Origin of the sequence: Staphylococcus sp. GDY8P67P (assembly GCF_017892545.1) — a bacterium.
GTDB lineage: Bacteria > Bacillota > Bacilli > Staphylococcales > Staphylococcaceae > Staphylococcus > Staphylococcus ureilyticus.
The window spans coordinates 3,401-106,139 of record NZ_JAESLH010000008.1 but is presented as its reverse complement, the minus strand read 5'-3'; the positions used below and the strand labels follow the sequence as shown (position 1 = coordinate 106,139).

101 protein-coding genes and 1 other annotated feature are annotated in these 102,739 nt (G+C 32.8%); of the genes, 80 read left to right on the top strand and 21 right to left on the bottom strand.

Translation table 11 applies throughout. The annotated features are described in order from the left end of the window. Window positions 1-190: 190 nt before the first annotated feature. The 12 genes from rplK to tuf all read left to right on the top strand — a co-directional run bounded on the left by rplK (window position 191) and on the right by tuf (window position 16,349). Window positions 191-613, top strand: coding sequence for a 50S ribosomal protein L11 (rplK, locus tag KA833_RS03985; protein WP_019468573.1), 423 nt, complete (start codon window positions 191-193; stop codon window positions 611-613). Window positions 614-841: 228 nt separating this feature from the next. Further along, window positions 842-1,537, top strand: coding sequence for a 50S ribosomal protein L1 (gene rplA, locus KA833_RS03980; protein ID WP_046207685.1), 696 nt, complete (start codon window positions 842-844; stop codon window positions 1,535-1,537). A gap of 90 nt (window positions 1,538-1,627) precedes the next feature. After that, window positions 1,628-1,775 (top strand) — a sequence feature (ribosomal protein L10 leader region). A gap of 77 nt (window positions 1,776-1,852) precedes the next feature. Next, on the top strand, window positions 1,853-2,362 hold the full coding sequence (gene rplJ / locus KA833_RS03975) for a 50S ribosomal protein L10 (RefSeq protein WP_046207684.1): 510 nt from the start codon (window positions 1,853-1,855) through the stop codon (window positions 2,360-2,362). A 40-nt stretch (window positions 2,363-2,402) separates the two neighbouring features. Further along, window positions 2,403-2,771: a 50S ribosomal protein L7/L12 gene (gene rplL / locus KA833_RS03970; RefSeq protein ID WP_046207683.1), complete on the top strand. Its 369-nt coding sequence runs from the start codon at window positions 2,403-2,405 to the stop codon at window positions 2,769-2,771. Window positions 2,772-3,022: 251 nt separating this feature from the next. Next, window positions 3,023-3,631, top strand: a complete 609-nt coding sequence (locus KA833_RS03965) for a class I SAM-dependent methyltransferase (RefSeq protein WP_070657486.1) — start codon at window positions 3,023-3,025, stop codon at window positions 3,629-3,631. A 199-nt stretch (window positions 3,632-3,830) separates the two neighbouring features. Next, window positions 3,831-7,382 (top strand): DNA-directed RNA polymerase subunit beta, encoded by a 3,552-nt coding sequence (rpoB, locus tag KA833_RS03960; RefSeq protein ID WP_064209891.1) that lies wholly within the window; start codon window positions 3,831-3,833, stop codon window positions 7,380-7,382. Window positions 7,383-7,552: 170 nt separating this feature from the next. Continuing rightward, complete coding sequence (rpoC, locus tag KA833_RS03955) at window positions 7,553-11,146, top strand: DNA-directed RNA polymerase subunit beta' (protein ID WP_169926877.1); 3,594 nt, start codon at window positions 7,553-7,555, stop codon at window positions 11,144-11,146. Window positions 11,147-11,429: 283 nt separating this feature from the next. Further along, window positions 11,430-11,684 (top strand): ribosomal L7Ae/L30e/S12e/Gadd45 family protein, encoded by a 255-nt coding sequence (locus KA833_RS03950; protein ID WP_064209889.1) that lies wholly within the window; start codon window positions 11,430-11,432, stop codon window positions 11,682-11,684. Window positions 11,685-11,778: 94 nt separating this feature from the next. After that, the gene (gene rpsL / locus KA833_RS03945; RefSeq protein WP_019468565.1) at window positions 11,779-12,192 is read left to right on the top strand and encodes a 30S ribosomal protein S12; all 414 of its coding nucleotides are present in this window, start codon (window positions 11,779-11,781) and stop codon (window positions 12,190-12,192) included. 71 nt (window positions 12,193-12,263) lie between these two features. After that, window positions 12,264-12,734: a 30S ribosomal protein S7 gene (rpsG, locus tag KA833_RS03940; protein ID WP_019468564.1), complete on the top strand. Its 471-nt coding sequence runs from the start codon at window positions 12,264-12,266 to the stop codon at window positions 12,732-12,734. 118 nt (window positions 12,735-12,852) lie between these two features. Continuing rightward, entirely contained in the window at window positions 12,853-14,946 is a 2,094-nt protein-coding gene (fusA, locus tag KA833_RS03935) for an elongation factor G (RefSeq protein WP_046207678.1), read from the top strand. Window positions 14,947-15,161: 215 nt separating this feature from the next. Next, window positions 15,162-16,349: an elongation factor Tu gene (gene tuf / locus KA833_RS03930; protein WP_046207677.1), complete on the top strand. Its 1,188-nt coding sequence runs from the start codon at window positions 15,162-15,164 to the stop codon at window positions 16,347-16,349. A gap of 160 nt (window positions 16,350-16,509) precedes the next feature. Here tuf and KA833_RS03925 read toward each other — a convergent pair whose 3' ends face one another. Continuing rightward, window positions 16,510-17,682 (bottom strand): M20 family metallopeptidase, encoded by a 1,173-nt coding sequence (locus tag KA833_RS03925; RefSeq protein WP_210127906.1) that lies wholly within the window; start codon window positions 17,680-17,682, stop codon window positions 16,510-16,512. Window positions 17,683-17,872: 190 nt separating this feature from the next. On the opposite strand from KA833_RS03925, the gene KA833_RS03920 reads away from it, so the two are divergent. The 28 genes from KA833_RS03920 (at window position 17,873) to KA833_RS03785 (ending at window position 46,064) form a co-directional block, all read left to right on the top strand. Continuing rightward, a complete protein-coding gene (locus KA833_RS03920) occupies window positions 17,873-19,060 on the top strand; it encodes a glycine C-acetyltransferase (RefSeq protein WP_046207675.1) in 1,188 nt (395 codons plus the stop codon). Window positions 19,061-19,253: 193 nt separating this feature from the next. Further along, window positions 19,254-19,640: an AAA family ATPase gene (locus KA833_RS03915; RefSeq protein WP_245336264.1), complete on the top strand. Its 387-nt coding sequence runs from the start codon at window positions 19,254-19,256 to the stop codon at window positions 19,638-19,640. A 216-nt stretch (window positions 19,641-19,856) separates the two neighbouring features. Then, entirely contained in the window at window positions 19,857-20,426 is a 570-nt protein-coding gene (locus KA833_RS03910; protein WP_070039463.1) for a GNAT family N-acetyltransferase, read from the top strand. 24 nt (window positions 20,427-20,450) lie between these two features. After that, window positions 20,451-20,957, top strand: coding sequence for a GNAT family N-acetyltransferase (locus tag KA833_RS03905; RefSeq protein ID WP_040029896.1), 507 nt, complete (start codon window positions 20,451-20,453; stop codon window positions 20,955-20,957). Between the two features lie 279 nt (window positions 20,958-21,236). Beyond that, window positions 21,237-21,902 carry a YveK family protein gene (locus KA833_RS03900; protein ID WP_210127908.1) on the top strand — a complete coding sequence of 222 codons (666 nt, stop codon included), beginning with the start codon at window positions 21,237-21,239 and terminating at the stop codon, window positions 21,900-21,902. Window positions 21,903-21,917: 15 nt separating this feature from the next. Beyond that, window positions 21,918-22,604 carry a polysaccharide biosynthesis tyrosine autokinase gene (locus KA833_RS03895; protein WP_210127910.1) on the top strand — a complete coding sequence of 229 codons (687 nt, stop codon included), beginning with the start codon at window positions 21,918-21,920 and terminating at the stop codon, window positions 22,602-22,604. A 2-nt stretch (window positions 22,605-22,606) separates the two neighbouring features. Then, window positions 22,607-23,374 (top strand): tyrosine-protein phosphatase, encoded by a 768-nt coding sequence (locus KA833_RS03890; RefSeq protein ID WP_210127913.1) that lies wholly within the window; start codon window positions 22,607-22,609, stop codon window positions 23,372-23,374. A gap of 24 nt (window positions 23,375-23,398) precedes the next feature. Further along, the gene (locus KA833_RS03885) at window positions 23,399-25,210 is read left to right on the top strand and encodes a polysaccharide biosynthesis protein (RefSeq protein ID WP_210127915.1); all 1,812 of its coding nucleotides are present in this window, start codon (window positions 23,399-23,401) and stop codon (window positions 25,208-25,210) included. A gap of 1 nt (window position 25,211) precedes the next feature. Next, window positions 25,212-26,582: a hypothetical protein gene (locus tag KA833_RS03880; RefSeq protein WP_210127918.1), complete on the top strand. Its 1,371-nt coding sequence runs from the start codon at window positions 25,212-25,214 to the stop codon at window positions 26,580-26,582. A 3-nt stretch (window positions 26,583-26,585) separates the two neighbouring features. Further along, window positions 26,586-27,962 carry an O-unit flippase-like protein gene (wzx, locus tag KA833_RS03875; RefSeq protein WP_210127920.1) on the top strand — a complete coding sequence of 459 codons (1,377 nt, stop codon included), beginning with the start codon at window positions 26,586-26,588 and terminating at the stop codon, window positions 27,960-27,962. Then, on the top strand, window positions 27,937-28,359 hold the full coding sequence (locus KA833_RS03870) for a serine O-acetyltransferase (protein ID WP_210127922.1): 423 nt from the start codon (window positions 27,937-27,939) through the stop codon (window positions 28,357-28,359). The genes wzx and KA833_RS03870 overlap by 26 nt, the downstream gene beginning before the upstream one ends. Further along, window positions 28,359-29,546 carry a glycosyltransferase gene (locus KA833_RS03865; protein WP_210127924.1) on the top strand — a complete coding sequence of 396 codons (1,188 nt, stop codon included), beginning with the start codon at window positions 28,359-28,361 and terminating at the stop codon, window positions 29,544-29,546. The genes KA833_RS03870 and KA833_RS03865 overlap by 1 nt, the downstream gene beginning before the upstream one ends. Further along, on the top strand, window positions 29,546-30,430 hold the full coding sequence (locus tag KA833_RS03860; RefSeq protein WP_210127926.1) for a glycosyltransferase family 2 protein: 885 nt from the start codon (window positions 29,546-29,548) through the stop codon (window positions 30,428-30,430). Before KA833_RS03865 ends, KA833_RS03860 begins: the two co-directional genes overlap by 1 nt. After that, window positions 30,427-30,978: an acyltransferase gene (locus KA833_RS14035; protein WP_348634642.1), complete on the top strand. Its 552-nt coding sequence runs from the start codon at window positions 30,427-30,429 to the stop codon at window positions 30,976-30,978. The genes KA833_RS03860 and KA833_RS14035 overlap by 4 nt, the downstream gene beginning before the upstream one ends. Before the next feature lie 3 nt (window positions 30,979-30,981). Then, window positions 30,982-31,983, top strand: coding sequence for an NAD-dependent epimerase (locus KA833_RS03850; RefSeq protein WP_210127928.1), 1,002 nt, complete (start codon window positions 30,982-30,984; stop codon window positions 31,981-31,983). 21 nt (window positions 31,984-32,004) lie between these two features. Then, the gene (locus tag KA833_RS03845; protein WP_210127930.1) at window positions 32,005-33,279 is read left to right on the top strand and encodes a nucleotide sugar dehydrogenase; all 1,275 of its coding nucleotides are present in this window, start codon (window positions 32,005-32,007) and stop codon (window positions 33,277-33,279) included. A gap of 2 nt (window positions 33,280-33,281) precedes the next feature. Further along, window positions 33,282-34,430, top strand: a complete 1,149-nt coding sequence (locus KA833_RS03840) for a glycosyltransferase family 4 protein (RefSeq protein ID WP_210127932.1) — start codon at window positions 33,282-33,284, stop codon at window positions 34,428-34,430. A gap of 15 nt (window positions 34,431-34,445) precedes the next feature. Further along, entirely contained in the window at window positions 34,446-35,042 is a 597-nt protein-coding gene (locus KA833_RS03835; protein WP_210127934.1) for a sugar transferase, read from the top strand. Next, complete coding sequence (locus tag KA833_RS03830; protein WP_210127936.1) at window positions 35,039-35,653, top strand: acetyltransferase; 615 nt, start codon at window positions 35,039-35,041, stop codon at window positions 35,651-35,653. Before KA833_RS03835 ends, KA833_RS03830 begins: the two co-directional genes overlap by 4 nt. A gap of 42 nt (window positions 35,654-35,695) precedes the next feature. Continuing rightward, window positions 35,696-36,790, top strand: a complete 1,095-nt coding sequence (locus KA833_RS03825; protein ID WP_210127995.1) for an aminotransferase class I/II-fold pyridoxal phosphate-dependent enzyme — start codon at window positions 35,696-35,698, stop codon at window positions 36,788-36,790. 24 nt (window positions 36,791-36,814) lie between these two features. Continuing rightward, on the top strand, window positions 36,815-37,753 hold the full coding sequence (locus KA833_RS03820; protein WP_210127938.1) for an LCP family protein: 939 nt from the start codon (window positions 36,815-36,817) through the stop codon (window positions 37,751-37,753). Window positions 37,754-37,804: 51 nt separating this feature from the next. Further along, the gene (locus KA833_RS03815; protein ID WP_210127940.1) at window positions 37,805-39,067 is read left to right on the top strand and encodes a phenylacetate--CoA ligase family protein; all 1,263 of its coding nucleotides are present in this window, start codon (window positions 37,805-37,807) and stop codon (window positions 39,065-39,067) included. Window positions 39,068-39,223: 156 nt separating this feature from the next. Beyond that, the gene (locus tag KA833_RS03810; RefSeq protein WP_210127942.1) at window positions 39,224-39,928 is read left to right on the top strand and encodes a CoA transferase subunit A; all 705 of its coding nucleotides are present in this window, start codon (window positions 39,224-39,226) and stop codon (window positions 39,926-39,928) included. After that, a complete protein-coding gene (locus KA833_RS03805) occupies window positions 39,921-40,571 on the top strand; it encodes a 3-oxoacid CoA-transferase subunit B (protein WP_046207218.1) in 651 nt (216 codons plus the stop codon). Before KA833_RS03810 ends, KA833_RS03805 begins: the two co-directional genes overlap by 8 nt. A 147-nt stretch (window positions 40,572-40,718) precedes the next feature. Further along, a complete protein-coding gene (locus KA833_RS03800) occupies window positions 40,719-41,129 on the top strand; it encodes a hypothetical protein (RefSeq protein WP_210127944.1) in 411 nt (136 codons plus the stop codon). Between the two features lie 9 nt (window positions 41,130-41,138). After that, window positions 41,139-42,104: an ornithine cyclodeaminase family protein gene (locus tag KA833_RS03795; protein WP_210127946.1), complete on the top strand. Its 966-nt coding sequence runs from the start codon at window positions 41,139-41,141 to the stop codon at window positions 42,102-42,104. Between the two features lie 490 nt (window positions 42,105-42,594). Next, window positions 42,595-43,536 carry an NAD-dependent epimerase/dehydratase family protein gene (locus tag KA833_RS03790; RefSeq protein WP_046207221.1) on the top strand — a complete coding sequence of 314 codons (942 nt, stop codon included), beginning with the start codon at window positions 42,595-42,597 and terminating at the stop codon, window positions 43,534-43,536. Between the two features lie 11 nt (window positions 43,537-43,547). Further along, window positions 43,548-46,064, top strand: coding sequence for a glycosyltransferase (locus KA833_RS03785; protein ID WP_210127949.1), 2,517 nt, complete (start codon window positions 43,548-43,550; stop codon window positions 46,062-46,064). Window positions 46,065-46,220: 156 nt separating this feature from the next. Here the strand turns inward: KA833_RS03785 and KA833_RS03780 are convergent, their stop codons facing one another. Next, entirely contained in the window at window positions 46,221-47,288 is a 1,068-nt protein-coding gene (locus KA833_RS03780) for an acyltransferase family protein (RefSeq protein WP_210127950.1), read from the bottom strand. Window positions 47,289-47,517: 229 nt separating this feature from the next. On the opposite strand from KA833_RS03780, the gene KA833_RS03775 reads away from it, so the two are divergent. After that, complete coding sequence (locus KA833_RS03775) at window positions 47,518-48,360, top strand: sialate O-acetylesterase (protein WP_210127952.1); 843 nt, start codon at window positions 47,518-47,520, stop codon at window positions 48,358-48,360. A gap of 128 nt (window positions 48,361-48,488) precedes the next feature. Here KA833_RS03775 and KA833_RS03770 read toward each other — a convergent pair whose 3' ends face one another. Further along, entirely contained in the window at window positions 48,489-48,794 is a 306-nt protein-coding gene (locus tag KA833_RS03770) for a monooxygenase (RefSeq protein ID WP_040029905.1), read from the bottom strand. A 270-nt stretch (window positions 48,795-49,064) separates the two neighbouring features. Here KA833_RS03770 and isaB (KA833_RS03765) point away from each other — a divergent pair, with 270 nt between their 5' ends. The 3 genes from isaB (KA833_RS03765) (at window position 49,065) to cidR (ending at window position 51,795) form a co-directional block, all read left to right on the top strand. After that, complete coding sequence (gene isaB / locus KA833_RS03765) at window positions 49,065-49,652, top strand: immunodominant staphylococcal antigen IsaB family protein (protein WP_046207225.1); 588 nt, start codon at window positions 49,065-49,067, stop codon at window positions 49,650-49,652. A 376-nt stretch (window positions 49,653-50,028) separates the two neighbouring features. Beyond that, window positions 50,029-50,877 carry a class A beta-lactamase gene (gene bla, locus KA833_RS03760; RefSeq protein ID WP_245336262.1) on the top strand — a complete coding sequence of 283 codons (849 nt, stop codon included), beginning with the start codon at window positions 50,029-50,031 and terminating at the stop codon, window positions 50,875-50,877. A gap of 42 nt (window positions 50,878-50,919) precedes the next feature. Continuing rightward, window positions 50,920-51,795: a cidABC operon transcriptional activator CidR gene (gene cidR, locus KA833_RS03755; protein WP_040029908.1), complete on the top strand. Its 876-nt coding sequence runs from the start codon at window positions 50,920-50,922 to the stop codon at window positions 51,793-51,795. Window positions 51,796-52,238: 443 nt separating this feature from the next. Here cidR and KA833_RS03750 read toward each other — a convergent pair whose 3' ends face one another. Then, window positions 52,239-53,183: a LacI family DNA-binding transcriptional regulator gene (locus tag KA833_RS03750; protein ID WP_064209878.1), complete on the bottom strand. Its 945-nt coding sequence runs from the start codon at window positions 53,181-53,183 to the stop codon at window positions 52,239-52,241. A gap of 145 nt (window positions 53,184-53,328) precedes the next feature. Between KA833_RS03750 and eda the strand changes: the two genes are divergently transcribed. The 10 genes from eda to KA833_RS03700 all read left to right on the top strand — a co-directional run bounded on the left by eda (window position 53,329) and on the right by KA833_RS03700 (window position 63,256). Then, the gene (gene eda / locus KA833_RS03745) at window positions 53,329-53,946 is read left to right on the top strand and encodes a bifunctional 4-hydroxy-2-oxoglutarate aldolase/2-dehydro-3-deoxy-phosphogluconate aldolase (protein WP_046207228.1); all 618 of its coding nucleotides are present in this window, start codon (window positions 53,329-53,331) and stop codon (window positions 53,944-53,946) included. 2 nt (window positions 53,947-53,948) lie between these two features. Then, the gene (locus KA833_RS03740) at window positions 53,949-54,920 is read left to right on the top strand and encodes a sugar kinase (protein WP_070657506.1); all 972 of its coding nucleotides are present in this window, start codon (window positions 53,949-53,951) and stop codon (window positions 54,918-54,920) included. A 28-nt stretch (window positions 54,921-54,948) separates the two neighbouring features. After that, window positions 54,949-55,986, top strand: coding sequence for a TRAP transporter substrate-binding protein (locus KA833_RS03735; RefSeq protein WP_070657509.1), 1,038 nt, complete (start codon window positions 54,949-54,951; stop codon window positions 55,984-55,986). Then, a complete protein-coding gene (locus KA833_RS03730) occupies window positions 55,961-56,470 on the top strand; it encodes a TRAP transporter small permease (RefSeq protein ID WP_107360019.1) in 510 nt (169 codons plus the stop codon). The genes KA833_RS03735 and KA833_RS03730 overlap by 26 nt, the downstream gene beginning before the upstream one ends. Beyond that, window positions 56,467-57,762 (top strand): TRAP transporter large permease, encoded by a 1,296-nt coding sequence (locus KA833_RS03725; protein ID WP_046207232.1) that lies wholly within the window; start codon window positions 56,467-56,469, stop codon window positions 57,760-57,762. Before KA833_RS03730 ends, KA833_RS03725 begins: the two co-directional genes overlap by 4 nt. Window positions 57,763-57,777: 15 nt before the next feature. Next, window positions 57,778-59,184, top strand: a complete 1,407-nt coding sequence (uxaC, locus tag KA833_RS03720) for a glucuronate isomerase (protein WP_040029914.1) — start codon at window positions 57,778-57,780, stop codon at window positions 59,182-59,184. A 2-nt stretch (window positions 59,185-59,186) separates the two neighbouring features. Beyond that, entirely contained in the window at window positions 59,187-60,218 is a 1,032-nt protein-coding gene (gene uxuA / locus KA833_RS03715) for a mannonate dehydratase (protein WP_046207233.1), read from the top strand. Continuing rightward, entirely contained in the window at window positions 60,218-61,039 is an 822-nt protein-coding gene (locus tag KA833_RS03710; RefSeq protein ID WP_046207234.1) for an SDR family oxidoreductase, read from the top strand. The genes uxuA and KA833_RS03710 overlap by 1 nt, the downstream gene beginning before the upstream one ends. A gap of 405 nt (window positions 61,040-61,444) precedes the next feature. Next, window positions 61,445-61,975: a glycosyltransferase gene (locus KA833_RS03705; protein ID WP_245336261.1), complete on the top strand. Its 531-nt coding sequence runs from the start codon at window positions 61,445-61,447 to the stop codon at window positions 61,973-61,975. A 207-nt stretch (window positions 61,976-62,182) separates the two neighbouring features. Then, window positions 62,183-63,256 (top strand): YkvI family membrane protein, encoded by a 1,074-nt coding sequence (locus tag KA833_RS03700; protein WP_070657524.1) that lies wholly within the window; start codon window positions 62,183-62,185, stop codon window positions 63,254-63,256. A 71-nt stretch (window positions 63,257-63,327) separates the two neighbouring features. Here KA833_RS03700 and KA833_RS03695 read toward each other — a convergent pair whose 3' ends face one another. The 3 genes from KA833_RS03695 to KA833_RS03685 all read right to left on the bottom strand — a co-directional run bounded on the left by KA833_RS03695 (window position 63,328) and on the right by KA833_RS03685 (window position 66,976). Continuing rightward, window positions 63,328-64,503: an Nramp family divalent metal transporter gene (locus tag KA833_RS03695; RefSeq protein ID WP_371090922.1), complete on the bottom strand. Its 1,176-nt coding sequence runs from the start codon at window positions 64,501-64,503 to the stop codon at window positions 63,328-63,330. 61 nt (window positions 64,504-64,564) lie between these two features. Further along, complete coding sequence (locus KA833_RS03690; protein ID WP_210127956.1) at window positions 64,565-65,509, bottom strand: agmatinase family protein; 945 nt, start codon at window positions 65,507-65,509, stop codon at window positions 64,565-64,567. 222 nt (window positions 65,510-65,731) lie between these two features. Further along, the gene (locus KA833_RS03685; RefSeq protein WP_073343508.1) at window positions 65,732-66,976 is read right to left on the bottom strand and encodes a Glu/Leu/Phe/Val family dehydrogenase; all 1,245 of its coding nucleotides are present in this window, start codon (window positions 66,974-66,976) and stop codon (window positions 65,732-65,734) included. A gap of 834 nt (window positions 66,977-67,810) precedes the next feature. Between KA833_RS03685 and KA833_RS03680 the strand changes: the two genes are divergently transcribed. Next, complete coding sequence (locus KA833_RS03680) at window positions 67,811-69,193, top strand: amino acid permease (RefSeq protein WP_070039436.1); 1,383 nt, start codon at window positions 67,811-67,813, stop codon at window positions 69,191-69,193. Between the two features lie 75 nt (window positions 69,194-69,268). Beyond that, on the top strand, window positions 69,269-69,745 hold the full coding sequence (locus KA833_RS03675; protein ID WP_046207241.1) for an SRPBCC domain-containing protein: 477 nt from the start codon (window positions 69,269-69,271) through the stop codon (window positions 69,743-69,745). Between the two features lie 151 nt (window positions 69,746-69,896). Here KA833_RS03675 and KA833_RS03670 read toward each other — a convergent pair whose 3' ends face one another. Further along, window positions 69,897-71,078: an MFS transporter gene (locus tag KA833_RS03670; RefSeq protein WP_107525616.1), complete on the bottom strand. Its 1,182-nt coding sequence runs from the start codon at window positions 71,076-71,078 to the stop codon at window positions 69,897-69,899. A 123-nt stretch (window positions 71,079-71,201) separates the two neighbouring features. On the opposite strand from KA833_RS03670, the gene KA833_RS03665 reads away from it, so the two are divergent. Further along, on the top strand, window positions 71,202-72,092 hold the full coding sequence (locus KA833_RS03665) for a LysR family transcriptional regulator (protein ID WP_040029925.1): 891 nt from the start codon (window positions 71,202-71,204) through the stop codon (window positions 72,090-72,092). A 185-nt stretch (window positions 72,093-72,277) separates the two neighbouring features. On the opposite strand, the gene fusF is transcribed toward KA833_RS03665, so the two are convergent. Next, window positions 72,278-72,922, bottom strand: a complete 645-nt coding sequence (gene fusF / locus KA833_RS03660; RefSeq protein ID WP_040029926.1) for a fusidic acid resistance EF-G-binding protein FusF — start codon at window positions 72,920-72,922, stop codon at window positions 72,278-72,280. Window positions 72,923-73,331: 409 nt separating this feature from the next. Here fusF and KA833_RS03655 point away from each other — a divergent pair, with 409 nt between their 5' ends. Both KA833_RS03655 and KA833_RS03650 read left to right on the top strand, forming a co-directional pair. Then, complete coding sequence (locus tag KA833_RS03655; protein WP_046207245.1) at window positions 73,332-74,288, top strand: NAD-dependent epimerase/dehydratase family protein; 957 nt, start codon at window positions 73,332-73,334, stop codon at window positions 74,286-74,288. 529 nt (window positions 74,289-74,817) lie between these two features. Beyond that, window positions 74,818-75,894, top strand: a complete 1,077-nt coding sequence (locus KA833_RS03650; protein WP_210127958.1) for a branched-chain amino acid aminotransferase — start codon at window positions 74,818-74,820, stop codon at window positions 75,892-75,894. A gap of 135 nt (window positions 75,895-76,029) precedes the next feature. On the opposite strand, the gene KA833_RS03645 is transcribed toward KA833_RS03650, so the two are convergent. After that, entirely contained in the window at window positions 76,030-76,545 is a 516-nt protein-coding gene (locus KA833_RS03645) for a cupin domain-containing protein (protein WP_348634316.1), read from the bottom strand. A 165-nt stretch (window positions 76,546-76,710) separates the two neighbouring features. On the opposite strand from KA833_RS03645, the gene KA833_RS03640 reads away from it, so the two are divergent. Beyond that, the gene (locus KA833_RS03640) at window positions 76,711-77,397 is read left to right on the top strand and encodes an HAD family hydrolase (RefSeq protein ID WP_070657538.1); all 687 of its coding nucleotides are present in this window, start codon (window positions 76,711-76,713) and stop codon (window positions 77,395-77,397) included. Window positions 77,398-77,614: 217 nt separating this feature from the next. Further along, window positions 77,615-78,004 carry a hypothetical protein gene (locus KA833_RS03635; protein ID WP_046207248.1) on the top strand — a complete coding sequence of 130 codons (390 nt, stop codon included), beginning with the start codon at window positions 77,615-77,617 and terminating at the stop codon, window positions 78,002-78,004. A gap of 590 nt (window positions 78,005-78,594) precedes the next feature. On the opposite strand, the gene KA833_RS03630 is transcribed toward KA833_RS03635, so the two are convergent. Both KA833_RS03630 and KA833_RS03625 read right to left on the bottom strand, forming a co-directional pair. Beyond that, entirely contained in the window at window positions 78,595-79,257 is a 663-nt protein-coding gene (locus KA833_RS03630; protein WP_040029931.1) for a deoxynucleoside kinase, read from the bottom strand. After that, window positions 79,250-79,867 (bottom strand): deoxynucleoside kinase, encoded by a 618-nt coding sequence (locus KA833_RS03625; RefSeq protein WP_046207250.1) that lies wholly within the window; start codon window positions 79,865-79,867, stop codon window positions 79,250-79,252. The genes KA833_RS03630 and KA833_RS03625 overlap by 8 nt, the downstream gene beginning before the upstream one ends. A 64-nt stretch (window positions 79,868-79,931) precedes the next feature. On the opposite strand from KA833_RS03625, the gene tadA reads away from it, so the two are divergent. The 3 genes from tadA to KA833_RS03610 all read left to right on the top strand — a co-directional run bounded on the left by tadA (window position 79,932) and on the right by KA833_RS03610 (window position 81,978). Then, a complete protein-coding gene (tadA, locus tag KA833_RS03620) occupies window positions 79,932-80,441 on the top strand; it encodes a tRNA adenosine(34) deaminase TadA (RefSeq protein ID WP_046207251.1) in 510 nt (169 codons plus the stop codon). Window positions 80,442-80,520: 79 nt separating this feature from the next. Continuing rightward, complete coding sequence (locus KA833_RS03615) at window positions 80,521-81,393, top strand: Cof-type HAD-IIB family hydrolase (protein WP_046207252.1); 873 nt, start codon at window positions 80,521-80,523, stop codon at window positions 81,391-81,393. A gap of 18 nt (window positions 81,394-81,411) precedes the next feature. Further along, a complete protein-coding gene (locus tag KA833_RS03610; RefSeq protein ID WP_046207253.1) occupies window positions 81,412-81,978 on the top strand; it encodes an NADPH-dependent FMN reductase in 567 nt (188 codons plus the stop codon). A 135-nt stretch (window positions 81,979-82,113) separates the two neighbouring features. Here the strand turns inward: KA833_RS03610 and KA833_RS03605 are convergent, their stop codons facing one another. The 5 genes from KA833_RS03605 to KA833_RS03585 all read right to left on the bottom strand — a co-directional run bounded on the left by KA833_RS03605 (window position 82,114) and on the right by KA833_RS03585 (window position 85,607). Continuing rightward, on the bottom strand, window positions 82,114-82,452 hold the full coding sequence (locus KA833_RS03605) for a transcriptional regulator, SarA/Rot family (RefSeq protein WP_046207254.1): 339 nt from the start codon (window positions 82,450-82,452) through the stop codon (window positions 82,114-82,116). A 36-nt stretch (window positions 82,453-82,488) separates the two neighbouring features. Beyond that, the gene (locus KA833_RS03600; RefSeq protein ID WP_070039429.1) at window positions 82,489-83,295 is read right to left on the bottom strand and encodes a helix-turn-helix transcriptional regulator; all 807 of its coding nucleotides are present in this window, start codon (window positions 83,293-83,295) and stop codon (window positions 82,489-82,491) included. 381 nt (window positions 83,296-83,676) lie between these two features. Next, window positions 83,677-84,555, bottom strand: a complete 879-nt coding sequence (folE2, locus tag KA833_RS03595; RefSeq protein ID WP_046207256.1) for a GTP cyclohydrolase FolE2 — start codon at window positions 84,553-84,555, stop codon at window positions 83,677-83,679. Window positions 84,556-84,569: 14 nt separating this feature from the next. Then, entirely contained in the window at window positions 84,570-85,235 is a 666-nt protein-coding gene (gene bshB2 / locus KA833_RS03590) for a bacillithiol biosynthesis deacetylase BshB2 (protein WP_210127962.1), read from the bottom strand. Window positions 85,236-85,247: 12 nt separating this feature from the next. Then, window positions 85,248-85,607: a YojF family protein gene (locus tag KA833_RS03585; RefSeq protein WP_145381450.1), complete on the bottom strand. Its 360-nt coding sequence runs from the start codon at window positions 85,605-85,607 to the stop codon at window positions 85,248-85,250. 360 nt (window positions 85,608-85,967) lie between these two features. Here KA833_RS03585 and KA833_RS03580 point away from each other — a divergent pair, with 360 nt between their 5' ends. The 9 genes from KA833_RS03580 (at window position 85,968) to KA833_RS03540 (ending at window position 93,962) form a co-directional block, all read left to right on the top strand. Continuing rightward, window positions 85,968-86,696 carry a glucosamine-6-phosphate deaminase gene (locus KA833_RS03580; protein ID WP_046207259.1) on the top strand — a complete coding sequence of 243 codons (729 nt, stop codon included), beginning with the start codon at window positions 85,968-85,970 and terminating at the stop codon, window positions 86,694-86,696. A 115-nt stretch (window positions 86,697-86,811) separates the two neighbouring features. Continuing rightward, window positions 86,812-87,444 (top strand): 3-hexulose-6-phosphate synthase, encoded by a 633-nt coding sequence (hxlA, locus tag KA833_RS03575; protein WP_046207260.1) that lies wholly within the window; start codon window positions 86,812-86,814, stop codon window positions 87,442-87,444. A gap of 1 nt (window position 87,445) precedes the next feature. After that, window positions 87,446-87,994: a 6-phospho-3-hexuloisomerase gene (gene hxlB, locus KA833_RS03570; protein ID WP_204180509.1), complete on the top strand. Its 549-nt coding sequence runs from the start codon at window positions 87,446-87,448 to the stop codon at window positions 87,992-87,994. Window positions 87,995-88,503: 509 nt separating this feature from the next. Then, complete coding sequence (locus KA833_RS03565; protein ID WP_348634317.1) at window positions 88,504-89,871, top strand: AMP-binding protein; 1,368 nt, start codon at window positions 88,504-88,506, stop codon at window positions 89,869-89,871. Continuing rightward, window positions 89,872-91,014 carry a thiolase family protein gene (locus KA833_RS03560; RefSeq protein ID WP_210127967.1) on the top strand — a complete coding sequence of 381 codons (1,143 nt, stop codon included), beginning with the start codon at window positions 89,872-89,874 and terminating at the stop codon, window positions 91,012-91,014. Further along, the gene (locus KA833_RS03555; protein WP_210127969.1) at window positions 90,986-91,369 is read left to right on the top strand and encodes a hypothetical protein; all 384 of its coding nucleotides are present in this window, start codon (window positions 90,986-90,988) and stop codon (window positions 91,367-91,369) included. The genes KA833_RS03560 and KA833_RS03555 overlap by 29 nt, the downstream gene beginning before the upstream one ends. Further along, window positions 91,350-91,616, top strand: a complete 267-nt coding sequence (locus tag KA833_RS03550) for a hypothetical protein (RefSeq protein ID WP_070038917.1) — start codon at window positions 91,350-91,352, stop codon at window positions 91,614-91,616. Before KA833_RS03555 ends, KA833_RS03550 begins: the two co-directional genes overlap by 20 nt. 186 nt (window positions 91,617-91,802) lie before the next feature. Further along, entirely contained in the window at window positions 91,803-93,215 is a 1,413-nt protein-coding gene (locus tag KA833_RS03545) for an MFS transporter (RefSeq protein WP_046207266.1), read from the top strand. A 306-nt stretch (window positions 93,216-93,521) separates the two neighbouring features. After that, window positions 93,522-93,962 (top strand): ASCH domain-containing protein, encoded by a 441-nt coding sequence (locus KA833_RS03540; RefSeq protein ID WP_070657564.1) that lies wholly within the window; start codon window positions 93,522-93,524, stop codon window positions 93,960-93,962. Between the two features lie 247 nt (window positions 93,963-94,209). On the opposite strand, the gene vraX is transcribed toward KA833_RS03540, so the two are convergent. Next, window positions 94,210-94,380 carry a C1q-binding complement inhibitor VraX gene (gene vraX, locus KA833_RS03535; protein WP_019468209.1) on the bottom strand — a complete coding sequence of 57 codons (171 nt, stop codon included), beginning with the start codon at window positions 94,378-94,380 and terminating at the stop codon, window positions 94,210-94,212. Between the two features lie 284 nt (window positions 94,381-94,664). Here vraX and isaB (KA833_RS03530) point away from each other — a divergent pair, with 284 nt between their 5' ends. Further along, the gene (gene isaB / locus KA833_RS03530) at window positions 94,665-95,192 is read left to right on the top strand and encodes an immunodominant staphylococcal antigen IsaB family protein (RefSeq protein WP_019468208.1); all 528 of its coding nucleotides are present in this window, start codon (window positions 94,665-94,667) and stop codon (window positions 95,190-95,192) included. Between the two features lie 81 nt (window positions 95,193-95,273). Here the strand turns inward: isaB (KA833_RS03530) and thiD are convergent, their stop codons facing one another. Continuing rightward, window positions 95,274-96,104 carry a bifunctional hydroxymethylpyrimidine kinase/phosphomethylpyrimidine kinase gene (gene thiD, locus KA833_RS03525; RefSeq protein ID WP_046207268.1) on the bottom strand — a complete coding sequence of 277 codons (831 nt, stop codon included), beginning with the start codon at window positions 96,102-96,104 and terminating at the stop codon, window positions 95,274-95,276. 244 nt (window positions 96,105-96,348) lie between these two features. On the opposite strand from thiD, the gene KA833_RS03520 reads away from it, so the two are divergent. The 6 genes from KA833_RS03520 (at window position 96,349) to chrA (ending at window position 101,016) form a co-directional block, all read left to right on the top strand. Beyond that, window positions 96,349-97,014: a uracil-DNA glycosylase gene (locus KA833_RS03520; RefSeq protein WP_256277550.1), complete on the top strand. Its 666-nt coding sequence runs from the start codon at window positions 96,349-96,351 to the stop codon at window positions 97,012-97,014. A gap of 5 nt (window positions 97,015-97,019) precedes the next feature. Beyond that, entirely contained in the window at window positions 97,020-97,391 is a 372-nt protein-coding gene (locus KA833_RS03515; protein WP_046207270.1) for a DUF5327 family protein, read from the top strand. Between the two features lie 24 nt (window positions 97,392-97,415). Continuing rightward, window positions 97,416-97,778 carry a DUF423 domain-containing protein gene (locus KA833_RS03510; protein WP_046207271.1) on the top strand — a complete coding sequence of 121 codons (363 nt, stop codon included), beginning with the start codon at window positions 97,416-97,418 and terminating at the stop codon, window positions 97,776-97,778. Between the two features lie 63 nt (window positions 97,779-97,841). Continuing rightward, on the top strand, window positions 97,842-99,320 hold the full coding sequence (locus tag KA833_RS03505; RefSeq protein ID WP_210127971.1) for an APC family permease: 1,479 nt from the start codon (window positions 97,842-97,844) through the stop codon (window positions 99,318-99,320). 219 nt (window positions 99,321-99,539) lie between these two features. After that, a complete protein-coding gene (locus KA833_RS03500) occupies window positions 99,540-99,842 on the top strand; it encodes a PadR family transcriptional regulator (protein ID WP_145381457.1) in 303 nt (100 codons plus the stop codon). 10 nt (window positions 99,843-99,852) lie between these two features. After that, entirely contained in the window at window positions 99,853-101,016 is a 1,164-nt protein-coding gene (gene chrA, locus KA833_RS03495; protein ID WP_145381458.1) for a chromate efflux transporter, read from the top strand. A gap of 105 nt (window positions 101,017-101,121) precedes the next feature. On the opposite strand, the gene KA833_RS03490 is transcribed toward chrA, so the two are convergent. After that, window positions 101,122-101,574, bottom strand: a complete 453-nt coding sequence (locus KA833_RS03490) for a threonine/serine exporter family protein (RefSeq protein ID WP_046207273.1) — start codon at window positions 101,572-101,574, stop codon at window positions 101,122-101,124. A gap of 11 nt (window positions 101,575-101,585) precedes the next feature. After that, on the bottom strand, window positions 101,586-102,353 hold the full coding sequence (locus tag KA833_RS03485; protein ID WP_481906376.1) for a threonine/serine exporter family protein: 768 nt from the start codon (window positions 102,351-102,353) through the stop codon (window positions 101,586-101,588). Between the last annotated feature and the right edge of the window lie 386 nt (window positions 102,354-102,739).

The window sequence follows — 102,739 nt, the reverse complement described above, 5'->3', positions numbered from 1 at the left end:
ACCCCTAATCATTAAAATGATAAGGGGTTCTATAAAAAAAGTTCCATTTTACTCTTGCTTTATGATTTGAGTAGATGTTATAATACTGTGGTCGCGCTCATAGAGCGTTCATTTCGTCACGAAATGTAGAAGAGTGGGAGGACAAAACTGAGTCCTGTGACCACATCACGATATCAAGGAGGTGCACATCGTGGCTAAAAAAGTAGAAAAAGTTGTTAAATTACAAATTCCTGCAGGTAAAGCAAACCCAGCACCACCAGTTGGTCCAGCATTAGGTCAAGCAGGTGTGAACATTATGGGATTCTGTAAGGAATTCAACGCACGTACACAAGAAGATGCAGGTTTAATTATTCCGGTAGAAATCAGTGTTTATGAAGATCGTTCATTTACATTCATTACAAAAACACCACCGGCTCCAGTACTACTTAAAAAAGCAGCTGGCGTTGAGAAAGGTTCTGGTGAACCTAACAAAAACAAAGTTGCTACAGTAACTAAAGATCAAGTACGTGAAATTGCAAACCAAAAAATGCAAGATTTAAACGCTGCAGACGAAGAAGCAGCTATGCGTATTATCGAAGGTACTGCACGTAGTATGGGTATCACAGTTCAATAATATTAAAAAATTAACGAAAACATAGATTGACGATGAAGCAGATGACAGAAATGACAAACAGGATCAAAGCGTTCAATATTGTCGTAATAAGAGGGAAATTGTCATTTATTTAGGAAGTGTTTCCTGAGATGAAATATGATTAAAACCTCTCTGTTATCTGCTCTTAACTTGCAAATGCGAGTAAATGTGGGAGGAAATTCCGCTAAAACCACTAAAGGAGGACATGAAATGGCTAAGAAAAGTAAAAGATTTCAAGAAGTAGCTAATAAAATTGACCGCCAAAAACACTATAGTGTGGAAGAAGCAGTTGAATTAGCTAAAGAAACAAGTATCGCTAACTTTGACGCATCAGTTGAAGTAGCATTCCGTTTAGGAATTGATACACGTAAAAATGATCAACAAATCCGTGGTGCAGTTGTACTTCCAAATGGTACAGGTAAATCACAACGTGTATTGGTATTCGCAAAAGGAGACAAAGCAGCTGAAGCAGAAGCAGCAGGTGCAGATTTCGTTGGTGAAGGTGAATATGTTCAACAAATCCAACAAGGTTGGTTTGACTTTGACGTAGTAGTAGCTACACCAGATATGATGGGTGAAGTTGGTAAACTTGGTCGTGTATTAGGACCTAAAGGTTTAATGCCAAACCCTAAAACTGGAACTGTAACAATGGACGTTACAAAAGCAGTTGAAGAAATCAAAGCAGGTAAAGTAGAATATCGTGCTGAAAAAGCTGGTATTGTACATGCTTCTATTGGTAAAGTATCATTTGATACTGACAAACTTGTTGAAAACTTCAAAGCTTTACAAGATGTGTTAACTAAAGCAAAACCATCTTCAGCTAAAGGTACTTACTTCAAATCTGTTGCTGTTACAACAACAATGGGTCCTGGCGTAAAAGTCGATACTTCTAGCTTCAAACTTTAATCTTAAATATAAATGATGATAAGACTGGATGGATATATTCAGTCTTATCTTTAAAAATATATTGACATATTATATTTAACCAGTTATATTGGTTAATGTATTATTTTACCTAAGACAGTAGGAGTTAGTCATAACTTAAAAATAATCCTACCGAGGCTAAAATTGACTTGAACGTGAAGATTTTTAGATCTTTCAAGCACTTTTTGCCGTGGGTAGAAAGTGCTTTTTTTATTGAGATAAAGTTGTTAATTGACGTAATTAGCAGTTGTAATCAAGATTAAAAGCACCAAATAAAAAAACTATGGAGGTGTCTAAATGTCTGCTATCATCGAAGCTAAAAAACAACAAGTTGATGTAATTGCTGAATCATTAAAGAATTCAGTATCTACTGTAATCGTTGACTACCGCGGTCTAACTGTTTCAGAAGTAACTGAATTACGTTCACAATTACGTGAAGCTGGCGTTGAATTCAAAGTATTGAAAAATACAATGGTTCGCCGTGCTGCTGATCAAGTTGGCTTAGAAGATTTAAATGAACACTTAGTAGGTCCTACTGCAGTTGCTACTTCAACAGAAGATGTTGTTGCTCCAGCAAAAGTATTAGCAGGATTTGCTAAAGAACATAAAGCTTTAGAAATTAAAGTAGGTGTTATGGAAGGCAGTGTTATTTCTGCTGAAGAAGTTAACACAGTTGGTACATTACCATCACACGACGGTCTTGTTTCTATGCTTTTATCAGTATTACAAGCTCCAGTACGCAATTTCGCTTATGCAGTTAAAGCTGTTGGAGAAGATAAAGAACAAAACGAAGAAAGCGCTGAATAATTGCGCATAAAACTAATAAAATTAATGGAGGAATATTAAAATGGCTAATCAAGAACAAATCATTGAAGCAATTAAAGAAATGTCAGTTTTAGAATTAAACGACTTAGTAAAAGCAATTGAAGAAGAATTTGGTGTAACTGCAGCAGCTCCAGTAGCAGCAGCAGGTGCAGCAGGTGGCGGAGACGCTGCTGAAGAAAAAACAGAATTTGATGTTGAATTAACATCAGCTGGATCATCTAAAATCAAAGTCGTTAAAGCTGTTAAAGAAGCTACTGGCTTAGGATTAAAAGATGCTAAAGAATTAGTTGACGGAGCTCCTAAAGTAATCAAAGAAGCTTTACCAACTGAAGAAGCTGAAAAACTTAAAGAAGCATTAGAAGAAGTTGGCGCTACAGTAGAATTAAAATAATTCTAGCTGGCTAACAGTTCATAATTATATATTGAAGGTTATTCAAGCAGTTTAACACATTAGCTATTTCGATACGCTAATCTTAAATGCAATGTGGATATCCTGAAATCTTTGAGAAATGAAAACCCCGTTATCGATATAACGGGGTTTTATCTTATTTGATCTATCCTGAATGAATCGTTTGTTGTTACAAAGTTTTGTTGAGGGTATAGTATTAATCTAAGATGAATTAGATTAAAAGAGGTGTAGTCATGAGTCATTACTATGATGAAAATCCTGAAGTAGAAAGCGCTGAACTTCCTTTTACGTATTCCTACAAAAACTATGATTTAAAATTAGTTACTGATTCAGGTGTATTTTCTAAAGGGAAAATAGACTTTGGTTCAGATTTATTAATCAATACTTTTTTGAAAGAAAATCCCCCGGGTCCTACTAAAAAAATTATAGATGTTGGTTGTGGTTATGGACCGATTGGTTTGATGATTGCAAAAGTGTCTCCGCACCATGAAATAACGATGGTTGATGTAAATCAACGCGCACTTTCCTTATCGATTAAAAATAAAACGCAAAATCATTTAGAGAATGTAGAGATCAAAGAAAGTGATGGGTTATCGCAAGTAGAGGATAATGCTTTTGATTTTGTATTAACGAATCCACCGATTAGAGCAGGAAAAAAAGTAGTTCATAGCATCTTAACTGATGCGCATCATAAATTAAAAGCGAATGGTGCCCTTTATGTTGTGATTCAAAAGAAACAAGGTATGCCATCTGCGAAGAAAAAAATGGAAGAAACATTTGGTAATGTAGAAGTATTAGAAAAGCACAAAGGCTATTATATATTAAGAAGTGTAAAAGGTTGATTAAAAACCACTGTTCTGATATAGTAATAGAATGTAAAAAATTATGTTCAATAAGTGTGTACTTTTACGTATAAATTAACAAAGTATATAAGGTGAAATAGAAAATGGTGTCATGAGTTATGCTACCGTTTTCTTTTTGTCTAATTATATTTGCTGATTTAGTAAAAGTAAACACGCAATTTTTGAGGGGTGAATCTGTTTGGCAGGTCAATTTGTCCAATATGGAAGACATCGTAAACGTAGAAACTATGCGAGAATTTCAGAGGTATTAGAATTACCGAATTTAATTGAGATTCAAACTAAGTCTTACGAGTGGTTCTTAGAAGAAGGTTTATATGAAATGTTTAGAGACATTTCACCGATTGAAGATTTCACAGGAAATCTGTCTTTAGAGTTTGTTGATTACAGACTTGGAGAATCAAAATATGATTTAGAAGAATCGAAAAACCGTGATACGACGTATTCTGCACCTCTACGTGTAAAAGTACGTCTAATCATTAAAGAAACAGGCGAAGTGAAAGAGCAAGAAGTATTTATGGGTGATTTCCCATTAATGACAGATACAGGTACATTTGTGATTAATGGTGCTGAGCGTGTAATCGTATCGCAATTAGTTCGTTCACCATCCGTTTACTTTAATGAAAAATTAGATAAAAATGGTCGCACAAACTATGATGCAACAATTATTCCTAACCGTGGCGCATGGTTAGAGTATGAAACTGATGCCAAAGATGTAGTTTATGTACGTATTGATAGAACAAGAAAATTACCACTAACAGTATTATTGAGAGCTTTAGGTTTCTCAACAGATCAAGAAATCATTGATCTTTTAGGAGACAATGAGTACTTACGTAATACATTAGAAAAAGATGGTACTGAAAATACTGATCAAGCACTATTAGAAATTTATGAGCGTTTACGCCCAGGTGAACCTCCGACAGTAGAAAATGCGAAAAGCTTACTATACTCACGTTTCTTCGATCCGAAACGTTATGATTTAGCGAGCGTAGGTCGTTATAAAGCGAATAAAAAACTTCATTTAAAACACCGTTTATTCAATCAAAAATTAGCAGAACCAATTGTTAATGCTGAAACAGGTGAAATTGTAGCTGAAGAAGGTACTGTCCTAGATCGTCGTAATTTAGATGAAATCATGGATGTATTAGAATCTAATGCGAACAGTGAAGTTTTTGAACTTGAAGGTACTGTGATTGATGAACCAGTAGAAATTCAATCTATTAAAGTATATGTTCCTAATGATGAAGAAGGCCGCACAACAACAGTTATTGGTAATGCATTCCCTGATTCAGAAGTGAAATGTATTACACCAGCTGACATCATCGCATCAATGTCATATTTCTTTAATTTATTAAGTGGTATTGGATTCACAGATGATATTGACCATTTAGGTAATCGTCGTCTACGTTCAGTAGGTGAGTTACTACAAAACCAATTCCGTATTGGTTTATCAAGAATGGAACGTGTGGTACGTGAAAGAATGTCTATTCAAGACACAGATTCAATTACGCCACAACAATTAATTAATATCCGTCCAGTTATTGCGTCAATTAAAGAATTCTTTGGTAGTTCTCAATTGTCACAATTCATGGACCAAGCCAATCCATTAGCAGAATTGACACATAAACGTCGTCTATCAGCATTAGGACCTGGTGGTTTAACACGTGAACGTGCTCAAATGGAAGTGCGTGACGTTCACTACTCTCACTATGGCCGTATGTGTCCAATCGAAACACCAGAGGGACCAAACATTGGTTTGATCAACTCATTATCAAGTTATGCACGTGTAAATGAATTTGGTTTCATTGAAACACCATATCGTAAAGTAGATCTTGAGACGAATAGTATCACAGATCAAATCGATTATTTAACAGCTGATGAAGAAGATAGCTATGTAGTAGCACAAGCGAATTCTAAACTAGATGAAAATGGTCGTTTCTTAGACGATGAAGTTGTTTGTCGTTTCCGTGGTAATAACACAGTTATGGCCAAAGAAAAAATGGATTACATGGATGTATCTCCTAAACAAGTTGTTTCTGCAGCAACAGCATGTATTCCATTCTTAGAAAACGATGACTCTAACCGTGCATTAATGGGTGCAAACATGCAACGTCAAGCAGTACCATTGATGAATCCAGAATCACCTTTCGTAGGTACTGGTATGGAACACGTAGCAGCTCGTGACTCTGGTGCTGCAATTGTCGCTAAACATAAAGGCCGTGTTGAACACGTTGAATCTAATGAAATTCTTGTACGTCAACTTATCGAAGAAGATGGACAAGAATACGAAGGCGAAATCGATCGCTATCCGTTAGCTAAATTCAAACGCTCAAACACAGGTACTTGTTATAACCAAAGACCAATCGTTGCTACAGGTGATGTCGTAACGAAAGGTGAAATTTTAGCCGATGGTCCTTCAATGGAACTTGGTGAAATGGCGTTAGGTAGAAACGTAGTTGTCGGTTTCATGACATGGGACGGTTACAACTATGAAGATGCTGTAATTATGAGCGAACGCTTAGTAAAAGATGACGTATATACTTCTATCCATATTGAAGAATATGAATCAGAAGCACGTGATACAAAACTAGGACCTGAAGAAATTACACGTGATATTCCTAACGTTTCAGATAGTGCGCTTAAAAACTTAGATGACCGTGGTATTGTATACGTAGGTGCTGAAGTTAATGACGGAGACATTTTAGTAGGTAAAGTAACGCCTAAAGGTGTAACAGAATTAACAGCAGAAGAACGCTTATTACATGCGATATTCGGTGAAAAAGCACGTGAAGTACGCGATACATCATTACGTGTACCTCATGGTGCAGGCGGTATTGTTCTAGACGTTAAAGTCTTCAACCGTGAAGAAGGAGATGACACATTATCTCCAGGTGTAAACCAATTAGTACGTGTTTATATCGTTCAAAAACGTAAAATACATGTTGGTGACAAAATGTGTGGTCGTCACGGTAACAAAGGTGTTATCTCTAAGTTAGTTCCTGAAGAAGATATGCCTTACTTACCAGACGGTACACCAATCGACATCATGTTGAACCCATTGGGTGTTCCATCACGTATGAATATCGGACAAGTATTAGAGTTACATTTAGGTATGGCTGCTAAAAACTTAGGTATTCATGTTGCTTCACCAGTATTTGATGGTGCGAGTGATGAAGATGTATGGTCAACGATTGAAGAAGCTGGTATGGCACGTGACGGTAAGACAGTATTATACGATGGACGTACGGGTGAACCATTCGATAACAGAATCTCAGTCGGCGTTATGTATATGTTGAAACTTGCACACATGGTTGACGATAAATTACACGCACGTTCAACTGGACCATACTCACTTGTTACGCAACAACCATTAGGTGGTAAAGCACAATTCGGTGGACAACGTTTCGGTGAGATGGAAGTATGGGCACTTGAAGCTTACGGTGCTGCATACACACTTCAAGAAATCTTAACTTATAAATCTGATGATACAGTAGGTCGTGTAAAAACTTATGAATCTATTGTTAAAGGTGAAAACATTACTAAACCTGGTGTTCCTGAATCATTCAGAGTATTGATGAAAGAACTTCAAAGTTTAGGATTAGATGTTAAGATTATGGATGAGCATGACAATGAAATCGACATGCAAGATAACGAAGATGAAGATGCAGTAGAACGTAAAGTGGACCTTCAACAAAAAGAAGCGCCACAATCACAAAAAGAAATTACTGACTAATACAGATCGCATTTAAGTTTATAAAAAGATATACCATTTTGGGGTAAAGTCGTCGTACTTGCCTCATTATGGCCTTATCTATTATTGATAAAGAGCAATCAATCAATTTGCACAGCTAATCTAAATTGAAGGAGGTAGGCTCCTTGATTGATGTAAATAATTTCCATTATATGAAAATAGGACTTGCTTCACCTGAAAAAATCCGTTCATGGTCTTTTGGTGAGGTTAAAAAGCCAGAAACAATTAACTATCGTACTTTAAAACCAGAAAAAGATGGTCTATTCTGTGAGAGAATTTTCGGACCTACAAAAGACTGGGAATGTAGTTGTGGTAAATACAAACGTGTACGCTATAAAGGTATGGTTTGTGATAGATGTGGAGTAGAAGTAACTAAATCTAAAGTGCGCCGTGAAAGAATGGGACACATTGAATTAGCTGCGCCAGTTTCACATATTTGGTACTTCAAAGGTATTCCAAGCCGCATGGGACTATTATTAGATATGTCACCAAGAGCATTAGAAGAAGTCATTTATTTTGCTTCTTATGTTGTTGTAAATCCTGGCCCAACTGGATTAGAGAAAAAGACATTACTATCTGAAGCAGAATTCAGAGAGTACTATGATAAATTCCCTGGTCAATTTACAGCTAAAATGGGTGCTGAAGGTATCAAAGAATTATTAGATGAAATTGATTTGGATACAGAATTAAAAGAATTGCGCGATGAGTTAGAGTCTGCAACAGGACAAAGACTTACACGTGCGATTAAACGATTAGAAGTAGTTGAATCATTCAGACATTCTGGTAATAATCCAGCTTGGATGGTATTGGATGTACTTCCAATAATTCCACCAGAAATCAGACCAATGGTTCAATTAGACGGTGGACGTTTTGCAACAAGTGATTTAAATGATTTATATCGCCGTGTCATCAACCGTAACAACCGTTTAAAACGTTTATTAGATTTAGGTGCTCCTGGCATCATCGTACAAAACGAAAAACGTATGCTACAAGAAGCAGTTGATGCACTTATCGATAATGGTCGCCGTGGTCGTCCAGTAACTGGACCAGGTAACCGTCCATTAAAATCATTGTCACATATGCTTAAAGGTAAACAAGGTCGTTTCCGTCAAAACTTATTAGGTAAACGTGTTGACTATTCAGGCCGTTCCGTTATCGCTGTTGGACCAAGCTTGAAGATGTATCAATGTGGCTTACCTAAAGAAATGGCTTTAGAGTTGTTTAAACCTTTCATCATGAAAGAATTAGTTCAACGTGAAATTGCGACAAACATTAAAAATGCGAAAAGCAAGATTGAACGTATGGATGATGAAGTATGGGATGTACTAGAAGACGTAATTAAAGAACATCCAGTTCTTTTAAACCGTGCACCAACGCTGCATAGATTAGGTATCCAAGCATTTGAACCTACACTTGTAGAAGGTCGTGCGATTCGTCTACATCCACTTGCAACTACAGCTTATAACGCTGACTTTGATGGTGACCAAATGGCTGTTCACGTACCATTATCTAAAGAAGCACAAGCAGAAGCACGCATGCTTATGCTTGCAGCACAAAACATCTTAAACCCTAAAGATGGTAAACCTGTTGTTACACCATCACAAGATATGGTATTAGGTAACTATTACCTTACTTTAGAACGTAAAGATGCAGTAAATACTGGTACAATTTATAATGATACAAACGAAGTGTTGAAAGCTTATGCGAATGGTTATGTACATTTACACACACGTATAGGTGTGCATGCAAGTTCATTTAATAACCCAACATTTACAGAAGCGCAAAATCACAAAATCTTAACAACATCTGTTGGTAAAGTAATCTTTAATGAAATCATTCCTGATTCATTTGCATATATTAACGAACCAACAAAATATAACCTTGAAAACAGTACGCCAGACAAATACTTTGTTTCTGCGACAGAATTAGGTGAGGGTGGATTAAAAGCATATTTTGATGAACAACCACTCATCGAACCATTCAACAAGAATTTCTTAGGAAATATCATTGCAGAAGTCTTTAATCGATTCAGCATCACAGATACATCTATGATGTTAGATAGAATGAAAGACTTAGGATTCAAATTCTCTTCTAAAGCTGGTATCACTGTTGGTGTATCTGACATTGTGGTTTTACCAGATAAGCAACAAATTTTAGATGAACATGAAAAACTAGTTGAAAAAGTACAAAAACAATTCAACCGTGGTTTAATTACAGAATTTGAACGTTATAATGCAGTTGTTGAAATTTGGACTGATGCCAAAGACCAAATTCAAAACGAATTAATGGGATCACTTGAAAAAACAAACCCAATCTTTATGATGAGTGACTCTGGTGCTCGTGGTAACGCATCTAACTTTACACAGTTAGCAGGTATGCGTGGACTTATGGCTGCACCATCCGGTAAGATTATTGAATTACCAATCACTTCATCATTCCGTGAAGGTTTAACAGTGTTAGAATACTTTATCTCTACACATGGTGCACGTAAAGGTCTTGCCGATACAGCACTTAAAACAGCGGACTCTGGTTATCTTACTCGTCGTCTTGTTGATGTGGCACAAGATGTTATCGTTCGTGAAGAAGACTGTGGTACGGATCGTGGTTTACTTGTATCTGATATTAAAGAAGGTACTGAAATGATTGAACCATTCAGCGAACGTATTGAAGGTCGTTATTCTAAAGAAACGATTCGCCATCCAGAAACAGATGAAGTCATCGTTCGTCCAGATGAGTTAGTAACAGCAGAAATTGCTAAGAAAATCACAGACGCTGGTATAGAAGAAATGTATATCCGTTCAGCATTCACATGTAATACACGTCATGGTGTATGTGAAAAATGTTATGGTAAAAACCTTGCTACTGGTGAAAAAGTTGAAGTTGGTGAAGCAGTTGGTACAATTGCTGCCCAATCCATCGGTGAACCAGGTACACAGCTTACAATGCGTACATTCCACACAGGTGGTGTAGCAGGTAGTGATATCACGCAAGGTCTTCCTCGTATCCAAGAGATTTTCGAGGCGCGTAACCCTAAAGGTCAAGCAGTCGTGACTGAAATTGAAGGTGTCGTAGATGACATTAGCGTTGCCAAAGATCGTCAACAAGAAATCGTCATCAAAGGCGCAAATGAAACGAAATCTTACCTAGCTTCAGGTACTTCAAGATTAAAAGTTGAAGTTGGCCAAAGTGTTGAACGTGGTGAAGCACTCACAGAAGGTTCAATTGAACCTAAGAACTTCTTATCTATATCTGGCTTGAATGCAACAGAAAGTTATTTATTAAAAGAAGTTCAAAAAGTTTACCGTATGCAAGGTGTTGAAATTGATGATAAACACGTTGAAGTTATGGTAAGACAAATGTTACGTAAAGTACGTATCATTGAAGCTGGAGATACGAAATTACTTCCAGGTGCACTTGTAGATATTCATAACTTTACAGATGCGAACCGTGAAGCATTCAAAGAACGTAAACGTCCAGCAACATCTAAACCTGTATTATTAGGTATAACAAAAGCTTCTCTTGAAACTGAAAGCTTCTTATCAGCAGCTTCATTCCAAGAAACAACACGTGTACTTACAGATGCTGCTATCAAAGGTAAACGTGATAACTTACTTGGACTTAAAGAGAACGTTATTATCGGTAAGCTCATCCCAGCTGGTACAGGTATGAGACGTTACAGTGATGTACAGTATGATAAAGCGACACCAGAAGAAGTTGTTGAAGAGATTCAACCAACTGAAATCTAGTATTGCTTTTAAAATATGAAATGGTTTAGCATTCATTTGAGCTTGTATAAACATATAGACATGTGTTGAAGTTGTAGGACTGCAACACGTGTCTATGTCTTAAGTGACTGACCATTTTACTTTGGGCGAAATAAAAGATGAGATGGTAACATTTGATCTTTATTTCGCTCTTTTATTTTTTTATATATTTTCTGCAAAAAATGTTAATTAAAGTTGACTACGCAGTAATTTTGATGTTATTATTATTAAGGTTGATGCAAGCAGAACTTTGGAGGATATTTAGATGTCTAATGAAAAAGTTGCACGCTTTAACAAACAACACTATGTTATTGGTCTTAAACAGACGCTAAAAGCTTTGAATAAAGATCAAGTGACATCATTGATTATCGCTGAAGACGTTGAAGTTCATCTAATGACTCGCGTGTTAAGTCAAATCAATCACAAAAACATATCTATCTCATTTTTCGAAAGCAAACAAGCTTTAGGAAAGTATGTAGGTATAAACGTTAATGCGACTGTTGTTGCATTATTGAAATGAGATTAGTAAGATTTTTCTTACTAAATTTTATTTACCTTTAAAATGAACCACCTGGATGTGTGGGATTATAAAAGAAGAGAGGAGGACATATTTCATGCCAACTATTAACCAATTAGTACGTAAACCAAGACAAAGCAAATCAAAAAACTATGATTCACCAGCATTGAACAGAAACTACAACAGTAAAAAGAAAAAGTACACTAGCTTAAACTCACCGCAAAAACGTGGTGTTTGTACACGTGTAGGTACTATGACACCTAAAAAACCTAACTCTGCGTTACGTAAATATGCTCGTGTGCGTTTGTCTAACAACATCGAAATTAACGCGTATATCCCTGGTATCGGACACAACTTACAAGAACACAGTGTTGTACTTGTACGTGGTGGACGTGTAAAAGACTTACCTGGTGTGCGTTACCACATCGTACGTGGTGCACTTGATACTTCAGGTGTTGACGGTCGTAGACAAGGTCGTTCATTATACGGAACTAAAAAACCTAAAAAATAAGTTTAAGATTGCGTAAATTTTCGTTATAAAGCATGAAAATATATTATAATTAGGAAGGGAGGATTTATATTATGCCTCGTAAAGGATCAGTACCAAAAAGAGACGTATTACCAGATCCAATTCATAACTCAAAATTAGTTACTAAATTAATTAACAAAATTATGTTAGATGGTAAACGTGGAACAGCTCAAAAAATTCTTTATTCTGCATTTGAATTAGTTCAAGAACGCAGTGGTCGTGAAGCTATCGAAGTTTTCGAAGAAGCTATCGACAACATTATGCCAGTATTAGAAGTTAAAGCACGTCGTGTAGGTGGCTCTAACTATCAAGTACCTGTAGAAGTTCGTCCAGAACGTCGTACTACTTTAGGCCTTCGTTGGTTAGTTAACTATTCACGTCTTCGTGGTGAAAAAACGATGGAAGAACGTTTAGCTAACGAAATTTTAGACGCTGCAAACAACACTGGTGGTGCAGTTAAGAAACGTGAAGACGTTCATAAAATGGCTGAAGCTAACAAAGCCTTCGCTCACTATCGTTGGTAGGATAGTAGGTTTTTCCCTGAGCATGTTCCACATTGATAGTTTACTATCTAGGTGCATGCTTAGGGCATCGCCATATTTATAGTATTTATTCGCAGTTATACTGGAAGGAGAAAAATACATGGCTAGAGATTTTAGTTTAGAAAGAACTCGTAATATCGGTATCATGGCTCACATCGATGCTGGTAAAACAACTACGACTGAACGTATTCTTTACTATACTGGACGTATCCATAAAATTGGTGAAACTCATGAAGGAGCTTCACAAATGGACTGGATGGAACAGGAGCAAGACCGCGGTATTACAATCACATCAGCTGCAACAACAGCTTCATGGGATGATCACCGTGTAAACATCATCGATACACCTGGACACGTAGACTTCACTGTTGAAGTTGAACGTTCATTACGTGTACTTGATGGTGCGGTTACAGTACTTGATGCGCAATCAGGTGTTGAACCTCAAACTGAAACAGTTTGGCGTCAAGCAACAACTTACGGCGTTCCTCGTATTGTATTCGTAAACAAAATGGATAAACTAGGTGCGAACTTTGAATATGCTGTAAGCACAATTCATGATCGCCTACAAGCGAATGCACAACCAATCCAATTACCAATTGGTGCGGAAGATGAATTTGAAGCAATCATCGACTTAGTTGAAATGAAATGTTTCAAATACAACAATGACTTAGGAACTGAAATTGAAGAAATTGAAATTCCTGAAGATCAAAAAGAAAGAGCTGAAGAAGCTCGTGCAACACTTATTGAAGCAGTAGCTGAAACAAGTGATGAATTAATGGAAAAATATCTTGGTGACGAAGAAATTACTGTAGCTGAATTAAAAGACGCTATTCGTCAAGCAACTAATAATATTGAATTCTACCCAGTTCTTGTTGGTACTGCCTTCAAAAACAAAGGTGTTCAATTAATGCTTAACGCAGTAATTGATTATTTACCTTCACCATTAGATGTTAAACCAATTATCGGTCACCGTGCTGATGATCCAGAAGAAGAAGTTATCGCAAAAGCGGATGACAATGCTGAGTTCGCTGCACTAGCGTTCAAAGTAATGACTGACCCTTATGTTGGTAAGTTAACATTCTTCCGTGTGTACTCAGGTACATTAACTTCTGGTTCTTATGTTAAAAACTCTACGAAGAATAAACGTGAACGTGTAGGTCGTTTACTACAAATGCACGCTAACTCTCGTCAAGAGCTTAACACAGTTTACTCAGGAGATATCGCTGCTGCGGTAGGTCTAAAAGAAACTGGTACTGGTGATACTTTATGTGGTGAGAAAAATGACATTATCTTGGAATCAATGGACTTCCCAGAACCTGTTATTCACTTATCAGTTGAACCAAAATCTAAAGCTGACCAAGACAAAATGACTACAGCTTTAGTTAAATTACAAGAAGAAGACCCAACATTCCATGCACACACTGACGAAGAAACTGGACAAGTTATCATCGGTGGTATGGGTGAGCTTCACTTAGACATCTTAGTTGACCGTATGAAAAAAGAATTTAACGTTGAATGTAATGTTGGTGCGCCAATGGTTTCATACCGTGAAACATTTAAGCAATCAGCACAAGTTCAAGGTAAATTCGCGCGTCAATCTGGTGGTCGTGGACAATACGGTGACGTTAAAATTGAATTTGAACCGAACGAAACAGGCGGCGGTTTCGAATTCGAAAACGCTATCGTTGGTGGTGTAGTTCCTCGTGAATACATTCCATCAGTTGAAGCAGGACTTAAAGATGCTATGGAAAACGGTGTATTAGCTGGTTATCCATTAATTGATGTTAAAGCAAAATTATTTGATGGTTCATACCATGATGTCGATTCATCAGAAATGGCCTTCAAAATCGCTGCATCATTAGCGCTTAAAGAAGCAGCTAAAAAATGTGAACCAGTTATCTTAGAACCAATGATGAAAGTTACAATTGAAATGCCTGAAGAATACATGGGTGACATTATGGGTGATGTAACATCTCGTCGTGGACGTGTTGATGGTATGGAACCTCGTGGTAATGCACAAGTTGTAAATGCCTTTGTACCACTTTCAGAAATGTTCGGTTATGCAACTTCATTACGTTCTAATACACAAGGTCGTGGAACATACACAATGTACTTCGATCACTATGCAGAAGTTCCAAAATCAATTTCTGAAGATATAATTAAGAAAAACAGTGGTAATAAAACAGCTGAATAATTAGACTTGTATTGTGCAGTGACAGTCTGTACAATACATGTAAAGCATAATTATATGGCTTACAGTTTTATTAATTGATTTTTTAGGGAAAATGCATTATAAAGGTACTGTATGGTCCTTTTAAACTAAATTAATCATCTTCTCATGATGGTGAGAAACTGTCATGAGAGATAAATTTAACAATTATTTTTCTAACGAATAGGAGAGATTTTATAATGGCTAAAGAAAAATTCGATCGCTCAAAAGAACATGCCAATATTGGTACAATCGGACACGTTGACCATGGTAAAACTACTTTAACAGCTGCTATCGCAACTGTTTTAGCAAAAAATGGTGACACTGTTGCACAATCATACGACATGATTGACAACGCTCCAGAAGAAAAAGAACGTGGTATTACAATTAATACTGCACACATCGAGTATACTACTGACAAACGTCACTATGCTCACGTTGACTGCCCAGGACACGCTGACTATGTTAAAAACATGATCACTGGTGCTGCACAAATGGACGGAGCTATCTTAGTAGTATCTGCTGCAGATGGTCCAATGCCACAAACTCGTGAACACATCCTTTTATCACGTAACGTTGGTGTTCCAGCATTAGTTGTATTCTTAAACAAAGTTGACATGGTTGACGATGAAGAATTATTAGAATTAGTAGAAATGGAAGTTCGTGACTTATTAAGCGAATATGACTTCCCAGGTGACGATGTACCTGTAATCTCTGGTTCAGCATTAAAAGCACTTGAAGGCGACGCTGACTATGAGCAAAAAATCTTAGACTTAATGCAAGCTGTTGACGAATTCATTCCAACACCAGAACGTGATTCTGACAAACCATTCATGATGCCAGTTGAGGACGTATTCTCAATCACTGGTCGTGGTACTGTTGCTACAGGCCGTGTTGAACGTGGTCAAATCAAAGTCGGTGAAGAAGTTGAAATCATCGGTATGCAAGAAGAATCAAGCAAAACAACTGTTACTGGTGTAGAAATGTTCCGTAAATTATTAGACTATGCTGAAGCTGGTGACAACATTGGTGCGTTATTACGTGGTGTTGCACGTGAAGACATCCAACGTGGTCAAGTTTTAGCTGCTCCTGGTTCAATTACACCACATACAAAGTTTAAAGCGGAAGTTTACGTTTTATCTAAAGATGAAGGTGGACGTCATACTCCATTCTTCAGTAACTACCGCCCACAATTCTATTTCCGTACTACTGACGTAACAGGCGTTGTTACTTTACCAGAAGGTACTGAAATGGTTATGCCTGGCGACAATGTTGAAATGGAAGTTGAACTAATTTCTCCAATCGCTATCGAAGACGGTACACGTTTCTCTATCCGTGAAGGTGGACGTACTGTTGGATCAGGCGTTGTAACTGAAATCTACAAATAAGATATCTTATCTTTAATATAGATTTGAAGAGTCTCCATTTTGGAGGCTCTTTTTTTATTTTTGATGTAATATTTATTTTTCAACTGAATAATATTATGACCAAGGTTGAAATTTAAAGTGTGAGATATTTGGAAATAAAAAGACCCTAGGCTATTCAGGCCTAGGGCTTAATTACATTTTCCAACTCTAATATTTTTAAAAACTGGCTGGCACTATATTTTAATGCCTTTTCATCTAGATTGAAATATGGGCTATGGTGTGGATGTGTGGTATCTTTTTCAGGGTTACCACAACCTGTTAAAAAGAATGCACCTGGACGTACTTTTTGATAATGTGAAAAGTCCTCGCCAATCATCATTAATTCAGATTCGTTAAATCTTAAATTCATCTCATTTGAAGCTTGTTTAACGATGTCAAAGCATTTAGGATTATTGTGGACAGGCAAATAACCTTTAATATAATCAAAATCATAAGTAATATCATTCGCAACAGCCAACCCTTGCAATAGCTTATCCATCTTGTGCATCACATGTGCTTGTACTTCTGTATCAAAAGTACGCACCGTTCCTTTACAAAATGCAGTATCTGGAATGACATTATCTGCCGAACCAGATTGTACCATACCGAAGCTAATAACAGCTTGTTTTACTGGATCAATCGTTCTAGAAACAATTTTTTGCGCACTAATGATAAATTCAGCCATAATGACAACAGGATCTATGGTTTCGTGTGGCTTCGCACCGTGTCCACCTTGACCATGAATCGTTACGTTGAATTCATCTGGAGAGGCCATCATCGCACCAGGACGAGAATAAATTGTGCCGGTAGGATAGCCACTCCACAGATGGTTTCCATATATTCTATCTACGTTTTGTAAGCAGCCATCATCAATCATTTCTTGTGAGCCACCTGGCATAATTTCTTCACCATATTGGAAAATTAGCACGACATCACCATTTAATTTGCTTTTATGTGCGTCGATGATTTCAGCAACGGCTAGTAGTATTGCAGTATGACCATCGTGCCCACATGCATGCATTGCACCAGGATTTTTAGACTTGTAATCTACTTCAGTGAGTTCATTGATAGGTAAAGCATCAAAATCAGCACGTAATGCAATCGTTGGACCGTCTCCTTGTGCACTAAATATTGCGACAATACCATTTCTTCCAACGGGCGACCGTACCTCGCATGATAGTTGGCTGAGTTGATTTAGGATGTAGTCACGTGTATGATACTCCTCAAATGATAATTCAGGATATTGATGCAAATAGCGACGTATTTGTATCATTCTGTTTTCCTTTTCTCTTGCTAGTTGAAACCAATCAAACAACTTCAACCCTTCTTCCTTAAAATGATTATTCTATTATATCATTTTAAATGACTTTACTGTAGAGACAATTATTGTGACTTTAATTAGATTGTAGAAAACGCTTTAATAAATCGTGTGATTCTACTTTCCTGATACAAGAAAATGGGTTATGATAGGATTAAATAGTAGATAACTCAAAGGGGGATTTCCAGTGGTACAGTCACTACATGGCTTTTTAGATGAAAATATTCAATATTTAAAAGATAATGGACTTTATAATGAAATTGATACAATTGAAGGTGCAAATGGACCAGAGATTAAAATAAACGGGAAAAACTATGTTAATTTGTCTTCAAATAACTATTTAGGACTTGCAACAGATGAAGATTTAAAACAAGCTGCCAAAGATGCCATAGACACTCATGGCGTAGGTGCAGGTGCAGTAAGATCTATTAACGGTACATTAGACCTTCATGACGAATTGGAAGAAACACTTGCGAAGTTTAAAGGTACAGAAGCAGCGATTGCATACCAATCAGGTTTTAATTGTAATATGGCAGCCATTTCAGCTGTGATGAATAAAAATGATGCTATCCTATCAGATGAATTAAACCACGCATCAATTATTGATGGATGTCGTTTATCTAAAGCGAAAATTATACGCGTCAACCATTCAGATATGGACGATTTACGCGCTAAAGCGAAAGAAGCTGTTGAATCTGGACAATATAATAAAGTAATGTATATTACTGACGGTGTATTTAGTATGGATGGCGATGTTGCTAAATTACCAGAAATCGTAGAAATTGCAGAAGAATTCGGTTTAATCACATATGTTGATGACGCACATGGCTCTGGTGTCATGGGCAATGGTGCAGGTACAGTGAAACATTTTGGCCTTCAAGATAAAATTGACTTCCAAATCGGTACATTATCTAAAGCGATTGGTGTTGTCGGTGGTTATGTAGCTGGTACACAATCATTGATCGATTGGTTGAAAGCACAATCAAGACCATTCTTATTCTCAACATCACTAGCGCCTGGTGATACAAAAGCCATCACTGAAGCTGTTAAGAAATTAATGGCATCAACAGAATTACACGATAAACTTTGGGAAAATGGTAATTACTTAAAAGACGGATTGAAAAAATTAGGTTTTGACATTGGTAATTCTGAATCACCAATTACACCAGTAATCATAGGTGACGAAAAAGAAACACAAGCATTTAGTAGTCGCTTAAAAGATGAAGGTATCTATGTAAAATCCATCGTCTTTCCAACAGTGCCTAAAGGTACGGGCCGTGTTCGTAATATGCCTACAGCTGCACATACAAAAGAAATGCTTGATCAAGCATTAGCGGCATATGAAAAAGTAGGTAAAGAACTAGGCACAATTTAACGCTAACTCCAATTTATAAAACGAATGAATAAAAAATAAATGAAGCAACAAAATGCTAGACTGCTTATATCCTATTTGTATGGATATAAAGGGTCTAGCTTTTTTGATTTTAATCACTTTGATAGGGTATAAGTTTAACACTTATGAAAGTATATACATAAATCACAATTTATCTAGAGGATAGGGTGATACAATGACAAAACTAATATTATTAAGAGGTAACTCTGGTAGTGGCAAAACGACTATTGCCCGTAACTTACAAAGCATGTTGGGGAATGGTGTCATGCGCGTGGGTCAAGATGAAATAAGACGCCATATGTTAAACATCTCAGATAGACCAGGCAATTTATCAATTGAGCTAATAAAATACATTACACTATTTGGCATAGCACATTGCAAATATGTTATTGTAGAGGGTATTTTCAACAAAGAAAAATATGGTAATATGTTACAGAGCATTATTTCAAGTGCGCATATTAAAAGCTATATTTATTATTTCGACTTACCTTATGCAGAAACCGTGAGAAGACATCACTCAAAAACATATACGGATTTCAGTGCACAAAAACTTGCAAGCTAGTTTGTTGAAAAAGATACACTAAATGTAAAAAATGAGAAATTGATTACTGAAATGATGACACAAAATGATATACTCACGATGATTTTGAATGACCTTCATGACGAGTGAAAATCGTCCTTAGAAGCAGTTCATATTTTTAATAAATTAAAAGGTTGATTTTATGCCAAATGATGTTATAGTTTTGGTTGCTGACGCCTTATGTTAAGGGGTTTTTCAATGAAAAATAATTTAGGGTTGCATTTCACTACACAACGGCTTATTATTAGACCGTTAGAAGAAAATGATTATGAGTCATGGTTGTCAGGATTTGTTAATCGTTATCCTGCGCAATACAAGCATGATAAAGGCCAAGTCGACATGTCAGATGCCACGGAACCATGGTTTGCGGCAATGGTCTTAAAGCATCAACAAGCGATTAAAGATGATGATTTGTATATATTTGGCATCTTTGATAAAACTGGACGTCATCTTGGTATGCTTAACATTAAAAATTTAAGCCGCGATCAATTTCAATGGGCAGAAATCGGTTATTTTATCCATAATCAATACTGGCATCAAGGCTATGCTTATGAAGCTTTATCAGAACTTGTGAAACAAACGAAAGAGACTTTAAAGTTTCATAGAATAGAAGCACACATCAATTTGGATAATCAACCTTCTATTCAGTTAATTGAAAAATTAGGCTTTGCATTTGAATGTATTCGAAAAGGATTTATTTTCGAACATGGACAATGGACTGACAACTACGTGTATTATCTCAATACACATGACGAACCAATGGGATAGCAACTAAAAGGAAGGAGTGTCAACATGGTTGAATTTAGAGAGTTAACAATGGCTGACGAAACATTATATTGTGATTATATGAAAGAATGGATAGATCACGATGAAAAGGTAGTGCCTGAGATTACGAATATTACCAAATACAATAATTTTGAAGAAATTGTACATGAATTAGCAGATAACAAATCTAATGATGAGACAGTAGATAATACGACATTGTTTTTAATTGATGATGATAAGATTATTGGCGCTGCCAATATTCGCCATCATTTGAATGAAAAATTAAAAATCATTGGCGGCCATGTTGGCTACGGTGTTCGTAAGAGCTACCGAGACAAGGGCTTTGGGAATAAAATTTTGAAAAAGTCATTAGACTACTTATCACGTATTGGCGTACAAGAAGCGCTGATTACTTGTGAAAAAGATAATGAAGCCTCTGCAGCTGTCATCTTACACAATGGTGGTGAAGAAATAGAATCTTCAACTTTAGATGATGGCACAGTCGTTCGTCGTTTCCAGATAGAAATCGCATAGTTTTTACTAAATTACACAGACTACCGACAAACTATTCACTTTGTCGGTAGTTTTTTATGTAATAAATAATATTTAAATGTATAGAGTATTACATTATATTTCGTTTTAATGTAGAAGTATTTAAAAACGTAATTAATATTAAAAATTATTAAATTAATTGTAAAAGAAGGTTAATTTTAACAATAAATTCGTATACATTTAAGAATAATTTTGAAAAGGTGTTGAAAAGCATAATAAAAGTTATATATAATGAGTTAAAATGGAAAAATGGAGGCTTATATGGAAAGTACATTGGATTTAACCAAAATTTTAAGAATATTAAAAAATAATTTAAAACTACTAATTATTTTACCACTTGTTTGTTTACTAATAAGTGCAATCGTTACTTTGTTTTTCTTAGATGAAGAATATCAAGCAACTACACAAGTATTAGTGAATCAAAAAGAAAGCGATTCGCAAATGATGGCACAAGAAGTGCAAAGCAATATTCAACTTGTCAATACATATTCAGAAATTGTAAAGAGTCCTCGTATATTGGATAAAGTATCAAAGGAATTAAATCGAAAATATTCTGCTTCAGAATTATCGAGCATGTTAACGGTTACGAATCAAGCTGAATCACAATTATTAAATATTGATGTGGTAAGTAAAAGCGGTAAAGACTCAGAAAAAGTTGCAAATAAATTAGCAGAAGTATTTAGTGATGAAGTACCTGATATCATGAATGTGGATAATGTATCTATTCTCTCTACTGCGGATGATACTACAAAACAAGTGGCGCCAAAAACAATGATAAATTTAGTTATGGGCATAGTTATTGGATTGATAATAGCATTAATAATAATTTTTATTAAAGAAATATTCGATAAGCGTATTAAGTCAGAAACAGATGTTGAAAATGAATTGGAAATACCAGTATTGGGTTCCATACAAAAATTTAACTAAGGAGTTATTGTAATTATGGCAAAGAAAAAAAGAACTATTTCACCTTTGTACGTTCATGACAAACCGAAGTCTACAGTCAGCGAAAAATTTAGAGGGGTACGTTCAAATATTATGTTTTCTAGTGCAGAAAAAGAAATACAAAGTCTGCTAATCACTTCAGAAAAACCAAAGTCAGGTAAAAGCACTGTTTCAGCGAATATTGCAGTGACTTATGCACAAGCAGGTTATAAAACACTGATTATTGATGGGGATATGAGGAAACCAACGCAACATTATATCTTTGACTTACCTAATAACAGTGGACTGTCAAATTTAATTATCAATAAAGCTACGTATGCAGAATCGATAAAAGAAACCAAAGTGGAGAATTTATCAATATTAACAGCAGGGCCTACACCACCGAACCCATCTGAATTAATAGCTTCTGCTCAATTTAATGAAATATACAATGAATTATTAAATGAATATGATTTTATTGTTGTTGATACGCCACCCGTAAATACAGTTACGGATGCACAAATTTATGCTCAAACTATTCAAAATTGTGCGCTTGTAATTGATGCAGAAAAGAATAATAAAAATGAAGTGAAAAAGGCGAAAGATTTAATTAATAAAGCTGGTGGGAAATTGCTTGGAGCTATACTGAACAAAACAGCAATTGATAAGTCTTCAAGTTATTATTACTACTATGGAGATGAGTGAAAATGATTGATATACACAATCATATATTGATAGATATCGACGATGGACCACAAAGTATAACTGCTATGAATGATTTACTTAATCAAGCAAAAAGTGAAGGCATCACTGACATAGTAGTAACACCACACCATCTACATCCTAAATATAACAATGATATACAACATGTAAAAGACAGGATAAAAGATCTAAATGAAAATCATAGCGTTCAAAAATTAAATATTAATTTTTATGCTGGCCAAGAAATTAGAGTCACAGATAAGGTTATTGATGATCTTAATAATGGGAATATTGAAGGTATCAATAATTCAAACTATTTACTATTAGAATTTCCTAGCAGTGAAGTACCACATTATACCCAACGGTTATTTTATGAACTACAAACTATGGGTTACATTCCAATTATCGCACATCCAGAACGAAATAAGGCAATTGTTCAAAATTTAGATTTATTATATGAACTTATTAATGGTGGTGCATTAAGCCAGCTTACGACTTCATCATTATTGGGAAACTTTGGAAGCAATGTAAGGCGTGCATCTTTAAAAATAATTGATAATAATCTAGCACACTTTATTGCTTCAGATGCACATAGTGCGACAACGAGACCATTTGTAATGACACAGTTATTTAAAGAAAGAAAATTAAAAGCTTATTATGAAGAATTTGAAAATTATCTAGAAAACGGGAAGTTAATGATAAATAATGAAAGGATTTCCAAACAGATACCAACGCAAGAATATAAGCAGAAAAAATGGTTTGGCCTTTTTTAGAAAAAATGAATGAGGGGATTAAGAGTGACAAAAATTTCTGCGAAATTGCGATTTTTTATACTAATCATTATAGATTCGCTAATTGTTACATTTTCAATATTTTTAGGATATTCCATATTAGAACCGTATTTTAGAGGCTATTCAGTAGATTTATTGATTTTAGCATCAATTATTTTGTTAGTTTCACATCATATCTTCGCTTATGTGTTTAATTTATATCATCGTGCATGGGAGTACGCGAGCGTAAGTGAATTGATGTCAATTGTAAAAGCGGTTACAAGTTCTATTGTTATGACAATTATATTAGTAGCTATAATCACAGGAGATAGTCCATTTTTACGTTTATATTTTATTACATGGATGATGCATTTATTATTGATTGGAGGATCTAGACTATTTTGGAGAGTCTATAGAAAGTATTACATAGGGAATTCAATTGAAAAAAAATCAACATTGGTTGTAGGTGCAGGGCAAGGTGGATCAATGCTGATACGTCAAATGTTACGTAGCCATGATATGCGCATGCAACCGGTATTAGCAGTAGATGATGATAAAGAAAAACAAAAAATGACGATAACTGAAAGAGTGAGAGTTCAAGGGTATATTAAAGATATTCCTGAATTAGTAAAAAAGTTTAATATAAAAAAAATTATTATTGCGATACCTACATTAAATAAAAAGAGATTAAAAGAGATTAATGAGATTTGCAATATTGAAGGTGTAGAATTGTTTAAAATGCCCAATATTGAAAATGTCTTATCTGGTGAAGTAGAAGTGAATCAACTTAAAAGAGTGGATGTTGAAGATTTACTAGGTAGAGATTCAGTGGAACTAGATATGGCGTCTATTGCTAAAGAATTAACAGATAAAACAGTATTAGTCACAGGCGCGGGAGGCTCTATCGGTTCAGAAATTTGTAGACAAGTATGTAAATTTAAGCCGAAACGTATTGTTTTATTAGGACATGGAGAAAATAGTATTTATTTAATTCATCAGGAATTAAATAAAACATTTGGTGAAAAAATTGATTTTACGCCAGTAATTGCAGATGTGCAAAATAAAGATCGTTTATTAGAAATTATGCAAAAATATAAACCATATGCAGTTTACCATGCAGCAGCGCATAAGCATGTACCATTAATGGAATACAACCCAATTGAAGCTGTTCAAAATAATATATTAGGTACAATAAATATAGCTGAGGCAGCTATAGAAAATGAAGTAAAAAAATTTGTAATGATTTCTACAGATAAGGCAGTAAATCCACCTAATGTTATGGGATCAACAAAACGTATTGCTGAAATGTATATACAAAGCTTGAATAACGTAAACTCTAAAACTGATCTTGTGGCAGTTAGGTTTGGTAATGTATTAGGTTCTCGAGGCTCAGTTATTCCACTATTTAAAAAGCAAATTGAAGATGGCGGTCCAGTTACAGTAACACATCCAGAAATGACTAGATATTTTATGACTATACCTGAAGCGTCTAGACTTGTGTTGCAAGCTGGTGCAATTGCACAAGGTGGAGAGATATTTGTTTTAGATATGGGGGAACCTGTTAAAATTGTGGATTTAGCTAAAAATATTATTCAATTAAGTGGAAAAAAAATTGATGATATAGGAATTGAATTCACTGGTATTAGACCTGGTGAAAAATTATTTGAAGAATTGTTGAATAAAAATGAAATTCATTCAGAACAAGTATATAAGAAAATTTACCGAGGTAAATCAGTTACTGTTTCGAAAAATGAGTTAGATGAATTGATTTCTGAACTATTAAATAATAAAAACGAATTAAAAGAAAAAATAATCCAATTTGCTAATAGGAAGTTATAAAATGATACTTTTTTATAGAATTATAGTTTTAACTTTATCTTTTGTATCTATCATATCAATTATGATAAGTAGTGAAAAATTACCACAAAACTTAGTCGTGTTACCTTTAGTATTTGTATGCCTATATTTTTTGTTGCCTATGTTTAGTAGATATATGTTTAACAATATAGGCATAACAATTGTGAATTTAACTATGTTAATTCGATATACAATATCTCCTTTATTAATGTCTATATATGGGGTTAATGTGAGCATTGGTTCTAGTACCTCGATAGATTCACAAACGAAAGCGATTTATTTAATGCTTTTTGAAATGGTTAGTATAATAGTTTTTTTCTCCTTGTTTTCTAAGAAATTTTATAATAATGAAAATAAAATCGAAAAAAATATTGCCAAGCCGAATCCGATTGGATGGTTATTTATTATTTTAAGTATTTTAATTGTAGTAGCTCAACCGGAAGTGATAAATAGATATACATTTATTTGGTCAGCTTCTGAATTGAAAACAAGTAATATTGAAATAGGGTCTATAGCATTTCTCGTTGTTCAGCTTGCACAAATAATTTTAACTATCAGTTTATTGAATTTTTTATATGGTATATATGAAAAAAAGAAAAATGTTATTTATTTAATACTGTCGTTTTTAGTTGTAGGGATATCTGCTTCATTTATCTCGGGTACAAGTCGGTTTAGCATAGTTTTACCTTTAGTGACAGGTCTTTTTATTATTTATATTTTATATAAAGATTATCGAAAAATCATTCTATTTTGCTCAGCGTTTTTATCATTTTTATTGATTTTAACATCTACATTATTGAAGAAAAACACAATTTCATCTCAAGTTGGATTTAATTCTAGTATAACTGGTAGTTCGTTTGAAAAACTGAATAGTGAATTACAATTGTATTTTTCGGGTGTGGTTAACGTTTCACATGCAATTGATACTAGTTATTACTATTCTCCTTTTCAATTAGGGTCAATAATATCAGAATTATTAAGATCCGTAGTTTTTGTGAATTCATTATTTGATTCACAAAACGGTGCGTTAAATATTTTTAATGAAGTTTTTTACAATAAAGTATTAGTATCAGATCAAATTTTACCAATGGTTGGACAAGGGTTTTTATATTTTGGTCCTATCTTAGCACCAATTTTTTCAATTGCTAGTATTCTATCAGTAATGTATTTAGATAATAAAGTACATAGTAGTAATTCTATATTCAAAAAATACATTATGACATATTTATGTGTAAAATTTGCATTGTTCTTTATGGCAAATGCAACAATACAAATATCATTTTTCACTAACTTTTTCCTAGTATTACTAGTTATAAATTATTTGAACAATAAATTAACACTTAAGAAGGTGTGACTTTTGAATATCGGAAAAAAAGATGTGATGTGGAGTTACATTAGTTTGGCAATGATTCAAGGAGTTAATATTGTACTCTTGCCTATAATATTAAAGTATTTAAATTCTGCTGAACTTGGGCTATGGTATACTTTCACTTCACTTTATGGCTTAGCTATGCTTATAGATTTTGGATTTCAAACAGTTATTGCGAGGAATATAAGTTATATATGGTCTGGCGCAAAAAGTATTAACAGTACTGGTATTAATATAGATAAAGAGGATAAAAAAGAAGAGTTTGATTTAAGGTACTTTATTAAATTACTTTCTACCGTTAAATTTACATATTATATAATGGGTTTAATAATATTAATCTTTTTAATAAGTTTCGGAACATTATACTTAGTTGAAGTTACAAATGGTGAAATAGACGTACAATCAATGTTAATCGCTTGGTTATTTTATATGATGTCTATTGTGCTCAATATTGCTTTCTCATTTTGGAATGCAATATTAAAGGGTATTGGAGCTATAAAAACTTATAATCAAATTCTTGTAGTTACCAAAGTTGTTCAATTAATTTTATCGACTGTTTCATTAATTTTAGGATACGGTATAATTGGCGTTTCTTTCTCTTACTTTATCTCGGTTGTTGTGAATAGACTACTACAATCAATTTCATATTATCGCTATTCTGTGCAAACCCAATTAACTAAAAGAAAAATTAAAATAAAATATGATAAACAAATATTTCAATCTTTAATACCTAATACAATTAAAACGGGTATTAATTCATTAGCTAGTTATTTAATTATTGGTTTCCCGATAATTTTGTGTTCGTATTTTTTATCATTAGAAATTTCCGGGAAATTTGGATTAGTAAATCAAATTATAACATTAATTTTGGCACTTTCTAATGCATACTTTAATACATATTTGTCAAAATTCAATTACCTAAGAGTAAAACAAGAGAATGAACAATTAGTAAAATTATTTTTAAAGTCAATATTTACTAATTACTTATTTAATTTCTTTGCTTTTTCATGCTTAATAATAATGGGTGATTATATCTTGGAATTTATTGGAACTAATTATAAATTATTAGATTTGGTACCTTTATTAATAATCATTACCTATAGATTTTTATATAATAATCAACTGTTATTTACTGCATTTTTAACAACTAAAAATAAAATTCCATATTATATGCATTTTATTTTATCGTCAGTTTTAACTGTAGTAATACAAGCTTTATTGTTAAATATTTTAGGAAGAAATATATTGAATTTAATTCTTCCACTCCTAGTAATTCAGTTATTTTTTAACAATTGGTATTGGGTAGTATATGTAATTAAAGATATGGGGAGAGATTTAAATGAAAAGAAAATCAATAATGAATAAATCAGTAACTTTGATGTTATATTTATATAAAAAGAGAGTACCAATTATACCGAGGTTGATGCAACAACTAAATCGCTTAATATTTGCTTGTGATGTACCTCGTAGCGTTAAACTTGGAACTAATACAATATTTGCGCATAGTGGATTGGGGTGCGTGATACACTCCAATGCAGTTATAGGGGATGATTGTAAAATACAGCAAAACGTTACAATCGGTGGCAGAGGTAAACATGGTGTACCAACAATTGGTAACAACGTATTTATAGGAGCGGGAGCAACCATCATTGGAAATGTTAATGTAGGCGATAATGTAATCATAGGTGCGATGACTCTTGTATTAAATGATGTTGAAGAAGGTAAAGTAGTTGTAGGAATACCAGCTAAAGGAGTGAAATAATGAAAATATTATTTGTTGTTAATAATTTTAACATTGGAGGGCCACAGAAAAGTTTATTGAATTTACTTTATGATCTTGAAGGCAAAAATGTAAATATTGATTTAATGATATTGAATCAACAAGATGAATTAAGTAAATATCTACCTAGTTATGTAAATAAGATTTCAGTTCCTAGCAAATATGCATTGTTAATGTTAGATAAAAATAGTTTACCTATAAACTTGATTAAAAACTTAAAAAGTCCTAAATTAATCTTTAACACTTTGTTATTCATCGTAAAAAGTAAAATGAAAAAATATAACAATACAAAAGAAAAACAAAAATTTTGGATTGATAACAAATGGAATTTTACAGAATTCACTAAAACTTATGACTATGCCATAGGCTTTTCTGGAGGGCATTCCATTTATTTTGTACATGACTATATAAATGCAGATAACAAAATCGGTAGTATTATTTCAGATTATAAAGTTTTTAATCGAGACAATGAAATAGATAAAAAATACTTTGAAGATATGACAGCTATGCTTGCAGTATCTAACAAATGTGCAGAAATCTTTTATGAGTTATTTGATATCCAAGCTGAAGTTTTCTATAACAGTCTTCCTATTAAATTATATGAAAATATAGATGAAAAACAATTTGATTATAATCCTAAAAATATGAATTTATGCACAATTTGTAGATTAGATGAAGGTAAAGGTTTAGATTTATTAATAGATGCTGCAAAATTCATAAAAAAATCGAAATTAAATATAAAGTGGTATGTTGTTGGTAAAGGTAAGCTTGAAAATTGGTTAGAACAGGAAATTGAAAAAAATCAGTTGAATAATATAGTTATCCCACTAGGTTTTATATTTAATACAGGAAGTATATTAAAAAAAATGGATTTACTTATACATCCTTCTAGATTTGAAGGAAAATCGAATACTATTGATGAAGCTCTATTCTATAATAAAATTATAGTTGCAACTAATTTCGATACTGTTTTCGAACAAATTAATGATGGAGACAACGGTTTTATTGTGAATATGGACGGCAAGGAAATTGCAGAAAAAATTATAGAATTATATAAAAATGAAGACTTATATCATGATATAAAAAATAAAATTATAAATAGCTCCAATTCAAATATAGATAAGGGTAAAGAATTTTTAGATTTACTTCATAAAATGGGGGAACATTAATGCCTACTTTAACTATTTTCACACCTACATTTAATAGGAAACACACTTTAATAAGATTATATAACTCATTAGTAAATCAAACATGTTATGATTTTGAATGGCTTATTGTAGATGATGGATCGACAGATGATACTAAATCGTTAATAGAAAGCTTTAATACTAAAAAATTTAAAATTAGATATATTTATCAAAAAAACAGTGGAAAACATATTGCTACAAATTTAGGATTAAAAAAAGCAAATGGAAATTTATTTACTTGTTTAGATAGTGATGATTGGTTTTACTATGATGCAGTAGAAATTATTATTAGTAAATTTAAAAAAGATAATAATATTAAAGGACTAATATTATTAGATAGTTATGAGGATGGAAGTGTCATAGGTGACTTTCTCCCGGAAATTGAAAATTTAAATTGGGTGGATTTGAGATATAAATATAAAATTAATGGTGATAAATGTTACGTATTTAAAACATCAATTGTAAGATATATGACGTTTCCGCAATTTGAAAACTCAAAACACATGCCACCTTCTTATCAATTGTTTGAGTTTAGCCGACTCTATAAATTTCAATTAGTTAATATGAAAGTAAAATATGTTGAATATCAAGTTGACGGAATTAGTAGCAAAGTTAAGTTGAATTATTTTGTCTCAGCAGGTAATTATTGTGAGTATAGAAAGTTTGCTCATGACCAATTACCAAATTTCAAAGAAAAATTAAAAAATATTTTGTTATATGATATTTCTTGGATAAGTTTAAGATTGAAAGCTAAGTACAAATTTAATGATAAAAGGCTTTTTATTTCAACTGTGGCTTGCTTGCCAGTAGCATATAGTATGTATATTTATTATAAAATTAATTTTTGGAAGAAGGGAATAATGTGAATAACAATATTTACTTCATTATTAGATTAATACAGATCCCTTATAATTTTTTACCTAGGTTTGTATGTGATTTTCTTTGGAATGTGTTTTCAATAAGTGAATCGAAAATTGCGTTGTTGTATAGATATTTATTTTTAAATAGATATGCAAATCAAGTTGGGAAAAATGTCTATTTAGGAAAATATATAACAATAAAAAACATTCAGTATTTGAAGTTAGGCAATAATGTTAGCATACATGCTTATAGTTATATAGATGCATTTGGGGGAATTGAGATAGGTAATGATGTTTCAATAGCTAATCATGTAACTATAATATCGTCAGATCATACATGGAGCGATAACAACAAACCTATTAAATATAATCCAGTAGATCCTAAAAAGATAATTATTGAAAATGATGTATGGATTGCAGCTGGTGTAAGAATACTTGGTGGGATTATTGTGAAAAAAAGAAACGTCATTGGTGCTGGTGCAGTTGTCAATAAAAACACAGAAGAAAATAGTGTGTATGTAGGTGTGCCAATTAGAAAGATAAAGGAGATATAAAATATGAAAATTTTAATCACTGGTGCAGCAGGTTTTATTGGATCACATCTTGCGAAAAAGTTAATTCAACAAGGACATCATGTTATAGGCGTAGATAGCATAAATGATTATTATTCAGTTTCTTTGAAAGAAGATAGACTAGAATCGATAGGAAAAGAGAATTTTACTTTTTACAAATTAAAATTAGAAAATTACGAAGATTTAGTAAAAATATTTAAAGATGAAAAACCAGAAGTGGTTGTTAATTTAGCAGCTCAAGCGGGTGTTAGATACAGCATCGATAATCCAAAAGCGTATATAGATGCCAATATTGTTGGTTTCGCGAATATACTTGAATGTTGCAGACATTTTGATATACAAAATTTAATTTATGCATCATCAAGTTCTGTATATGGCGCAAATACTTCTAAACCATTTAGCACTTCGGATAACATAGATCATCCGTTAAGTTTATATGCTGCAACTAAAAAATCTAACGAATTAATGGCACATACGTATAGTCATTTATACAATTTGCCAACTACCGGTTTGAGATTTTTTACAGTATACGGACCTTGGGGAAGACCAGATATGGCACTATTTAAATTCACAAAAGCGATTGTAAATGATGAGGTTATAGATGTTTATAATCACGGTAATATGATGAGAGATTTTACTTATGTGGATGATATTGTAGAAGCAATAAGTAGATTAGTGAAAAAACCTGCATCGCCAAATAAAGAATGGTCAGGTGCAAATCCAGATCCTAGTTCTTCTTATGCACCTTATAAAATATATAACATAGGAAATAACAGTCCAGTCAGATTAATGGAGTTTGTAGAAGCAATTGAAAATAAATTAGGAAAAGAAGCTAAGAAAAACTACATGGATTTACAACCTGGAGATGTACCTGAAACTTATGCAAATGTAGATGACTTGTTTAGAGATATTGATTTTAAACCAGAAACTACAATTCAAGATGGTGTAAATAAATTTGTTGATTGGTATTTGGAATATTACAAGTAAATAATGGGAGATGTTACTTTTATGGAAAGAAGTATTGCAGTTGTTGGATTAGGTTATGTAGGTTTACCAGTAGCTGTCACTTTTGGTAATAAACATAAAGTGATTGGATTTGATATTAATGAGTCAAGGATTCAAGAGCTAAAAAATAATTACGATAGAACAAATGAAGTTACAGAAGATAAATTAAAGCAAACTAATATAGAGTACACTTCAAATGCAGTGGATTTGAAAAAAGCTGATTTTATTATTGTAGCTGTACCAACACCGATTGATAAACATAATAAACCGGATTTATTACCATTATTAAAAGCCAGTGAAACAGTTGGAAAAGTGATTACGCCTGACACAATAGTAGTTTACGAGTCAACGGTATATCCTGGTGCAACAGAAGAAGACTGTGTACCTGTATTAGAAAAACATTCAGGACTAGTTTGTGGTAAAGACTTTTTTGTTGGCTATTCACCAGAAAGAATAAATCCAGGTGATAAAGTGCATACTTTTGAAACAATTACTAAAGTTGTATCAGGTCAAACACCTGAAGTATTAGAAGTAGTTGCAGACGTATACAGCTCAGTAGTTACATCAGGAGTTCATAAAGCATCCTCAATTAAAGTGGCAGAAGCAGCAAAAGTAATTGAAAATACACAACGTGATGTGAACATTGCATTAATGAATGAACTCGCAATCATTTTTGATAAATTAAACATAGACACTAATGAAGTACTTAAAGCTTCAGGAACAAAATGGAACTTCTTGAATTTTAAACCAGGGTTAGTAGGCGGACATTGTATTGGTGTTGACCCATATTATTTAACACATAAAGCTCAAGAAGTTGGTCACCATCCTGAAGTTATCCTAGCAGGTAGAAGGATAAATGATAATATGGCTAAACATATTGCTTCTAATGTAATTAAAGAATTATTAAAGCAAGGATTAGAAGTTCAAGGCGCATCAGTGAATGTATTAGGTCTTACATTTAAAGAAAACTGTCCAGATTTAAGAAATACAAAAGTTATTCATATTATTGAAGAACTTAAAGAATACGGATTAAAAATATACGTAAATGATGTAGAAGCCAATTCCGAAGAGGCTAAAAAATTATATGATTTGAATTTGATTAAAAAACAAGAGTTAGGTAAAGCAGATGCTTTAATATTTGCAGTCCCACATGAAGACTACTTAATTAATAAACATGAATATTTGAAATTATTAAATGAAAATGGAGTAGTGTTTGATGTTAAAGGTATTATAAGAAGTGAAGATTTATTAATAAATCAGAGACTTTGGAGGCTATAGATATGAAAATAGTACAGATTGCTGCGATAGAAAGTACGCATATCAAACTTTTAAAAGCTTTGAATGAAGAGAGTATTAAAAAAGGGGCAGAGGTTCATTGTGTTTGTACCACTGGAAATAAAAAGAAAGAACTTCAAAAGCAAGGCGTTATAGTTCACGATATTAAAATCGACCGTAAAATTAGCCTGTTAGGAAATATAAAATCAATATATAGGATGTTAAAATTATTCAAAAAATTAAAACCAGACATTGTGCACACGCATACACCTGTAGCATCTGTTTTAGGAAGAATTGCAGCTAAATTAGCTAAAGTCCCTAATATTATCTATACAGCCCACGGATTTTATTTTCATGATGGTATGTCGAAAAAAACATATTTTATATACTTCCATATTGAAAAAATTATTGGGAAAATTTGTACTGACTATATTTTTACGCAAAGTAGAGAAGATTATTTGACAGCTAAAAAAAATAATTTTCTAAGAAAGAAGAAACAAAACAACTATTTTCACATTAGTAATGGCATCGACTTAAATAATGAATTTAATATAAATAATATAAGTGAGAAAAAAATAAAAGATATAAAATTAAAACATAATATTAAAAAAGGAGATATTATAGTTACTTTCATAGGTAGATTAGTGAAGGAAAAAGGTATTTTAGACCTATTAGAAGCTTATAGTAAATTAGAATCTAAAAATGTTAAATTTATTATTATAGGTAGCTTGTCGGATAGCGAAAGAGATAAAGATACCATAAAAATAATTGAAAAATACAAAAAAAATAGCGATGTCATTTTTACTGGTCAAATATCAAATATAAATGAATATTTAACTTTAAGTGACATATATTGCTTGCCTTCATATAGAGAGGGGATGCCACGTTCAATAATTGAAGCAATGGCTATGAAAAATGCTATTATTGCTACAAAAATTAGAGGATCGAGGGAAGAAGTTGTTGAAAATGAAACAGGCTACTTGATTCCTTTAAAATCAAGTAAATATATTGCTAGTAAAATAGATAATTTGGTAGGAAATGTTGAAATACTTAATAGCTTTAAAGAAGCAGGGTATTCTCGCGCATTGCAAATTTATAATGAGGAAGAAGTAATAAAAACACAGTGGAAAGTTTTTCGTAAATTAGTTAAATAAAGGTGTGATTTTAAAGTGTTAAAACGTGTGTTTGATTTTACAGTAAGTGGAATAGGGTTAATAATTACGTCACCAATTATGTTATGTACAGCCGTATTTATTTCTAAAAAATTAGGGAAACCAGTATTATTTAAACAAATTAGACCAGGAAAAAATGGGGTTCCATTTTCTATATATAAATTTCGTACAATGACAAATGAAACAGATAAGAATGGACAATTATTATCAAATGAATTAAGAAAAACTAAATTTGGTTCATTATTAAGAAAGACAAGTATCGACGAATTACCCCAACTTATTAATGTAATCAGAGGAGATATTAGTTTAGTAGGTCCGAGACCATTATTAATTGATTACTTACCCCTTTACAATGATTTTCAGAGAAAAAGGATGAATGTGAAACCTGGAATAACTGGATGGGCACAAATAAATGGTAGAAATACTATATCATGGGAAAAAAAATTCGAATTGGATGTTTGGTATGTAGAAAATCAGTCATTTAAGCTAGATATGTATATTCTTTATAAAACGTTTACAAATGTTTTGAGGAAAAAAGATATAAATGCCAATAGTTCTATTTCTATGGAAAGGTTTAAAGGCACGGAATCATGAAAAAAATATTTTTAATTGGTATGGGTGGACATGCAAAAGTAGTTAAAGACATTATAGAATTAAATAATGAATTTGAAGTAATAGGGTATTTAGATGATAAATTCCATGAAAAATCAGTCAGTGATGGAATTATTTATGACAATTTAAATTCATATAGAAACTATGAGGACAATTATTTTATAATTACAATCGGCAATAATAAAATAAGAAAACAAATTTTTGAAAAGTTAGAACTTCCACTCTGTAAATATCCAAAATTCATACATCCTTCAGCAGTTATTGGATCGAATGTTGAAATAGGATATGGAACAGTAGTTATGGCAAATGTAGTAGTAAATGCAGATACTTATGTAGGTAATCACTGCATTTTAAATACAATGGCAAGTATTGGGCATGACGTATTAATTAAAGACTTTGCTCATATATCGCCTAATTCTACATTAACAGGTGGTGTGCAAGTAGGGATGTACACTCAAATAGGTGCAGGATCGACGGTAACGCCAAAAGTAATAATTGGAGATTCAACATTAGTAGGTGCAGGATCAACTGTAATTAGTAATATATCAAATAATATGACAGTATTTGGTACACCAGCAAAACCCAAGGAGTGAGAGTAATTGACAAATGAACGAGTATATTTATCCAGACCACATATGGGTGGGAATGAACAATCTTATATATCGAAAGCATTCGAACAAAATTGGATAGCACCATTAGGAGAGAATGTTACAGAATTTGAAAATAGTATAAAATCTTATATCAATATAGATGAAGCATTGGCTGTTAGTAGTGGTACTGCAGCAATACATTTAGCACTTATAGAGAGTGGTGTAACAGAAAATGATTATGTATTTTGTACATCTTTAACTTTCTGCGCGACTTCTAATCCGATTTTATATCAAAATGCTATCCCTGTATTCATTGATTCTGAATTAGATTCTTGGAATATGTCGCCAGTCGCGTTGGAAAAAGCGTTTAAAGAATTTGAAAAAAAATCAATTAAACCAAAAGCTGTTATAGCAGTTAACTTATATGGGCAATCTGCAAGATTAGATGAAATAAAATCAATTTGTGATACATATAATGTTACATTAATAGAAGATGCTGCTGAATCATTAGGCGCTGAATTCCAAGGTAAAATGAGCGGTAGTTTTGGTGATTTTGGTATTTTTTCATTCAATGGTAATAAAATTATTACAACAAGTGGCGGTGGCATGCTAGTAACAAATAACAAAGAAGCTAAAGAACATGCACTTTTTTTAGCAACACAAGCAAGAGATAAAGCAATACATTATCAACATAGTGAATTAGGTTATAATTACAGATTAAGTAATATCTCAGCCGGTATTGGCCGAGGACAAATGGAAGTATTAGAGCAACGTGTTCAAAAAAGAAGAGCAATTTTTGATAAGTATTATCAAGAATTGTCAGATATTGAAGGTATTGATTTTCAACCGGAATTACCTAACTCCAAGGCAAACAGATGGCTAACTGCATTAACAATTGATGAGAAAAAGGCTGGATTTTCGGCAAACGATGTAATAAATGCACTTAGCAAAGAAAATATAGAAGCACGACCTGTATGGAAACCTATGCATTTACAACCATTATATGACCAATATGAATTTATTTATGATGGTGTAGATAATGCTAAATACTTGTTTGAACATGGGATTTGTTTACCTTCAGGTTCAGATATGGAAACAAAGGTTCAAGAAGAAATTATTCAAATAATAAAAAAATTATAAAATAAATAAAAAGAAGGTGGATACATGGAAAGAAGAAAAAAGAAAAAATCCACGGTAAAAAGGGTTATTCTCACTGTATTAATCATTTTAGCACTGCTAATTATTATAGCTGCAGCATTTATATTCTATAAACTTACTTCATTAAATAGTTCAATTAATGATCCACTTGATAGAAAACATTCTGAACTTAGAGATGGACCATTAAAAAAAGGAGAGCCAATTTCAATAGCGCTTTTTGGTATAGACTCTGATGAAGTTAGGGATTCAGAACACGGTGGGCAAAGATCAGATTCAATCGTACTTCTGTCAATTAATCCAAAAGATAAAAAAACTGAAATGATTAGTGTGCCGCGTGATACACATGCTGAAATTGTTGGTAAAGATACAGAAGAAAAAATCAATCATGCCTATGCCTATGGTGGTCCAGATATGGCAGTGAAATCTGTAGAAAAGCTTATGGATGTCCCAATTGATCACTATGCAGCCATAAACATGGATGGTGTTTCTACACTTATAGATGAAGTCAATGGTGTTGATGTTGTTAGTAATGCAACTTTCAATGTTAGGGACTATACATTTGAAAAAGGTAAGAAATATCACATGGATGGCAAAGAAGCATTGGCGTTTATGCGGAGTAGGAAAGAAGCAGGTGCTGGTGGCGATGAAGGAAGGCAAGCGCGACAACAACTTGTGATCGAAGCAGTAGCTAAGAAATCAATGAATCCGAGTTCAATACCGAAAATCAATTCAATATTTAACGCAGTAGAGGATAACGTCAAAACTGATTTGAGTTTAACTGATTTAAACGGTATTCGATCTGATTATAAGAGTGCACAAAAAAATGTGAATCGTCATACTTTAAATGGTGAAAATACATTGGGTGATGATGGATTATACTATTTTTATCCAAGTAATAATGACCAAATAGTTAAAGATTATAAAGATAATTTGAATTTAAAATGATTTTTAGAAATTATTTATTTTGAATAAATATAGTGTGAATTGAGGATTAAAATGAATCTGAGAAAAACAATTTTTAATATAATAAAGTTTAGAGACTATAAATATATAAAATCAGTTAAGAAAAATTTGAGAAACAATATTGAGAAACCTGTGCAAATTAATGAATTCAATAAAGATAATTTTTTAGAATTTATCACAAATAATTCAGTATATTATAAACAGTATAAGGATAAGAAGATTTATGATTTTCCCATTATAACTAAGCGAGATATTGTAGATAATTACAATGAAATTGCAACAATAAAACCTGAAAAACGAAAAAAATTAATGAAAGTGTCAACTAGTGGCTCTTATGGGACGCCATTATCATTTTATGTCACTAAAGAAAAAAGATTAACTCAACAAGGTGAAGTATTATTTTTTGGTAGCTACTCTAATTTTGATTTAGGGATTAAACATTTATATATACGGGTTATTAAACCAAGCTTTAAGAATATGATTATCAAAAATCAATATATATTAAAACCTGGTAATATAGACCAAAATTGGATGAGAAAAGCACTGAAAAAAATATCAAATGAAAAGCATAAGGTTATCATTACTTATCCAAGTATTATGAATAATTTAGCTACTTATGCTTGTGAGCATCAATATGAAATAAAGCATATTAAAGGTATCATTACTTATGGAGAGAAATTAGATGAGAAATCTAGTCAAAATATTTATAAAGCCTTTAATTGTAAGCCGTTATCAAGGTATTCTACAGAAGAATTAGGGGTTTTAGCTAATACTAAGATTGATAGTAATGAAATGATTTTGAATCAAGTAAATTACTATATAGAAATTTTAGATGAAAATAATGAACCTGTTGCTGAAGGAAATACAGGTAAAGTGGTAGTGACAGACTTTAATTCTCATATTATCCCATTGGTACGTTATGATACAGGAGATTTAGCTACATTAACTAGTTATAAAGATGGTCTTGCACATACGATTAGTAATATAGAGGGTAGAAAAATAGAAACGGTGTATACTACTAAGGGTGATGCATTAATGCCCTTTAATATTAATATAATGATGAGTAAAATTGAAAATATTTATCAATTTCAATTTATACAAAAAGGCAGAAAAGAATATGACCTTAAAATTTTACCAAAGAAAAGTTTTGATGAATCAAAATTAAATGAATTAAAAAAGCAATATAAAAATCTTCTGGGTGAAGATGCGTTAATTAATATTAATTTAGTAGACAAAATAGAAACACTTAAATCTGGGAAAAGACCCTATATCATTAATCAATATACTCAAAAATAATGAAAAATGATTCGAATCGGACTGATATATTTCAGTTCGATTTTTGTATATTTATTTATGAAAACGGCAACATGAAATAAAAGACTTCGCAAAAAATTTCAAGTATAATTGTTTTAATACTAGGTATTAATTTTAAAAAAGAAGTGAGGTTATAACATGTCTAAAGTCATTCAAGACATACATACAGCATTTGAGCATTTAGAAAATGGCATGACAGTACTTGCCGGTGGTTTTGGGCTATGCGGGATACCAGAGCATGCCATTGAAGCGATTCGTACAAAAGGTACAAAAGGATTAACCGTAGTGAGTAATAACTGTGGTGTAGATGATTTTGGATTGGGTCGTTTACTTGAGAAAAAACAAATAGATAAAATGGTTAGCTCGTATGTAGGTGAAAATAAAATATTTGAGCAACAACTGATCAATGGTGAGTTAGATGTAACACTAACACCTCAAGGTACGTTGGCTGAAAAACTACGTGCAGGCGGTGCAGGTATTCCAGCATTTTACACAAAAACAGGTGTGGGGACTTTGATCGCTGAAGGTAAAGAATCACGAGAATTTGACGGTGAAACGTACATTATGGAACGTGCCATTACAGGCGATTTTGGTATTGTGAAGGCTCAAAAGGCGGATACATTTGGTAATTTAGTATTTGAAAAAACAGCGCGTAATTTTAATCCTTTATGTGCTATGGCCGCCAAGACTACTGTCGTTGAAGTAGAAGAAATTGTTGAATTAGGTGAAATTGACCCAGATGATGTACATATGTCAGGTGTATATGTGGATTATATCTATCTTGGAAAACATTTTGAAAAACGCATAGAAAAACGTACAGTGAAGGAGGTACAACATGGATAAACAAACACAACGTAAGAAGATTATTCAGCGTGCAGCACAAGAAATTCATAGTGATATGGTAATAAATTTAGGTATTGGTATGCCAACACTTGTAGCAAATGAGATGAATGACCATGTAGAAAATGTCTTTTTCCAATCTGAAAATGGTTTGCTTGGTATTGGCCCATATCCTACTGAAGATGAAGTGGATCCAGATTTGATTAATGCAGGTAAAGAAACGGTTACTGCTGCTAAAGGGGCTTCCTATTTCGACAATGCAGAATCATTTGCGATGATACGCGGCGGGCATATTGATTTAGCAATTCTTGGTGGTATGGAAGTTTCGGAAACAGGTGATTTAGCAAACTACATGATTCCTGGCAAGCTCGTAAAAGGTATGGGCGGTGCGATGGATTTGGTGGTTGGAGCTCAAAAAGTGGTCGTTATCATGGACCATATGAATAAACATGGTGAATCTAAGATAAAATCAAAATGTGAGTTGCCTTTAACAGGCGCAGGTGTTGTTAATACGTTAATCACAGATTTAGCTGTTTTTAAATTTGAAGATAAAGTTATGAAATTGGTTGAACTTCAAGAAGGTGCCACACTTGAACAGGTACAAACCCATACAGATGCTTATTTTATAAATTGCTTGAATCATTAGCTGTTTTTCCACATATTGCACGATGTATTCATAGGTAGATCATTATCTATTTTTAAAAGATTAGCTCTTAGTCAAACTTAAAATTCCGAGTAAGTATGTTATTGTAACAATAGAGGTTGAATTAATGACAAAGGTTCGGAGATTGATATGAAGAAAAATGCAGAACTGAAAAGTATTGTTATTGCTATTATATTTGCAGCGGCTGCAGATGTGGTTCCTAACTGCATATTTCATAAAATCTTGTTGGTAATCGGTATTTTAGCATTTATTTATATGTTGATTACACATTTAAAGTTTACGTTATATCATATTAAAATAGAAGATAATCAGCAACAAACATGGTTTAGTGTGAAAACGGATTATTGGTTGCTGTTTATTAAAAATATGTTGGCCATAACGCTATTATTAGCGATATATTGTGTGTCTGTGTATGTCGATAATCATATGGCTTGGATTATCATTCCTTTACTTGTCGTTGGATTTATAGGAATAATCTTATTTGAAAATAAATTTGAAAAGAAGAGCAACATTTTAGAGTCAGAAAATGTAAAAGAATAGAGGTGGCTTATGAAATTTATTGATGCACATGAACAAGCTGAATTATTAAACATGGAAGAAGTCGTTGAAGCAGTAGCCGAATCTTTACAGGCCTATTCTGAAGGGAAGACGGATACCCCTTTACGTTATGTACTTCCTTTTAATGAAAACAATCGTTATCTAGTTATGCCGGCTTTATCTGATGAATTGAAAGTTGTGGGGCTTAAAACAGTAACAATGGCCCCTAATAATACAAAGATAGGTAAAAATACCATTGTTGGTTCTGTGATATTATCAGATTATGAAACTGGTGAAACATTAGCTGTATTAGAAGGTTCTTACTTAACTAAAATTCGTACAGGCGCAATTTCTGGCGTAGCTACAAAATACCTTGCTCGTGAAAATGCAGAAACATTATGTGTCATAGGGACAGGCGATCAAGCACAAGGATTAATTGAAGCTGTATTAGCTGTTAGAGATATCAAACATATTCAACTGTATAATAGAACTCACCGTAAAGCAGTGACATTTGCAGAAACGATTCAACAGCAATATCAATCCGTTGATGTGACAGTGATGGAAAATGTTGATGATGCTATAGCTAATGCTGATGTTATTGTCACTGCAACCAACGCCACACAACCTGTTTTTAATAAATCATTAGAAGCTGGGGTCCATGTGAATGCTGTAGGTTCTTTTAAATCAGATATGCAAGAGTTGCCTTCACACGCTATAGCAAATGCAGATAAAGTAGTTGTAGAAGCATCGGAAGCTGCATTAGAAGAAACAGGAGATTTAATTACCCCAATAAAAGAAGGTCTGTTTGGAGAAAAAGATTTATATGGCGAACTAGGTGAAATTGTCAGTTCTCATTTAGCTGGACGCGAAAGTGATGATGAAATTACCGTATTTAAATCTGTAGGTGTAGCCATTGTAGATATTATTGTGGCTAACTATTTTTATCAAAAAGCACAGAAAAATAATGACGTGCAGTAATTTATATATAAGGTCGATAAAGTAAAATTTTGATAGGCTATAGTAAAATTATTAAGCGTTTCGCTGTATTGCTTTATAGTATAATGTAGGTATTATTTTATACTTTAAAGGATACTTATGGCGGAACGCTTTTTAAGTTAGTTTACAAATTTAATATTTATCAAAGCATACTTACACAAAAGATTAGTGTTTCATAGATTCAGTTATTAGCAATATTTAGGTTTAGGTATGCAGATAAATGAATTTTTGCAAAGTGCATAGTGTTATAATTCAATTATTATTAAGTTTTTACTTCAATTTCTTTTGATTTGATCGTCAAAATTGTTAAACTTGTATTAATATAAAGAAGATGTTAATTAACTAAAACTATAATTTTAGTTTAATATTGTTGTATTTTTTATGATAAAAGTAGAGTTATATGGTTTAATAGATTTTATTAATTGAATTGATGGTCAGTATATTATGACTTGAATATATAGGAGGAGAAATAATGAAAATACTAATTACAGGTGGTGCTGGATTTATCGGCTCGCACTTAGCAGAACACTTTAATAAAGCTAATGAGGTGTTTATATTAGACAATTTAAGCACAGGGCATCGTTCGAATGTCGAATTTATAGATGATGCGCATTTCATTGAAAATGATGTGATTAATACATCATTTGTGACATCCTTAGTAGAGAAAGAACAATTTGATATCGTCATTCATTTAGCAGCCGTAGTTAGTGTTGTAGAAACAATAAATGACCCTATAAAGTCTCAGTCTGTCAATATAAATGGCACATTAAATCTCTTAGAAGCCAATCGTCAATATAATCATAATTTGAAGAAATTTATTTTTGCATCATCAGCAGCCGTTTATGGTAATACCGAAGGATTACCAAAACAAGTCGAAACGTTCATTGATCCTGAATCACCTTACGCTGTGGAAAAATATGCTGGGGAACAATATACAAAAATTTACAGTACGCTATATCAACTGCCAACAACTGCTTTAAGATTCTTTAATATATATGGACCGAGACAAGATCCTCATTCACCATACTCTGGTGTATTATCTATTATAGATAATAAATTTAAAAATAACGAAACATTCACATTTTTTGGGGATGGAGAGCAAACGAGAGATTTTGTATATGTAAAGGATTTGGTGCAAGCGGTTTCAACAGTGCTCGATAATGAAGTGACGAATGGCAAAATATACAATTTAGCTACTGGTAAACAAATATCACTATTAGAAATTTTTGATAAGTTCAAAAAGGTTTATAATAAATCTATAGACTATCAGTTTGCTGAATCAAGAAGTGGGGATATTAAACATTCTTGTGCTGATATCAAAGGTTTGGAAGCGCTAGGATATAAACCACAATATGATATTATGTCAGGTTTAACTGAATATATTAATTACTCGAATACAGATAAGAAAAACTAAGAGGTGGAAGAATGATTGGTAAAACGAAAAAGTTTGTATTAAATCAGACAAAAAGAAAATTAAAATTCATTTCGGAACCATTGAAATTACAATTTAGAAGTAAATACACAAGAAATATTATGCATTATGCAAATCTATATAAAACGATTGAAGTAGATGACAAGCATATTTTGTATCAAGTTAGAGATGGACAAAGTATGACAGATAGTCCTTATGCAATATTTAAATATTTAATGAGCCATCCTGATTATCAAAAATATATACATATTTGGGTCGTAGCATCTCAAAAAATGCAAAAAGCATTTTCTAAAAAATATAGTAAATATAAAAATGTAAAATTTATAGTTAAAGAAAGTGAAGACTATTTACATTATTTAACAAAGTGTAAATATCTCATCAATAATGCGACGTTTCCAACGTATTTTACGAAAAAGCCAAATCAAATATATGTTAATACTTGGCATGGTACACCTTTAAAAGCAATGGGGTTAGATATCAAACATAATTTATTAGAATCACAAAATACAATTCGTAACTTTTTAAGTTCTGACTATATTATTTCACCTAACCAACATACGACAGATATTTTTAAAAAAGCATTTAAATTAGACGGTTTAAATGATGAAGCAATTTTAGAAATTGGTTATCCTAGAATAGATGCAACGCTAAATGCACAGTCAAAAGAAGTTATGCAGAAATTAAAGCAACAAGGCATTAAATTAACAGATGCGCCGATTTTACTCTTTTCACCGACATGGCGTGGCCAAACGGTCAGTACACCAGAAGATAATATTGAAGAAATTGAAGCGCTGATTGAGTCATTAAATAAACAAACACATTATCAAGTGTTATTAAAAGTGCATCCGTTTATTTATAAAAAAGCAGTAGGTAATAAAAAATTAAAAAAATACTTAGTGGAAGATACATTTGATACGAATGAATTACTCAGTATTGTTGATTTGCTTGTAACTGATTACTCAAGTATCTTTTTTGATTATTTAGTTACAGATAAACCTATTATTTTTTATACACCCGATTATAAAGCCTATGAAGAAGACAGAGGATTTTATCTTCCTGTGGATAGTCTTCCAGGTCCAAGTGTGCACTCAATTGAAGCATTGGTAGCTACTGTCCAAGAATCACAGCGCATGCTAGCACAATATAAGGGGAACTATCAAAAATATAAACAAAAATTTGTGAATTACGATGATGGACAAGTCACGGAAAGAGTTGTCAATCAAGTGTTTCATCATGATGCACCCAAAAATGGCGTTCAAAACAACAGAAAAGAGCGTATTTTAATATATCCAGGTGGTATGAAACCTAATGGCATAACAACATCGATCCTGAATTTATTAGAAAATGTTGATTATGATAGATATGATATTACGGTTTATCTTGGATTCAATAGAAATAAAGATGTGATAGATAATCTATATAGCTTAAATGACAATGTGAGGGTTATTTTAAGAAAAGGACCATTGTTGGCAAACACTTCAGAATACTATCGTAACCTATTGGTACGCAATAGAGGCATCAAATCGAAAATTGAAGAAAAAATTTATCCGGATGCATTGTATCAACGCGAATTTAGAAAAGTGTTTGGTAACTCAGCGTTTGATGTCGTTATGGATTTCAGTGGCTATGCGATGTTTTGGTCTGAAATCTTGTTAGCGAGCAAGGCTAAAAGAAAATTAATCTACTTGCACAGTGATATGAAAATGGATATGGAGCGTAAAGTGAACGGTGTGAGACCGCATTACGCTAATCTAAAAGGTGTGATGTCCTTATATCCTTATTATGATAAGCTCGTAAGTGTGTCTGAAGTGACTAAGCAGGAAAATGTTAACAAAATAGCGAATAGAAAAACAAAAGATAAATTTAAATCATCGATGAATACCATTAACTTAGATAGAATTTATAATTTGGTGGATGAAGATAATGATATCTTTATGAAAAATGGGGAACGTGTCATTGTAAGAGAACAGGATAAGCAAATTACAAGCGTACCGTTCCATAAATCCGATTATAAAGTGATGACAATGGGAAGATTATCTCCTGAAAAAGGATTTGATAATTTGATTCAAGCGTTTAGCGGCGTGGTGGAAGCAAATCCTAACGCGAAATTATACATTTTAGGTGATGGCCCACTCAAAAATCAACTAAATAAACTAATTACGTCATTAGATTTATCAGAGCATGTATTTTTAATGGGACAAAAAAGAAATCCATTTAATATTATGAGAGATTGTGATCTATTTGTTTTACCGTCTTATTACGAAGGGCAATCAATGGTCTTATTAGAGGCGTTGACTGTTGGTATAGATATTCTGGCATCAGATATACCAGCCAATCAATATGTACTTGATTATGGCAAGTATGGAATGTTGAGTTTTAATGATGCTGAATCATTACAAACAAGCATACAACAGTTTATTAATAAGGAAACACCTGTTTATGCCAAATTTGATCCAGAATTATATAATAAAGAAGCGATTGAACAATTTTATCATTTATTAGATGACTAAAGTATCATATAACTGAGGGATGAGAAATAATGCTCAAGCCCAAAATAAAGGACGCATCCATATGAAATGGATGCGTCCTTTTTATATTTAAAAGCCTTCAATTTATACTGTGCTTGTTTATTTGAAATGCCATGTTTATATAGTAACTTTTACACTTTAACTATGATGTTTATAATTATTGATAACCATAGACTGTAGTGTATTTCTTCCTACAACAATTCTTATATATGGAATAAAAGATAGTATTATCGCTAATCCAATACAAAATCCAAGTGTGAAAATAGAACTTAAGATTAAAAATAGTGGTGGGAATGTAACAAATGATGCTAGCGATCTAGAAATAAAATCTACAATGATTTGGTGTGCTAAGTATATGAAAAATGATATTTCGCTTATTAAAAACACAAATACTAAATTAAACCGAGTTAAAAATTTAGATAAATAGACGATAAATACAAAACTGATTGCAGAAAATAAGACTAAATCAAATCGATTAGACTCATTTAGATGTACGTCTAAATAAGAAAAATTAAATGCCATATAGGATAAAGCCAATAGCCAAATCAATAGAAGCCAAACTAAATGACGCTTTAAAAAATGAATAACAGTATCATAATATTTACCGAAGTAGAAACCAACAACAAAGTAAAATAGCCAATATAAAATAATGGTTCTACTGAATAAAGGATAAAAATCCCAGAATTCAAGATAAGCAGTACTGTAATACATTAAATAAGAATGTCCAAAACTAATGATAAAGGTAACAACAAGTACAAAAATAGGATTGGCTTTACTCAATAATTTATAAAATAAGCGATGTAATATATAAAACTGAAAAATAACAAGTACAAACCATCCGAAAAATTTACCTTCCACTACGATATTTAAAAAGATTTCCCAAAATGATTTATCTGAATTATCACCAAGAAATAGTCTGAAAGTGATAAATAAACCAAATATAGCATAAGGAATTAAAATAAATTTCATGCGTTTAAGTAAAAAATTTTGCGGAATTTTAGTTGAATATCGCATACCTAATAATGTTTCGGACAAAATAATAAAGCAAGGTGTTGCAAATAATAAAATAACTTGTAAAAAACTATAAAATGATCTTTCAAATTGTGAAATGTGATAATCGTTTACTAAACCGGTTAAACAATGGACGATGACTATTGCGATACAAAATATCGCTCTAGCATAGGTGAGTTCCATTTTCCTCTCCAAAATAAAAACTCCTCTCAAAATCCATTCCATAATATGATAATTAGTATTAAAAGTAAAGTTTATATGAATTTATTTTTATAATAATTATATATAAAGCGTAGCACTTTCTAATATGAAATTTGGGTAAGTTTAAGAAAAAAATGATATGCTTACATATATTTAAAATATTCACTGAAAAATAGCTACTAGCAGTTAATTAAAAAACTAAAAAATTGAAAGGAACAACGTTATGAAATCAATCTTACTAATTGGTCAATCAAATATGGCAGGAAGAGGATTTTTAGATAGTGTAAATCCCATCATTGATGAACGTATTTTTATGCTTAGAAATGGTAGATGGCAAATGATGGAAGAACCGATACATAGCGATCGTTCTGTCGCTGGTATTGGACCAGCTGCATCGTTTGCAAAGCAATGGCTCGATGATCATCCAAATGAAACAATAGGGTTCATTCCATGTGCTGATGGAGGTACTTCTATTGAAGAATGGTCAGATGAAAGTATGCTGACGCGGCATGCTGTAAGTGAAGCGAGATTTGCTATGGAAACGTCTGAATTGATTGGTGTTTTATGGCATCAAGGTGAAAGTGATAGTCAAAATAATAAATTTCAAACATATGAAACAAAATTATCACACCTCATTGATTATTTTAGAGAAGCACTTGAATTGCCTAAACTTACTTTTGTCATTGGATTGTTAGGAACGTTTTTAGGAAAAGAAGGGTTTGGCGCTAGTGCTACAGAGTATCAAGAAATTAATAACAGTATCAAGAACGTCGCGCAGAAACAACATGATTGTTACTTTGTTACAGCAGAAGGCTTAACGGCAAATCCAGATGGTATTCATATAGATGGATTCTCACAACGCTTGTTTGGGATTAGGTATTATGATGCATTTTCAAAATCAAAGGACGTCGTCAATCCTTTAGATAATGAGAGCGAAAGAGAACAAGATTTATATAAAACTGAATTTACTAAAAATGAACAAATGTATATGCTTGTGGCTAGGTTATCTAAAAATGAAATCACCTATCAAGCGTTTATCAATGACATGTCACAACTGAATAAATAATGATTTGGAAAATTATTATTTTTAAAAATATTTATTTTTTCGTTCAATCTATGTCTAAAAAGCCTTTCAAAACACACGAGATGTGTGTACATTTGAAAGGCTTGTTGTATTTTATCATCCCAATACGGTTATGTTAATCGTCCATGTGTGATTTTAGTAAGTGCGTCATTTGTAGCAAATATTTTAGCATTTACAGTTGGGACACCCATGGATTGTAGGCGCTCACTATGCATGTTTAAATAATTTTTAGCATTTTTGTAACTATCAAATGCATAAATGCCACCCGCTTCTTTTTCATCAGCATTTTCTGTCCAAATTTTCCATAAAAAACCTGGTTCTCCATTTATAGATTTCGCTAAATCAGCGAATTGTCTGGACATCTCTTGTCCAAAAGGACCATCGATTGGAAAATCAACTTGTAAAATATAGATCATGATAAACCATCCTTTTTAAATTATTTATTATGTTTACTATACCAATTAAAAATACATTGCAGTATGGTTTTAGCTCAAGCACTTTTCTAATATGAACAATCAAATGTTTAACATAACATCAAAGCTATATCGATAAAGTATTTTTATATATAATTTGTACTAATATTTACAAAAGTGTAATATTACTTGAAAATAAAACGGAGAGGTGTATGATGAAAGTAAACAATTACACTTTGCATATGGAAGACTACAAATAAGGAGTGATTTATTATGCGGAAAGTTGGAAAGTTAATTTCAGCAACTGTCGTTGTATCTACACTGGTTGTCGGTTCTTCAGCAGCATATATCTCAACGAGTAGTCCAACAGCGCAAGCAGCAGAGCAAGTCCAAAAGTGGGGACACGGTGAAGGTGGCGCAAGCGGTGCAAATAGTGAAAATGGTGTTCGTTCACAAGCACAAACAACACCTTGGTATAATTACGAAGGTTATACAACATATGATCCAACTTTTACACAAGATTATAACTTCGTACGTGCTTTAAAATATGACAATGTTACGATTGATGGTTATAAAGTTGACACTAATGCCAAGAAAGAATTTGATCATTCTAAGAAAATTTATGATACAAGCGTAGAATTTAATAGTGACAATGAAGTGGTGCAACTTACTTTCTTCACAAAACCTGATTCAGTATCTAAGTCAACATTTAAGAAGGCTCATACTTCAAATGAAATCATAGGAGAAGGTAAATTAGGCAATAAAGATGGCACTTATGTGAAATATGAAACAAATAATGGCTTTTATACTGCTTTCTTTGATCAAAATGATAATTTGGTGGAAATAACAATCGGTCAGTAGTTTAAATAGTATTAATAAAGTTAAGATTCAACTCAGAGATGATTTGAAATCGCACGTTTTTGAGATTATAGCAACAGTTACTTTAATTGAAATTGTATGCTTTGGCTGGGGCAAATTAAATGTCTCAGCCTATTCTGTTGTATAGTCAATAAAATAAAGTATTCATTAAGAGTGAATGTAGCAGATTTTGTTGATGAAATGCTTAATTGCAGTATTTTTAAATTTTATAGTTACTGAAGTATATATTTAGTCCCAATTATTTCTACTCGTTAATGGTTAGGCGTAATAAAGATAATTGTGTTTTGTTATATTTATGATTATAGTTAAACGTAAGTATAGCGTATTGCTTTCAAATGTGAATAGGGGGATTGAAAACTTGAAAAAATTCTATTTAAGTGTTTTGTTTGGGCTTTTTTTACTCACAGTGACAGGAAAGGTCGCTGATGCAAAAAGTTTTGATCAAATAGAACAAGATAATGATACAATTGTAGGGGTTTATGGTGTCAATACAGCTAATGGCAAAGTGGTACAGCACAGATCAGGTGAACGGTTTGCATTTGCATCTACATATAAAGCAATTTCAAGTGGTATATTATTACAAAACACGCCAACGTCAGAACTAAATAAAAAAATAGCGATATCCAAAGATGACATTGTCGCTTATTCACCCGTCACTGAAAAATATATCGGCAAGCAAATGACGTTAAAAGCATTAATAAAAGCTTCTATGTTGCAGAGTGATAATACAGCTAATAATAAAGTCATCGAAGAAATAGGTGGAATTAAAGAATTTCAACAAGCACTCATACATCGTGGAGACCATATATCTAATCCACAAAGACTCGAACCAGATTTAAATTTATATGATCCACAAAGTACAGATGATACAACCACACCTAAAAGAGCTGCAACAACGTTCAATCATCTTCTACAGAGTGAAAATATGAGCAAAGCTAACCTTGAATTACTAAAGCATACAATGATTCATAATGAAACTGGAGGTACGTTAATAAAAGCAGCTGTATCTAAGGATGATGTTGTAGGAGATAAAAGTGGTCAAGGTTTAACCTATGGTAGTCGAAACGATTTAGCTTTTATATATCCAAAAAAGCAAAATAAGCCAATTATTCTTGCTATTTACACGAAAAAATCAGATAAAGATGCGAAACCTGATGATAAAGTTATTCAAACAGCGGCAGAAACAGCTATTAAGTCATTAAAATAAATTCAAGTAAGCGAAACTTAGATTGGTGCAGAGGGGTTAAACATGGAAATAAAGCAAATGAAATATTTTGTAGAAGTTGTGAAAAATGGGGGGATGACACAAGCATCCGAGCATTTATATATTGCGCAATCTACAATAAGTAAAAATATTAAAAGTATTGAAGACGAATTTAATATCACTTTATTTGATAGAAGAAAAAAGCATATTATTTTAACGGATATCGGCCAGATTTTTTATGATAAATGCGTGGAAGCTTTAGCGGTGCTAGATGATTTATCATTAGAAATGGGAGATGTAACAAATTTAGAAAAAGGCCATATAAGAGTTGGTATATCAGCAATTATGAACGTGAGACTTTTTACAGAAAGTTTAAATCATTTTCATAGTAAATATCCAAAAGTGACATACGAAGTTATTGAAGGTGGAGGCAAAGCTGTAGAGTCTTATTTAAATAATGATGAAATTGATGTAGGCATTACTACGTTACCTGTAGATAATGATATCTACCATGCTATCCCACTATATAATGAAAAGTTATTGCTAGTCGTAAACAAAGATGCGATGCTTGCGAAACAAGGACCAGTCTATCTAGGTGATTTGAAAAATGAACGTTTTATTATGTTTCATGATGATTACTATTTAAAAGATCAAATTATTGAAAGTTGTAGAAAAGTTGGTTTTCATCCAAAAACGGTTGCTAAAATGTCTCAAATTACTTTTATTGAAAATATGATTCGAGATGGCATCGGTGTGAGTATATTACCAGAAAGTATCGTAAATATTTTAAATGAAGACCTTGTGGGTATAGAAATTTCAGGTGCAGATGTGTCATGGAATTTGGGAGTTATTTGGAAAAAAGATAGCTATATGAATTATGTAACTCACGAATGGATTAAATTTTTAAAAGATACTAGATAATGATGCTTAACAAAGCGATTATAGTTTATGAAAAATGTATTCCATAACAGAATGTTATATATTCCAACTATGTATTTTAATCATATTTCAGTGCGTAATATAATAGACATATAGAGGTAGTAAGTACTGATGATTAATAGAAGAATAAAAGTTAAAACATTTATGATAATCCCTAGCGCCAAAATATTAACTATATAAGCGTTTCATAATTTAAAGCTCATAACAAATTTATATAGAATTTAACTAATATAATAACTCTCCCCATTCATTCACTAAAATAAGGACACCCTATTCTTATTCATTATTATATTATTGAGCAATGATATTTAAAAACTAAGCTTATCTTCTAAATCAGTACAGTTTAATAAACGACCCTCTTGTCAAACATCAAACAAACATATAAACATGCCCAAACCTTAGCAATAGGTTTGGGCATGTTTATTTTAAATGTTTTTTTGTATTTTAGGGTGAAGATGATAGGCCGACTCAGTTGCTTCATCTTTAATAACTTTATCTAAAGTTGCTACAATCGTTTGAGCAATTTCAGCGGTTGGAACGCCAATCGCGTTGACTGGGTAATCTAATTTTTTAATTTGAGGGATATTGTCATAAGAATACAAGATAGGGTGATCTTGTGGTCCTAGTGCATTTATTGTACCGACTGTTATATCATAGCTGCCACAAATCACGCCTGGTGCAAGTGCGTGTGTTTGTAAAAATTGTTTAACGGCAGATTCCGTTTCAATTGCATTCAAACTTGTAGAATCAATGATACGATAATTTATCTTGTGTTTGTCACAATATTGAGCAATCGCTTCTTTTTTTGCGATTTGACGTGTATCATTTGTATGTATATCACCAATATAATCAATGTGATCAATGTCCTGATCGACCAATGCTTCAATTGCCATGATCATCGCTTCTGAATGGTTTACGTTTATAATCGGATAAGGGATGTCACGATCGACACCATAGGCAACGACTGGGACATTGTTATAAATTTCTGGAGATAAGTTTGTTGCGTCACCTTCATCAAAAATGACGATACCATCACAACCGAATTCAACAAATTTTTTCGAAGCGGCAGCGACATCGTCTATCGACACAAACATGACATAACCTAAATCTTTGATGGCGTGATTGATTTCTGAAATAAGGTGTGTAACCGCTACACGATCTACAGAAGGCCAGATTAATCCAATTGTGCCACTTTTCTTTGAAACAAGTGCTCTAGCAGAATGATTAGGTATATAATTCATTTCTAAAGCTTTTTGTTGAATTAAATTTTTGGTTTTTGGTTTTACGAGATGAGAATTTTTAAGTGCTTTACTAACTGTGGAATAGCTGACACCACAGGCTTCAGCAACATCTTTTAAAGTTACAGCCATAAAATTTCTCCTTGAAATTGATTGATTTAAATGCAAATTAATTATACCATAGAGATAAGCATTACAATATTTTTTTGTACAAAAATAACAACGTTGTTATTTTGAAGGGTATTGTAATTGATATCATTTTTGAGGGGTTGAAGACATGGATTCAATGAATACAATGAAAGAGATTCAACAAGGCAAACACATTGCTGTCATGCGAACTGAAGATGCAAAATCTTTTTTAGATATTGCACATACCATTATTGATAAAGGCCTACACACAATTGAGGTTACTTTAACAACGCCGAACGCTATAGAAATTATAGCTGAATTATCAAAAAGAGACGACGCATTGATTGGTGCAGGAACAGTGTTAGACAGTATTTCTGCACGTACTGCCATTTTAAATGGTGCGAAATTTATCGTTAGTCCATCTTTTGATAAAGAAACAGCGAAAATCGCTAACTTATATGATGTGCCATATATTCCGGGCTGTATGACTGTTAAAGAAATGGTTGAATCATTACGTTATGGTTGCAAAGTCCTTAAATTATTCCCAGCGACGCAATTCACACCTAAGTCAATTAAAGATTTCAAAGGGCCATTACCACAAATTGAAATTGTGCCTACAGGTGGCGTTGGTAAAGAAAACCATAAAGCATGGTTAGATGCTGGAAGTTTTGCAGTTGGCATTGGAAGCGAAATAACAAAAATTTATCAACAAGAAGGAAAAGATGCTTTAGAAAGATATATTTCAGAAATAAAAAGTGAGGTATAACAATGACGGTCTATGGTTTTGGTGAAGTATTATTACGTTACACGCCACCAAATTATGAACAGTTGAAAGATGCCAATACGTTTAAAGTAAATGTTGGTGGTGCAGAATTGAACGCACTTGTGACATTAGCACAATTTGGACATACGACTGAAATGTTAACGGTATTACCCAATCACGCGCTAGGACATTTAGCATTACAAAAAATGTTTCAAACACGTGTAGGTACTGCTTCAGTGAAATATAATAATGGCCGAATTGGTACATATTATATGGAAGAGAGTTTCGGATTTCGTAGCGGCAAAGTGATTTATGATCGCGAACATTCAACATTTGCGAATCATGGTGAAGATGTAATGGAAGAAATTAATGCTCAAAGTGGAGATTTCTTTGTATTTACAGGTATTACGTTAGCTGTAAATAAAATGATTCGTCATCAAATTGTCGATGTATTAAAGCAACTAAAGCAACAAGGCGTTAACATAGTGTTCGATATTAATTTTAGAAGTAACTTATGGTCAAAAGAAACAGCAGTACCAATAATAAAGTCAATTTTACCATTTGTCGATGTTCTATTTTTTGGAAAAAAAGATGCTACACATTTGCTTGAAACTAATGATTTAGATGATGATATACAGATATGTGCAAAAACAATTCAATCCGAATACGACATTGATTTGATGGCTTCAAGTAATAGAAATATAGAACAAAGTACATTACAAGGTATTATGCTGACAAAAGAAAAATATATTGAAGGCCAAGCATATACTTACACTGTTTTAAACAGAATCGGTGCTGGTGATGCATTTATGGCAGGTGTATTACATGGATTGAATAAAGCATGGCAACCAGAAGATACAGTAGATTTTGCAACAAAATGTTCTGTTCTACAACATACGACAAATGAAGATGCACTAAGTGTACAAGAAAGTGATGTATTTAATTTATCAACGCATTTTGGAGAACTGAAACGATAAAAATTGCAATATAAGGGGTATAATCTTTATGAAGAAATTTACACTCCTTCTTGTAAGCGCATTCTTTACGATGGGGATGGTATCGATGTTGCTTACAAATAAGGAGACGATTGCTAAAACAAAGACAAAAGAGATCATGTTAGCGCATAATCAGCCAACGGAACATCCTGTCCATAAATCTTTAAAAATTTTTAAAGATAGATTAGAAAAAGAATCACATGGTCAAATAAAAGTGAATATTTATCCGAATGGTCAGCTCGGTAGTGAGCGTGAAGCAATAGAAATGACACAGACGAATGCAATTCAAATGACTAAAGTTTCGGCTGGGGCATTGGAAAGTTTTTCGCCAACGTATTCATTATTTAATATGCCGTATTTATTTGAGTCAGAAGAAAATTATCGACACGTAATGAAACGTAAAAACGTACAAGACGCTTTCTTTAAATCGACAGGGGACCAAGGATTTTTAGGTATTACTTATTATGATGCAGGTATGCGTAATATCTATACGAAAGACAAAGAAATCAAAGACAACAAAGATTTGAAAGGCTTGAAGATTCGTGTTCAGCCAGGCAAAACAAGTGTAGATTTAATTAAATCGTTAGGTGGCACGCCAACACCGATGGATTATGGTGAAGTGTATACTGCAATGCAATCAGGTGTTATTGATGCAGCAGAAAATAATGAAACATCTTTAACAACGAATAACCATGGTGAAGTTGCAAAAAATTATTACTACACAGAACATGCAACCGTACCTGATATTTTAATCATGAACAAAGAGACCTATGACAGCTTGACGAAACAACAACAAAAATGGTTAGAAGATGCAGCAGATTATTCCACAAAAAAACATGAAGTAATTTGGGATAAAGCAGTGAGCGATGCTAAAAAAACAGCGACAGAAAAAATGGACGTGAAGTTTCACGATGTAGACAAATCTACATTTAAAGCGACTTCAAAACCTCTTCAAGATGAATTTAAAAATAATCCGGATACGAAAGCGGATTATAAACTAATCGAGAAGGAGGAACAGCGCTATGAAAAAAGCAAAGCAAATCATTGATAAATTGTTGTTAACGCTAGCTGGTATAACGCTTTTTGTTATGGTTATTTTATCGGTTTATCAAGTTGCAACACGCTTTATTTTTAACACACCGAGTACGACGAGTGAAGAAATTGTTAGATTCTTGTTGATATGGTTTGGGTTATTGAGTGCAAGCTATGTCTTTGGAATCAAACAGCATATTGCCATTGTATTTATCAGAGAAAAATTGCCTGAGAAAGTACAGTTATACTTGGAAAAGATTTCGGACATTATATTAATTATCGTGGCACTCGTGCTCATGATTTGGGGCGGTTTTGAAGTTGTGAAGTTAACTTGGTCTCAAATCGCGCCGTCAACAGGTTTATCAATGGCTGCAATGTATAGTGCATTGCCAGTTTCAGGAATATTTATTATTTTCTATGCATTTTATAATTTATTTAGTAAAGAGACAATGACTACAATTCAAGCGCGTGATGAGCTTGAAGGCGGTGATGGCTTATGACAATGATTGCGGGATTAGTATTATTCATCACTTTCTTCATCTTTCTTATCATTGGCTTACCGATTGCATTAGCGATTATTTTAAGTTCTATTATTACGCTATTATTGATCTTACCATTCGATGTCACTATCGTAACTGCAGCACAGCGTATGGTTACGGGCATTGATGATTTTACGATGTTAGCGATTCCGTTATTTGTGCTAGCAGGTATCATCATGAATAACGGCGGCATTGCATTTAGATTAGTTAACTTTGCGAAGGTACTCGTTGGCAGATTGCCAGGATCATTAGCGCATACCAACATTGTTGGGAATATGCTTTTTGGTTCCATTTCTGGTTCTAGTGTTGCAGCAGCTGCTGCCATGGGTCGTATCATGGGACCAATGGAAAAAGCGCAAGGTTATAAAAAAGAATATTCAGCAGCAGCAAATATCGCTTCAGCACCTTCAGGTTTACTTATCCCACCGAGTTCACTATTGATTGTTTATTCATTAGTCAGCGGCGGGACATCCATTGCAGCGTTATTTATCGCGGGTTATATTCCAGGAATTCTATGGGGTATTGCTTGTATGATTGTTGCTTATGTCATGGCGAAAAAACAAGGTTATAAAGTATCAGAGAAAATTAGTTGGAAAGATAGATTATTCTTAACATTGGATGCATTACCGAGTTTATTTTTAATAGTAGTAGTGATTGGTGGTATTGTCGGAGGAATCTTTACAGCAACAGAAGGTGCAGCGGTCGCAGTTTTATATTCTGTAGTACTTTCGCTAATTTATAAAAGCTTAAAAATCAAACAATTATCCAACGTTATCAAAGAAACAGCTGAAATTAGCGGTATGATTTTATTTCTAATCACCGCTTCGGCGTTATTTTCACTTGTGATGAGTTATACCGGCTTACCGGAAGCAATATCCAATGGCATTATCTCAATGACTGACAATCCAATTGCACTGTTATTATTAATCAACGTTATCTTATTAGTCATTGGTACTTTTATGGACATTACACCAGCAGTACTTATATTTACACCAATCTTTTTACCGATTTCAGAAGTATTAGGTCTTGATCCCATTCATTTTGGTATCATTATCGCTTTTAACTTATGTATTGGTAATATCACACCACCAGTTGGTAGTGCGTTGTTTGTAGGAGCAAGTGTAGGCGGTGTACGTGTTGAATCAGTATTTAAATATTTAATTCCATATTTTGTAGCTTTAATTATTTTAATGCTAATCATTACTTTTATACCACAATTATCATTATTCCTTCCAAAATTATTAGGATTATAGAAAAGGAGCAATTATATGACTTTAATTAATGACAATTTTTTATTAAATAGTAAAACAGCAGTAAAACTATACCAGAAAGTTAAAGATTTACCGATTTATGATTTTCATTGTCACTTAGATCCAAAAGAAATTTACGAAAATAAAAATTATGACAATATTACACAGTTATGGCTAGGTGGAGATCATTATAAATGGCGTTTAATGAGAGCTTATGGCATTGAGGAAGCTTTTATTACAGGCAGTGTTGATGATTTTGATAAATTCCAAGCATTTATGCATATGTTACCGTATGCGATTGTAAATCCGATGTATCATTGGTGTGCATTAGAATTAAAACGCTATTTTAATGAGGATACAGATTTAGATAAAGTGAATATCAGTAAATTATATAAATCATTAAATAAAAAGTTAGCAAAACCTTCACATACACCACAAAATCTAATTAAGCAAAGTAATGTTAAGGTGGTATGTACGACAGATGATCCATGTGATGACTTAAAGTATCATAAGTTATTAAACGAAGATAGCAACGTTACATTTAAAGTTATACCTACATTTAGACCGGATAGTTACGTTTTCTTAAATCATGAATCTATCAATACAAAAATTGACCAATTGAATCAAGCGACTGATTGCGACATCCAAGATTTAAATACTTATATTGATGCATTAAAAGCACGTGTACATTATTTTGATAGACAAGGTGCGCGCAGTTCAGACCAAAGTTTTGAAAAGACACCTTTAGTAACAGCAACGGTTGACACAGCAACTGAAATTTATAATGCGCTCAAGCGTGGCGAACAAGTAACAGAAACTGAACAATATGAATTAGCAGGTTATATATTAACTGAAATTAGTAAAGTTTATGAAGAATTAGGTTGGGTTGTACAATTCCACCTTGGACCAACAAGAAATAATAACTCAAACATGTTTAAAATTACAGGACCAGACAGTGGTTTTGATAGTGTAGGTGAACAGTTGAGTGCTAAAAAATTAAATGCATTGCTAGATCATCTTGAGCAAAATCATGCGTTATCAGATACCATCATTTACCCCAATAATGGCAATGATCATTTAATGGTACAAGCAACTGCAGGGAACTTTACAAATAGTCATCACAAAGTCCAACTCGGTGCTGCATGGTGGTTTAACGATACAAAAGAAGGTATGGAACAACATTTAGTAGAGTATGCTAATGTCGGTTTATTATCTAAATTTGTAGGCATGCTCACAGATTCACGTAGTATGATTTCGTATACACGTCATGAGTACTTTAGAAGAATATTATGTAATTTCTTAGGAGATAGAATTGAAAAAGGTGAGATTCAATTATCAGAAGAAACTATCACTCAAATAGTGAAAGATATTTGTTATAACAATGCAGTAAAATTATTCAAAATAGAAGGCGTTGAGGAGGTATAACCATGGAATTATCATTTCGTTGGTATGGGGAAGATGACCCAGTAACATTAAATAATATTAGACAAATTCCAGATATGAAACAAATTGTTACAGCAATTTATGACATTCCAGTTGGAGAAGTTTGGACTAAAGAAAGAATTGCAGCATTAAAACAGTCAATTGAAGATGCAGGTTTGAAATTTGAAGTTGTAGAAAGTTTACCTGTCAGTGAGGAAATAAAGCTTGGTACAGAGAAACGCGATCAACTCATTGAAAACTATAAAACTTCATTGATTAATCTCGCAGAAAATGGTGTTAAAACAGTAACTTATAACTTTATGCCGGTATTTGATTGGACACGTTCACAATTAGACTATGACTTGTCAGATGGTTCCAATACACTGATTTATAACCATGATCAAATTAAAGATATTGATCCACTAACGACGAATTTAAATCTACCAGGTTGGGATGAAAGTTACTCGCGTGAAGAGATGAATCAACTGATTACATCCTATCGTGAAACCTCAGATGAACAATTATGGGACAATCTGAAATACTTCTTAGATGCTGTGTTACCAACTGCTATCGAACATGATGTGGATCTGGCGATACATCCGGACGATCCACCTTGGCCGATATTTGGCATACCACGTATCATTAAAAACAAAGAAAGCTACGAACGTTTATTAGCTATTAGTAATGATACACATAATGGTATTTGTTTCTGTACTGGTTCATTAGGTTCATTAGCAGAAAACGATTTACCGAATATGATTCGTACATTTGGTGATCACATTCATTTTGTACACATGCGCAATGTTAAACGTATTGGTGATAATTCATTTATAGAAACAGGCCACTTATCTAAAGATGGCTCAGTAGATATGAAAGCTGTTACTGAAGCACTGAGAGATATAGATTACAAAGGGACTATCAGACCTGACCATGGACGTATGATCTGGGGAGAAACAGGTAAAGCTGGTTATGGCTTGTTTGATAGAGCTTTAGGTGCAACTTATATTAATGGCTTAATAGAAGGAGTGAGTAAATAATGGCAACACAATTCAAAGATGTTAATGTCGTTATTACAGGTGCGACAGGTGTGATTGGTTCTACTTTTGTCAAAGCACTTGTAGAAAAAGGTGCTAATGTAGGTATATTAGGTCGTTCAGAAGACAAAATTATAGAATTACAAGATGAAATTGATAAAAATAGACAACAAACTGTAGCGCTCGTTGCAGATGTGCTAGATAAATCAGCTTTAGAGCAAGCGAAACAAACATTCAATGATAAATTTGGTGCAATTACAATACTTATCAATGGTGCCGGTGGTAATCATCCTGATGCGACAACGAATGATGAAATGTACGATAAAGCAGGCGACAAAACGTTCTTTGATCTCACAGAAGAAGGTGTAGATAATGTATTTAAATTAAACTATACTGGAACATTTTTACCATCACAAGTATTCGGCAAAGATGTTGTGGCATCTGAAACAGGAACAATTATCAATATTTCATCTATGAACGCCTTTACGCCGTTGACAAAAATTCCAGCCTACAGCGGTGCAAAAGCTTCAGTAAGTAACTTTACTCAATGGTTGAGCACTTATTTTGCAGGGCAAATTCGTGTTAATGCAATTGCACCAGGATTTTTCGAAACAAATCAAAATAAGGCATTGCTAAGAAATGAAGACGGTTCTTATTCAGAACGTGCTCAAAAAATTCTTTCACAAACGCCAATGGATCGTTTTGGTGTACCTGAAGATATTTTAGGTACATTGTATTGGTTAATGGACCATGATATGAGCGGTTTTGTAACAGGTATTGTGGTTCCAGTAGATGGTGGCTTCTCATCATATTCTGGCGTATAAATTAAATAAAATAAATCAAATAAAAATCAACACTTTCATTGTTATAAGGATGAAAGTGTTGATTTTTTTGTTTGATTTATTAAGTACTAACCATTCTGCTTTAAGAAATACTTTTACGAAGGGAATATATATTTAATAAAAAATAATTAATATTTAAATATATAGTCGATAAAAAATAAATAAAAAGAAACAAAAAATATAAATGAGCATACAAAATTAATAAGAGACAGTTATCAAATTTTAAAAAGAGAAAAAGATTTTTCATATAAATATAATTCATTATTCGTCGAACATTTCGATGAAATCGAAAATTATTTAAACAATAGTGTTTTGATGTCCATTAATCAAAAGTCTAGAAATCCTATATTTGATTTTTATAGTCATTTTAGAATATCTAAAATTAAAATGTTAAATGCAATTTTTGATAAAAATATCAAAGTATATATAAATATAGGAAGGTACGATTACCAAAAAGGACATGATAAATTAATTGATGCATTTGATGAAATTTATCAAAATAATAAAGATGTATTTTTAATTTTAGTGTGCCCACATGGTCCATTGAAGTCACAAACAATAAATAGAGTTCGAAATTCTATTGCTAAAGATAATATAGTTATTTTAGGTGGAACGAATAATCCATATCCTTTAATAAAAAAATGCAATGCGTTTGTTTTGTCCTCTAATTATGAGGGGCTTGGTCTTGTTGTATATGAAGCTTTAGCACTTGATACTGATGTGATTACAGTTGATATTCCAGAAACAATTCAATACTTAAAAGATGAACAGGCCATTATCATTCCTAATAGTAAAGAAGGCCTAGTTGATGGTTTGAATAAGCATGTGAAAACCAACTATAAATCGAAAACTTTTGATTTTGACCCATTCCGAGAAAAATCAATTATTGATTTTGAAAAGTTATTTTTAAATAATTAATCAAATATAGCAACTTCAAATTAGTTACTAGCTTGATTAGTAATTTATATTTGTTACCATTAAGTTATTGATTAATTATAAAAAATCATTTTAATATTTATGGACTAATTTAACTCGTGTTTTATTAGTCCGTTTATTTTTTGGTGTACTATATTTTATGATTTTTCATAGTACATAGTAACTAACTTCGAAGGGGATGTATGATCAATGAGTAAAGATAATAAGGCAGCAGTTAAGACTGCGCTCGCTTATCTTAGTTTTATAGTTGGCGCAGGATTTACAACTGGCCAAGAACTTTTACAATTCTTTGTTAACCATGGAAATTATGCATATATTGCAGTGATTCTTACAGGTATTATTGTAACGTTTGCGACTAGGCAAATTTCAAAAATGGGTTATCGCTTGGATGCGAATACATATGAAATTTCATTGAACCATATTTTCGGAAAGTATGTAGGTAAGATTATTGATTATTTAACTATTTTCTTTTTATTTGGCTTAACTGTTGTTATGATTGCAGGCGGCGGCTCTGCACTTTATCAAGGATTTGGGCTTCCAATGTGGACAGGTTCATTAGCAATTGTAATTTTGCTTTTTATTGTGCTACAACTTAGATTTAATAAAATCATGACAATACTAAGTGTAGTGACACCATTTTTAGTCATCGCAGTTTTAGTGATTGCGGGCTATAATATTATCAATCCTACAATTCCATTTTCAGAGGTAGAACATTACACAAAACCATCTAAAACATCTAGTTCCATATGGTGGTGGGATGCGATTGTTTATGGAGGATTAATCATTGGCAATAGCTTTAGCTTCCTAACCATCGTTGGTAGTGATGCTATGAGTCATAAAACAGCACGCAGGGGAGCATTTTATGGTGGCCTATCTTTTAGTATATTGTTATTAATTATGACGTGTGGATTAATGGCTAATATCCACAACGCCAATAGTGTAGATATTCCTACATTATTATTGGCAAATGATATACATCCTTATATAGGTGTATTTATGTCAGCGGTGATGATTGGTGTTATTTTCAATAGCTGTATCGGTATGTTGTATCCATTTTTAAGCAGATTTACACGACCAAGTAGTAAAGGATATGTTGCACTTTTAACAATTTCTTTAATTGTGGCGTTTATCTTAAGTTTTATTGGCTTTGTCGATCTAGTGAATTTCGTGTTTAAAACATTCGGTTATATCGGCCTGTTTATCAGTGCTGCGCTATTAGTTAGATGGGTTTATAATAAATTTAGTGAAAAACGTTTAATGTAATCACTAAAAACATAAATAAAAGACGTATAGTAACCAATTTTGTATATAATTGGGCTATACGTCTTTTTTATTTAAGATAGAAAGCTAGTAATTGCGTCAACTAGACTATAAAGACCTAAGAAAGTAACGATTAAAACGACAACAAAACCGATAATATTAAGCCAAATATTATTGACAAAACGGCCCATTAGATTTTTCTTGTTGATGATAATAAAAATTAATATAGCAACGATGGGTAAAATAATACCATTTAAGGCTTGTGCCACTAATAATACTTCTAATGGTTCAAATCCGAGTGAGGATGTTGTAATACCAATAAGGATAATGACTGCAAAGACAATCTTGTATTTTTTGCTTTCCATGCCACCTTTCCACCCTAATAAGCTGCTTATTGTAGCTGCCGCTCCAGTAGGGGAAGCAATAGCAGATGAAAGCCCTGCTGCAAACAAACCGATGCTAATTGCAAAGGGAGCGGCATCGCCTAAAACAGGTTTGAGTGGACCAGAAAGTTGAATAATACTTTTGACTTCATCACCACGAATTAATGTGGCAGCAGCAATAAGAATAGCTGCTGAAATGATACCACCAACAGTAATCGAAATAATAGTATCCCAACGCGCAAACTTGAGTTCTTTTATACCATTAAAACGTTCGTGTACCGCTGTGGAATGGATGAAGAAATTATAAGGAACTACAGTCGTTCCGATTAATGCTATGACAGTTATTATAGAACCGTTCGGAATTGTAGGTACAAATACACCTTTTAAAATACCAAAAATATCAGGCTTAATGACGATCATAGTTGTAATAAAGATAATGCCCATGATGACCATCAGGAAAATCATTATTTTTTCTAAAAATTTATAATTACCAAATAACCCAATGAGTAAAATAATAAAGCCGATGATAGGTGCTACTAGGTTTTCTGGTAAATTTAATAGATATGCTGCACCAAGTGAAGTTCCAATTAAATCGCCACTGATGTAAGCGGCACAACCAATGGTTACAGCTATTAATGTAAACCATACAATGATTAGTTTTCCTACTTTATGAGCGAATAATTCTTGTATCGCTTCGCCTAAACCTTCTCTTGTTACAAGAGATAGTCGAATAATCATTTCTTGGAGCACGATGGTTGCAACAATTGAGAAAACAACAGCCCATAACAGGCTATAACCAAACCCCGCACCACCTTGTGTCATCGTTGTAACGGTTCCGGGACCTATAAATGAAGCGGTGATAATCATACCAGGACCGAGAGATTTAATAATCTTCCTTACATTTTTGACCAATGTCATCACCCCTCATTTATTTTGTGTTATTTAAATAATTCGCATGGCCCGCAAGTACATATAATACAGCTGTTGAAACGAAATGGGCAGAGTTTTGGTTAGCGTCTTGCATTGGGTAAACTTCAACATAATCCATACCGCATAAGCCTAATGCACCAAATTCATATATCATTGTTAATAGCTCATAAGAACTTAGTCCATTGCCATCTACTGGCCCGCCTGGATTAAAGGCAAAGTCTAGTACATCACTACATATTGTTAAATACACGACATCTACATCTTTACTCGCCTGTGCATAAATATCTCTAGCATATTGTTTTAAATCCTTAGCAGCTCTAATATCATTGATCGTAAGTGTTACTGCACCAGCTTCTTGAGCGTAACGGCCTGTTTCTGGTTTGTTTCTAGGACCATGAATACCTGTATGAATGATACTTTCATTACGTATACCATCTGTTTCATATAGTCTCATGAATGGAGTGTTACGTGCGTAGGGTTCTCCTTCATAATCGGGCATGTTATCATAATGCGCATCCAAATGTATAATGCCCACTTTTTTACCCGTTTCCGCCAGTGACTTCAGAATAGGGTAAGTGACACCATGTTCACCACCAAAACCAACTAAAAATTTCTCGCTTTCCCATAGTTTTTTAGTGAATTTTTCAATGTTTTCGTAGCTTTGTTGATTATTGTGCGCAACAAAAGGCACATCACCTACATCGCCCATTGTTAAATGTTCACTAATATCAATATGGTTTAATTCTGGTAAATATTGACTGTAACGTGCTGAGCAAACTCTAATTTGCTTTGGACCTAATTCAACGCCAGTATAGTCACCCCAAGTGCTTTCACCTTCAAAAGGCGCACCATAAATTATGACATCTGTATCTAAATTATCTGTAGATGTGAGATTTTTACTATTTAAAAAGCATGGTACATTACCATAAATATTGTTTTTCATATTGTATAACCTCCCCTTTGTTGTAAATAAGTATATATTGGATAATTTTTTATTTCAAATAAATTCAGAAAATTCTATTTTTAAACCTTTTGAAAATGTAAATATTTTAATAGGAAAGTATTTTTATATAGAAATTTAGTCTGAGAGTAAAAACTAAGGTATAAAAAAAAGCTGATTCAAATTTGAATCAGCTTGTTGCAACATGGAATAGGGAATAAAGTATTATGCCCAACCACGGAAACGCGTTGCTTCAGCCGTACGTTTTAGACCTACAACATAAGCTGCTAAACGCATATCCATTTTTCTATTTTCTGCTAAATCATAAATTTTATTAAATGCTTCAACCATTTTTTCTTCAAGTTTCGTGATAATTTCTTCTTCCGACCAATAATAGCCTTGATTATTTTGCACCCATTCGAAGTAAGACACTGTTACACCACCTGCACTAGCAAGTACATCTGGTATGATTAAAACGTCACGGTGGGTTAATATTTTAGTCGCTTCTTGTGTCGTAGGGCCATTAGCTGCTTCTGCCACAATCTTAGCTTGAATTAAATGGGCATTTGTTTCTGTAATTTGATTAGATAGTGCAGCAGGAATCAAAATGTCGCAGTCGAGTTCAAATAATTTTTCATTAGGAATGACGTCTTCAAATAATGGTGTTACACGACCATGTTGTTCTTTTAATGCTAGAAGATGTTCAATATCGAGCCCCTCAGGATTATATAAAGCGCCTCGACTTTCTGATATCGCGACAATTTTAGCCCCTTTATCATGCAAAATTTTAGCAATAAAACTTCCGGCATTGCCAAAACCTTGAATCGCTACACGAGAACCTTCGATATTAATATTTCGATGTTTCGCAGCTTCTTCAATTGTGATTACAGCACCTAGCGCTGTGGCTCGATTACGTCCTTGTGAACCACCTAATGAAAGCGGTTTGCCTGTAATAAATGCAAATGCATTTGAGCGGTTGATTTTACTGTATTCGTCCATCATCCAAGACATGATTTGTGGGTTTGTATAAACATCTGGTGCTGGAATATCACTGGCAGGTCCTACAAATTGTGAAATAGCTTTAACATAACCACGTGATAAACGTTCTAGTTCTAAATTACTCATTTCTCTTGGATCACATATGACGCCACCTTTACCACCACCAAAAGGTAAGTTTGTGATGCCGCACTTCATTGTCATCCACATGGATAATGCTTTCACTTCCTCAACATTCACATCAGGATGGAAGCGGATACCACCTTTGGTAGGTCCTACGGCTTGATTGTGTTGTGCACGATAGCCTTTAAAAGTTTTAACAGTGCCATCATCCATACGTACAGGAATTCGTATTTCTAAAAATCTTAAAGGCTCTTTGACAAGTTCATACATACCATCGTCAAACCCTAATTTATGTAAGGCTTCTTTCATAATTTCTTGAGTCGAAGTTACTAAGTTATTGTTTTCTGTCATGTTTATCTCCTCTATCATTACTTCAATACTTATAAGTTACTTATATATAAATGTTATCGATAATAAGATATAAAATCAATACATAATGACTGAATTTTTATAAAAGTTTGAAAATTCAATTAATACAAAATATATGATTTTTTGGAGAGAAATTGTCTAGTTTTATGCTTGGATAGGGGGTGATTATAGCCGAGAACTTTAAGTGATTGCTTATAGTGTTGAAAAACAGCGTCGTATAATTGATTAATTATACTGAAAAATTAATAGATATAGAAAGGTATATGATGTTGTAGATAGTAAAATTTAATGTTACTTAAATATGAGTAATCGTTTATAGTTACAATCGATTTATAGGGATGAGTAAAGGGATAGTAATGATTAAATACATGTATATCTATTAGAAAGGCTATATTTTTTGTTACACATTGTACTGTGACTTGTCTATCTGAGTTAAGAACTATGCCATAATGTAACTACTTTATTATAGCTATGAAGCATTAAGAGACATACTTTTTTAATATGAATTATTTACAATTACCATAGACTTTAACACACAACGAAGATATAGCACGCAAATATCATGATGTACAATGAAAGTAAAAATAAATAAAATAGTAATTCACTAATAAACTTTATAGTATAAATGAAACAATAGTGTAATAACACATTTTTATTTAAAATAATTTTGAAGAATAGTTGTAATTTTCAGAAAAAAATAATATTATACAATCAAACATTTTTGATTTATAGTATTTTGCAATTTGAAATTAAGGGGTATGATTTTAAGTTCTATATGTTGATTATGTTTTAAAACAAAGGAATTGGAGCAAATTTATGACAAATAAATTAAACAGAGAGTTAAGCAATAGACACATTCAACTTATTGCTATTGGTGGCGCCATTGGTACTGGCCTATTTTTAGGGGCGGGTCAGTCTATCAGTTTGACTGGACCATCGATATTACTCACTTACATAATTGTAGGTTTTGTTTTATTTTTATTTATGCGCGCAATGGGGGAAATGTTACTTGCTAATACGAAATATAAAACATTTGCTGATATAGCTCATGATCAAATTGGAGCTTTTGCTGGTTTTATAACAGGATGGACGTACTGGTTAACATGGATAACTTCAGGTATGGCAGAAATTACAGCTGTTGCTAAATATGTAGAATATTGGGTTCCAGATTTACCAAATTGGATTACATCATTAGCTTGTATCTTGATACTCATGACTTTCAACTTAACGAGTACAAAAATGTTTGGTGAGTTAGAATTTTGGTTTGCCATTATTAAAGTTGTGACTATACTAGCACTCATAGTTGTAGGTGTAGTGATGATTATATTTGCGATCCAAACGCCATTTGGAAAAACGAGTATATCTAATATTTATAGTAATGGTGGATTATTTACACATGGTGCTTCAGGTTTCTTTATGTCATTTCAAATGGTTGTTTTCTCATTTACAGGTATAGAAATTCTAGGTATTACAGCAGGTGAAACGAGAAATCCACATAAGACGATACCTAAAGCAATCAATAGTGTGCCTATACGTATCTTATTGTTTTATGTAGGGGCCTTAGCAGTTATGATGTCAATTATTCCTTGGCAAGATATAGATCCGAACAACAGTCCATTTGTCAGCTTATTCGCGTTAATAGGCGTACCATTTGCAGCAGGTTTAATCAATTTTGTAGTACTTACTGCAGCATCATCAGCTTGTAATAGTGGTATTTTTGCGAATAGTAGAATACTATTTGGACTATCAGAAAAAGGTCAAACACACCATTTGCTAATGAAGACGAATCATAGAGGTGTCCCTTTTGTTGCAATACTTGTCACTTGTGCATTACTGTCTATAACTGTACTGTTAAATTATTTTATTCCAAATGCGACTCAAGTATTTTTCTATGTAACGGCAATTTCAACTATTTTGTTAGTTGTTGTATGGATGTTCATCATGCATGCGTATGCAAAATATGTGAAATCAAATCCTAACCATCACAAAGAAAGTCAGTTTAAGTTACCAGGTGGTATTCACACTGCAAGATTTGTACAATTATTCTTTGTCTTTGTGTTGTTGATATTATTTATTGTACCTGACACAAGAATGGGTGTTGTATTATCACCAATATGGTTTATCTTACTGGGGCTTATCTATTTTAATTACACGAAAAAAGAAAGAGCGATTCAATCACAAGTTAAAGAAAAAGTATAATAAAAATAATTTTAGGGAATATAACCAAAGTAATGATTACTGATAGGTTATATTCCTATTTTTAGGAGGGAAAAAATGGCAATACAGTATGCTAAAGATAAATCAGGCGTTTATCAAACAATAAATTTGAAAATTAAGAGTGACGTGCATCGTATTTTTGATTATTTAAGTACTACAGAAGGGATACAGCAATGGTTTCCGCAATTGTCATTTCAAGAACGAATAGAAGGCGGGAAAATGTTGTTTCACTTAGACGATAGTGAAGATTTAGAAATGCGTATTACACATTTCGAACCAAATAAAACGATTGGTTTTACATGGGATATTGGAAAAGTGAAATTTGAATTATTTGAACATCAATCATATGTAGAACTCATTTTTTATGAATATTTACCTTTTGAATTTCCACATATTACATTAGATTTTGCTGGTTGGCAATTTCAAACCGAAAGTATCAAAAGGATTGCCGAAACAGGCAAGCCATTATCACAACAGGATTGTGATTTTGATGCGAAAAAAACTGAAATTGAAGCCAGCTTAGCTGTGATTTAAAGTGAAAGGCATTAAAAATGCTTCCAAAACATAAGGCAAGCAAACGACAGTTCATTTTCGTTTGCTTGCCTTATTAATGTGATATAAGTATATGGTAGATGACAAATTTTGTTACATCCACATTTAGATGATTAGATTATAAATGATTATATTAATAATTGTTGTTTTTAGCTGCTTTTTTTCCATGTAATAGGAAATAAAGTACAATTGATAAAATAACGAGCGCAGCCATGGTGATATATAGGTTACGATAACCCATAATTGGAATAATCACACCTAAAATAAATGGTCCTATACCAGCGCCGAAATCTGCAAACATATAGAATGTAGAAGTCGCGAGTCCAATTTTTTTAACTGGAGACTGTTGTATAGCAATGGCTTGTGCGCTTGGAATGATAGTACCATATCCAACGCCAATGAAAATTGCTGAAATAAGCAATAATAAACTTGTGTGTGTTGCGCTTAAAAGTATAAGTCCAAGCATGAAACTAATTAATACTGGATACATCACTTTATTTTCACCGTAATGATCATAAATTTTTCCAGTAAACGGACGTGTAACAAATGTACTCACTGCATATACAATAAAGAAGAAACTAGATGCCGTAGCAAGATTGATTTGTTCTGTATAAACAGTTAAAAATGATAGTACACTAGAATAAGCGATACCAACGAAGATGATTACAACAGATATTGGTAATGCTTCTTTTTGGATATAAGCACTAAGTCCTTTTTCCTTGGAATCATTGTCTGTTGTTGATGGTTCTGCTTTTGGTAACCCTTTGATAAACAATGAGATAACAAAAGCGAAAATAATGACTGCCAAGCTAACGATAAAAATAGATTCAAAACCAAATCTTTGATTTAATATGATACCAGTGAATGGTCCGATTGCTGAAGCGGTCGTTACGCTTAATGCATAATAACCGATACCTTCACCTTTTCGTTTATCTGGAATAATTCTAGATGAAATGGTTCCAGTTGCAGTTGACGATAAACCAAAAGCAATACCATGCAGTAATCTTACGATCATTAATATAAGAAGACTGTTGATTGCAAAATATAAGCCAACTGTAATAATTGAGAAAATAATGCCATATATTAATACTTTTTTAGGCTGCAGATTATCGATGATTCTGCCAGAAACTAAGCGTCCAAATAACATACCGATGATAAATATACCAGCTGCTAAACCACCCATACTTTCTGAAGCGTGGTATTTATCAATTGTAAATATAGTGACAGTGACGATTAATGTATAATGGATTAAATACATTAAAAAGTTTGTCATTGTAATGAAGATAAAATCTTTTGACCAGAGTTTATCGTACATATTTAATACCGTCCTTTAATATAAATTTTTTCAACCATCATTTATTATAATAGATAATCTATACTAATGTATAATTAGAATTTTTTAAGTTTACATAAGCTTTACTGATATAAGGAGGATACAATGAATTTTGAACAATTATCGTATGTTAAAAAGATTTATGAGTTAGAATCTATTGTTCACGCTTCGGAAGCAATGCATATTAGCCAATCAGCGATGAGTCAGTCTATTGCTAATTTAGAGTCAGAGTTAGGGTATAAAATTTTTAATCGTTCACGTAAAGGGACATTGCCAACGGAAGTTGGAAAGCGACTTATACCTTTAATTATAGATATTTTAGAAGCTCAGACGAGTTTATTATCGGAAGTAGAGGCATTGCATAGTAATATCAAAGGTTCATTAAAAATAGCGACGATACCAACCTTATTTAATAAAATTGTACCAAAAGCTTTATCAAATTTTAAAAAAGACTATGCGCATATTGACGTAGAAGTATTTGAAAGTGATAGACAAGAAATTATAAAAATGATTGAAAATAATGAGATTGATATCGGACTTATAGGAAAAACTGAAAATGAAACTTTTAGTCATCACATCGTCCCACACTCATTGAATTTATCTACTGACTTTAAATTAATTGTACCTAAAAAATCTAAACTATCATTAAAAAGCATGGTTGAAATGGAATCAATTAAACAATTTCCTTTTGTCTTGTATGATCGCAATTTTTATCATAATAATTTTAAAGCATTTGAAGATGAAAATGGTCCATTAAAAATTGTGTTTAGAACGAATAATCCAAGTGTATTGATTAAAACAGTTTCCGAGGGGTTGGGTGTAAGTATTGTATCGAGTTTGATGCTAGAAGATGATCCGTTCATACTTAATGGTTTGATTGAGATGCTCCCCATTGGCTCACCATTTGATTATTATATTTATTTTACAGCTTTAACAAATGTTGATCGCGTGAACGAACAAACCATTCGTACTTTTATTGAGTATTTGAAAAATTAAAGTCCCACTTCCCAATTTATTGGGTTAGTGGGACTTATGCATGAGCGGAAGCTCAAGTAAACCTTTAAAGCACTTCCCAACTAGTTGGGTTAGTGGGAGTTATGCATGAGCGAAAGCTCAAGTAATTCTTTGTATTTTGAAGTTAAAGTACTAACATAATGATCATACTAGCGGAACTATAAAACTTATGAGTGGATTTTATCGACGAATTGATAAAATTGTGTAATATCCGACAATTGTTGATTACATTTGATACTGTCAAAACAAATATAGTCACCTTTTTTGGTATATTGTCCATCACCAGAAGTACGTGTTTTACGCATAAATAGAGCGACATTAGATTCTTTATTACAAATTGCGCAATAGCCCTTAACGGTTTGGTTAGCAATGTCGCCATAAAAACCTGTTAAAGTTCCTTGCTCGTTATAATAGATGATAAATTTTCTGTTTGAAGCGATATCGTTCCATCCGATATAAGTACTTTCCAAAAGAATTTCATCACTAATAAGCGGTGATTTAAGCTTTTTAATTTTACGAAAAGTTTTTTCGACTTGTTTTTTTGAAGGGTGTTCAAAGGGTATAACGTATGTCTGTAAAGTTTCTAATATTTTATCTACTTGTACTTTAGTAATACGTATGTTCATTAATTTTTCAATCGCTTCAGTCAACGTATCATCTGTTTGATGAAACTGCTGATAAATGTCTATTTTAGTTGTTTCTTTTATAGAAGCAATTGTATTTAAGTCATTTACTGATTTATAAGCATTAAGTAAATGTGCGATTCGTTCTTTAATATAGTTAAATTGATATGGATAAATTTGTTTTTCCAATTTTTTTAAATTCCTTTCACATTATAATTCTTAAAAGCAAAAGATGCTTTGTGAAAAGAAATTTTAAACAAAGCATCATACTATAGACAGTAATTGCTTTGTATTAATAATGAAGCATTGTTATGCAACATATCATCATCTCCACATATTGTATTTGTTTGTTTTATATCAAATTACCAAAGAAATGTCAAAATCTATATATTATAAAATTTTCCTATATAGCGAGAAGTCAAAAGCTTAACAATCATCAGCTTGCAACGACAATACCGGTAAAATATAATTAGGCGATTCATGTACACGCGTAGTATACAAAAAAGCGCTTTTATAGTACAATATTTGTAAATGATAGATATTTGTCCACTACGAAAATACATTACGATTTCTGTAATAAACAAGGGAGTTTTTGATTATGAAAAAGATAATGATTACAGGTGCTTTAGGTCAAATTGGTACTGAGCTCGTAGTAAAATGTAGAGCGTTATATGGCAATGATAATGTACTTGCCACAGATATTAGAGAGCCAGAAACAGGTTCGGCGATTGCTAATGGACCATTTGAAATTTTAGATGTTACAGATAAAAACAGAATGACGGAAATTGTTGAGTCTTTTAAACCAGATACATTTATGCATATGGCGGCATTATTATCTGCAACAGCTGAAAAAAATCCACAATTTGCATGGGATTTAAATATGGGTGGTCTTTTAAATGCTTTAGAAGTAGCTCGAGAATATGACTTACAGTTCTTTACACCAAGTTCAATTGGAGCTTTTGGACCTTCAACACCGAAAGTGAACACACCACAGGTTACGATTCAACGACCAACTTCTATGTATGGCGTTAACAAAGTTGCTGGTGAGCTATTATGCCAATATTACTTTGATAAATTTGGTGTAGATACAAGAAGTGTTAGATTCCCTGGATTAATATCACATATTAAAGAGCCTGGTGGCGGTACAACAGATTATGCAGTAGATATTTATTTTAAAGCAGTTCGTGAAGGTCAGTATACAAGCTATATTGCTAAAGATACATTTATGGATATGATGTATATGGAAGATGCAATTGACGCTATTATCAAGTTAATGGAAGCAGACGGCGTAAAATTAATTAATCGTAACGCCTATAATTTGAGTGCGATGAGCATTGAACCAGAAATGGTCAAAGCGGCAATTCAAGAGCATTACCCAGATTTTAAATTAAATTACGAAGTTGACCCAGACAGACAAGGTATTGCTGACAGTTGGCCAAATAGTATTGATACAAGTTGTGCTAGAGCAGAGTGGGGCTTTAATCCTAAATATGATTTGACTAAAATGACAGAAGTTATGCTTAAAGAAATCTCAAATAAAGATAAAGTAAGATAATTACTTTTGAAATAATCGATGACAAAGCGATTAAGGTATAAACTTTTAAAAAGTAAGAGCGCTAATTCACTTTGGATTAGTGCTTTTTATATTTGAAGTTATATCATCATGTACGTGAATGCTTCTTGTCTGATATATGGTTTAGCCATATAATCTTGCAGTTATGACGTTCCTTGAGTGTTAGTGTTGTACAATACCTTTGTACAGCTTTTAATACTCAAAAAAGCCTTTTTCCTATCGTTCACTACACAATATCAATGAAAATTTTGAACTTAGTTACTAATATTAATAGATTGTGATATATCAATATCGATTTCCGTAGTATCTCAAAAGATGTGAACGTTCATGCTTTAATTAGTGACATCTATGTATTATCTTCTATATGATGTTACACTTGAATCAATTAATTTCATTAGTTTAACCAAAGATGTTGTTATTTTTTAAATTTTTTGAAAATTATTGAATGAAACTATTCTGATTGGTATAATTTAATGTATTAGTTATTAATAGAACATTGGAGGAAACAGTCATGTCAGAAAAAATAAAATTGATACAGCGTGAAAGCCTTAAAGAAAAACCAGATCCAAGTAATTTAGGATTTGGGGAATATTTCACAGATTATATGCTAAGTTTCGATTACGATACTGATCAAGGATGGCATGATTTGAAAATTGTGCCTTATGGACCGATTGAACTTTCTCCAGCGGCCCAAGTATTACATTATGGACAAGCAGTATTCGAAGGATTGAAAGCTTATAAACATGACGGCGAAGTAGATTTATTCCGTCCATCTGAAAATTTTAAACGTATTAACAATTCTTTAGCACGTCTAGATATGCCTCAAGTTGATGAAGATACGTTATTAGAAGGTTTAAAACAATTAGTAGATATCGAACGTGATTGGGTACCAGAAGGAGAAGGCCAATCATTATACATACGACCATATGTATTTGCTACAGAGGGTATTTTAGGTGTACGACCTTCATATTCATATAAATTATTAATTATTTTATCACCTTCAGGTTCTTATTACGGTGGTGACTCTTTAAATCCGACAAAAATTTATGTAGAAGATGAATATGTACGTGCAGTCCGTGGTGGTGTTGGTCATGCAAAAGTAGCTGGTAACTATGCGGCTAGCCTTTTAGCACAAACAAATGCATCAGCACAAGGCTATGACCAAGTACTATGGTTAGATGGTGTAGAGCAGAAATATGTGGAAGAAGTCGGCAGTATGAATATCTTCTTTGTAGAAAATGGAAAAGTGGTAACACCTGCATTAAATGGTAGTATTTTACCAGGTATCACACGAAAAACAGTTATTGAATTAGCGCAAAACTTAGGTTATGAGGTAGAAGAACGTCGTGTATCTATCGATGAATTGATTGAAGCGCATCATAATGGTGGATTGACTGAGGTGTTCGGTACTGGAACAGCAGCGGTGATTTCACCAGTTGGTCAATTAAAATACGGCGATACTGAAATCGTTATTAATAATAATGAAACAGGAGAAGTAACTCAAAATTTATATGATCATTATGTTGGTATTCAAAGTGGTAAGCTTGAGGATCCGAATGGTTGGAGAGTAGTCGTACCAAGATATTAAATTTCTCCCCAAAAGATAACAATAAACAGCACAATAAAAGGAGCAAGTCAGAAATCTCACGTTTCTAAAGATTTCAGCGTCTTGCTCCTTCTTTTTTGTTGAAAACTATTAACAGACAGTCTGCGATGGTTTAACTTAATGCCAATATTTAAATAGCGGGCCATCCTTGCCATATATTGGATCTGTGTCAGGTAAACTTGCATTTTTGATGTTCTCTATATTTTGTGGCCATTCGTCAGGGTTTCCAGTACAAAAATCATAATCTTGACCATTTGGATAGGCACCTATTACTGCAAAATTATGGTAACTGTGAACTCGTTTATGACCATAACCAGCTGGTATGATAATGACATCGCCTTGCTGAATATCTATATGAGGACCAAATTCACCACCTAGTTGTACGATGGCATTTCCTGAAACGACAATTAGGACTTCATGTGTATTGCTATGATAATGATGTACTGGAAATATGCCGCTACGCCAAGCGTTTGACCAATTGTTTTTATTTAAAATATCTAGAGGACTTTCTTCTTGTTTGATTACATTTTTATATAGCAGTACGGCATATTTAGGGTTGTTTGGAATTGAATCATCACTGTCGCAAGAAATGGTTTCGATTTGAACATTAGGGTTAGGTACCAAACTATTCACCTCTTTTATGGTATTACTATAACTCATAACCTAAATATTAGGATTTTAAACGGTGTTCACAGTCAGTATGTTAGTTGAGTTATTTGTTTTAGGAACGATTTTTATATTAAAATTAAGTAGTAAGTTGAGGGATACATATTGTTAAACATAGGAGCTGTTTAAAACATGGAATGGATATTATTTGATAAAGATGGCACAATCATATATTTTGATCGCAGTTGGATGAAAATCGGATTGCAACTCGTTGATGATTTTATGGAAACATATAAGGATGCAATTGACGATATAGATGAAGGTTACGCGTATTTAGGTGTTATAGATGGTGAAATTCAACCAGGTACGATTATGGCTTCAGGCGCATTAGATGAAATGATTGAGGCATTTTGTAAAATTGCAAATCAAGATGTAACAAGTTGGGCTCAACAAAGAAGTCAAGTGCTCGTCGATAATAGGGTGCCAGAAAATGTTTTAGTTGAAGGCATCAGTGAAACATTAGATACGTTAAAGCAAAGAGGTTACAAACTAGGTATTGTGACAAGTGATTCTAAAAGAGGGGTAGAACAATTCTTGGAATACACGCAATTCGACCATTACTTCGATATTGTGATTTCTACTGAAGCGGATGCCGTTGAAAAACCAAATCCTGAAGTGCTAAATCCACTTTTTTATAGATATGATGTAGAACCTGAAAATGTAGCCATTATCGGTGATACTGCGAATGATATCCAAACTGGCATCAATGCTAAATTAGGGTTGAAAGTTGCAGTTTTAACAGGTGTTGGTTTAAAAGAATCATTTACTAAAGCGGATTATATTTTTGAAACTGCAAATAGTGTAGTGGACATATTATAATAATAGGACTAATCCACAAAATATAGGAGCGGGACAGAAATCTAATTTTATTAAATAGATTTCGTCGTTCCACCTTGGCAAGTATGGCTAGAATTGAAAAAACTTGATTTAAAGCGCATTTTCAGTTCAATCACCTACTGTCAATATGGGATTGGGCTGGCACGAATCCATTATGTCTTAGTCTCTATTTGTAAAAAAACGTAAACGAGGTGGTTGAATGATTGATGGAAGATATGCAAATTATCGCGGTGAAACATATAAAGTTGTAGAAATTGTAAGTAATGAAGTATTGTTAGTCACTGAGGATGAACGAGCTACGGAACATGGTTTTGAAGCACAAACGCATCGTCACGCTGCACATACATTATATTATAAACATGTAGCGAGAGATGATGTTGATGAACTTTATGAACTATATCAAGAAGCGAGATATAGTGGTGCTATTTTTGATTTATATCAAGACTTAGAGGGGCAATTATATATAGGTACTGAAGACGAAGATAAAGCAAGTACATTTGGTCTCGACCAAACTGATGAATATTATTATAGTAAGTATGTAGATGAAGACGAGATAGAAAAGATTATTTATCGTAAACATATTGAATAAAGTCCCACTTCCCAACTTGTTGGGTTAGTGGGACTTATGCATGAGCGAAAGCTCAAGTAACCCTTTAAAGCACTTCCCAACTTGTTGGGTTAGTGGGACTTATGCATGAGCGAAAGCTCAAGTAAATCTTTAAAGCACTTCCCAACTTGTTGGGTTAGTGGGACTTATGCATGAGCGAAAGCTCAAGTAACCCTTTAAAGCACTTCCCAACTTGTTGGGTTAGTGGGACTTATGCATGAGCGAAAGCTCAAGTAAACCTTTAAAACACTTCCCAACTTGTTGGGTTAGTGGGACTTATGCATGAGCAATGGCTCAGGTAAACCTTTAAAACACTTCCCAACTTGTTGGGTTAGTGGGACTTATGCATGAGCAGAAGCTCAGGTAATCCTTTAAAGCACTTCCCAACTTGTTGGGTTAGTGGGACTTATGCATGAGCAATGGCTCAGGTAATGGGTTAACTTGATGGTGCGTGCAGGAAAGAATTGATTTCTTTCAAAAGATATTGTTGTCCTGCGTTTTGTTCTACATTACAAAATCTGTTTTATATGGTACTATTCTTGATTTTGCAAATGTTTTAAGCAACAAACGTATTATCGTTGATCTACATTTCTATAAGTTTCAATAATGTGACGGATTTTATCAATAACAGGATTTAGTGATTCTGGATCTGCATGTAAATCATATTCATTGATGTTCACTCTTACAACTGGACACGCATTGAATTCACTAATCCAATCTTCATATCGTTTGAATAATTTTTTCCAATATTCTGGATCTGTTTCAATTTCCATTTGTCGACCACGTTGTTTGATGCGATCAATCACTTCATCATAATCACATTCTAAATAGATAAGTACATCTGGTTTTGGGAAGTATGGTGTCATGACCATAGCATTAAATAGTTCGGAATATGTGTTGAAGTCTTCTGGACTCATTGTCCCTTGTTCTTCATGCATCTTAGCAAAAATATCAACATCTTCGTATATAGAGCGATCTTGGATAAAGCCGCCGCCATATTCAAACATACGTTTTTGTTCTTTGAAGCGCTCTGCTAAAAAATAAATTTGTAGATGAAAGCTCCAACGTTCAAAATCATGATAAAACTTATCTAGATAAGGGTTATGATCTACATTTTCAAACGATGTTTTAAAATTTAATCTTTGTGCCAATGCTTTCGTTAATGTTGATTTTCCAACGCCGACTGTACCAGCGATTGTTATCACAGCATCTTGAGGGATACCGTATTTATTCATCATCTTTTCCTCCAATCAATGGTTGCACTAAATCTAAAATATAATTATAATCATTTTCTTGCTTCATAAAATCTAAATCAGTCGTATCTATTCGAATGACACTTTCACCATCTGCTTTTAACGAACGATAATAGGCATTGTAATCACGTTTTAAATTAAGTAAGTAGTCGTCTTCAATCTGATGTTCGAAGCTACGATTACGTAACGCGATACGCTTTTTCAATATTTCTAAATCTGCATCTAGAAAGATAATCACATTTGGCATTTCTAAATCTTCAGTTAAAATATCATAAATTCTAGAAAATTTATTGAATTCAGAAGGTGTTAAAGTATTATTTGCAAATATTTTATTTTTATAAATATGGTAATCACTTACAATACCTGTAGAAATTGCTTCAAGATCTTGAAATTGTTTGTAACGATTACATAAAAAGAACATTTCTGTTTGAAAACTCCATTTGGAAATATCTTCATAAAAATCGGATAGAAAAGGATTTTCATTTACGATTTCTTTTTCTTCATAATAATTAAAAGTCTGGCTAAGTTTATGTGCTAATGAAGATTTACCGACGCCAATCGGCCCTTCAACAGCAATAAATTGTTTTTTCATGTTTTTACCGCTCCAATGTTAAAATAGACAATAAATATTGTACCATATGTGAGGTGATAGACACATGTATACTGACCAATTTTATATGAAAATTGCGCTAGAAGAAGCGCGGAAAGCTGGTGCTATTGGAGAAGTACCAATTGGAGCTATTGTCGTGAAAGATAATGAAGTTATTTCACGAGCGCACAATTTACGAGAATCCACTCAAGATCCTACTGCACATGCTGAACATATTGCGATTCAAAAAGCTGCAAAACAGCTTAATAGTTGGAGGTTAGCGTCCTGTAAACTTTATGTTACTTTGGAACCTTGTGTAATGTGTTCAGGTGCAATCGTCATGAGTCGTATTCCCGAAGTAATCTATGGTGCACAAGACTTAAAAGGTGGTTGTGCAGGTAGTTTGATGGATCTGTTGCAAGAATCGCGATTTAACCATCGGGCCAAAGTTACTACAGGTGTATTAGCAGAGGAATGTAGCCATTTATTGAAGACATTTTTTAAAGATATTAGACAAAAAAAGAAAATCATACGAACAGAGGATAATACAAATAGTGAAACATTTGGTAAAATATGAAATGTGTTACAAAATTATGGCAATTTGTAAATGAGTATTCAATCGGTGTTTTGAGATAAAGTAGAAACGAGGTAAATCAATGATAAATTTAATTGCAACAGATATGGATGGTACGTTATTGAACGCTGCACATGAAATATCAGAAGAAAATATCCAAGCTATCAAATATGCACAATCACAAGGCATAACTGTAGTCATTGCTACTGGTCGGGCATTTTATGAAGCAAATGCACCAATCAATCAAACAGACTTAAAAGTGCCATATATTTGTTTGAACGGTGCAGAAGTCAGAGATGAATCATTTAATATTATGAGCACTTCAAATTTAAATAGAGAACTCATAAATCGCATTACGGTAGAATTAAATAAAGAAAACATTTTCTATCAAGTGTATACCAACTTAGGCATCTATACTGAGAATCCATTACGAGACTTAGAGATTTATATTGATATTGCACAACGTGCTGGTCAAGAAGCAGATGTAGAAAAAATTAAAAGTGGCATTCAAAAACGTATAGATAACGGTACATTAAAAGTAGTTGAGAATTATGACAAAATTCAAGATACACCTGGTGAAATTGTGATGAAAATATTAGCTTTTGATAGTGATTTAGAAAAAATTGATCGAGTAAGTGAAACATTAGCAAAATCAGAAAGTTTGGCAATTTCTTCTTCATCACGCGGAAATATAGAAATTACGCATTCAGATGCACAAAAAGGTATTGCTTTAAACACGATTGCAGAGCGTCTAAATATTGATATGGAAAATGTTATGGCAATCGGTGATAATATGAATGATGTTTCAATGTTGGAACGCGTCGGTTATTCAGTTGCAATGGAGAATGCAGCTCCAGAAGTTAAAGCAATCGCAAAATATGAAACTGACTCTAATGAACAAAGTGGTGTTGGTAAAGCGATAATGAAACTACTTAGAGAAAATAACAAATCATAGCATGAGGTGAAAGGATAAATGAAAGGATTAATCATAATAGGGAGTGCTAAAATGGGCTCGCATACAAATGCTTTAGCTCATTATTTAAAAGGTCATTTTGAAGACCAATATTTTGAGGTTGAGATCTTTGATCTAGCGGAACACCCAATTCATCAACTGGATGTCTCTGGCGTTTCTTCACCAAGTGAAGTGTATAAAAATAATTTAACATTATTACAAACGAAAGCGCGAAATGCAGATTTCTTTATATTAGGAACACCAAACTACCATGGGTCATATTCTGGTATTTTAAAAAATGCATTGGATCATTTAACGATGGATGATTTTAAAATGAAACCAGTTGGATTAATCGGTAACAGTGGTGGAATTGTAAGCTCTGAACCATTGTCTCATTTACGTTTGATAGTACGTTCATTACTCGGAATCGCAGTACCAACGCAGATTGCGACGCATGATACAGACTATAATAAATTAGATGATGGTACGTATTACTTGGATAACGAGGAGTTTCAATTACGTTCAAGACTATTTGTGGATCAAATTATTTCATTTGTGAAAAATAGTCCGTATGAACACTTGAAATAATGTGAAGTCATTTTTGAATAGGGGTTACGATGCAAGTTGTATCTCACTATGTACATAATCTAAAGGGTTTTGGAGCGCATATGAAATCAAACATTACTTTGATTTCATATGCGCTCTTATGTTGCTGAGGTTTAATTAGGCAGTACTGTGAAGTATTGAATTAACTATTAAATGATACTGTTCAATCAGCTGTTTAATTTCTTCTAACTTGATATCATGCAAATAAATACATCTTTCATCAGATTGATCTCGAGATTTTTTTAAAAGGTTAAGTTCGATAAAATGGTTGATTTGTGAAGATACAGGTGAATTTTGGACTTGTAATAACTTTTTTAATTCAATGGCATTTATTTTATTCTTATTAAGATAGAGCAATTTATCCAAAATGATTACCTCAGAAATCGTAAGATTCAAATTTTGTTTCACTACTTTATTAATCAATCCTCTTTTTTCTTCATAAATAATTGTATTCATATTGTCACCACACTTTTAATATTTTGCTTTTATGCGTTAAATTGAAATTGTTGATAGAAATAGAATTTTAAATGTTGAATTACTGACTAGTTTCTTATGGTATTTAAAATCAGAAGGTTGGCAACCAATAATATTATTGAACAGATAACAATATTCATTTTGACTACGAAAATCATAGCGTTGTTGAACAATGTTTAAATGATCACCATTAAGCAAATCACATATGGAAGCATGAATTTTAGATGACGTAATATATTGAGATAACTTACAGTTCATCAATGTTGAAAATTCTCTTGATAAAAAGCTATTATTTACAAAAAAATAATTAGCAATTTCTTTGCAGGTAATTTTAGTCGTTAAATGCGTATTAACATATTGTACGACATCTTTAATTAAAGATGTTTTATAACTGCATTGTAATTCAGAACTTTGAAAATTTTGATGCTCAGAATATTTTATACTTTTAATTAAATCTTTAATGGCATTGTTCGGATTGGTTATAGATTGATGTTGAATCGCATCAATTATATCTAATAATTTGAGGCGTATCTCTTTTTTTAACGATATATGTTTAAACGTGTTAAAATTTAGTTGCTGGAAGTATTGATAATAGTAAAAATTATTTAGTGAAAGACAGATTAAACTACCGTTAAAAGAGATTTGTTTAATGGATTCATAGTCGTGGATATGAAATATGTCACCTACTTTAAAATGATGGAAAGTAGTGTTTTTCAAAGCCACAAATTCTCCTTCTGTTACTAAAAAAATATGTAGAAAATGAGGTCTGCTTAATTGGCTTATAGAGCCATACTGCGCATGTTTTATTTTAAAAGTATCATCCATTTTATTGGTTTCACCACTTACATCAAAATAAAAATTAATTATAAACTACTACTGTAATTATTTTAATATGAAAATTGTATATAGAACATTAATAAAATTTAACAGTTAATATACATTATTTTATAATTAGTTGTAGATGGATATATTTAGTGGTGGTATTTTTAAATGAACCATTAAAATTTTACTATTACAAATTTAACTAATGAATTTGGAGAAAAATAACATTATTTAGTAAGGATGGAAAGTTTAATTGTTGAGAGAATGTTTTGAAATTAAAATAAAAATTGAATAAAAAATAATAGGCTACTAAACTTCTATATCATTTAGAAATTAAGTAGCCTATTTTTGATGATTTGCTGTGTTAATTTATAGTTATAATTACTATTTTCTATATTTTATTTTTGCAAAAGCGTCATGTTGGTGAATAGATTCTTCGTTTCTACACTCAATATCAAAGCCCTCAATCCAATCAAAATCGACTAAATCTGCTGCGATAAGGCGAATTAAATCTTCAACAAATCTCGGATTTTCATAAGCGCGTTCTGTGACACTTTTTTCATCTGGTCGTTTTAATATAGGGTAAAGTATAGAACTTGCGTTGGCTTCCATTGCATCTAAAATTTTTTCTTTGTAGTCATCTGTTAAAATAGTTTCGTTATTCAAAATTGCTTTAACGGTAATGATACCGCGTTGGTTATGCGCCGAGTACTCACTGATTTCTTTTGAACAAGGGCACAATGTTGTAACTGCAGCTTGTAGTGTAATTTCTTTTCTTGTAATATTTTCCTTGTTTATCGCCATACCGTATGTCACATCTGCATGGCCTACAGCTTTGATATTCGTGATTGGACTGTAGCGATCAAAGAACCATTTAGCTGAAACATCAACGCCAGCAGCATTTTGTTCCATGCGTTCTTGTAAGCTACGCAAAAGACGATACAAAGAATCGAAATCTAATTCAATGCCGTTGTCATAGTGTTTTTCAACACTTTCTAGAATACGACTCATATTTATACCTTTTTCATCTTGATTAAGGCTTGTTGAGAAACTGAAGTTTCCAGCTGTTTGAAAACGGTCAACTAATACAGGATATACAAGATTTTTAATACCTACTTCTTCAATTTCAAATAAGTAGTTTTTGTTCGTACTTTGCAAATCTTTCATTTCTTCTTTAACGGTTGGTTTTGTACCTTCGATTGGATCAACTGAACCAAAATGTTTCCATCGACCTTCTCGAGTTGATAAATCAAATTCTGTCATGATATTGCCTCCACTTAAGATTCAAAGTTATAAGTCCAATAAGGTTCAACTTCTAAAAAGCTTTGCGCTTCTCCAGAAACATCAGGTGTAGCAAGTTGTTTCAAGAATGGTCCTGTTTGAGATGCGTGTGCTTCAAACGCGCGAAGTTTTACCTCTTTATAATCACTGATCTCATTTAGAATGTCAGGTTCACCCAATTTTTCAGGCGCATCATTACTAAATGCAACAAGTTGTAGACGGGGTCTTTCTGATGGCTTCATGCGTCCCACAGTTCTCACGACTGCTTCTGCTGTAGCTTCATGGTCTGGGTGCACTGCAAATTGAGGGTAGAACGATATGATGACGGATGGATTTAATTCATCAATTAATGACTGTACCATCTCATCCATTTCGTCGTGAGGTTCAAATTCTACAGTTTTATCACGTAAGCCCATTTTGCGTAAATCAGTTATACCGATGGCAGCCATCGCAACTTCTAATTCTTTTTCACGAATGTCAGGTAAAGATTCACGAGTGGCAAATGGTGGGTTACCTAAATTACGTCCCATTTGACCTAATGTTAAACAAGCGTATGTGACTGGTACACCATTATCTATATAACGTGCCAATGTCCCTGCAGATGAGAATGATTCATCATCTGGATGTGGAAAAATAACTAATACATGGCTTTCCTCTGTCATGATTCATCCTCCTTATGCTTTAAATGGTTGAGTGCTTATTTCTAAAGCAGCAGCTAGTTGACCTTCATAGTTAAAGCCAGCTAATAGAAATTCACCTTGCTCATTTATTTCGTAATGTGTTAAACCTTGAACGTAGACCCAACCGCCATCTTTTAGTTTTAAACCTACACGATATGGGTCTTTATTACCACCTTTAAGCTGTGCATGCTCAAAAGTGATTTGAATATTTCTTAAAAAAGTGCCCGCGTTAAATACACGTTGATCAAAATGTGCAGCATATGCACCATTCGTCGTCTCTACATGTAAATACACGGGTTTATCTTCATATGAAGAAAGTAATGTTTGTACTTTTTCATCTATTATTGATTCCAAACTTTTTGCCTCCTTGATTCCAAACCCCTATACTTTTATGCAATAAATTGTACGATACAAGTGTTAATAAAAATAATCAGTCTAATCTTTAGTGTAAACTGACTTTGAAACATTTTCTACCTGAAAAATGAATTTCAACTTAGATTTATACATAAAATTTTGATTATCTATTTATTTTACTAAAAACAGCGATGAAAATGTATTAGTCTGCTCATTATACTTTTAGTCATTTTAAACAATCATTACAATTTATCAAATATCGATTTTCTGTAAAAACGATTAAAAGCACGTATAATAGAAGTGTATTCACATTTTGTTTATAGCTAATGACAAATTCAATATATTTGGGAGGGCAATAACATGAAAATCACAAATTTAGGGTCTAGTGCATATGCTTCATTTTATGTTGCATGTGAATTGTTTAAACAAATGAGTCAACAACCACATAGTAAATTAGGATTAGCTACAGGTGGGACAATGGTAGAAGTTTACGAATTTCTAGTTAGTTTACTGCAAAAGAATCAATTAGATGTATCTGGAATAGAAACATTTAATCTAGATGAATATGTCGGTTTATCGGCGACGCATGAACAAAGTTATCATCGTTATATGAATGACATTTTATTTAATCGTTATCCACATTTTACGAAATCTTTGATACACATTCCTGATGGAGCTGCAGAAAACTTAATGGAAGAAACGAAGCGATATGAAGATTTAATCAATCAAAAAGGACCAATGGATATACAAATATTAGGTATTGGTGAAAATGGTCATATCGGTTTTAATGAACCAGGGACTGATATGAATAGTACCACTCAAGTTGTGGATTTAACTGATAGTACAATTAATGCAAATAGTCGTTATTTTGATAATGAAAGTGAAGTACCTAAACAAGCTGTGTCCATGGGTTTAGCTTCAATTTTAAAAGCGAAAAGAATCATTTTGTTAGCATTTGGAGAGAAAAAAAGAGAAGCAATTGAACAATTAGCTAAGCATGAAGTCAATAAACAGGTTCCAGCTACGATTCTGCTTGCACATCCTGATGTTGAAATTTACGTTGATGACGCTGCAGCACCTCGCTTATAATCTCTCAGTTTAAATTATGACTTTAAGGGTAAAGCATTTATGCGTAAGTTTTTAAATAAAGTAAGTTAGGTCATGATTTCCATGCCTATCATTAAATCAAGAAGGGATGATCATTTTGGAATTACAACTAGCAATTGATTTATTAAATAAAGAGGAAGCGGCAGAACTTGCAAATAAAGTTAAAGATTATGTTGATATTGTAGAAATTGGTACACCTATTGTGATTAATGAAGGTTTACCGGCTGTTCAACATTTAGATAATAATATCGATGGTGTGAAAGTACTTGCAGATTTAAAAATTATGGATGCGGCAGATTATGAGGTAAGCCAAGCTGTTAAGTATGGTGCAGATGTAGTTACAATCCTAGGTGTTGCAGAAGATGCATCTATTAAAGCTGCGGTAGACGAAGCACATAAAAATAATAAAGAATTACTTGTAGATATGATTGCAGTACAAGATTTACAAAAACGTGCGAAAGAATTAGACGAATTAGGTGCGGATTATATCGCTGTTCATACTGGTTATGATTTACAAGCAGAAGGTGAATCACCATTAGAAAGCTTAAGACAAGTTAAATCAGTGATTAATCAATCTAAAGTTGCTGTAATTGGTGGTATTAAACCAGATACAATTAAAGAAGTGGTAGCTGAGGACCCAGATTTAGTTGTAGTTGGTGGCGGCATTGCTAACGCAGATGACCCAGTTGAAGCAGCAAAACAATGTAGAGATGCGATTGAAGGTAGGTAAGATGAGTGAAATTACAAATTATCGTTTGATTTTAGACGAGTTAGATCATACGTTATCTCATGTTAGAGATAGTGAAACACAAGCTTTTTTATCGCAAGTGACTAAAGCAAAACATGTATTTGTAGCAGGTAAAGGACGTTCTGGATTTGTAGCAAATAGTTTTGCTATGCGTTTAAATCAACTTGGAAAATTTGCTTATGTTGTTGGAGAATCAACTACACCTTCAATTACTGAAAATGATTTATTTATTGTCATTTCAGGTTCAGGTTCAACGGAACACTTGAGATTATTAGTTGAAAAAGCAAAATCTGTTGATGCAGAAGTTGTGTTATTATCTACGAATCCAAATTCAGCAATAGGCGTATTGGCCAACACTGTTATAGAACTCCCTGCAGGTACAAAATATGATGCAGAAGGATCTGCACAACCCTTAGGTAGTTTGTTTGAACAAGCAGCGCAAGTCTTTTTAGATAGTTTAGTACTAGATTTAATGAACGAACTTAATGTCGATGAGGAAACGATGCAAAGTAATCATGCTAATTTAGAGTAGTGTATTAGAATAAAACGTTTTTTCTATGAGGACGTGAACGATGAATCTCATCCTCATAGAAAAGAGCTAATCTCAAATGATTAGCTCTTTTTTTATGAGAAATTTTACAAATTAATTTTGGCCTGCGATGTTTTCTTGATAATATGATTCACATAATCCAAGGGCAAAACTATTAAAAATTTTCAATCATTTCCAGGGGAACAACAGTCAACATGGTACAAGATGCTTTGGTTAATCAATATTAATTCCAACGATAGTGTTAATGGAAATAGAAATATTTTTTAATCATTTACTTAATAAAAAGATTTAGAAATATAGCTTTATATGCTTAAAATTGGGATAATTCACCACGAATTGTGCCATTTTTTGTATTTTAAGGAAACAAGATTCAAAATGACTCAATTTGAATTAAAAATTTGGGAATTTTATGGCATTGGACACCAAATGTTTTCATTATATTATTCTATGCCCTAAATGTTAATATATTTTGTATAAAAGTTAACAAAGGGGTGTTGCATTTGGAAATTTTAGAAAAAATAGAAAATCACGCTAAGAAACAACCGCATCAAGTTGCTTTGCGCTTTGATGAACAAGCATTAACATATGATGAATTAATTAAAGAATTAAATAACAAAAGTGACTTATTTTCTAATATACCTAAACATAGCATTGTAGGATTGGTCACACGACATCCGCAGAAGGCAATGATTATTTATTTAGCATTGTTAAAAAGTGAGTGTGTACCATGTATTTTTGATGATAGATGGTCGAGCGTGCAAACCTTCAATTTAGTCGAAAAATACGGTGTTCAATATCTTATGGAAGAAGAGGATTTAAGTATACATAATGTGACCCAAAAAGATAATTTCAAGGACGATGACGATTTGTTACATATCGCTTTTACATCTGGAACGACAGGCTTACCTAAAGCATATTATAGGGGAGCGTTATCTTGGATTAAGTCTTTTTCCAAAAATGATCAATTATTTGACAGAATGATAAATACAGTTGTTGCTCCGGGTCCGTTGTCGCATTCTTTATCGTTATATGCATGTATTTATGCATTATATACAGGTAGAACATTTATTGGACAGCGATATTTTGAAGCCAAGCGTTTAATGCAGACAATCCAACACCAAAAAGTAAACACAGCGTGTTTTATGGTGCCAACAATGATACAAGCTTGCGTTGCAACTCAAATTTTAATAGAAGGAAAACATTATATTTTAAGTACTGGGGATAAACTTGGCTTACATATTCGTCAACGTATTCAACAATGTTTCCCTAAAAGTGATCTAATTGAGTTCTTTGGGACATCAGAAGCTAGCTTTATTAGTTATAACTTCAATAATAGTGCACCACCAGAATCTGTTGGCAAATTGTTTCACAACGTGCACGTGAATATTGAACAGCCTGACGTATCAGGTATAGGCCTACTAAAGATAAGAAGTGATATGTCATTTGGTGGTTATGTTGATGAAGATGTCAGCGATGATAGTTGGATTGAAACAGGAGATTTTGCATCATGTGACGCGCATGCACATTTATTTTTACATGGTAGAAAGCATGATCGTATGATTATTGGTGGACGTAATGTTTATCCGTTTGAAATTGAACAGCATGCAAAATCCATTAATTTATTCAAAGAAGTAGTTGTTATCAGTGAAAAACATTCTAAATTTGGAGAAATTGCCGTATTACTATATACCGGTGATCATACAGTTCGTTATAACGATTTTAGAAAAATTATGAAGCATCATGTAGCCCGTTACCAAATACCATCGAAACTAGTTAAAGTAAAGCGAATGGTCTATACCTCAAGTGGAAAGATTGCGCGCGAACGTATGAAACAATGCTATTTAAAAGGAGAATTATAAATGAATGAAGCGGTAATTATAGCAGCGAAACGTACAGCATTTGGGAAGTATGGTGGGAAATTGAGACATTTAGAACCTGAATTATTATTAAAGCCACTATTCAATTATTTGAAAAATAACTTCCCTGCAATTGTTAATAATATAGATGACGTGATTTTAGGTAATGTTATCGGAAATGGAGGTAATATTGCGCGAAAGGCACTTTTAGAAGCTGGATTAAATCAACAAGTGCCAGGTGTGACGGTTGATCGCCAATGTGGTTCGGGATTAGAGGCTGTAAATCAAGCCTGTCGCATGATACAAGCAGGTGCAGGGTTAATATACATTGCAGGTGGCGTGGAAAGTACAAGCAGAGCACCCTGGAAGATTAAGCGGCCACAATCTGTATATGACACACATTTACCAGAATTTTATGAAAGAGCATCATTTGCACCTCAAGGCCAAGATCCATCTATGATACAAGCAGCTGAAAATGTTGCAGAAAGATATGGTATATCAAGATTTGAACAAGATGAATTCGCATGGCACAGTCATCAAAAAACGCTTGATGCATATAACCATCGTAAGATTACTCAAGAGATAACGCCACTGATGATTAAAGGAGAAACATTTCAACAAGATGAAAGTATTAAACCTAAATTAACGCAACAAACGCTAAATCGATTAAAGCCATTATTACCAAACGGGAGCATTACTGCTGGCAATTGTTGTATGAAAAATGACGGTGCCGTACTACTACTTGTCATGGAAAAAACACTTGCTAAAGCATATGGCATACACAGTGGATTATCATTCATTGACCAAGTAACTATAGGTGTAGACCCAAATATACTTGGTATTGGTCCTGTGCCTGCTATAGAAAAACTATTAGCAAAACAGCAATTGTCTTTAAATGATATCGATGCTATAGAATTAAATGAAGCTTTTGCATCACAAGTGTTAGCAAGCCAACAAGCTTTAAACGTACCAGCTGAAAAATTAAATATTTATGGTGGCGCGATAGCTACTGGACATCCTTATGGCGCAAGTGGTGCTGCACTTGTTACACGGCTATTCTATATGGAACATAAACATAGGACAATTGCAACTATGGGTATTGGAGGAGGTATGGGCAATGCAACATTATTTGAAAGATGGTCATGAACAACGAGAAATGATATTCCCAAAAAAAGATGTAGAAGCTTATAATCAATTGTTTGCACAAACGAATAGCGTTGATGTTTCGCCACTTTATTGTGCAAGCCTGTGGCCCGAATTTGAATTGTTCAAACCGTTTATTTCTAGTAAGTTACTATTAAAATCAACAGAAATTGAACAATATCATCCCTTAGCAATTGATGTCATATATCAAGTGCAATTAACATTAATCGAACAAAAAAAGATTCGTCAATTTATCAAATATAGCTTTGAAATGAAAATAAATAAAAATCTGACTAAATGTATATATATTAAGCAAACGTTTTTAGAGAAGGTGAAAAATGATACAGATATTACCTAACGATGTAGAACGATATTTGAGACTTGTCAAAGATGAGAATCCTTTGCATCAACATATTGTACCAGGACAAATGATTGTGCAAATTGCATTGATATACAATGAATTGAATTGGAAAAATTATAAAATTAATTATGTTGAACCAGTTGATACATATGAATTTCTTCATTTTGATTTTGAAAGCAATAATAAATTAATCGTGAAAAATAATTATGATAAAGTTAAAGTTACTATTTTGAAAAATAAATAAGTAATCATTGAAAATTGTCCTTAACTAGATAACAAACTTAAAAATAAAATGAATTTTTCCATATTTAAAAACAACTACAATTTTTGTATAAAAATTAAAAAATAGAATTTAAAAAATTTGAAACAGTTTGACATACACTCCGAACTCAGTATAATAAGTAAACATGTTAAGGGAGTGACTTAAATCGTGGATTATGAACAAGATTTTGATAAAAGTAATATTAATAAGGTGAATCCTAGAACTGCGAAAAAAACTGTATTTGCAACCGGTATTGGTAATGCGATGGAATGGTTCGATTTCGGGTTATATTCTTACCTAGCAGTTATATTGGGGCAAAACTTTTTTAGTTCGGTAGAAAATGACCAGTTAAAAACGATATTTACATTTGCCACATTTGCAATTGCATTTTTATTAAGACCAGTAGGTGGCATTATTTTTGGTATTATTGGTGATAAATTTGGTAGGAAAGTCGTTTTAACGACAACCATTATCATGATGGCATTTTCAACTTTGTTAATTGGTTTATTACCTACATATGATCAAATAGGTGTATGGGCGCCAATTTTACTATTATTAGGTAGAGTGCTTCAAGGGTTTTCAACTGGTGGAGAGTATGCAGGTGCGATGGTTTATGTTGCTGAATCCTCACCAGATAAATCTAGAAATGGTCTAGGTTCAGGTTTGGAAATTGGTACATTATCAGGTTATATCGCCGCATCAGTAATCAGTGGCTTACTATTTTTCTTTTTAAATGAGGAACAAATGGCTACATGGGGATGGAGAATACCATTTATTTTGGGTCTATTTTTAGGTATATTTGGTTTTTATTTAAGAAGAAAATTAGAGGAATCTCCAGTATTTGAAAATGAAATAGCTACACAACCTAAACGAGATAACATCGGATTTTTCACAATTGTTCGATATTACTACAAAGATATTATTGTATGTTTTGTAGCTGTAGCATTCTTTAATTGTACTAATTATATGGTAACTTCATATATGCCATCTTATTTACAACAAATAATTAAATTAGATAGCACAACGGTTTCTGTACTTATCACGGTTGTCATGGCAGTAATGATTCCATTGGCATTAATGTTTGGTAGAGTTGCAGATCGCATCGGAGAGAAAAAAGTCTTTTTAATCGGGCTATGTGGCACAGCTATCTTTAGTACTGTGGCATTTGCGTTATTCCAATCAGGTTCGTTGGTTTTAATAATTGTAGGTATATTTACGTTAGGATTTTTCTTGTCTACTTATGAAGCAACGATGCCAGGTTCATTACCAACGATGTTTTATACGCATATCCGTTATCGAACATTGGCGGTAACATTTAATGTGTCAGTATCATTATTTGGTGGAACAACACCGTTAATTGCATCTTCATTGGTTGCGAAAACAGGAGATCCGCTTTCACCAGCTTATTACTTAGCGGCAATGAGCGTTATAGGGATTATCGTTATTTCATTGTTACATGTCAGCACAGCAGGTAAATCGCTTAAAGGTTCATATCCAAATGTTCAAAGCGATGAAGAATATGATTATTATACGGAAAATCCTGAGAAAGCTTTATGGTGGGCAGACGATAAACGCGTATAAGCCGAATGACATTACAAACGACTATTAAGATAATAGTATGCTAGCTATCGATACTAAAACGGAATAGTAGAAATTTAAAAATAGGTTATTCATTTCCTTTTAGAGTTAGGAAGTGAGTACCTATTTTTTTAGTAAATTTCACTATTATTGCAAGAAAGAATAGATTTTTTGCAATAATCTAGATATTTATATTTTAGTGTATTGCCTCATTTTGGTAGTAGAATAACATAGGATAGCAATGGTTATATCATTTATTTATGTTATGTTTAAGAAGGAAAAGGACATACATAGTTTGGAGGAAAAATGATGACAGTAGAACAATATTGGGAGAATTTTGTACAATTATTTCCATCTTATAAGGGCAAAACATATGAAGCATGGTCATTTGGTGTAGATGAGGATACATTAGCAGAATTAGTAAAACAAGGTGAAAAAACGGCTACGACAAGTGGTTACGAAACTTATCAAGTTGATGGTGAACCACTACCTCAAGTGGGAGATGTGAGCGTGATTTTAAATAAAAAAGGGGAACCACAATGTGTGATTGAAACAACACATGTATATCAAACAACTTTTAATGCTGTCTCTGACCATCACGCTTATTTAGAAGGTGAAGGCGATAAGTCACTAGCTTACTGGCGTAAAGCACATATTGATTTCTTTGAACCTTACTATGCATCTCTAGGATTGGCATTTAACGAATCTACTATTGTAGTGTGTGAGGAATTTAAAGTTTTATATAAATAAGTAAAGTGGTACATAAGTTAGGATCGCTTCGAGTGTGCTCTCCAAGCAAACAAAGGGGACAATCTTTGCCTAACTATGTACCACTTAGGGTGAGTGTTTATAAGGGATGTGTTATACCATGTATATATAATGGGACAGTTACATATACATGGCGCATATTTCTAAAGGGGAATTCTTTGTTCTGTTTCTTCTAATTTTAGTCTTGGAACTTACGCTTCTGTTTTTTCATCGATGTATTGAAGTGTAGCTAATAACTTACATTTAAGTTATCAACATCACTTTCAAGTAGAGAGAGTAACGTATATAATTCATTCTTGCTGAAATTTTCATCGCATTTAACAGAAATCGTTTTGAACGTCTTGGTGATAATTTCATAGATAGGGTTACCATTCTCAAAAGATTGTTCGTAGATAATCATGATGTCATACCTCCTTGTCTCTCTACACTTATTATAATAATAGATATGTATGCGAAATACATGAGTCTACAGTATCAACTTTTTATCAGTCGAACGTCGTATAATCATAAAATACTTTATTTCAATTTTTGTTGTATTAATACTATCACTTAAATGCTTATACTATTAAAAAACAAAAATAATATATTGTTTATTTGGTTTATATTTGCACTTTTTGAAACATTTATGTAACATTGTAATCGAATCGTAATGCGATTCCAAAATTTTAAATGGAGTGATACAGAATGAATAAGATTGCAAAGACTTTTGTAGCTGGAAGCATTGTATTTGGAACTACATTAGGCATAAGCGTTTCTGATGAAGGCGTATCACATAGCGAAGCACAAGCAGCAACAACACCTTATTATCAATATGAAGGAAATGCTGGTAACGACCCTAGCTTTTTATTAAATGAACAATTTAAAAATGGAATCAAATATGGCAAGGTTACTTTTAATGGCGTGAATGTAAGTGCAAGAACAGTAGAGGGTGGCAAGACAACTCAGAAATATGACCAAACTTTCTCAGACTATTCAAAAGATGATAATATAGCAAGTAACGTTAATTTTTCTATAAAAGGGAACTTAACTTATGAGCAAGTCAAAGATGCTTATGGAAAAGATTTAAGTAAGATTAAAACACCAGATAAACAGCCTAAAGGTACAGGTGTATACGCATATCAATCTCAAAATAATGGCCCAACCGTTTTCTTTGAAATGAAAGATGGTCAAGTCAATGAAGTGAATATTGGGTATGGCGGATACGGTGGTTAAATAAAAACATAAATGAGTAAATTAACTTAAAAAGGCGCACGTTCATCATTAGAAATGGACGTGCGCTTAGTTTATATTTGATTAAACTTCTGTAACTTCGACATCGATGTGTTCTATACGATTATAGGCACCGTGGTCAACAGGACCGACGAAGTCGTTCATTTTCCAACCGTTTTTAATTGCAGATGCAACAAATGCTTTAGCAGCGATGACGGCTTCTTTTGGAGATTTGCCTTTTGCTAAATATGCAGTAGTTGCTGCGGCAAATGTACAACCAGCGCCGTGATTATAACTTTGTTGGAACATATCAGTAGTTAGTTGATAGTAGTTTTCCCCATCATAGTATAAGTCATAAGATTTATCTTGATCTAACGCTTTACCACCTTTAATTATAACGTGTTGTGCACCTTGTTGATGAATGATATCAGCAGCTTTTTTCATATCGTCTATTGATTTTAAAGTGCCGAGGTTTGCAAGTTGACCAGCTTCGAATAAATTCGGTGTTACGACTGTAGCTTTTGGTAACAAATATTCAATCATTGCATCAGTATTGCCTGGATTTAAAACTTCATTTTCTCCTTTGCATACCATAACTGGATCTACTACAAAGTAGTTCGCACCAGATTCAACATATGCTTCGCCGGCACGTTTGATAATTTCTTGTGTCCCTAGCATGCCCGTCTTCACTGCATCCGGACCGATTGATATAGCTGTTTCTAATTGTTTTTCAAAAACATCGAATGGAATTGGCGTAACATCATGAGACCAAGATTCTTTATCCATTGTTACAATTGATGTTAATGCAACAATACCGTATGTTCCTAACTCTTGGAATGTTTTTAAATCTGCTTGCATGCCTGCGCCAGCACTTGTATCTGAACCAGCAATGGTTAAAGTTTTTTTCAATGCCATTAATTTTCACTCCTAAATATGCTTTTATATATATCATACCACGTTTGTCGACTATTCTAAATCATGACGTTTACAATGTAATAAGGTTACAATGATGAATAAATTAGTATATCCTTTTGATTCTATTACTGATACATATTAAAATGAAATAAAATATATTCATTTTAATTGTGTTTATGATAAAGTGAGTACTACTAATCTCACGAGCGAGTAAGTAGTGCTTTATGTTACTATATTAATCGAGGTGAGCGATATGGAGTGGTCGGATGTTTTTCATAAAATTACTACAGAACATGATTTTACTGAAATGCATAATTTTTTAGAAAATGAATATACGACAAAGATAGTATATCCAGATAGGGAAAATATTTATCAGGCTTTTGATTTAACGCCTTTTGAAAAAGTGAAAGTTGTTATCTTAGGTCAAGATCCTTATCACGGACCAAATCAAGCACACGGTTTAGCATTTTCTGTGCAACCGAATGCTAAATTTCCGCCTTCATTAAGAAACATGTATAAAGAACTTGAAGACGATATCGGTTGTGTAAGAAAATCACCACATTTACAAGATTGGGCAAGAGAAGGCGTTTTATTATTAAATACTGTTTTGACAGTCCGACAAGGAGAAGCGCATTCTCACAGAGATATAGGGTGGGAAACTTTTACGGATGAAGTCATTAAAACAGTTTCAGAAAATTTGAGTAATGTTGTGTTTATATTGTGGGGTAAGCCTGCACAACAAAAAATAAAACTGATTGACACAGCGAAACATCATATTATTAAATCACCACATCCAAGCCCATTATCTGCATATCGCGGATTTTTCGGTTCAAAACCGTATTCATTAACAAATGCATATTTACAAAAAAATGGTATTGAACCTATAAACTGGTGTGAAAGTGGGTTGTAAAATAAATGGAAAAAGAGAAAATTATTCAACTTATTGAGCAAGAATTAGTTCAAGCAGATGAAGCTAAAAATGATGCAGAATTTGAAAAGCATATCTATGCCATTCATACACTAACGTCACTCGTAAATAGTTCAAATAACACACATCATTTTAAAGATAATACGTATTCAGTATCTGATTCATTCAAATCATCTCGAAATGTAGAACAAACTGCTGCAAGTAAGAAGCAAGGCATCTCAGCAGAAGAAATTCAAGCAATGGGCGGAAAAGTACCTGCCTCATCGACAAAATTTGCAAATGCTAATACTTCACTAAATGCTAATAAATTGGTAACAGATGATGAAATTGGTAATGGAGATTCAATATTTGATTTTTAATTCAAGAAAGAGAGGTTAATTTTTATGAAATTATTTATTATTCTCGGTGCTTTAAATGCTTTAATGGCTGTTGGTACTGGTGCATTTGGCGCGCATGGTTTGGAAGGTAAGTTATCGGATAAATATTTATCCGTATGGGAAAAAGCAACTACTTATCAAATGTATCACGGCCTTGGTTTACTATTAATTGGGATTATAAGTGGTACAACGTCAATTAATGTGAATTGGGCAGGATGGCTATTATTCTTAGGTATTGTATTTTTCAGTGGTTCGCTATATATTTTAGCATTAACTCAAATTCGTATACTTGGAGCAATTACACCAATTGGAGGTATTTTATTTATTATAGGTTGGTTAATGTTAGTGATTGGTACGATTAAATTATAAATTTATAATTGTTATAGAATTCATCTTAGGGGTATAATACATCCCATGAGGTGAATTTTATTTATGGGAAAAAATGATAGGAAAGTAGATAGAGGAGATTTAAAACAAAACTTATCTGAGAAATTTGTTTGGGCAATTGCCTATGGTTCATGTATCGGCTGGGGTGCATTTATTTTACCTGGTGATTGGATTGGTCAATCTGGACCTATTCCAGCAGCTATAGGTATTGTCATTGGCGCATTATTAATGATTTTAATTGCGGTAAGCTACGGCGCACTTGTTGAACGCTTCCCAGTTTCTGGTGGGGCTTTTGCGTTTAGCTTTTTAGGTTTTGGTAGATACGTAAGTTTTTTCTCATCTTGGTTTTTAACTTTTGGTTATATTTGTGTGGTAGCCTTAAACGCAACTGCATTCAGTTTATTAATTAAATTTTTATTACCTGATGTTTTAGAAACAGGTAAATTATATACCATCGCAGGATGGGATGTTTATATTACCGAAATATTAATTGCATCATTGTTATTGATTGTATTTATGTTTATTGCGATTAAGGGCACGAGTGTTTCAGGCTCACTACAATTTTATTTCTGTGTGGCAATGGTCATTACAATCTTACTGCTATTTTTCGGCTCGTTCTTTGGTAATAATTTTTCATTGGAAAATTTACAACCATTAGCGAACAAAGAAAAAGGCTGGCTTACATCAATTGTAATGATAGTTGCAGTAGCACCGTGGGCTTATGTAGGTTTTGATAATATCCCACAAACTGCCGAAGAATTTGATTTTTCTCCAAATAAAACGTTTAAACTGATTGTGTATAGTTTGTTAGCAGCAGCATTCACATATGTGTTAATGATTTTATATACAGGCTGGCTAAGTAGCTCAGAAACGAGTTTGAACGGGCAATTATGGTTAACAGGTGCCGTCACGAGTGGTGCATTCGGCTATATAGGTTTAGCAATTTTAGCGATTGCTATTATCATGGGTATTTTTACTGGTTTAAATGGATTTTTAATGAGTTCAAGTCGTCTATTATTCTCAATGGGACGTTCAGGTATTATGCCTTCAGTATTTAGTAAACTGCATAGTAAATATAAAACACCATATGTGGCAATCATATTCCTTGTAGCTATCACATTGATTGCACCTTGGTTAGGTCGTACAGCATTGACATGGATCGTTGATATGTCATCTACAGGTGTTTCAATCGCTTACTTTATTACATGTTTATCAGCAGCGCGTTTATTTAGCTATGACAAAACAAGTAACACTTATGGTCCGGTATATAAGACATTTGCGATTATAGGTACAGTAGTATCATTTGTTTTCTTATTACTATTATTAATTCCTGTTTCACCAGCTGGACTATCAATGCCATCTTATATTGCATTATTTGGTTGGTTAATTATAGGATTAATCTTTTTCGTAATTCGTTATCCTAAATTAAAACAAATGGATAATGATAAACTAAGTAAATTGATATTAAATCGTTCTGAAGATGAAGTAGTGAATATGATTAATGAGGATAAATCAAACAAATAACTGATTAAATTTTGGGGTATATATGAATTAAGCACATATATAGCATGAAATATTTATTTAAAAACGTTATATATATTAAATTAACTCCTTTCAACATTCGTTAATGTTTTGCGAATGTTGAAAGGAGTTATTAATTATTAAAAAATTTGACCATATATTATAGATAATTTAAAATCGTATTTAGATATCGGTTTTCGATTTTATTGAAGGAGTGATTTATTGAAAAATAGTATAAAGCGAAAAGTTTTTCTAGGTTTTATTTATATCCATATCTTATATCATGCAAAAGAAGCTCCAATATATGGGTCGTGGATGATAAATGAATTACAAGAACATGGTTATCATATGAGCCCAGGTACGTTATACCCTATTTTTCATGCTATGGAAGAAGAAGGTTTATTAAAAAGTGAGAATAGAACAATTAATGGTAAGCATCGAAAATATTATACCATTACAGCTAATGGTAGATCATTTTTATCTGAAACCAAAGACAAATTAAATGAACTTATAAATGAAGTTTAAGGAGACAATTATGTCTAATTATTTTACTATTTTTATTGTTGCTTTGAAACTTGGTTTAATATCATTTGGTGGTCCGACAGCTCATTTGGGCTACTTTTATGATGAATATGTAAAAAAGAAAAAATGGTTAAATGAAAAGGAGTACTCTGACTTAGTTGCATTATGCCAATTTTTGCCAGGGCCAGCTAGTAGTCAGGTTGGTATAGGAATAGGAGCGATTAGAGGCGGTATGATTGGAGGTATTTGTTCATTCATAGGTTTTACTTTACCGTCTGTAGTTATATTAATGTTATTTGCGCTTATTTTTATAAATAGTACATCTGAATTTTCGTGGATACAAGGATTGAAGATAGTTGCGGTTGCAATTGTAGCTCAAGCTATTTGGGGCATGGGTAAGAAGTTAGCCAATACAAGAATAACTGTGACATTAGCATTATTTGTTTTGTTATTAAGTTTACTCGTTGACAATGTATTTATTCAAGTTATTGCCCTAACACTTACTGGTATATATGGTGCGCTTTTTTTGAAAAGTGACGTAGAAGCTCATACAGCTAAAAAAGAAAAAATATTTTTAATTTCAAAAACAAAAGGCTTAATATCATTTGTTTTGTTTTTTTCATTATTATTTATTTTGCCAATATTAAGTTCTTTAACGAATAATGTGTGGATTAAAATGGTTGATAGTTTCTATCGTGCAGGAGCGTTAGTTTTTGGGGGAGGGCATGTCGTTTTACCACTTTTAGAAAAAGAATTTGTCCCCCAAAACTTTGTATCTCCGGATCAATTTATAACAGGTTATGCTGCAGCGCAAGCTGTTCCAGGACCATTGTTTACATTTGCTTCTTATTTAGGCACTTCAATTGAAGGTGTTTTGGGTGGTATCATAGCGACAATTGCTATATTTTTACCAGGTTTTTTACTATTATTTGGTGTATTGCCTTTTTGGGATCATATTAAATCAAATTCATATGTGGATGCTTTTTTAAAAGGAATTAGTGCAGGTGTAGTAGGAATATTAATAGCAGCATTTTATAATCCTATATGGACTTCAACGATTGAAAATGAATTAGATTTTATTTTAGCAAGTGTGTTATTTATCTTGCTCATATTTTATAAATTACCTTCATGGTTTATTGTGATATTAGGTCTCATTATGGGCATCGTATTGTATTAGTGTAAAACATTTTAAAATAGTTAAACATATAGTATTTTTGTAAAATAAATAGCAATAATAAAAACCAAGCTTTTAGTAAAAATGCTTGGTTTTTATGTTTAATAATCATATGTGTTTTTTGCTAAATTTTGTGCCAGAAACGATGAGTTTAGATATTTGATCAGCAAATAATAAACCTAAAGCGATTGCGCCGGCAATTAGCGTTACTTCTAGCATCGTGTTAATAGCTTTACTAAAGTCTAACAAAATAAGATTTTTAGTAGCGTCAAAGGCTAATCCTCCAGGCACCAATGGTATAATACCTGGTACCATAAATAGAATCACTGGTTCTTTTTTATAGCGAGCCATTACATGACTAAGTAAACCCAATGCTAGACTTCCAAAGAAGCTTGAATAAATTGTATGAAGTTCGAGACCATCATAAAACAATGTATAAACCATCCAACCACATGCACCAACAATTCCAACAGCATTATATAAATATTTTGGAACATCAAATATAATACCGAAGAAGAGTGAAGCGGTATAACTAAATATTAAATTTAAAATCCAAAACATAAGCATTGCTCCTAAGAAATAATAAGTATTGTACCGACACCTGCACCAATACCAAAGGCAGTTACTAGGGCTTCTAATGATTTAGTAGTAAACATTAACATATGCCCGCTAAATAAATCTTGAATTGCATTTGTAATTAAAACACCAGGTACGATTGGCATCACAGCTGATATAATAATTGTTGAAATAGAGCCACCTTGTATGATGGCATTTCCAAACACTGCCACTGCTCCAATAACGAGAGCCCCCATAAATTCTGGAATGAATTTAGTGTGTAAATTTCTATTCAAAAGTTCTACAACTAGATACCCTAAAGCACCTGCAACGAGTGCAGTGAATACATCCACTAAATAACCACCTTGTAAATATAGAAAACTGATTGAGATAATCGCAGCGGCAATAAATTTAAAAAACAAATCATGATTAATGCTCTGTTCATGATATATTTTTTGTAATTCTTGATATGCATCTTCAACTGATAGCGTCCCCTCGGAAAGTTGTCTAGAAACGCGATTGGTTCTTGATATACGATGTAGATTGGTGTCTCTAGTTCGTATTCTATAAATTCTTGGATAAGATTCATTATGTAACATAAAATTAATGACTGTATTTGTAACAAAACTATTACTTTCTATATAACCTAACGTGAAAGCAATACGCGTCATTGTATCTTCTACACGCGAACCTTCTGCCCCAGACTCAAGTAAGATTCTGCCAGCGAGAATTATGACATCTTTTGCTATTTTTTCTTCATAATTTTCTGAGTATTGAACATTTATTGTCATCTAATCACCAATTATATTTTATTTAACAAAACTATTCGTAACTGTATTTTCATGGGATATATAAGTAAGTTAATATTTTTTATTGTAACACTTTATTCAAATGATATGTTGGGTAAAAAGACACATATTGTGTTTTAAAAAAATGAGTTTTATACAACTTTAGTAATGCAAATATGTTTCAAATATTTCAAATAGGTTAAAATAGTATTAGTTGACTGTTACAAAATATTGAGTAGCGACAATATTTAACAGTTGACCCTTAAATTAAGTAGTGATTAAAGTTCTCCCAAACACACTACATTCAGACAGGCACACTTGTTTTATTTCAAGTGTGCCTTTTTTTAGTCGCTCTACTTTCTACGAAGTAGAAAGTTAGAGCG

Excerpts from the sequence above, each read along its gene's own strand:
- rplA (WP_046207685.1), top strand. The coding sequence starts at position 842 with ATGGCTAAGAAAAGTAAAAGATTTCAAGAAGTAGCTAATAAAATTGAC.
- rplJ (WP_046207684.1), top strand. The coding sequence starts at position 1,853 with ATGTCTGCTATCATCGAAGCTAAAAAACAACAAGTTGATGTAATTGCT.
- rplL (WP_046207683.1), top strand. The coding sequence starts at position 2,403 with ATGGCTAATCAAGAACAAATCATTGAAGCAATTAAAGAAATGTCAGTT.
- KA833_RS03965 (WP_070657486.1), top strand. The coding sequence starts at position 3,023 with ATGAGTCATTACTATGATGAAAATCCTGAAGTAGAAAGCGCTGAACTT.
- rpoC (WP_169926877.1), top strand. The coding sequence starts at position 7,553 with ATGAAAATAGGACTTGCTTCACCTGAAAAAATCCGTTCATGGTCTTTT.
- KA833_RS03950 (WP_064209889.1), top strand. The coding sequence starts at position 11,430 with ATGTCTAATGAAAAAGTTGCACGCTTTAACAAACAACACTATGTTATT.
- rpsL (WP_019468565.1), top strand. The coding sequence starts at position 11,779 with ATGCCAACTATTAACCAATTAGTACGTAAACCAAGACAAAGCAAATCA.
- rpsG (WP_019468564.1), top strand. The coding sequence starts at position 12,264 with ATGCCTCGTAAAGGATCAGTACCAAAAAGAGACGTATTACCAGATCCA.
- fusA (WP_046207678.1), top strand. The coding sequence starts at position 12,853 with ATGGCTAGAGATTTTAGTTTAGAAAGAACTCGTAATATCGGTATCATG.
- tuf (WP_046207677.1), top strand. The coding sequence starts at position 15,162 with ATGGCTAAAGAAAAATTCGATCGCTCAAAAGAACATGCCAATATTGGT.
- KA833_RS03915 (WP_245336264.1), top strand. The coding sequence starts at position 19,254 with ATGACAAAACTAATATTATTAAGAGGTAACTCTGGTAGTGGCAAAACG.
- KA833_RS03910 (WP_070039463.1), top strand. The coding sequence starts at position 19,857 with ATGAAAAATAATTTAGGGTTGCATTTCACTACACAACGGCTTATTATT.
- KA833_RS03905 (WP_040029896.1), top strand. The coding sequence starts at position 20,451 with ATGGTTGAATTTAGAGAGTTAACAATGGCTGACGAAACATTATATTGT.
- KA833_RS03900 (WP_210127908.1), top strand. The coding sequence starts at position 21,237 with ATGGAAAGTACATTGGATTTAACCAAAATTTTAAGAATATTAAAAAAT.
- KA833_RS03895 (WP_210127910.1), top strand. The coding sequence starts at position 21,918 with ATGGCAAAGAAAAAAAGAACTATTTCACCTTTGTACGTTCATGACAAA.
- KA833_RS03890 (WP_210127913.1), top strand. The coding sequence starts at position 22,607 with ATGATTGATATACACAATCATATATTGATAGATATCGACGATGGACCA.
- KA833_RS03880 (WP_210127918.1), top strand. The coding sequence starts at position 25,212 with ATGATACTTTTTTATAGAATTATAGTTTTAACTTTATCTTTTGTATCT.
- KA833_RS03870 (WP_210127922.1), top strand. The coding sequence starts at position 27,937 with ATGAAAAGAAAATCAATAATGAATAAATCAGTAACTTTGATGTTATAT.
- KA833_RS03865 (WP_210127924.1), top strand. The coding sequence starts at position 28,359 with ATGAAAATATTATTTGTTGTTAATAATTTTAACATTGGAGGGCCACAG.
- KA833_RS03860 (WP_210127926.1), top strand. The coding sequence starts at position 29,546 with ATGCCTACTTTAACTATTTTCACACCTACATTTAATAGGAAACACACT.
- KA833_RS03850 (WP_210127928.1), top strand. The coding sequence starts at position 30,982 with ATGAAAATTTTAATCACTGGTGCAGCAGGTTTTATTGGATCACATCTT.
- KA833_RS03845 (WP_210127930.1), top strand. The coding sequence starts at position 32,005 with ATGGAAAGAAGTATTGCAGTTGTTGGATTAGGTTATGTAGGTTTACCA.
- KA833_RS03840 (WP_210127932.1), top strand. The coding sequence starts at position 33,282 with ATGAAAATAGTACAGATTGCTGCGATAGAAAGTACGCATATCAAACTT.
- KA833_RS03830 (WP_210127936.1), top strand. The coding sequence starts at position 35,039 with ATGAAAAAAATATTTTTAATTGGTATGGGTGGACATGCAAAAGTAGTT.
- KA833_RS03825 (WP_210127995.1), top strand. The coding sequence starts at position 35,696 with ATGGGTGGGAATGAACAATCTTATATATCGAAAGCATTCGAACAAAAT.
- KA833_RS03820 (WP_210127938.1), top strand. The coding sequence starts at position 36,815 with ATGGAAAGAAGAAAAAAGAAAAAATCCACGGTAAAAAGGGTTATTCTC.
- KA833_RS03815 (WP_210127940.1), top strand. The coding sequence starts at position 37,805 with ATGAATCTGAGAAAAACAATTTTTAATATAATAAAGTTTAGAGACTAT.
- KA833_RS03810 (WP_210127942.1), top strand. The coding sequence starts at position 39,224 with ATGTCTAAAGTCATTCAAGACATACATACAGCATTTGAGCATTTAGAA.
- KA833_RS03805 (WP_046207218.1), top strand. The coding sequence starts at position 39,921 with ATGGATAAACAAACACAACGTAAGAAGATTATTCAGCGTGCAGCACAA.
- KA833_RS03800 (WP_210127944.1), top strand. The coding sequence starts at position 40,719 with ATGAAGAAAAATGCAGAACTGAAAAGTATTGTTATTGCTATTATATTT.
- KA833_RS03795 (WP_210127946.1), top strand. The coding sequence starts at position 41,139 with ATGAAATTTATTGATGCACATGAACAAGCTGAATTATTAAACATGGAA.
- KA833_RS03790 (WP_046207221.1), top strand. The coding sequence starts at position 42,595 with ATGAAAATACTAATTACAGGTGGTGCTGGATTTATCGGCTCGCACTTA.
- KA833_RS03785 (WP_210127949.1), top strand. The coding sequence starts at position 43,548 with ATGATTGGTAAAACGAAAAAGTTTGTATTAAATCAGACAAAAAGAAAA.
- KA833_RS03775 (WP_210127952.1), top strand. The coding sequence starts at position 47,518 with ATGAAATCAATCTTACTAATTGGTCAATCAAATATGGCAGGAAGAGGA.
- KA833_RS03770 (WP_040029905.1), bottom strand. The coding sequence starts at position 48,794 with ATGATCTATATTTTACAAGTTGATTTTCCAATCGATGGTCCTTTTGGA.
- isaB (WP_046207225.1), top strand. The coding sequence starts at position 49,065 with ATGCGGAAAGTTGGAAAGTTAATTTCAGCAACTGTCGTTGTATCTACA.
- cidR (WP_040029908.1), top strand. The coding sequence starts at position 50,920 with ATGGAAATAAAGCAAATGAAATATTTTGTAGAAGTTGTGAAAAATGGG.
- KA833_RS03750 (WP_064209878.1), bottom strand. The coding sequence starts at position 53,183 with ATGGCTGTAACTTTAAAAGATGTTGCTGAAGCCTGTGGTGTCAGCTAT.
- eda (WP_046207228.1), top strand. The coding sequence starts at position 53,329 with ATGGATTCAATGAATACAATGAAAGAGATTCAACAAGGCAAACACATT.
- KA833_RS03740 (WP_070657506.1), top strand. The coding sequence starts at position 53,949 with ATGACGGTCTATGGTTTTGGTGAAGTATTATTACGTTACACGCCACCA.
- KA833_RS03735 (WP_070657509.1), top strand. The coding sequence starts at position 54,949 with ATGAAGAAATTTACACTCCTTCTTGTAAGCGCATTCTTTACGATGGGG.
- KA833_RS03730 (WP_107360019.1), top strand. The coding sequence starts at position 55,961 with ATGAAAAAAGCAAAGCAAATCATTGATAAATTGTTGTTAACGCTAGCT.
- KA833_RS03725 (WP_046207232.1), top strand. The coding sequence starts at position 56,467 with ATGACAATGATTGCGGGATTAGTATTATTCATCACTTTCTTCATCTTT.
- uxaC (WP_040029914.1), top strand. The coding sequence starts at position 57,778 with ATGACTTTAATTAATGACAATTTTTTATTAAATAGTAAAACAGCAGTA.
- uxuA (WP_046207233.1), top strand. The coding sequence starts at position 59,187 with ATGGAATTATCATTTCGTTGGTATGGGGAAGATGACCCAGTAACATTA.
- KA833_RS03710 (WP_046207234.1), top strand. The coding sequence starts at position 60,218 with ATGGCAACACAATTCAAAGATGTTAATGTCGTTATTACAGGTGCGACA.
- KA833_RS03705 (WP_245336261.1), top strand. The coding sequence starts at position 61,445 with ATGTTAAATGCAATTTTTGATAAAAATATCAAAGTATATATAAATATA.
- KA833_RS03700 (WP_070657524.1), top strand. The coding sequence starts at position 62,183 with ATGAGTAAAGATAATAAGGCAGCAGTTAAGACTGCGCTCGCTTATCTT.
- KA833_RS03695 (WP_371090922.1), bottom strand. The coding sequence starts at position 64,503 with ATGATTATCACCGCTTCATTTATAGGTCCCGGAACCGTTACAACGATG.
- KA833_RS03690 (WP_210127956.1), bottom strand. The coding sequence starts at position 65,509 with ATGAAAAACAATATTTATGGTAATGTACCATGCTTTTTAAATAGTAAA.
- KA833_RS03685 (WP_073343508.1), bottom strand. The coding sequence starts at position 66,976 with ATGACAGAAAACAATAACTTAGTAACTTCGACTCAAGAAATTATGAAA.
- KA833_RS03680 (WP_070039436.1), top strand. The coding sequence starts at position 67,811 with ATGACAAATAAATTAAACAGAGAGTTAAGCAATAGACACATTCAACTT.
- KA833_RS03675 (WP_046207241.1), top strand. The coding sequence starts at position 69,269 with ATGGCAATACAGTATGCTAAAGATAAATCAGGCGTTTATCAAACAATA.
- KA833_RS03670 (WP_107525616.1), bottom strand. The coding sequence starts at position 71,078 with ATGTACGATAAACTCTGGTCAAAAGATTTTATCTTCATTACAATGACA.
- KA833_RS03665 (WP_040029925.1), top strand. The coding sequence starts at position 71,202 with ATGAATTTTGAACAATTATCGTATGTTAAAAAGATTTATGAGTTAGAA.
- KA833_RS03655 (WP_046207245.1), top strand. The coding sequence starts at position 73,332 with ATGAAAAAGATAATGATTACAGGTGCTTTAGGTCAAATTGGTACTGAG.
- KA833_RS03650 (WP_210127958.1), top strand. The coding sequence starts at position 74,818 with ATGTCAGAAAAAATAAAATTGATACAGCGTGAAAGCCTTAAAGAAAAA.
- KA833_RS03640 (WP_070657538.1), top strand. The coding sequence starts at position 76,711 with ATGGAATGGATATTATTTGATAAAGATGGCACAATCATATATTTTGAT.
- KA833_RS03635 (WP_046207248.1), top strand. The coding sequence starts at position 77,615 with ATGATTGATGGAAGATATGCAAATTATCGCGGTGAAACATATAAAGTT.
- KA833_RS03630 (WP_040029931.1), bottom strand. The coding sequence starts at position 79,257 with ATGAATAAATACGGTATCCCTCAAGATGCTGTGATAACAATCGCTGGT.
- KA833_RS03625 (WP_046207250.1), bottom strand. The coding sequence starts at position 79,867 with ATGAAAAAACAATTTATTGCTGTTGAAGGGCCGATTGGCGTCGGTAAA.
- tadA (WP_046207251.1), top strand. The coding sequence starts at position 79,932 with ATGTATACTGACCAATTTTATATGAAAATTGCGCTAGAAGAAGCGCGG.
- KA833_RS03615 (WP_046207252.1), top strand. The coding sequence starts at position 80,521 with ATGATAAATTTAATTGCAACAGATATGGATGGTACGTTATTGAACGCT.
- KA833_RS03610 (WP_046207253.1), top strand. The coding sequence starts at position 81,412 with ATGAAAGGATTAATCATAATAGGGAGTGCTAAAATGGGCTCGCATACA.
- KA833_RS03605 (WP_046207254.1), bottom strand. The coding sequence starts at position 82,452 with ATGAATACAATTATTTATGAAGAAAAAAGAGGATTGATTAATAAAGTA.
- KA833_RS03600 (WP_070039429.1), bottom strand. The coding sequence starts at position 83,295 with ATGGATGATACTTTTAAAATAAAACATGCGCAGTATGGCTCTATAAGC.
- folE2 (WP_046207256.1), bottom strand. The coding sequence starts at position 84,555 with ATGACAGAATTTGATTTATCAACTCGAGAAGGTCGATGGAAACATTTT.
- bshB2 (WP_210127962.1), bottom strand. The coding sequence starts at position 85,235 with ATGACAGAGGAAAGCCATGTATTAGTTATTTTTCCACATCCAGATGAT.
- KA833_RS03580 (WP_046207259.1), top strand. The coding sequence starts at position 85,968 with ATGAAAATCACAAATTTAGGGTCTAGTGCATATGCTTCATTTTATGTT.
- hxlB (WP_204180509.1), top strand. The coding sequence starts at position 87,446 with ATGAGTGAAATTACAAATTATCGTTTGATTTTAGACGAGTTAGATCAT.
- KA833_RS03560 (WP_210127967.1), top strand. The coding sequence starts at position 89,872 with ATGAATGAAGCGGTAATTATAGCAGCGAAACGTACAGCATTTGGGAAG.
- KA833_RS03555 (WP_210127969.1), top strand. The coding sequence starts at position 90,986 with ATGCAACATTATTTGAAAGATGGTCATGAACAACGAGAAATGATATTC.
- KA833_RS03550 (WP_070038917.1), top strand. The coding sequence starts at position 91,350 with ATGATACAGATATTACCTAACGATGTAGAACGATATTTGAGACTTGTC.
- KA833_RS03540 (WP_070657564.1), top strand. The coding sequence starts at position 93,522 with ATGACAGTAGAACAATATTGGGAGAATTTTGTACAATTATTTCCATCT.
- vraX (WP_019468209.1), bottom strand. The coding sequence starts at position 94,380 with ATGATTATCTACGAACAATCTTTTGAGAATGGTAACCCTATCTATGAA.
- isaB (WP_019468208.1), top strand. The coding sequence starts at position 94,665 with ATGAATAAGATTGCAAAGACTTTTGTAGCTGGAAGCATTGTATTTGGA.
- thiD (WP_046207268.1), bottom strand. The coding sequence starts at position 96,104 with ATGGCATTGAAAAAAACTTTAACCATTGCTGGTTCAGATACAAGTGCT.
- KA833_RS03515 (WP_046207270.1), top strand. The coding sequence starts at position 97,020 with ATGGAAAAAGAGAAAATTATTCAACTTATTGAGCAAGAATTAGTTCAA.
- KA833_RS03510 (WP_046207271.1), top strand. The coding sequence starts at position 97,416 with ATGAAATTATTTATTATTCTCGGTGCTTTAAATGCTTTAATGGCTGTT.
- KA833_RS03505 (WP_210127971.1), top strand. The coding sequence starts at position 97,842 with ATGGGAAAAAATGATAGGAAAGTAGATAGAGGAGATTTAAAACAAAAC.
- chrA (WP_145381458.1), top strand. The coding sequence starts at position 99,853 with ATGTCTAATTATTTTACTATTTTTATTGTTGCTTTGAAACTTGGTTTA.
- KA833_RS03490 (WP_046207273.1), bottom strand. The coding sequence starts at position 101,574 with ATGTTTTGGATTTTAAATTTAATATTTAGTTATACCGCTTCACTCTTC.